Source organism: Streptomyces sp. NPDC002057 (assembly GCF_040296665.1).
Lineage (GTDB): Bacteria > Actinomycetota > Actinomycetes > Streptomycetales > Streptomycetaceae > Streptomyces.
This window is the reverse complement of sequence record NZ_JBEOXR010000012.1, coordinates 1-115016: the sequence shown is the minus strand read 5'-3', so window position 1 is coordinate 115016 and position 115016 is coordinate 1. Positions and strand designations below refer to the sequence as shown.

Sequence of the window (115016 nt, the reverse complement as noted above, 5' to 3'; positions counted from 1 at the left end):
CTTCGGGGCCTACGCCGACGCCTGGTTCAAAGAGCGCGACTACGCGGCGACCACCCGCGAACGCAACGGCAGCGCGTTGCGCCTCCACGTCCTGCCGACCTTCGCGGACGTGGTCCTGAGTGAGATCACCACACCCCAGATCCGTCGCTGGCGTGCTGGCCTCCTGGAGTCCGGTGTGGGTGAGCCGACGGTCGCCAAGGCGTACCAGATCCTCCGCGCCATCCTGAACACCGCGGTCGACGACGAGCTGATCCAGCGCAACCCCTGCCGGATCAAGGGCGCCGGGGCAGCCAAGACGGCAGAGCGGCCGTTCCTCGACGTCAGCGAGGTCTTTCAGCTCGCCGACGCTGTGCCGGCGCGCTTTCGGGTGCTCATCCTGCTGGCGGCCTTCACCGGGCTCCGCTTCGGGGAGCTTGCCGCGCTTCAGCGCCATGACGTCGACCTCGACCGGCGGACCGTCGCCGTACGGCGTTCTCTTGCCGAGACCCGTACCGACGGCATCCTGGTCAAGACGCCCAAGAGCGCGGCCGGCGTGCGCACCGTTGCCTTCCCGGCCTCGCTGGCGGAGAGCCTGGCCACTCATCTTGCCGTCTACGCCAAGCCGGGTCGCACCGGGCTGGTCTTCACCGGAGCCCGCGGCGGGCAGCTGCGCCGGAACAACTTCCGCCGACTGTGGCTGCGGGCCCTGAAGGACACCGGCCTCCGCGACGTCCACTTCCACGATCTGCGCCACACCGGGAACACCCTCGCCGCGACCGGCGGCGCCACGACGCGTGAGCTGATGCAGCGGATGGGGCATTCGTCGGTGCGGGCCGCGCTGATCTATCAGCACCTGGTGAACGGGCGTGACCACGCCATCGCCGCCCACGTCGACGAGCAGATCAGGAAGGTCCGGCCGGCCGAGTCCGGCGACGACCCATCTGGCACGTAACTGGCACGACGCCTCTCCCCCGCCCCCGCGGCCGGGAAACGAACAAGGCCCAGGTTCCCGGTTCAGTACCGGTGACCTGGGCCTTTGTCGTGCTACCTGCTGGTGGGCGCGGACGGTTTCGAACCGCCGACATCTGCTTTGTAAGAGCAGCGCTCTACCCCTGAGCTACGCACCCGTGGAAGAGGCATCAGCCTACATGGCGCATGGGTGGGTGCCGCAAACGGATACCTCGGGTGGGGGGGTATCCCCACCCTCGGGACGGTGGGTCGCCGGATCGTGACGTCGGGTGGTGGGGTCGTAACGTCGGGGTACTGTCCGCGTTTCAGGTGGGGGTTCGAGGTCCATGGGTGCCGTACGTCGTCCGATTCCGGTGTTGCTCGCCTCCGGTGTCGCTGTGTTCGTCCTCTCCGGGTGCGGGAGCACCGATGTCGAGGGGGCGCCGGTGGAGCGGAAGGCGTTCGCCTTCGGCGGGGGCGCGCTCACCGTCGACTCGGACAACTCCGCGCTGGTGATCACCCCCGCCGACATCGACGAGGTGCGCGTCGAGCGTCAGGTCGACGGGTGGGTGTTCATGGGGTCCGGTCCCGAGCCCAGCTGGAAGCTGGTCGACGGGCGGCTCACCCTGCGGGTGGACTGCGGCGGCGTCGCGTCCGACTGCGCCGCCGTCCACCGCGTCCAGGTGCCCCGCGGTGTCGCCGTCTCCGTCGAGGACGACAACGGGGGCGTGACGGCCACGGGCTTCGACACGCCCCTCAAGGTCCGCTCCGACAACGGGGACGTGCGGGTGCGCGAGGCCCGTGGTCCGCTCGACCTCGGCAGTGACAACGGCGACCTCGTCGTCGAGGCCGGCGCCACCGCGCCCGAGGTGGTCGCCCGGGCCGACAACGGCGACGTACGGATCGCCCTGGGCGCCGTACCCCGCCGCGTCGACGTCTTCACCGACAACGGTGACGTCACCGTCTCCCTCCCCACCGCCGAGTACGCGGTGACCGGGGCCAGCGAGAACGGCGACGTGCGGATCGACGTCCCCCGCCGCGACGGGAGCGGGCACAGCGTGAGCGCCCGCAGCGACAACGGCGACGTCTCCGTTCTCACGTCGGGCAGGATCCCGGCGAACTGACCGGGCCGTGTGTTCGTCCCTACCGGGTGGGAGAATGAACCGACCGGGCACGGCGGACACAGCACGGGAGAGGTACGTGGCGGCGAGCGACGCGAGGGGGGCGAGCGACGTCCGGCGTCGTGACGCGCCGAACCGGGACACGAACCGATCCGGCGGAACGTCACGCCGGGCGCCGTCCGGGCTGCGGCTCGCCCTCGCCCTGCCCCTGCTCGTCGGGGCGCTGCTGCCGCACTCCTTCGCCGGCGGCGGCACCCGCCGCTGGTTCGGCGGGCGCGGCGAGAGCCAGCGGGCCGAGGCCCAGGCCGCCAAGGACGCCGCCGCGGCGGCCTTCTACGAACTCGACACCGCCCAGCGCGGGCTGCGCATCTCCATCGAGACGATCACCGCCGTCGACAGCTCCCCCGAGACGCGCCGCGCCGTCGAGGGCTTCGAGGCCCTCGGGCGCCGGATCGACGAGGTCAGTCACGGCTACATCGGCGCCGTCGACGCCCACGACCTCGACCGTGACGAGCTCGACGCGGCGACCGCGAGCCGCGCCCGCGCCGAACTGACCCGCGCCAAGGACGAGCTGGACCGGGTCAAGGGCGAGCTCGACCGGTTCGAGGAGGGGCTCGGTCCGCTGCTCGACCGCGCCGAGACCCAGCTCGCCCGCCTCGCCCCCGCCGTCGAGCGCGCCCGGCAGGCGCTGCGCGGCGCGAGCGGCGCCCTCGACGCCGTACGGGAGAGCGGGCTGCGCGCCGACGATCTCGCCGCCCGGCTCGCCGCCCTCGGGCCCGACCTGACCCGCCTCAACGAGGGGGCCGGGCGCCACGGCGTCCCCGAGACCCTCCAGCGCGCCGACCGGGTGCTGCGGGACGCCGAGGCCGTACGGGCCGAGGCCGAGCGGCTGCCCGAGCGGGCCACCGAGATCGACCGGCGCCTGGTCTCCCTCCGTACCCGCACCGAGGCGCTGACCACCCGTGCCGGAGGCGTCGAACCGGTCCTCTCGGAGCTGCGTCGGCGCTTCACCGCGCCCTGCTGGCAGGACCTCCAGCACGTGCCGGAGCAGGCCGCCGAGACGCTCCGGCAGGCCGAGGAGCGGCTCGCCGAGGCCGGGAAGGCGCGGGCCGAGCAGCGCTGGCCCGACGCGACGTCGATGCTCTCCACGGTCCGCGCGCTGCTCGACTCCACCGACGAGGCCGTCTCGGCGGCCGGGGACCGGCTGCACCGGCTGGACGCGGTCGCCCGGGATCCGAAGGCGGAGATCGACCGCACCCGGTTCGCCGTGCGGGACGCCCAGCGGCTCGCGATGGACGGGCGGAACACCCCCGACCCGCGCCACGCCCGGCCCCTGGACGAGGCCGTCGCGCGGCTCGACCGCGCGGTCGCCGGCCTGGAGGGCCGCCACCCGGACTACTGGCACTTCCTGACCGAGCTGGAGGGCGTACGGGGCTCCGCCGCGCACGTCGTGGGGCAGATCCGGGAGGAGCGGGGCGCCGGGCACTGAGCCCCGGACCGCACGACTCCGGGCCGTACGGCCCGGGGACCCTGCCCGTGGCTCCGCGCAGGCTCTAGCCTGTCCTCATGCCTCGTTACGAATTCCGCTGCCGTACCTGCGGCGACACCTTCGAGCTCAGCCGTCCCATGGCCGAGTCCTCCGATCCGGCCTCCTGCCCCGCCGGGCACGACGACACCGTGAAGCTCCTCTCGGCCGTGGCCGTCGGCGGCTCGTCCGCCGCCGCCCCCGCGCCGGGCGGCGGCGGGGGCGGTGGCTGCTGCGGCGGGGGCGGCTGCGGCTAGGACCTGTCGTCCCCTTCCCGTCCGCCCCGCGACGCCTGGCACGCCCTGGCCCCCAGGGGCGTCAGACGACGGCGGCCGCCGCGCGGAAGCGGCGCAGGATCTCCTCCCCCGCCGCGACCCCTCGCTCCGCGAGGACGTCGAGGTGGGGGGCGGTCCAGTCGCTCTCGGCCAGCTCGCCGTGGCCGGGGCGCCAGGCCTTGTCCGCGGCGAGCAGCAGGTCGGCGTCGAGCAGGGAGTCGCCGGCGGCCAGGGTGAGCGAGGCGCCGGTGCGGCGGGCGACCTCGCGGACGGCCGCGCTCTTGGTGAGCGGCTTCGGTACGGCGTACACCTTGCGGCCCTGGAGCGAGACCGTCCAGCCGCGCTCCCCCGCCCAGGCGCCGAACCGCGCCAGCCACTCCTCGGGGAGCCGTTCCCGCTCGACGACGAGGTAGGCGAACAGGTCCTCGGCGACGCGGTGCTTGCGCACCCAGGAGAGGTCCGTGGTGGCGGTGAGGAAGGCGCGGACCTCGGAGAGCGGTGCGCACTCCTCGGCGAGCCGGCGGACCACGGAGGCGTGCCAGTCGGGGTCGGAGACGCCGTCGACGAGGATGTGCCCGCCGTTGGCGCAGATCGCGTACTTCGGTGCGGTGCCGGGGAGTTGGATGCGCTGGTACTGCTTGCGCGTCCGGGTCGTGGTGGGGACGAAGACGGTCTCGTCGGCCAGCCGCGCGAGGAGTCCGGCCGCGTCCTCGGTCATGTAGGAGAGCGGTCTGGACTCGTGGACCTCGACGCAGAGCAGCCGGGGCGCCTGGGCGTCGGGCATGCCGAGGGCGAGGGCGGCGGACGAGTAGATGAGGGTGCGGTCGAGGTCGCTCGCGACCAGCGTCGTGCTCGGAGTCGTACTCACTGGGACACCACCGTCCTGCCGTCGGCGCCTGTCGCACCTCTCGTGTACTGAGGGTGTATCAGACCCACGCAGCTGTACGGGAGTTCGTCGACCACCTCGATCGGGACGCCGCGCTGCTCGGCGAGCAGCCGGACGTGGGCGAGGTCGGCGTCGGCGCCCCGCTTGGCGAGGATCTTCCAGGGGACGCGGCGGAGCAGGACGCGGGTGGTCTCGCCGACGCCCGGCTTGACCAGGTTGACGTCGTGGATGCCGTACTCCTCGCTGATCCGCTCCACGGCGGCCCAGCCCTCCCAGGTGGGGGTGCGGTCGGCGGCCAGGAGTTCCTTGACGTCGGTGTCGACGTCCTCGTGCACCTCGTCGAAGCGGGCGGCGACGGCGTCGAGGAAGTCCCTGGACACGTCCGCCCCGGCCAGTTCGCGGTAGAACTTGCCGCCGTGGAAGTCGTCCGGACCGACGAGGTCGGCGCGCAGGACCGTACGGGAGATCAGGCCGGAGACCGTGGAGTTGAGGCAGGCGGAGGGGATCAGGAAGTCCTCGCGGGTGCCGTAGGTGCGGACGCAGGAACCGGGGTCGGCGAGGACCGCGATCTCCGGGTCGAAGCCCGTGATGCCCTCGGCCGCCTCGAACTCCTTGACCGCTTCGGCGAGTTCGCGGGTGATGGCACCCTTGCCGGTCCATCCGTCGACGAACACGACGTCGGCCGGGTCGTGGTGGGCGGCGAGCCAGCGCAGGGCGTTGGCGTCGATGCCCCGGCCGCGCACGATGGAGACGGCGTAGTGCGGCAGGTCGAGGTCGTGGCGGGCCTGCGCCCAGCGGCGCATGAGCACGCCGACGGGGGTGCCGGCCCGGGCGAGCGAGACGAGCACGGGGCGACGGCCGGGGCGCTCGGCGAGGACGGTCTCGGTGACGGTGCCGACCGCGCGGGCGATCCGGGCGGCCGAGGCCTCCAGGGCGGTGTGGAAGAGCTCCTGGTAGCGGTCGCTGGGCTGGTACTCGACGGGGAGCGACTCGGCGTAGTGCGCGCCGCCGCTCTGGATGGCTTCCTCGCGTTCCTCGGTGGGCGCCTCGAGCTCGACGTCCGAGAGGTCCTGGAGCAGCCAGCCGACCTCTTCGGGTGCGTACGAGGAGAAGTCGGGGCCGCGGAGGGGCTCGGGCAGCATGGAGCTCCTTTCGGGAGCTTCGGTGACCTGGGGCGGGTACGGGGAGGCCGTCGGCGGCGTGTACGAGGGGATGACGGCGAGCAGGACGCGCGGGACGTGCGCGGCGAGCTGGGCGAGCAGGCCGTCCGGGGCGTGCAGGGCCGGGGTGTCGGCGGTGGAGTCGACGACGAGGACGACGGCGTCGAAGCCGGCGCCGGCCACGTTGTAGGCGTAGCGCTCGCCGGGGCCGTCGGCCGGGTCGTCGTGGGCGGGGAAGACGAGCCGGGTGCGTATCGCGTAGCCCGGGTCGTCGACGGCGAGGACGGGCGAACGGGTGGTGGTGGAGTACCGGATCTCGTGTCCGGCGTCCTCCAGGGCGGTGCCGAGACGCAGCGGCGCGTACATCAGCTCCTCGAAGCCGAGGACGAGGGGGCGCCGGGCGCCGTCGAGTGCCTGCCCGACGCGGTCGGCCAGGGCGGGCAGGGCCGCCTCCAGGCGTTCCCGGTGTTCGGGGGTGAAGCCGTGGCGCCCGCCGTCGGGCACCCCGTCCGGCCAGTCGAGCGCGACCCGTACGGGGGCGGAGCCCGGCGCGGGGGCGGGGGCGGGCTCGTACGCCGCCTCGTGCGCCGCCACCAGCGCCCGGCCCTTCTCCAGGACCCCTTCGGGGAGGCGTACGGTGCCGGCGGCGCCGGATATCAGGTCGACGCGGGCGCCTATCTCCGCCGCGAAGGCGTCCAGGCGGCCGAGGTCGGCGGCCGAGCGCATGTCGACGAGGGCGACGACGACGTACCGGTCGCGCGGGTAGCGCTCGTGGAGGGCCCGCACCGTGTTGAGCACGGTGTTGCCGGTGGAGAACTCGTCGTCGACGAGGACCAGCGGCCCGTCGCCCGCGAGCAGCTTCGGGTCCTCGGGCAGCAGCAGGTGCGAGGTGGCGTGCGAGTGCGACTCCTCGAAGCCGCCCGCGCGGGCGACCCCGTCCACCGGTCGCCTGGTGGAGTGGAGGTACGGGGCGAGGCCGAGGCCGTCGGCGACGGCGTGGCCCAGGGCGGTGGCGGTCTCGGCGTACCCGAGGACGACGGAGCGCGCGGCCTCCTCGTCGCCGAGGAGGGCGCGGACGCGCCGGCCGAGGTCGAGGCCGGAGCCGTAGACCACGGAGGGCCGCTGCGGCACGTGCTTGCCGAGCACGCTGGAGACCAGCAGATGCGCGCGCTTGGGGTTGCGACGCAGTGCGAGGCCCAACAGGGCCGGTAGCGACTCGTCGCCGATCAGTTCGACGCCCAGTCGCTCCGCGACCCACGTTCCGGTCCACACCACGTCGTCGACGTCCCTTCGTCAGCCGGCCAGTCCGGCGGTGAGCAGATCCACGAAGCCGACGTCCTCCTTGGCGACGCCGAAGACCTCGGCGCGCAGGAGGGTGCGCTCGGCCCACGCGCGATGCGGCTTCACTTCGTTCATTTTGTTCGTATACGCGGAGCGCAGCACCCCGCCGCCGCCCTGTTCGGGCCGCAGGATGTCCTGGGCGTCGCTCCACTCCTCGTGGCTGACCACGGAGAGTGCGTGCACCGGCACCACATGGGTGGGGTGGATGCAGGTCTTGCCGAGCAGTCCGTTCGCCCGGTCGAGTTCGATCTCGCGCAGGAGGCCGTCGAGGTCGTGCTCGATGAGGGCCGTGCGCAGGTCCTCGGCGCTGCCTTCGAGGAAGGGGCTGCGGCGCAGCTGCGGCTTGAACATGCGCTCGCCGAGCCGGAAGTACTCCCAGACGGGTCCGGTGACGGTGAAGCCGGTGCCGTCGGAGCGGCCGAGGACGTTGACGACGTCGGCGATGACGTGGGCGACGATCTTGACGTCGTACGCGGTCATGTCGGGCGAGCGGCGCAGGCCGTAGGCGGAGCAGAAGTCGGTGACGCCGAGGCGCAGGGCGAGGACGCGGTCGCGGTACTTGTCGGTGATCGCGGCGATCCCGGCGAGGGTCTCGGCCCTGGTCTCCAGGTGGAGGAGTTCGGGGGACTCCAGGACGGGCATGGCGAAGAGTCGCCGGCCGCTGGTCCGCTCGGCCTGGGCGAGGGCTTCGAGGAAGGCGTGGCCGCGGTTCTCGGTGAACTTGGGGAGTACGAATCCGGACAGCAGGCGGACCGTCTCTCCGAGCCGGTCGACCAGCTCGGTGATCTGGCGCGGTTCGCGGACCCGGATGAAGAGCAGGGGTACGTCCGTGGCGGTGTCGGCGTCCGTCACGGTCCCGGCGGCGAGGTCGGCGAACTGGCGCACGAGATTGTTCTCGCCCGCCGCGACGTCGGCGTCGCTGATGGAGTCCTCCAGGCAGAGCACCATGGAGACCACTCCACGGGCGGCCTGCTTGCGCACGTCGTCGGCGAGCCGCGGCCGGGTGGCCGGGCTGTAGAGCGTGGCACCCAGGGCCACGGCGAGCGTGCGGGCGGGCGAGTCCGCCGTGAACACGGCCGGTTCCCGGTGGAAGAGACCGGCCCGCGCCGTGGACGGGATGTGCCCGAAATGACGCATATAAGTCCCCCGTCTACCTCTCTGACCTCTGACGACATGTGGCCGGTAATAGTACGTAGGTGCGGGTGTCCACAGTTCCCCCGACGCGTGAAATTCAGGTAACTCGTCAGCATCCGTCGTCTCGGCCCGGTATCGGTGGTGCCCCCGCGTTGTCCGCGGGTCGACCGGGAGGGCAGGATTGCGGTCATGACGCACGCGATGCTGAAGGGCTCCAACGTCCCTCTCGACACCGCGGCCGTACGGGCCGTGCTCCGCTGGACCCCGGGCCCCGGGGTCCCCGACGTGGATGCCTCGGCCCTGCTGCTCGGGGTCTCCGGCCGGGTGCGGTCCGACGAGGACTTCGTCTTCTACAACCAGCCGCGCCACCCCTCGGGCCTGGTGCGGCGGCTGCCGAAGAAACGGGACTCCGGGGGTCTCACGGACACCGTGGAGGCCGATCTCGGCGGTCTGGACGTCTCCGTCGACCGCGTGGTGATCGCGGCCTCCTCCGACGGCGGCACCTTCCGGTCCGTCTCCGACCTGCGGATCCTGCTCTACGACGCCACGAGCGGGGCGGACCACGAGCCGCTGGCCCTGTTCTCCGTCACGGCGGAGACGGGCGAGGAGACGGCGGTGATCTGCGGCGAGCTGTACCGGCGCGGGGACACCTGGAAGTTCCGCGCCGTGGGCCAGGGCTACCCGACCGGTCTGATCGGCCTCGCGACCGATTTCGGCATCTCCGTCGACGAGGACGCGCAGGACATCCAGGACGCGGCGGCCGCGCAGGACCCGCAGGGGGGCCAGGAGGGCTTCCGGGACGCCCCGGGCTCCCAGGGCGCCGGGGACTCCCCCGGCGCGGCCCAGGAGGGCACGGGGGCCGCCTCCGGCTCCCCAGACCTCGACCTGACGGTCGCCCACCCACCCGTACCCCCGCAGCCGACGATGCCGCCGCCCATGCCCGACCGGGCGCCCGCCTACGGCTACCCGCAGCCGCAGCAGCCGGTGAACGCCCCGGCTCCCGCGTACGGCTACCCGCAGCCGATGCCGGCCCCCGAGCAGAACCCGGCACCGGACTTCCGGATGCCCCCCATGGGCCCTCAGTTCGTCAGGTCCTGAGTCCGGCCAGGGGTCCGGCGCCGATTCCGGTCCCGGGTACGGTCCGGGGCCCGGCGCCGAGGCCGGGCCCGAGTACGGTCCGGGGCCCGGCGCCGAGGCCGGGCCCGAGTACGGCTCCGGGCAGGGGGGCAACGGCTAGGCCTTGGTCTTGTAGCCGCGCCCCCACTGCAGGCCCCAGCCGTACAGCCGGTCCAGTTCGGCCTGGAAGCCGTAGACGAAGCGCACCTCGCGGCGGACCGTGAGGTCGCCCTTCGCGTTCTCCACGGAGAAGACCGCGCACGAGCGGGCCTGCGGGGCGCGCTCGTCGAGATCGATCTCGATCCGGGGGCCGTTGCTCGGGTAGAGCGTGATCTTCGCGTGCGTACGGTCGAAGGCCGGCGTCTGGTCGTAGATGTACACGAAGAACAGCAGGCGCTTGATCTCGTCCTTGTGGTCCAGATTGACGAAGATCGTCTCCCCGGAGGACCCGCCGAAGCGGTCGTCGCCGCTGAGCTTCACGTACGGGGCGTCGTTCAGGTCGCCGAAGAAGCCGCCGAGCGGCTGCACCACGCCCTTGCTGCCGTCCGCCAGCTCGTACAGGCAGCCCAGGTCCAGGTCGACGTTGACCATGCCCTGGGTGTGCGCCTGGACCACCTCCGGCTTGAAGAGCTGGGAGGGGTTGCGGAGCAGCCGCCCGCTCTGGCGCGAGCGCCCTTCGAGGTCCGAGGTCCGCATCCGCCAGGAGAGGTTCACCCGGAGGTTGCCGGTGGCCGCTCCCTGCTTGGTGAGCGAGACGGTCGGGCGCCGTTTCGTCAGATCGATCGTGTTCGACGCGGCGCTGCCCGAGTCGAACTCCGCCGCCCTCCCCGGAAACAGGTTGTCCCAGAAGGCCATGGCGCCTTCACCCCCCACTCATCGCCAACCGCTGATCACCGACACCGCACATGCCTGCGGGGCGGCCGGGTGCACCGGCCGCCCCGCAGTGAAGCGTTCCTCGTTACCGGGGGTGTCACACCCCGGAGGACACCTCGGTCTTGGCCCCCGCGGAACCCGAGCCGCCCTCGGCCTCCGCGAGCCGCTTGTTGCGGCGGACGGAGGACCAGAAGGACCAGCCGATCAGGGCCACACCGATGGAACCGGTGATGATCTCGGGGATCTCGTACTGGATGCTGACCATGAGGATCAGGGACAGCGCGCCGATCGCGTAGTGCGCGCCGTGCTCCAGGTAGACGTAGTCGTCGAGGGTGCCCTCGCGGACCAGGTAGACCGTCAGCGAACGGACGTACATGGCGCCGACGCCGAGGCCGAGCGCCATCAGGACGATGTCGTTGGTGATGGCGAAGGCGCCGATGACACCGTCGAAGGAGAAGGAGGCGTCGAGGACCTCCAGGTAGAGGAACATGAAGAAGGCGGCCTTGCCGGCCAGCTGGACGGCGGAGACCTTCTTGCCGCTGCGCCGTGCGGCTTCCTCGGCCTCGTGCTCGCGCTCCTCCTCCTCTTCCAGCTTGTTCTCGAAGTAGCCGGAGAGGCCGCCGACGATGAGGTACGTGATGAGGCCGGCGATACCGGAGATGAGGACGGTCTGCGCCTTGTCGACGTGCGTTCCGCCGTGCTGGTGGGCGTGGGTCGCGAAGGTCATGGCGCTGATCATCAGGACGATGAGGGCGATGCAGACCGACAGCATGTCGACCTTGCCGAGCTTGGCGAGCGGACGCTCCAGCCAGCCGAGCCACTTGATGTCACGGTCCTCGAAAATGAAGTCGAGGAAGATCATCAGAAGGAACATTCCGCCGAACGCGGCGATCGACGGATGCGCGTCCGTCACCAGTTCCTGGTAGCGGTCGGCATCGTTGAGCGCGAGATCGACCGCCTCGATCGGGCCGATCTTGGCGCTGACGGCCACGATCACGACAGGGAAGACCAGCCGCATTCCGAAGACCGCGATCAGGATGCCGATGGTGAGGAAGATCTTCTGCCAGAAGGCATTCATCTTCTTCAGGATCCCGGCGTTGACCACCGCGTTGTCGAAGGAGAGCGAGATCTCGAGGACGCAGAGGATGGCGACGATCCCGAACGCCTCCCACCCCCCGTAGAGGACGGCTGCGACCAGACCGAGCGCAGTGATCGCGAACGACCAGCCGAAGGTTTTCAGAACCACTGTATACCCCATCGTGAAATTACATGGCTTTACGAAACGTTGACCCCGAAGTCTAGAGCGATGCCCCGCAGCCCGGACGCGTACCCCTGACCGACCGCACGGAACTTCCATTCGCCGTTGTAGCGGTAGAGCTCGCCGAAGATCATCGCGGTCTCCGTGGAGGCGTCCTCGGAGAGGTCGTAGCGGGCGAGTTCCTGACCGTCCATCTGGTTCACGACGCGGATGAAGGCGTTGTTGACCTGACCGAAGCTCTGTCCGCGGTTGTCGGCGTCGTGGATCGAGACCGGGAAGACGATCTTGTCGCAGTGGGCGGGCACCTGGGAGAGGTCCACGATGAGGGACTCGTCGTCCCCGTCACCCTCGCCGGTGAGGTTGTCACCGGTGTGCTCGACGGAGCCCTCGGGACTGCGCAGCTGGTTGTAGAAGACGAAGTACTCGTCCCCGAGGACCCGTCCGGCCTGGCACAGCAGCGCGCTGGCGTCGAGGTCGAAGGGGGCTCCGGTGGTGGAGCGCGCGTCCCAGCCGAGCCCGACGAGGACCTTGGTGAGGTTGGGTGCGGCCTTGGAGAGGGAGACATTGCCTCCCTTGGCGAGCGTGACGCCCATGATTCGGTTCCTCCCCGGTGGTGATGAGGCACGTCCGGCGCCGCACGGGTGTGCGGCGCCGGACGGTTAGAACGGTTCGGCTCAGACGTTGACGCCGAAGTCCTGCGCGATGCCGCGCAGGCCCGAGGCGTAGCCCTGGCCGACGGCGCGGAACTTCCACTCGGCGCCGTGGCGGTACAGCTCGCCGAAGACCATGGCGGTCTCGGTCGAGGCGTCCTCGGACAGGTCGTAGCGGGCGATCTCGGCGCCGCCGGTCTGGTTCACGACGCGGATGAACGCGTTGCGCACCTGGCCGAAGGACTGCTGACGGTTCTCGGCGTCGTAGATCGAGACCGGGAAGACGATCTTGGTCACGTCGGCCGGCACGGTGGCCAGGCTGACCTTGACCTGCTCGTCGTCGCCCTCGCCCTCGCCGGTGGTGTTGTCACCGGTGTGTTCGACGGAGCCGTCGCCGCTCTTCAGGTTGTTGAAGAAGACGAAGTCGCTCTCGTTACGGACCTTGCCCTCCTCGGTCACCAGGATGGCGCTGGCGTCGAGGTCGAAGTCCGTACCGGTGGTGGTACGGACGTCCCAGCCAAGACCGACGGTCACGGCGGTGAGGCCAGGGGCCTCCTTGGTCAGCGAGACGTTGCCGCCCTTGCTGAGGCTGACTCCCACGAGTCCCTCCATAGGTTTTCAGGGGCAGCGCCCCCGGTCGTGCGTTGGCATCGGATCAACGACTGGATCCTAGTGACGGGTTCCCGGTCGAAACAGTCGATTCGCCCGATGAATCCGAGGGTGTCGACTCCCGGGAGGGACCGGGGCGGCTCCCGGAGCGTCCCCGGCGGGGCTCAGAGGGCGTCCAGGGCCTTGAGGTACTCGCCCAGGTCACGGGCGTCCGGCAGGGCGTTGACGACGGTCCAGCGGACGACACCGTCCTTGTCGATGATGAAGGTGCCGCGCACGGCGCAGCCCTTCTCCTCGTCGAGGACCCCGTACGCGCGGGAGGCCTCGCCGTGCGGCCAGAAGTCGGAGAGCAGCGGGAACTCCAGGGACTCCTGCTCGGCGAAGACGCGCAGGGTGTGGATGGAGTCGTTGGAGACGGCGAGGAGCTGGGTGTCGTCGTTGACGAAGGCCGGGAGGTTGTCGCGCAGCTCGCCGAGCTCGCCGGCGCAGACGCCGGTGAAGGCGAAGGGGTAGAAGAGCAGCACCACGTTCTTCTCGTCGCGGAAGCCGGAGAGCCGAACGGTGCGCCCGTGGTTGTCCCTGAGCTCGAAATCCGGGGCCTTGGTGCCGACCTCGATCGCCATCGCGTACGCATCCCTCTTCGCGGGGCCCTGACCTTGGGCCGAAACGGTGATCCCACCCTACGGCCTGCGCCGAGAAGCCCCCGCCGGCGAACCGGCGGGGGCTTCTCGCAGCGTGGTGATCAGCGCTTGGGGGCGGTCAGGCGGGTGCCCGTCCAATCCTTGGCGACGCTGATGCTCTTGGTCTGGGAGAGACCAGCTGTCTGCGCGGCATCGTTGATGTCGGACGGCTCGATGTAACCGTCGCGGCCGGTCTTCGGCGTCAGCAGCCAGATGGTGCCGCCGTCCTCCAGAAGACCGATGGCGTCCACCAGGGCGTCGGTGAGATCGCCGTCCTCGTCGCGGAACCAGAGGACCACGGCGTCTGCGACGTCGTCGTACTCCTCGTCCACGAGCTCGGCCCCGATGATGGACTCGATGCCTTCACGGAGATCCTGGTCGACGTCGTCGTCGTAGCCGATCTCCTGGACCACCTGTCCGGGCTCGAACCCCAGCCTGCCGGCCGGGTTGGTCCGCTCCTCCGCGTGGTCCGCGGTCGCGCTCACGGCTTGCCTCCTGCTCATTCGGTAAATGCTTTGGGCCGCGCGTATGCGCGCGGCGCTGGCCGTAGTCCACACGTGCCGGGGTGGATCGCGCAAGTACCCGGCCGTGGAGACCGCCGAAACGGTGACGTTTGGGGCCGTCTCGCCGCAACTTTCGGCACCGTAGGCTCCCTCTCCGTGATCAGGCACACATGATTCGTCCCGGATTACGAACTTCTGCGGTTTCAGTCTGCCGAACGCCCGGACGAAACGCATGCGCGGGTTGAGCGTAAGGTTGCGATTTGACCCACCCAGACACGTGGAGGACACCGCTGGGGGTTACCCGTCGGTAAATGTGACGTCTGGCGCAGGCGGGGTACACGATGGACATCCCGACCACTTCGTGGCCCCGTGGGCACCACCGAACAGCGAAGGAAGAGCGTGGCTCCCGGATCCGATCGCAACCCGATCATCATTGGCGGCCTTCCCAGCCAGGTCCCGGATTTCGACCCGGAAGAGACCCAGGAATGGCTCGACTCCCTCGACGCGGCCGTCGACGAGCGGGGCCGTGAGCGGGCCCGCTACCTCATGCTCCGGCTCATCGAGCGGGCCCGTGAGAAGCGCGTGGCCGTGCCCGAGATGCGCAGCACGGACTACGTCAACACGATCGCCACCAAGGACGAGCCCTTCTTCCCCGGCAACGAGGAGATCGAGCGCAGGGTCCTCAACGCCACCCGGTGGAACGCGGCCGTCATGGTCTCGCGCGCCCAGCGTCCGGGCATCGGCGTCGGCGGTCACATCGCGACCTTCGCCTCCTCGGCCTCGCTGTACGACGTCGGCTTCAACCACTTCTTCCGCGGCAAGGACGAGGGCGACGGCGGCGACCAGATCTTCTTCCAGGGGCACGCCTCCCCCGGCATCTACGCCCGCGCGTACCTCCTCGACCGGCTGAACGACGCCCAGCTCGACGGCTTCCGCCAGGAGAAGTCGAAGTTCCCGAACGGCCTCTCGTCGTACCCGCACCCCCGGCTGATGCCGGACTTCTGGGAGTTCCCGACCGTCTCGATGGGCCTCGGCCCGCTCGGCGCGATCTACCAGGCCCGGATGAACCGGTACATGGAGGCGCGCGGCATCGCCGACACCTCGAAGTCACACGTCTGGGCGTTCCTCGGCGACGGCGAGATGGACGAGGTCGAGTCGGTCGGCCAGCTCTCCATCGCCGCCCGCGAGGGCCTGGACAACCTGACCTTCGTGGTCAACTGCAACCTCCAGCGGCTCGACGGCCCGGTGCGCGGCAACGGCAAGATCATCCAGGAGCTGGAGTCGATCTTCCGGGGCAACGGCTGGAACGTCATCAAGCTGATCTGGGACCGCTCCTGGGACCCGCTGCTCGCGCAGGACCGCGACGGCATCCTGGTCAACAAGTTCAACACCACCCCGGACGGCCAGTTCCAGACGTACGCCACGGAGACCGGCGGCTACATCCGCGACCACTTCTTCGGCGACGACCACCGGCTGCGGGCGATGGTCGAGGGCATGTCGGACCAGCAGGTCCTGCACCTGGGCCGCGGCGGCCACGACCACAAGAAGATCTACGCGGCCTACGCGGCGGCGAAGGCCCACACGGGCCAGCCGACCGTGATCCTCGCGCAGACCGTCAAGGGCTGGACGCTCGGCCCGAACTTCGAGGGCCGCAACGCGACCCACCAGATGAAGAAGCTGACGGTCGACGACCTCAAGCGCTTCCGCGACCGGCTGCACATCCCGGTGACCGACCGGCAGTTGGAGGACGGCCTGCCGCCGTACTACCACCCGGGCCGGAACTCCGAGGAGATCCAGTACATGCACGACCGCCGCAACGCGCTGGGCGGGTACGTCCCGACCCGCGTGGTGCGGGCGAAGCCGCTGGCCCTCCCCGACGACAAGACCTACGCGGCCGCCAAGAAGGGCTCCGGGCAGCAGTCGATCGCCACCACGATGGCCTTCGTCCGCATCCTGAAGGACCTGATGCGGGACAAGGAGATCGGCAAGCGCTTCGTGCTGATCGCCCCCGACGAGTACCGCACCTTCGGCATGGACGCGTTCTTCCCGAGCGCCAAGATCTACAACCCGCTGGGCCAGCAGTACGAGGCGGTGGACCGCGAACTCCTCCTCGCCTACAAGGAGTCGCCGACCGGTCAGATGCTGCACGACGGCATCTCCGAGGCCGGCTGCACGGCCTCGCTGATCGCCGCCGGCTCGGCCTACGCCACGCACGGCGAGCCGCTGATCCCGGTGTACGTCTTCTACTCGATGTTCGGTTTCCAGCGGACCGGCGACCAGTTCTGGCAGATGGCCGACCAGCTGGCGCGCGGCTTCGTGCTCGGCGCCACCGCCGGCCGCACCACGCTGACCGGCGAGGGCCTCCAGCACGCGGACGGCCACTCGCACCTGCTCGCCTCGACCAACCCGGCCTGCATCGCCTACGACCCGGCGTTCGGCTTCGAGATCGCGCACATCGTCAAGGACGGTCTGCGCCGCATGTACGGCTCCGAGGCCGAGGACGTCTTCTACTACCTGACCGTCTACAACGAGCCGATCCAGCACCCGGCCGAGCCCGAGGACGTGGACGTGGAGGGCATCCTCCAGGGCATCCACCGCTTCAAGGCGGCCGAGGCCGGCACCATCCCGGCCCAGATCATGGCCTCGGGTGTCGCCGTGCCGTGGGCGGTCGAGGCGCAGCGGATCCTCGCCGAGGAGTGGAACGTCCGGGCCGACGTCTGGTCCGCGACCTCCTGGACCGAGCTGCGCCGCGAGGCCGTGGCCGTCGAGGAGCACAACCTGCTCCACCCGGACGAGGAGCAGCGCGTCCCGTACGTCACGCGCAAGCTCCAGGGCTCCGAGGGTCCGTTCGTGGCGGTCTCGGACTGGATGCGCGCGGTGCCGGACCAGATCTCCCGCTGGGTGCCGGGCACCTACGGCTCGCTCGGCGCGGACGGCTTCGGCTTCGCGGACACGCGGGGCGCGGCCCGGCGCTACTTCCACATCGACGCCCCGTCGATCGTGCTCGCGGTGCTGACCGAACTCGCCCGCGAGGGCAAGGTCGAGCGGTCGGTCCTGAAGCAGGCCGTGGACCGCTACCAGCTGCTCGACGTGTCGGCCGCCGACCCGGGCGCCGCGGGCGGCGACGCCTGATCCGGTAGCGCTCGGGGGCTCCGTCGGCACGGAGCGCCTGGTGAGGGCGGTGGGACCTTGGTCTCGCCGCCCTTCCGCGTTCTCTACGATTCCCGGCATGAGGGATCGCTGGGAAGAACGCACGCGGGTACCGCTGCTCGCGCTGGCCGTGGCGTTCGGCGTCGCGTACGCCGTGCCGATCGTGGCTCCCGGCGCCGCGCCGTGGGTGCACCGGCTGTGCACCCAGGTCGAGTGGGTGGTCTGGGCGGCCTTCGCCCTGGACTACCTGGTCCGGCTCGCGATCGCCCCGGCCCGCTGGGCCTTCGTCCGCTCCCACCCCCTCGATCTGCTCGCGGTCCTGCTGCCGATGGTGCAGCCGCTGCGGCTGCTGCGGGTCGTCTCCACGCTCCTCCTGGTGGGCCGGCGGGCCCGGATGGCCCCGCAGATCACGCTCACCACATATGTGGCGGGTGCGGTCGTCGGGTTGATGATGTTCGGCTCGCTGGCCGTGCTGCACGTCGAGCGCGACGCGCCGAACGGCAACATCAGGACGCTCGGGGACGCGGTCTGGTGGTCCTTCACCACGATGACCACGGTCGGCTACGGCGACCACGCCCCGACCACCGGCCTCGGCCGGGTCCTCGCGGTGGGCCTGATGCTCTCGGGCATCGCGCTGCTCGGTGTCGTCACCGCGAACATCGCGGCCTGGTTCATCTCCCGTTTCGACCGGGACGACGCGGTGGAGCGCCGGCAGACGGAGCTCCTGGAGGCGCTGACCCGGGAGGTCCGCGACCTGCGCGCGGAGGTCGCCCGCCTCGCGGCCCCGTCCCCGGCCCCCACCTCGGCACCAGCACCGGCACCGGCACCGGCACCGGCCACGATCCCGGTCCCCGGGCCGATGCCCGGGCCGGCCCCGGAGGGAGCGGCGGGCTCCCCCGCCCCTACCGCTCCCAGAGCTTGAACGCTCTGACCTCGTAGGGCGACTGCGGCACCCACGTCCCCTTGCCCGGGTAGGTCTCGAACTCGCCCGTCTCCGCGCACTCCGCCGACTGGTACGTGGTGACCGGCCGTCCCGTGCGGTTGGCGAGGGACTGCGCCGAGGTGCCGGCCGGCAGGGCGACACAGCTGTCGATGTCGGTCGTGGCCAGTTCATGGGTCTGAGCCCTGCCCTTGAAGTCGGGCTTGGACCAGAGGCAGAGCCGTCCGGGTCCGCAGGCCCCGAGAGCCGTCCCGGGCGGCGCGGCGGCCGCCGGGGCCACCGGGGCCGCCAGGAGCGCCGTCAGGACGGCCGCGACGGCGAGCACCGCCCTCACGTACGCCCCCTTCGCGTCCGTGCCGTTCGCGTCCGTGCCCTTCGCGTCCGTGCCCTTCGCGCGCACGCCCTTCGTATACAGGTCCTTCGTATACATGCTGATGAGCCCCCGTTTCGTCACTCTCCGTAACCACGAGCATGGCGGAGGTCGGCGTGCAACGGAAGAGGGGCCGCCCCCGTTCACGCGAACGGGTGACGGCCCCCTACGGGAACCCTGACGAGGTCAGATGTGACCGCCGCCCATGCCCGCCTCCGCGTTCTCGCCGCGCTTGGTGAGCGTGGCGACGAGGGCCGCGACGACGGCGACCGCACCGGCGACCGTGAAGGCCAGACCCATGCCGTCGAGGAACGTGTCGTGGATGACTCCGGTGATCCGCTGGAGGAGGTCGGGGGTCATCCCCGGCGCCTGGGCCAGCTCCGTCGGGGCCATGCCGAACTCGGCGGCCTGCTCGAGCTGCGGGTTGACCGGGGCCTGGATGCCGGCGTCCTGCCAGTTGCCCGCGAAGGAGTCGGCGACCTTGGAGGACATGACGGCGCCGAGCACCGCCGTACCGAGCGCGCCGCCGACCTGCATCGCGGCCTGCTGCAGACCGCCGGCCACGCCGGAGAGCTCCAGCGGCGCGTTGCCGACGATGACCTCGGTGGCGCCGACCATGACCGGGGCGAGACCCAGGCCGAGCAGCGCGAACCAGAGCGACATCACGAAGGTGCCGGTGCCGGCGGAGAGCGTGATCATGCCGAACATCGCGACGGCCGTGCAGACCATGCCGCCGACGAGCGGCACGCGCGGCCCGAACCTGGTGATCAGCGCGCCGGCCAGCGGCGAGGAGACGATCATCATCGCGGTCAGCGGCAGCAGGTGCAGACCGCTGTCGACCGGGCTGAGCCCCTTCACGCCCTGGAGGTAGAAGGTCACGAAGAACAGGCCGCCCATGAAGGCGAAGGCCATCAGGACCATGAGCACGACACCGGCCGAGAGCGGCACGGAGCGGAACATGGCGAGCGGGACGAGCGGCTCCTTGACCTTGGTCTCCCAGAAGGCGAAGACGGCGAAGAGGAGCAGCGCCCCGATCAGGCAGCCCCAGGTCTTGCCGCTGGACCAGCCCCAGGACTCGCCGGCCTTGATGAGACTCCAGACGAGGGAGGCCATGGCGCCGGAGAGCAGCAGGATGCCGAGGACGTCGAAGGAGCGCGGTGCGTTCTCGGCCCGGTGGTCCTTGAGGATGACCAGGCCGAGGACGAGGGCGACGACGCCGACGGGCACGTTGATGAAGAAGACGGACTGCCAGCTGACGTGCTCGACGAGCAGGCCGCCGACGATCGGGCCGCCCGCCGTGGAGGCACCGATGACCATGCCCCAGATGCCGATGGCCATGTTCAGCTTCTCGGCGGGGAAGGTGGCGCGCAGCAGGCCGAGGGCGGCCGGCATCAGCAGGGCGCCGAAGAGGCCCTGGAGGACGCGGAAGCCGATCACGGCCCCGATGGAGTCGGAGAGGCCGATCGCGCCGGAGGCCACGGCGAAGCCGGCGATGCCGATGAGGAAGGTCTGCCGGTGGCCGAAGCGGTCGCCGAGCTTGCCCGCGGTGATCAGGGCGACGGCGAGCGCGAGCAGGTAGCCGTTGGTGATCCACTGGACCTGGGCGAGGGAGGCGCCGAGGTCGTTCTTGATGGCGGGGTTGGCGATGGCGACGATGGTGCCGTCGAGGGCGACCATCATCACGCCCACGGCCACGCCGAAGAGGGTCAGCCAGGGGTGGCCGCGCAGTCCCTTCGCCGGGCCCGGTACGGGTTCCCGGACGCCCCCCTCGCCCTGCGGGGCCTTTTCCACGGTGGTCTGACTATTCATGCGAACGAGGCTAGTGACAGTCACTGACAATTGACAAAGCGATTCACGCGTCGGTAACTGTCACGTAGCTCACAGGTACGCTGAGCTGGACGAAATGCCTGGAAAGAGGACGTAGACGTGACCGTGCCCGGCCTGCGCGAGCGGAAGAAGCAACGCACGCGCGACGAGCTGACCCGGGTGGCCCTGGAGCTCTTCACCACCCAGGGGTACGAGCGGACCACCGTCGACGAGATCGTCGACGCCGTGGAGGTCTCCCAGCGCACCTTCTTCCGGTACTTCTCCTCCAAGGAGGAGGTGGCCTTCGCCGTCCAGCAGATGGTGGAGGAGCGCTTCGTCGAGGCCCTCGGGCTGCGGCCGCCGGGCGAGGGCCCCTTCGACGCGATGCGCAACGCCGTGCTCAGCGGCTGGGACACCATCGGCGACGCCATCGTCGAGGTCGTGCCGGTCGAGCTGTACCTGCGCACCTTCCAGATGATCGAGTCGACGCCCGCGCTGCTCGCCGTCCATCTGCGCCGCTCCACCGAGATGGAGGAGACGATCGCGCGGATCATCGCCGACCGCGAGGGCCTCGACGTGGACGGCGACCCGCGCCCCCGGATCGCGGTGGCGGCGTTCAGCGGTGTGATGCGAGTCACGGGCCAACTCTGGGGCCGGGGTACGGACCAGAGCCTGGAGGCCATCCGCGCCCTCACCGAGGAGTACCTCGACCACCTCGGCCCGGCCCTCGCCCCGCACTGGCGGGGCGAGGACCGCGAGGACGGCCCGGAGCCCGGGTCCCCGTAGGACCGGGCGGCACGAGGTCCGGGCCCCGTCGGCCGCCGAAAGCGGGCCCGCGGCCGTTCACCCTCGCCCCGTAGGGTGGCCGCCCTATGACCTCAGTCGAAGCCGCCTCCCCCACCCTGATCGTCGTGCGCACCCTCCTCGCGCTCGCCGTCGTGTTCGTGCTCCTCGCGACCACCGGGTGGACCACGATCCGGCACCACCCCTCGCCCGGCCCGTCCCGCGAGGCAGCGCTCGCCGCCTGGGCCCGCGACCGGATCGACCACCGCCCGCCGCCGGAGCCCGGCGCCCCCGCCCGTACCGTCGCCGCGTTCTTCGCCGGACTCGGCCAGGCGCGCGCGGCCCGGCTCGCCGAGCGGCACCCGCTCGTCGTCGGCAATCTCGACGGCGCCCCGGTCTCCCTGCGCTACCGCGCCAACCGGATCGCCCTCGGCCGGGTGCTCACCGCCGAACGGGACAGCGTCGACGACAGCAGGCTCTCCGCCGAGGGACGGCACGAGGCGCGGCGCCGGGTCGACCGCTTCACCTCGCTGATGCGGCCCGGCCGGCAGATCCTCGCGTTCGACCCGGGCGGTACGGGGCGGACCGCCGAGGTCTTCGGGGACCTGGACCGGGCCCGGCGCGTCTCGGTGATCGTCCCGGGCGTGGACACCAACCTCCTCACCTTCCAGAAGACCCACGGCCGGTACAGGGCCCCCGTCGGCATGGCGGAGGCGCTCTACGCCGCCGAACGCCGGACCTCGCCCGGCACCGAGGTCGCGGTGATCGCCTGGGCCGACTACACCGCGCCCGTCGGGGTCGGGATCGACGCGATGACCGGCCGGCTCGCCGAGCAGGGCGCCGAACGGCTCGTGGGGCTGGCCGAGGCGCTGCCGGGCCACGCGCGCGTGGCGCTGTTCTGCCACAGCTACGGCTCCGTGCTCTGCGGGGTCGCCGCTCCCCGGCTGCCCGCCCGGGTGACCGACCTCGCCGTGGCCGGGAGCCCCGGGATGCGGGTCGAGCGGGCGGCCGAACTCGGCGGCCACGCGCGCGTGTGGGCGATGCGGGACGCCGACGACTGGATCGCGGACGTGCCGCACCTGGAGGTGGCCGGCGTCGGGCACGGCGCGGACCCGGTGACCCCGGAGTTCGGCGCGCGGCTGCTCTCGGCGCGGGGGGCGATCGGTCACAGCGGCTATTTCGAGCCGGGGACCGAGAGCCTCGGCAACTTCGCCGCGATAGGCGTCGGCGCCTACGGGAGCCTCGTCTGCGCACGTGCCGACAGCGCTTGCCACGACGGAATATCCGGCGCGGAAGGTCGCTGACGCGCGTAGATCACGTCATTTCGGGACCTGTCACGGGGGCGACGCACGGACACGCGCCATTTACGATGAGGCGTATGGGTGATGAGCTGGCCGGAAATCATGCCACCTGGGAGTTCGAGAGCGACGCCCTCCTCATCCGTTTCGATCGGGGGAACCGCACGCCGAAGCTGCTCAGTGTGCTGCGCGAACGACGGGTACCGCACGAGGCGTTGGCGTCCGTGACGCTCACGCCCGGCAAGCGGGGCACCGTCGTGCTGCACGCCGTGCCGAGGCCGGGTGCCGACCCCCTGATGGAAGCGGCGGCGGGACAGCTCCCGGAGAACAGCGATCCGTACCGCCTGGTGCTCCCGGCGGAGAAGGAGACGCTCGCCGAGTACTACCGGGACGAGCTGCGGACCCTTCTCACGGACGGAGCGGACAGAGCCGACGGGGCAGGCGGAGCCGACGGGACAGGTGGGGCAGGGGGAGCGCCGGGGGTCAGCGGGACGACCGGGGCCGCCGGGACCTTGTACACCGAGGACGCCTCGGGTGCCCCGGGTCCTTCGAGCGTCCTGGACGTGCCGCCCGCCGACCGTTTCCTGGTCGCGCCGCCGTCGGGTCCGCAGTCCTTCAAGGCGTACGACGGGAAGGCGAGCTTCGACGGGCAGTCGGAGGTCGCGTTCCGCTGGTCCTGGACGGGGGCGTCCTCCGAGAAGTGGAAGGCGGGTGACCAGTTCTTCCACGTACGGGACCTCTGCGGGGTCGAGTGGCGCTCGCCGGACGTGCTCGACGGGCATCTGCGCCTGGTGCCCCGGGGCGGCGATCCCCGGGCGTCCCAGCCCGACCGGGACCCCGCCTCCGTCGTCTTCGGTCTGGGGTACGGGCCGGTGCACCTGTCCCTCCCCTTCGCGGCGGCGGTCCTGGCGGCGATCAGGAGCGCGGACCGCGTGCCCGTCCGCGTCGCGGCGCCGGGGGCGGTGGCCGAAAGGATTCGGCACCTGGGTGAACTGCACCGGGCGGGACTGGTGACGGACGAGGAGTTCTCGGCGAAGAAAGCGGAACTCCTGGCCGAGCTGTAGCGGTGTCCCGCCGCGCCCGGCCCCCTCGGCGAAGGACCCTCCGGAGGGGTGTCATACCCCGGTATCAGGCCGGAGCCCGGTCCCCGGTATGACGTCGGAGGGCCGGGCGGCTGCCTACCCTGAGCGGGTCATGGCTACCGAACCGCGGCACGAGCCGCCACCCCACCGACAGCCGGGCCCGCCCGGCCGGCCGAGCCGGCTCCAGCGGCTCGGCAGGCCCGGTCGGCTCAGCACCCGGACGCGCGAGATGTTCCAGGGGCTCGGCACCGCGCTCACCACCCCCACCACCCACGGGGCGCCCCTCTTCGCCGAGGCCTCCTCGCGGTGGGTGCGGCTGCTGCCGTACGCCGTCGCCGTCGCCTTCGTCGCCTCGCTGCTCCCCACCACCGTCCACCTCCTCTCCGGGGACTACGGCGTCAACGGGGCCCTCGCCGGGGCCATCGGCACCGCGCAGACCGCGCCGCTGCTGCTCGCCGTCAGCCGCCCCCTCCAGGCGTGGTGGATCGTCTTCGCCGCCGACGTGCTCGGCGCGCTCGTCCTGCTCGCCTCGGACGGCCCGCGCGCGCAGCTGTGGCCCTGGACCCCGCCGATCGTCGTCGGCTACTGCGCGCTGATGATCGCGCTCGGCCTGCGCGAGTCCCGCCGGGCCCTGTTCGGAGTCTGGCTGGCGACGGGCGCGGCCGGGTACGTCCTGGAGGCGTTCCGGCCGGCCGGGTACACCAGCGTCCACACCCTGCTGCTCGTCCTGAGCGGGGTGCTGCTCCTCCTCACCTCGGCGGTACGCGCGCGGGGGGACGCCCAGCGCAAGCTCGTGGAGCAGGAGACCATCAGCGAGGCCGAGCGGGCCCGCCGCACGCTCCTGGAGGAGCGGGCGAGGATCGCGCGCGAGCTGCACGACGTGGTGGCCCACCACATGTCCGTGATCACCGTGCAGGCCGACTCGGCCCCGTACCGCATCCCGGACCTCCCGGACGCGGCCCGCGAGGAGTTCACCTCGATCGCGTCGAGCGCGCGCGAGTCGCTGGCCGAGATGCGCCGGCTGCTGTCCGTGCTGCGCAGCGACGGCGCCGAGGGCGAGCGGGCCCCGCAGCCGGGCCTGGACCGGGTCCAGCAGCTGGTCGAGGCGACCGTGCGGGCCGGGGTGCCGGCCGAGTTGCGGCTCGCCGCCGACCTCGGGGACGTACCGCAGGCGGTGGACCTCTCGGCGTACCGGATCGTGCAGGAGGCCCTCGCCAACGTCGTCCGGCACGCGCCGGGGGCGTCGACCCGGGTGTCGGTCCGGGCGGACGACGGCTGGCTGACGGTGCTCGTGGTCAACGGGCCCTCGCTGGAGGGGCGTTCCGCGGTGGAGCGGGGGGCGTCCGGTACCGGGCACGGGCTCGTCGGCATGCGGGAGCGCGTACGGTTGACGGGCGGCTCCCTCGACACCGGGCCGCTGCCGGACGGCGGCTTCCGGGTCGCGGCCAGGCTTCCCCTGCGTACGAAGGACCCCGAGTGACCATCCGCGTGATCATCGTCGACGACCAGGCCATGGTGCGGGCGGGTTTCGCCGCGCTGCTCGCCGCGCAGCCCGACATCGACGTCGTGGGCGAGGCGCCGGACGGCAGGCAGGGCGTCGACGTGGCGCGCTCGACGCACCCGGACGTGGTGCTGATGGACGTGCGGATGCCGGAGCTGGACGGGCTCGCCGCCGCCCGGGAGATCCTGCACCCGCCGGTCGGGGTCACCCACCGGCCGAAGGTGCTGATGCTGACCACCTTCGACGTGGACGACTACGTGTACGAGGCGCTGCGCGCCGGTGCCTCCGGCTTCCTCCTGAAGGACGCGCCGCCCGCCGATCTGATCGGTGCGGTACGGGTGGTGGCGGCGGGCGAGGCGCTGCTCGCCCCGTCCGTGACCCGCCGTCTCATCGCCGACTTCGCCGCCTCCCGGCCCGCGCCGCGCCGGGACACCACGGCGCTCCGGCTGAACGGTCTGACCCCGCGCGAGACCGAGGTCCTCGAACTGATCGCCCGGGGCCTGTCGAACCAGGAGATCGCCGACCATCTGGTCCTCGCCGAGCAGACGGTGAAGACCCACATCGGCCGGGTCCTCGCCAAGCTGGACCTGCGCGACCGGGCGCAGGCGGTGGTCTTCGCGTACGAGTCGGGACTGGTGACCCCGGGTACGACCTGACGGGTCGGCCACACCCCCGGGGGCACCGGCGCTCCGCCCGGGGGACGCGGGCGCGCCCGGGTTCCGGTCCCGCCCGCACCCGCCCCACCTGCGGGAACCGTCCGCACCCCGGCCTGCCCCCGGGGGAAAACCCCACCCCTCCGGTGGTGTTGGCCGCTCGTCCACCCCCTACCCCGGTATGGGTCGGGAGTTGGCCCCCCGGTGTGACGTGCCGTCACCCGTCGTCTTCCTACCTTCCTCTCGCCAGCGAACGAGCGAGTACCGGAGAGGGAGGGCGACCCCATGCGCCGCATTTCGAGGACCCTGATCACCGCGGCCCTGGTGACCGCCGTGGTCGGCGGGACGGCCGGCTGGGCGTCCGGGAACAGCCAGGAGGCCGTGACCGGCGCGCCGGCGGGGACGGCGGCCTGGCGGGCGGCGGGGCTGCCGGACCCGGAGCGGATGGACCCGGCCGGGGTGGCGCGGTTCTTCGCCGGGCTGAGCCCCGTACGGCAGCGGGAGCTGGCCCGGACGCACCCGACGGTGGTCGGGAACCTCGACGGGGCGCCCCTGGAGCTGCGGTACGAGGCCAACGCCCGCTCCACGCGGGGGGCGTTCGGCGGGGCGCGGGTCCTCGCCCACGACGCGCGCGGCCGGGGGCAGGTGGCCCTGGTGTTCGGGGACCTGGCGCGGGCCGAGCACGTGGCGGTGATCGTGCCCGGCTCCGACGTCGACGCGGACCACGTCCGGCCGCTGGCGGACATGGCGACCGAGCTGCGCCGGGCGACCGGGGGGCGTACGGCGGTCGTCGCCTGGGCCGGGTACACGACCCCCGTCGGCGTCGGCCTCGACGCGGCCACCGGCCGTCTCGCCGAGGCCGGGGCCGACCGGCTCACCCGGTTCACGGACGGCCTCTCGGCGGTCGGGGCGGCCGAGCCGTCCGTGTTCTGCCACAGCTACGGCTCCGTGGTCTGCGGCCTCGCCGCCCACGGCCTGAAGGCCAAGGACCTGGTCGTCCTCGGCTCCCCCGGGATGCGCGCCGAGCACGTGAACGAGCTCGGCACCTCCGCCCGCGTCTGGGCGGCGAAGGATCCCACCGACTGGATCGACCGGATCCCCAACGTCGAGTTCGCGGGCCTCGGGCACGGCGCCGACCCGACCGACCCGGCCTTCGGGGCCCGTCGGGTCCCGGCCGAGGACGCCGCCGGCCACGGCGGCTACTTCGCGCCCGGCACCGCCTCCCTCCGCGCGTTCGCCGCGATCGCCGAGGGGGACGTCCGATGAGCACGCTGACGACGATGGCCCGGAGGATCGATTCCGGCACCCCGGCCCACCGCGACCGGGCGATCGACGGGCTGCGCGCCCTGGCCCTGCTCGCCGTGCCGACGGGGCACTGGCTGCTCGGGGGGTTCACGCTCTCCTCCGACGGGGCGATCCACAACGCGAGCCCGCTGGGCACGTTCGCGGGTCTCGCCCCGGTCAGCTGGGTCCTCCAGATGCTGGGGATCTTCTTCCTGGTCGGCGGCTACGCCTCGGTCCTGTCGTACCGGGGCCGCAAGGGCTCCGCGGGCGAGTGGCTCAAGAGCCGCCTCGCCCGGCTCGGCCGCCCGGTCCTCGGGGTGACCGCCGTGTGGGCGGCGCTGCTGCCGGTGCTGCACTTCGGGGTCGGGGTGCCGGTGGACACCCTGCGGACGGCGTCCACGCTGGTGATCCAGCCGCTCTGGTTCGTCGGGGTGTACACGGTGGTCACCGCCCTCACCCCGCTGTGCGTGCGGGCGGCGCGGCGGCTCGGGGTCTGGGCGGCGGCTCCGCTGCTCGGCTCGGTCGCCGTCGTCGACCTCCTGCGGTACGGGCCGTACGCCGACGCCGTGCCGTCCTGGCTGAGCCTCCTGAACATCCTGCCCGGCTGGCTGTTCGCGTACCAGCTCGGCGTCTCCTGGGGCGAGGGCCGGGTCACCCGGAGGCACGCCTGGGCGCTGCTGCTGGGCGGGGCCGCGCTCTTCGCCGCCCTGCTGCTGGCCTTCGGGTACCCGGCGTCGATGGTCGGCGTCCCCGGCGAGGCACGCACCAACTCCCACCCGCCGTCCCTGCTCGTCCTCGCCCTCGCCGCCGCGCAGGGCGGAGCGGCGATCCTGCTCCGGGACCGGCTCGGGAGGCTCCTGAGGCGGCCCGCGGTCTGGGCACCGGTCGTGGTCGTGAACCTGTCGGCGATGACGATCCTCTGCTGGCACCAGACGGCGATGCTCACGGCCGCGATCCCCGCCTCGTACCTCGGGGAGGTCCCGGGCCTCGTCGGCGCGCCGGACTCGGTCGGCTGGATCCTGGCCCGGCTGGCCTGGATGCCGGTCTTCGCCGGGCTGCTCGTCCTGATCGGCCGGTACGCCCGGGGCTTCGAGTCGCCGTGGACGCGGAGCGGCCCGGCCCGCCGCACCCTCGCGGGAGTGCTCGCCGCGGGGTTCGCGGTCTTCGCCCTGGGGCTGGCGTGACGCCCCGGGGGCGAACGGTCCCCCGGGGCCCGGGGTGCGGCGTACGGCGTCCCGCCTCAGACCTCCCGCGCCGCGGACGTCGAGCTCATGTCCGGGTAGCGGTCGCCCGCCACCCGGCCGGCGATCGGCTCCAGCGCGGCGAGTTCGTCCGCGGTGAGGACGATGCGGGTGGCGGCCGCGTTCTCCTGGAGGCGGGCGCGCTTGCGGGTGCCGGGGATCGGGACGACCGTCAGGCCGTGGACGGAGGCCCGCTGCTGGACCCAGGCGAGGGCGATCTGCGCCGGGGTCGCCCCGTGGGCGGCGGCGATCTTGCGGACCGGGTCGAGGAGGGCCGCGTTCCGTTCGGCGTTCTCGCCGGTGAAGCGGGGCTGGTGGCGGCGGAAGTCGCCGCCCGACAGGTCCTTGGCGGCGTCCGCGAACGACCCGGTCAGGAAGCCCCGGCCGAGCGGCGAGTACGGCACGAAGGTGACGCCGAGCTCGGCGGCGACGCCGACGGCGCTGCGCTCGACGTCCCGGGAGAAGAGCGACCACTCCGACTGGAGGGCGGCGATCGGGTGGACGGCGTGGGCCTCGCGGAGTTCGGGCCCGGTGACCTCGCTGAGGCCCAGGTGGCGGACCTTGCCCTCCCGGACGAGCTCGGCCATCGCGCCGACGGACTCGGCGAACGGGACCTCCGGGTCGCGCCGGTGCATGTAGTAGAGGTCGATGGTCTCGATGCCGAGGCGGCGCAGGCTGTTCTCGACCGCGTGCCTGATGTATGCGGGGTCGTTGCGGACGGCCCGGTAGGCGGGGTCGTCGGCGCGCCGCTCGATGGCGAACTTGGTGGCGAGGGTGACCTCGTCGCGGTGGGCGGCGAGAAAGGGGGCGAGGAACTCCTCGTTGGCGCCGTTGCCGTAGATGTCGGCGGTGTCGACGAGGGTGACGCCGGCCTCCAGGGCCGCTTCGAGGGTGTCGCGGGCGGCGGCCTCGTCGGTGTCCCCGTAGAACTCGCTGATGCCCATGGAGCCGAAGCCCTGGACGCCGATCTCCGGTCCGTCCTGGCCGCCGAGACGTACCGTGTCGATCCTGTTCGCGCTGGTCATGAAGGTGCTCCTCCGCATGCGGTCCCGTAGTGGCTGATCTTGATGTCGAGCACGGCGAGCGTGTCCTGGAGTTCGGTGATCCGGGAGAGGACGTCCCGCCGGGTCGCCTCCAGGAGCTCGCGCCGTTCGTCGCGGGTGTGATCGCCCTCGCGCACCAGCTCGGCGTACCGGACCATGTCGGCGACCGGCATGCCGGTGAGCCGCAGCTTGCCGACGAACGCGAGCCAGTTCAGGTCCCGGTCGGTGAAGCGCCGCTGGCCGGTGTGGGAGCGGTCGACGTGCGGCATGAGGCCGATCCGTTCGTACCAGCGCAGGGTGTGCGCCGAAAGGCCGGTCAGGGCGGCCACCTCGCTGATGGTGTGGTGCGCCCGGGTACCGCTCGTGCTCGCGATCACGCTCATACCCCCACGCTAAAACGTTGGAGTGCACTCGAAGCAAGTAGGGCAAGTAGGCTCGGCCCCATGGAGAGCAGCGTGCCGAGCCTGGCGTCGATCGAGAACTGGCCCGTCCCCACCGCGGCCGCCGCCGTGGTCCGCGCGGACGGCACCCTGGCCGGGGTCCACGGCCCCACCGGGCGGCGTTTCCCCCTCGCCTCGGTCACCAAGCCGCTCGCCGCGTACGCCGTCCTCGTCGCGTACGAGGAGGGGGCGATCGAGCTCGACGAGCCGGCCGGGCCGGAGGGGGCGACCGTGCGCCACCTCCTCGCCCACACCTCGGGGCTCGCCTTCGACGAGAACCGGGTCATGGCCGCGCCCGGCACCCGCCGGATCTACTCCAACACCGGTTTCGAGGCGCTCGGCGACCATGTCGCCAAGGCGACCGACATCCCCTTCGCCGACTACCTCCACCAGGCGGTCCTGGAGCCGCTCGGCATGACGTCGACGACGCTGGAGGGCTCGCCCGCCAAGGACGGCGTGTCGAGCGTGGACGACCTGGTGCGCTTCGCCGCCGAGGTGCAGGCGCCCCGGCTGCTCGACCCGCGGACCGTCCTGGACGCGATGACCGTGGCCTACCCCGGTCTGACCGGCATCCTGCCCGGATACGGGCACCAGCGGCCGAACGACTGGGGCCTCGGCTTCGAGATCCGTGACGGCAAGGCCCCGCACTGGACCGGCGCGGCCTCCTCGCCGCGCACCTTCGGTCACTTCGGGCAGTCCGGCACGTTCCTGTGGATCGACCCGGACGCGCGGGCCGCGTGCGTGGCGCTCACCGACCGCCCCTTCGGGGCGTGGGCGGTCGAGGCCTGGCCGCCGTTCACCGACGCGGTCCTCGCGGACCTGCGGGCGCGCTGAGGCCCACCGGGGAAGCCCGGTCAGTCGTCGCAGCGGGCGGTGGGGAGCGTCCCGTCGGTGCCGCTGACGGAGACGTCGACCAGGCCGGCCGGGTCGGAGGCGTAGGCGGTCGTGCACACCAGCTGGCGGACGGCGGCCTCCGAGAGGCTCGTGACGGGGAACGGGGCCCGGAGCCGGAGCAGGCGGCGCGCCACCGGGGTCGCCCCGTCGGTCGGCACGATACGCGGCGCCCCGGCCCGCGGCAGCGCGGTGGTGATGCCGACGGCCGCCTCGTCGGCCCGGGGGCCGGCCAGGAGCATGGCGAGGACCTTGTCGGTGCCGGCCCCCGAACGGCGCAGGTCGTCGGCGGACACCTCGTAGTCCGGACCGAAGCCGTCGAAGGGGACCCCGTCGGCCCCCGAGCCGTCCGACGAGGTGGGCACCCCCTCGGGGCTCCGGGGGTCGCGGGCCACCGGCATCGACCGGCCGTCGGGGCCGAGGAAGTAGAGGACGATCCGGTCCTCCGGGATCGGCTGGACGATGACGGTCGCCGCCCCGCCCGCCTCGACGACGTCGGTCTCCTGGATGCCGCAGCCCGCCAGCGCCAGCAGGGCGAGCAGCGCGACGGCCGCCCGGCGGTTCACAGCGGCATCCGTACGGTGAAGACGGCCCCGCCCTCGGGGTGGTTGGCGGCCGTGACGGTGCCGCCGTGCAGCCGTACGTTCTCCAGGGTGATGGCGAGGCCGAGGCCGCTGCCCGCCGAGCGGGTACGGGCCCGGTCCGCCTTGTAGAAACGGTCGAAGACGTGCGGCAGGACGTCCGGGTGGATGCCCGGCCCCCGGTCGGCGACCTCCGTCACCAGCCGGTCCCCCTCCGCGTACAGCCGGACCGTCACCGGCGCCCCGCCGTGCCGGAGGGCGTTGCCGACGAGGTTGGCGACGACGACGTCGAAGCGGCGCGGGTCGAGGCGGGCCCTGATCCCCTCGGCGAGGTGCGGGACGACCTGCGCCGGGTCGGTCCAGTGCCGGTGCTGGAGGGTCTTGCGGACGCAGTCGGCGGCGTCGACCTCGTCGGTGTGGAGTTCGGCGGCGCGCGCGTCGAAGCGGGAGATCTCCATCAGGTCCTCGACGAGCACGGCGAGCTTCCCGGTCTCGGAACTGACCAGCCGGACGGCGCGGGCGGTGTCGCTGTCCAGGCTCCCGGCGTCCTCGTCGAGGACCTCGGTGACCGCGAGCATCCCGGCGAGCGGGGTACGGAGTTCGTGCGAGACGTCGGAGGCGAAGCGGCGGGCGCGGGCCTCGGCGTTGCGGAGCTCCGTGACGGAACGTTCCAGCTCGGCGGCGGACTCGTTGAACGTCCGGGCGAGATCGGCGAGTTCGTCGCTGCCCTTGGCGTGGATACGGGTGTCGAGCCGGCCGCGCCCCATGCTGTGGGCCGCGCGGCGCAGCTCCCGCACGGGCCGGAGCACGCCCCGCGCGGCGATCAGCGCGGGGATCAGGGCGATGGCGAGGGCGGGGAGGGCGCCGTCGCGGGCGGCCGCGACCATGGCCTCCACGTTCGCCTCCTCCGCGCCGAGGTCCATCACCGCGTAGAGCACCAGACCGGTGTGCTGGGGCGGCCCCTGGGCCGAGTGGGTCAGGAAGACGGCGGGGACCGCGATCGTGAGGTACGGGGTGCCGCCCTTGACGACCCGCTGGAAGCTGCCGTGCGGCACCGCCTCGGTGACGGCGCGGGCGCGCAGCTCCGGGGTGATGACGGAGGAGGTGGGCCGGTCGGTGGAGGAGACGCGGAGGGAGCCGTACTCGGCGTAGACGCGCCAGGGGCGCGGCTTGCCCTGGCGGGCGATCATCAGGAGCGAGGACCGCAGGGTGTCGGCGTCGACGGGCAGCGGGGTGTTGAGCGCCTCGACCTGCTCGCGGAAGGCGGAGACGGCGGTGTCCTGGGTCTGCTCCAGGATCGCGTTGCGGGCGGCCCGGTAGGTGAGGGCGGCGGTGGTGCCGCAGCCGACGGCGGCGACGAGCAGGAACGCGAGGACGAGGCGGGTGCGCAGGCCGAAGGGGTGGAGGCGCAGCCGGGGGCCGCGGGCCCTGCGGCCCCTCGCGCGCCCGGAGGCGCCCCGGTGACCGGTGTCCCTCGTGTCCCCGGTGTCCCTCGCCGCTCCCGTGTCCCCGGTGTCCGGCTCCGGGCTGACGCAGGCCTTCACAGCGGTCCGAAGCGGTAGCCGAAGCCCCGCAGCGTCTGGATGTAGCGCGGCTCGCCGGTGTCCTCGATCTTCGTCCGCAGCCGCCGGACACAGGCGTCGACCAGCCGGGCGTCCCCGTGGTAGCTGTGCTCCCAGACGTGTTCGAGGAGCTGCTGCCGGCTGAAGACCTGCTCGGGCGCGGCGGAGAGGTGGAGCAGCAGCTTCAGTTCGGAGGGGGCGAGGGCGACGCGCTCCCCCGCCTTGGCGACGGTGAGACCGGCCCGGTCGATCGCCAGCTCCCCGTGGAACTCGACGGCGCTCCGGCCGCCGCTCCCGGGCTCCTCGATACGGCGGAGCACGGCCCGGATCCGGGCCTCGATGACCTCCGTACGGGCGGGCTTGACGATGTAGTCGTCGGCGCCGGCCTCCAGGCCGATGACGACGTCGAAGTCGTCGCCGCGGGCGGTCAGCATGATGATGGGCAGCTGGCTGCTCTCGCGGACCCGGCGGCAGACCTGGACGCCGTTCATGCCGGGCAGCATCAGGTCGAGGAGCAGCAGGTCGGGCCGGAACTCCCCGAGCGCGTCGAGCCCCGCCTCGCCGGTGGGCGCGGTGCGCACCTCGTGACCGCGGCGCCGCAGCCCGAGTTCGACGCCCTCGCGGACGGAGGGGTCGTCTTCTATCAGGAGCACGCGGGGCATGTGTGGAGTATCCCAAGGTGGAGAGGGCGGAACCGGACCGGGGAGGACGTGAACGGCGCCCGGCGGAACACGGGCCCGGCGGCGGTCACGTCCGGCGGGTGAGGCGGCCCGAGGCGGAGGCGAGGAGGGTCTGGAGTTCGGTGAGCCGGAGGGGGCGCGACAGGATCGCGAAGACCGCGAGGATCGTCAGCGCGCCGGCCAGCCCCGCCGGTACCGCCCCGGCCGGGCCCGTGAGGTCGGTGACGAGGAGCGCGTACCCGGCGGCGGGCACGGCGGCGACGAGCAGCCGCAGGAGGGCGGGGACGGAGCCGCCGCCCGGGCCCCGGCCCAGCCTCCGCCGCAGGGCGTACGCCGTCAGCGCCCAGCCCACCCACAGCGCCAGCGAGTACCCGGCCGCCATGCCCGCGACGGCCCAGCGGGTCGGCAGGGAGTGGTACGCGGTGAAGGAGAGCGCCGCGTTGAGGCCCGCGGTCGCCAGGTTGAGCAGGAACGGGGTGCGGGTGTCCCGCAGGGCGTAGAAGGCGCGGCCGCACACGTACTGCCCGGAGAGGGCGACGAGACCGGGCGCGAAGGCGACGAGGATCCAGGACATCGTGCGGATGTCGTCGTCGCTGGTCGCCCCGTACCGGAAGACGACCGTCATCAGCGGTACGGCGAGCGCGAGGAGCGCGCAGGCCGCCGGGACGACCGCCGCCGAGCTGGTCCGCAGGGCGTACGAGACGTCCCGCCGGACCGCCGTGAGGTCGCCGTCGGCGGCGGCGCCGCTCATCCGGGGCAGCAGCGCGGTGACGAGGGAGACGGTGATGATGCCGTGCGGGACGGACCAGAGCAGATAGGCGTTGTTGTAGGCGGCGAGGCCGCCGCCGCTGACCGTGTCGCCCGCCGAGGTGGCGAGGAGGGTGGTCACCCAGTACGCGCCCTGGTTGGTGAGGACGAGCAGCACCAGCCAGCCGGCCGAGCGCAGCGGCTCGGCGAGGCCGCTGCCGCGCCAGTCGAACCGGGGCCGCCAGCGGAAGCGGGCGGCGCGCAGCGAGGGCACGAGGGCGAGGGCCTGGAGGGCGATGCCGGCGGTGGTGCCCCAGCCGAGGAGCGCGGTCTCGCCGGGGGTGAGCGTGCCGCCGTCACCGACCACGAGGAAGAGGGCGAAGACGGAGACGACGACCACGTTGTTGAGGACGGGGGTCCACATCATGGCGCCGAAGCGGCCCCGGGCGTTGAGGACCTGTCCGAGGAGCGTGAAGAGTCCGAGGAAGAGGATCTGCGGCAGGCACGCGCGCGCGAAGGCGATGGTCATCTCGCGCCGTTCGCCCGTGTAGTCGGTGTACGTGTCGACGATCTGGGGCGCGGCGAGGACGGCGACGGCGGTGAGCGCGGCGAGGGCGAGCGCGCAGAGGGTGAGGAGCCGGTCGGTGTAGGCGACGCCGCCGTCGGCGTGTTCCCTGGCGGCCTTGACGAGTTCGGGGACGAAGACGGCGTTGAGGGCGCCGCCGAGGAGCAGCGTGTAGATGATGGTGGGGACGGTGTTGCCGACCGCGTAGCCGTCGGCGACGTAGCCCGCGCCGAGCGCGGCGGCGACGACGGAGGCGCGGACGAAGCCGGTGGCGCGGGAGACGAGCGACCCGGCGGCCATGAGCGCGCCGCTGCGCAGCGCGGACGGCGCCTTCGCCCGGCGTCCGCCGGGGCGTTCCGCGGTGTCGGTGGTGCCGGCGGCGACCGTGGCCGTCATCGGCGGGCCAGGTACGCCTGGAACGCGCGGTACAGCGCGTGGTTGGTCGTCCCCTGCATCGGTGTCTCCCACTCCCCCAGCGTCTCGACGACCTGTCCGCCCGTGCCGAGCTTCCAGCGCAGGAGCCCGTGGGCGCGGTCGCCCGGATCGAGGGTGGAGGGTACCCCGCGCAGGTCGTAGACGGCGGCGCCGAGGGCGTGGGCGTCGAGCAGCATCCGCCACTGGAGGGCGTTGGAGGGGCGGACCTCGCGGCGGTGGTCGGCGGAGGCGCCGGTCTGGTACCAGACGCGTCCGCCCACCGTGACCATGGTGTGGGCGGCGAGGATCTCGCCCTCGTGGCGGGCGAGGTAGAGCTTCATGCGGCCGGGGTGCTCGGCGTTGAGGACGGCGTACTGGCGCTCGTAGTACGCGAGGGAGCGGCCGAGCCGGAACCCGTCGCGTTCCTCGGTGACGCGCAGGAGGCGGTAGAACTCGGGCAGGTCGGCGGCGGATCCGACGGTGATCTCGACACCGGATTTGCGGGCCTTGCGGACGTTGCGCCGCCATTCCTGGTTGAGGCCGGTCCACAGGTCGTCGGGGGTGCGCCCGGTGAGCGGCACCTGGAAGACGTGCCGGGGCTGTGCGTCGGCCCCGTCCTCCGACTCGCCGCCGCAGCGCCGCCAGCCGCGCGCCCGGAGCCGTTCGGCGACGGCGGTCCCGAGCGGGTCGACCTCGTCGGCGAGGATGTCGGAGAGACGGCGGCCCGGCCCCGAACCGGCCTTGACGGTCGCGGCGTTCCACCGCCGGTAGGCGGGACCGGGCCCCATCCGGACGGCGAAGGCGCCGGAGGCGCGCAGATGTCCGAGGAGGGGGCCGAGCCAGCCGTCGAGGTCGGGATCGGCCCAGTCGGCGACGGGTCCCTCGGGGAGGTAGGCGAAGTACTTCCGGGTGCCGGGGAAGGGCCGGAGCAGGACGAGCGCGACACCGGTCAGGCCGCCGGACTCCGGCCCCCACCCGACCAGTTGGTGGCACCAGCCGTCCTTGACCTGCGCCCAGGCGGGGACCTGGAGGAAGCTGGGCCCGTCCGCGCCGGTGCGGGAGGCGAGGAAGGCGCGGTAGACCTCCGGGGACACGGGACCGAGCCGCAGGGTGCGGCGCTCGGCGGGTGCGGCCGTCACGAGCAGGGCTGACACAACGAGAGCCTCCTGGTTCCGCCCCTCGGTGGTGGGGCGCACAGCAGGCTCACAGCCGAATTCGACGGTGCCGCGCGGCGTATGTGACGGGACGATGACCGTTCTGCCGCAGCCCCCGTCACATGGCCCTCACCGGGCCGCCGGGCGTCGGCGCCGTCCTAGAGTCCGGAACATCCCACCCGACTCCTCACCCCTGCGGAGGTCTTCCGTGCTGCGCATACGCACCCCTCGTCCCGTTCTCGCGGCGGTGGCGCTGAGCGTCTCCCTCACGGCCTGTTCGGCGCAGGCGGCGAGCGGCCCCGCGAAGGACGCGCCGTCGTCGAAGGCTCCGCCGGCGAAGGTCACGGTCGTGGACCCGGCGGCCGGCCGGCCCGTGACGGTGACCGCGTCCGGCGGGACGATATCCGCGGTGAAGGTCGCGGACGCGGACGGCGGTTCGCTCACCGGCCGCACGGGCGCGGGCGGCGCGCGCTGGGTCTCGGACCGCAAGGCGGCGCCCGGCTCGTCGTACACGGTGGAGGTGACGTCCCGCACCGCCGACGGCAGGGAGACGACGACCGAGTCCACCTTCACCACGCCCGAGGCCGACAAGGTCAACAAGGTCACCCTGGCCCCCGGCAAGAACACCACGGTCGGCATCGCCCACCCCCTCTCGATCGTCTTCGACCTGCCGGTGACGCGGAAGGCGGACGTGGAGAGGCAGCTCAAGGTCACCACGTCGAACGCGACCGAGGGTTCCTGGGGCTGGGTCAGGGACCACTCGGGCCGGGACCGGGCCGACTGGCGTCCCAAGGAGTACTGGAAGCCCGGCACGAAGGTCACCCTGGAGGCCGACCTCGACGGCACGGACTCGGGCGGCGGCTGGTTCGTACGGGACTACCGCACCGGCTTCACCGTCGGCGCCGCGCAGATCGTCAGGGTCGACCTGGACGCCCACCGGCTGACGGTGCGGCGGGACGGCCGCACGGTCCGCACGATCCCGGTCTCCGGCGGCACCCCGGGCGGCGACAAGCGGTCCTGGCGGGGCACCGCCGTGCTGATGGCGAAGGAGGGCACCATCAACATGAACTCGGAGACGGTCGGGCTCGGGGACGCGTACGACAAGGACGTGGACTACTCGATGCGGCTGACCTGGTCGGGGATGTACGCGCACGCCGCCCCGTGGAACGCCAAGTACTTCGGCAACGCCAACATGAGCTCCGGCTGCATCGGCATGAGCGACGAGAACGCCGCCTCCTTCTACGCCTCCGTGAACGTCGGCGACCCCTTCGAGATCACCGGCAGGGACACCAAGGGCACGGTCGCCGAGGGCAACGGCTACGGCGCGTGGAACCTGAGCTGGGAGCGGTGGAAGGCGAAGAGCGCCCTCGCCTGAAGGGCCGGTCCCGGCCCGTCCGGCCTCGCCGGCCCGTCGCGCCCGGGGTCCCTCAGCCCGCGCCCGGCCCCTTGCGCCGGTCCCCCATCTCCCAGATCAGGACCTCCGCGTCGGCCGTGGCCACCGCAGCGGGGCCCCCGCCGCTGCCGGTGAACCGGGCCGCGTCGCCGGGGCCCAGCTCCTCGGCCCCGCTCTCGTCCCCGAGGCGGACCGCGCCGCGTACGACATGGAGGTAGGCGAAGTCGGCGGCCGGTACGGGGACGCGCCCGCCCGCCGCCGGACGGTGCACCCGCAGCCGCGCGTCCGCAGCCGGGAGGTCGTACGGGACGCCGTCCCCGATCCCGCGCACCACCTCGTACGAGGGCTCCCCGCCCGGCGACAGCGGCGCCAGCCACATCTGCACGAAGGTCAGGGGCCCGGCGGCGTCGTTGCGCTCGACGTGGCGGACGCCCCCGGCCGAGCTGAGCCGCTGGACGTCGCCCGCCCGGACGACGGTGGTGTGACCGGCCGTGTCGTGGTGGGTGAGCTCGCCCTCGACGACCCAGGTCACGATCTCGGTGTGGCTGTGCGGATGCTCCTCGAAGCCCGCGCCGGGCGCCAGCCGCTCCTCGTTGCAGGCGAGCAGGGCGCCGAAGCGGAGGTTGTCGGGGTCGTAGTGCGCCCCGAAGGACAGGGCGTGCCGGGTCTCGATCCCGGCCGCCGGGTCACCCCCGGGGTACCGCTCCCCCGCGCGCTGGATGCGTATCACCCTCCCTACGGTAGTGCGGCCTCCCGGGACGGACCGGCGGCCCCCGCCGCCCCGGCGTCCCGGCCGCGGCCCGTGCCCCCGCCGCCCCCGGCCCGCGCCGCGGCCCGCGCCCCCGCCGGAGGCGAACCCGCCCCGACCCCGCACGCCGCCGTCCCGATAAGGCAGTCTTGTCCACGTGCCAGAACCCACGAACGCCCCTCACCCGCACGCCGCGACCCTGAAGCGCCTCGAACAGTCCTCCGGGCGGCTCGCCGCCAACGCCATTGCCCGCATGGACGAGACGCTGCCGTGGTACCGGGCGATGCCGCCCGAGAACCGGTCGTGGATCGGTCTGGTCGCCCAGGCCGGGATCGCCGCGTTCACCGAGTGGTTCCGGCACCCGGAGACCCCGCAGGCCATCTCCACCGACGTCTTCGGCACGGCGCCCCGCGAGCTGACCCGCGCGATCACCCTGCGCCAGACCGTCGAGATGGTGCGCACCACCATCGAGGTCATGGAGACGGCCATCGAGGAGGTCGCCGCCCCCGGCGACGAGTCGATCCTCCGCGAGGCGCTCCTCGTCTACGCCCGGGAGATCGCCTTCGCGACCGCCCAGGTGTACGCGCAGGCCGCCGAGGCCCGGGGCGCCTGGGACGCCCGCCTGGAGTCGCTCGTGGTGAACGCGGTGCTCTCCGGCGAGGCCGACGAGGGCGCCGTCTCGCGCGCGGCCGCCCTCGGCTGGAACTCCCCGGACCACGTGTGCGTGATCCTCGGTACGGCCCCCGACGGCGACAGCGAGCTGACGGTGGAGGCGATCCGCCGGGCGGCGCGCCACGCCAAGCTCCAGGTGCTCACCGGTGTCCTCGGCGACCGCCTGGTGGTGATCGCCGGCGGCAACGACAACCCGCTGGCCGTGGCGAAGGCCCTGATCGGCCCGTACGCCGCCGGCCCCGTCGTCGCGGGCCCCGTCGTCCCCGACCTGCTCGCCGCGACCCGCTCCGCGCAGGCGGCGGCCGCGGGCCTGAAGGCGTGCTCGGCCTGGCAGGACGCGCCCCGCCCCGTCCTCGCGGACGATCTCCTGCCGGAGCGCGCCATCGCCTCCGACCCGTCGGCGCGCGAGCAGTTGGTGGAGGAGATCTACAGACCGCTGGAAGAAGCGGGCTCGGCGCTGCTGGAAACTCTCAGTGTCTATCTGGAGCAGGCCAGCAGCCTGGAAGGCGCGGCCCGGATGCTCTTTGTCCACCCGAACACCGTGCGCTACCGGCTTCGACGTGTGACCGACGTCACCGGCTGGTCACCCTCCGATGTCCGCTCCGCGTTCACGCTGCGGATCGCACTCATCCTGGGACGCTTGGCCGACGGAGATCAGCAGTCCTAGACTTTTGTCGAACACCAACAATTCCCCCGACGGTTCTTCGTCCCTGTCCCCACGGGCGCTCGAAGCCGTCCCCAAGAGAGAGTGTGAGGGTGCTCGTACTCGTCGCTCCCGGCCAAGGCGCCCAGACGCCCGGCTTCCTGACCCCCTGGCTCGAACTCCCCGGCGCCGCCGACCGCATCGCGGCCTGGTCCGACGCCATCGGGCTCGACCTCGCCCACTACGGCACGAAGGCCGACGCGGACGAGATCCGTGACACCGCCGTTGCGCAGCCGCTGCTCGTCGCCGCCGGACTGCTCTCCGCCGCCGCGCTCGGCACGGAGACGTCTGCCACCGCGGCGGGCACCCCCGGCGTCGTCGCCGGTCACAGCGTCGGCGAGTTCACCGCCGCCGCGTTCGCGGGCGTGCTCGACGACACCGCCGCGCTCCGTCTCGTACGGACCCGCGGGCTCGCGATGGCCGAGGCCGCCGCGATCACCCCGACCGGCATGTCGGCGCTGCTCGGCGGCGACCCCGAGACGACCGTCGCGCACCTGGAGAAGCTCGGCCTGACCCCGGCCAACGTGAACGGGGCCGGCCAGATCGTGGCCGCCGGCACCCTGGAGCAGCTGGCCGCCCTGGAGGCGGACAAGCCCGAGGGCGTCCGCCGGGTCGTCGCGCTCAAGGTCGCCGGCGCCTTCCACACGCACCACATGGCCCCGGCCGTGGCGACGCTGGAGCAGGCGGCGAAGGAGCTGTCCCCCGCCGCCCCGGCCACCCGCTACGTCTCCAACAAGGACGGGCAGGTCGTCACCGACGGCGCCGAGGTCGTGGCCCGTCTCGTCGGCCAGGTCGCGAACCCGGTCCGCTGGGACCTGTGCATGGAGACCTTCCAGGCGCTCGGCGCGACCGCGCTGATCGAGGTGTGCCCCGGCGGCACCCTGACCGGCCTCGCCAAGCGCGCCCTGCCGGGCGTGGCCACGGTCGCCCTGAAGACTCCCGACGACCTGGACGCGGCCCGTACGCTCATCGCTGAGCACGCGGCCGTCTGACAAGGAGTGTCGAGAAGCATGTCGAAGATCAAGCCCAGCAAGGGCGCCCCGTACGCACGGATCCTCGGTGTCGGCGGTTACCGCCCCACCCGGGTCGTGCCGAACGAGGTGATCCTCGAGACGATCGACTCGTCCGACGAGTGGATCCGCTCGCGCTCCGGTATCGCGACCCGGCACTGGGCCTCGCCGGAGGAGACCGTCGCCGCCATGTCGGTGGAGGCCTCGGGCAAGGCCATCGCCGACGCCGGGATCAACCCCGAGCAGATCGGTGCCGTGATCGTCTCCACGGTCTCGCACTTCAAGCAGACCCCGGCCGTGGCCACCGAGATCGCCGACCGGATCGGCGCCGGGAAGCCGGCCGCGTTCGACATCTCCGCCGGCTGCGCGGGCTTCGGCTACGGCCTGACCCTCGCCAAGGGCATGATCGTCGAGGGGTCCGCGGAGTACGTCCTCGTCATCGGCGTGGAGCGGCTCAGCGACCTGACGGATCTGGAGGACCGCGCGACGGCCTTCCTGTTCGGCGACGGCGCCGGCGCCGTGGTCGTCGGCCCCTCGGACGAGCCGCACATCGGCCCCACCGTCTGGGGTTCCGAGGGCGACAAGTCCGAGACCATCAAGCAGACCGTGCCGTGGAACGAGTTCTCCGTCGGTGACGTCTCGAAGCTGCCGCTCGACAGGAACGGCGAGATCAAGTTCCCCGCCATCACGCAGGAGGGCCAGGCGGTCTTCCGCTGGGCCGTCTTCGAGATGGCGAAGGTCGCGCAGCAGGCCCTGGACGCCGCCGGCATCTCGGCGGACGACCTGGACGTCTTCATCCCGCACCAGGCCAACATGCGGATCATCGACTCGATGGTGAAGACGCTCAAGCTGCCGGAGCACGTCACGGTCGCCCGGGACGTCGAGACCACCGGCAACACGTCGGCGGCCTCGATTCCGCTCGCCATGGAGCGACTCCTGGCGACCGGCAAGGCGAAGAGCGGCGACACGGCGCTCATCATCGGCTTCGGGGCGGGTCTCGTCTTCGCCGCGACGGTCGTTACCCTCCCCTAGGCACTCCGGTTCTTCCGGAAGCCCTCACCCAAGCAATCACAAGAAGGAGCGCCACCATGGCCGCCACCCAGGACCAGATCGTCGAAGGCCTCGCCGAGATCGTCAACGAGATCGCCGGCATCCCGGTCGAGGACGTCGAGCTGGGCAAGTCGTTCACGGACGACCTGGACGTCGACTCGCTCTCCATGGTCGAGGTCGTCGTCGCCGCCGAAGAGCGCTTCGACGTCAAGATCCCCGACGAGGACGTCAAGAACCTCAAGACGGTCGGCGACGCTGCCGACTACATCCTGAAGCACCAGGCCTGATTCGGCCCTCGCTGACTCGGTCCGCCACCCGGCGGTGGCGCCGTATTCCGACCATCACACACATGGAGAACGAATTCCTGTGAGCTCGACCAATCGCACCGTGGTCGTCACCGGTATCGGCGCAACCACACCGCTGGGTGGCAACTCCGCGTCGACCTGGGAAGGTCTTCTCGCGGGGCGCTCCGGCGTCAGGCCCCTGGAGGGCGAGCGCTTCGCCGAACTGCCCGTCCAGATCGCCGCGACGGCCGCCGTCGACCCCGGCGACGTCCTGCCCCGTCCGCTCGCCCGCAAGCTGGACCGCTCGGCGCAGTTCGCGCTGATCGCGGCCCGTGAGGCGTGGGCCGACGCGGGGTACACCGCCCCGGCGGGCGAGGACGACAAGATCGTCCCCGAGCGGCTCGGTTCCGTCATCGCCTCCGGCATCGGCGGTGTCACCACGCTGCTCGACCAGTACGACGTGCTGAAGGAGAAGGGCGTTCGCCGCGTCTCCCCGCACACCGTGCCCATGCTCATGCCGAACAGCCCCTCCGCCAACGTGGGTCTGGAGGTGAACGCCCGGGCGGGCGTCCACACCCCGGTCTCCGCGTGCGCGTCGGGCGCCGAGGCGATCGGCTACGCCGTCGAGATGATCCGTACCGGCCGTGCCGACGTGGTCGTCGCCGGCGGTACCGAGGCCGCGATCCACCCGCTGCCGATCGCCGCCTTCGCCAACATGATGGCGATGTCCAAGAGCAACGACGAGCCGACGAAGGCCTCGCGTCCCTACGACACCGGCCGCGACGGCTTCGTGCTCGGCGAGGGCGCGGGCGTCGTGATCCTGGAGTCCGAGGAGCACGCGAAGGCGCGCGGCGCGCGCGTCTACTGCGAGGTCCTCGGCCAGGGCCTGTCGGCCGACAGCCACCACATCGCGCAGCCCGAGCCGACCGGCCGGGGCATCGCCGCCGCGATGCAGAACCTGCTGGACTCGACGGACCTCAAGCCGTCCGAGGTCGTCCACCTCAACGCGCACGCCACGTCGACGCCGCAGGGCGACGTCGCCGAGATCAAGGCGCTGCGCAAGGTCCTGGGCGACGACCTGGACCACGTCGCGATCTCCGCGACGAAGTCGATGACCGGCCACCTCCTGGGCGGCGCGGGCGGCATCGAGACGGTCGCGACGGTCCTGGCGCTCCACCACCGCCTGGCCCCGCCGACGATCAACATCGACGAGCTGGACCCGGACGTCGACGCGGACATCGTCCGCGACGAGCCCCGCGAGCTCCCGCAGGGCACGATCGCCGCGATCAACAACAGCTTCGGCTTCGGCGGGCACAACGTGGTGCTGGCGTTCCGCACGGTGTGACGCCACGCGTGACATGACGGAGGCCCACCCCCGGCTCGGGGGTGGGCCTCCGTCGTGTCCGGCCGGACGGGTCGAGGCGGGCTCCCGCGCCCTCCGGGCGTCCGTGACGGAGCGCGCGGCGGCCCGGGCGGCCCGGGTGTGCCCGGGCGGCGTCCGCGGCGCCCGGTGAGGGGCCGTCAGACGACCTGGTGCAGCCAGCGGACGGGGGCGCCCTCACCCGCGTACCGGAAGGGCTCCAGTTCGTCGTCCCAGGGCTTGCCGAGGAGTCTGGCGATCTCGGCCTCCAGCTGGGTCTCGCCCTGCGCGGAGCGCGCGAGGGCGGCCCTCAGCCGGTCCTCGGGGACGAGGATGTCGCCGTGCATGCCGGTGACGGCGTGGAAGATGCCCAGGTCGGGGGTGGCGCTGTAGCGCTCGCCCTCGGCGGTGGGGCAGGGCTCCGCGGTCACCTCGAAGCGGAGCATCTGCCAGCCGCGCAGGGCGGAGGCGAGTTCGGAGGCGGTGCCGGTACGGCCCTGCCAGGAGAACTCGGCTCTCCAGGTGCCGGGGGACGCCGGCTGGCGGATCCAGTCGAGCTGGACCCTCGCACCGAGGACGCCCGCCACCGCCCATTCGACGTGCGGGCACAGCGCGCGCGGTGCGGAGTGTACGTACAGGACTCCACGTGTCGTCACCGGGACCTCCAGTGTGGGACGAGGTTCGCCTTTCCCAGTGGCTCAGTAAACAGCATCAGGAACAGAACATGGCAAACCCTCAAAAAGGGGACAGCATGTGACGTGATGTAATTTACCGGAGCCGGTCGGCAAAGGCGCCTCTGGTTCGACGGGGGAAAAGCTACCGTGCCGCACCGTCATCGGTGTGACGTACGGTCGGTCCGGGGGCGGGTGAACACGAAGCATTCACCCGCCAGGACGCCGAAGGAGGGGCCGGGGATGCGCGGTCGACGCCGATTCCGTACCGCTGTCGCCACCGCGACGGCGGCTCTGCTGTGCGCGGGGGCGCTCTCCGGCTGCACGGCCGGGGAGCCGGAGACGAAGGCCTCCCCGACGGGACCCACCCCGGGGCCGGCCGCGAAGCCGACCCCGGAGGCGACGCCTTCGCCGGACTCCCTGTGGGACGTCTCGCCCTCCTCCGTCGCCGCCGTCGGCGACTCCGTCACCCGCGCCTTCGACGCCTGCGCGGTCCTGGCGGACTGCCCCGAGGTGTCCTGGGCGACCGGCACCGACACCGCCGTGAACAGCCTGGCGCTGCGGCTCCTGGGCCCGGAGAAGGTCGCCACCCGCAGCTGGAACCTGGCCCGGACCGGGGCGCGGATGGTGGAGCTTCCGGAGCAGATGGCCGGTGCGGCGGCCGAGCGGCCCGAGCTGGTGACGGTGATGATGGGCGCGAACGACGCCTGCCGGCCCACCCCGGCGCTGATGACGCCGGTGGAGGACTTCCGCACGTCCTTCGAGACGGCGCTCGCCCGGCTGCGGAAGGGCGCCCCCGAGGCGCAGGTCTACGTGGCGAGCGTGCCGGACCTGATGCACCTGTGGTCGACCGGGCGGGTCAGCCCGGCGGGCCTGCGGGCGTGGCGGCTGGGGATCTGCGGCGCGATGCTGGCGGACGCCGAGGACCTGAGCGCGGCCGCGGACCGGCGGCGCGCCGAGGTGCGGGGCCGGGTGGTGGCGTACAACCGGGTGCTCTCGGAGGTGTGCGCGAAGGACGAGCGCTGCCGGTACGACGACGGGGCGGTCTTCGGTTTCCGCTTCGACGGCGGGCAGTTGAGCCCCTGGGACTGGTTCCATCCGAGCCGGGACGGACAGGCGCGGCTCGCGGAGCTTGCGTACCGGCGGATCACGAAGGAGTGAAAGGACCCCGGGGCGGTTGTCAGGTGCCGCCCCGGGGCCGGTCATGAGGGTCCCCGCACTCAGATGTCGAGGGTGGCCGTCAGTCGGGCGTCCGCGAGGGAGTGGGCGGCCAGGACCTCGTAGCCGCCGGGGACGAGGGTCCAGTCGTCCTTCTCCTCGTCCCAGATCTCGAAGGCGCGGCGGGGCAGCGGGATCACGGCCTGGACGGTCTCGCCGGGGGCCGCCTCGACGCTCGCGAAGCCGGCCAGCCAGCGGGCCGGCCGCTCCCCGTCGGCGGACGCCGGGGCCAGGTAGATCTGCACGACCTCGCGGCCCGGCCGGTCGCCGGTGTTGGTGAGCCGGACGACGGCGGTGTCGGGACCGGCCGTCAGGGACTCGTACGCCCAGGTCGTGTAGCCGAGTCCGTGGCCGAAGGCGTACGCGGGGACGGCGCCGGCCCGGTCCCAGGCGCGGTAGCCGATGAAGACGCCCTCGGCGTAGTCGAGTACGCCGTCGGTGGGCGTGACCTCGGTGACGGGGACGTCGGCGAGGGCGGCGGGCCAGGTGGTGGGGAGCCGCCCGCCCGGCTCCTCGGCGCCGGTGAGGACGTCGGCGAGGGCGGCGCCGCCCTCCTGGCCGGGGAACCAGCCGAGCAGGATCGCGGCCACCTCCTCGCGCCAGGGCAGTTCGACCGGGGAGCCGGCGTTGACGACGACGACGGTGTTCGGGTTGACGGCGGCCACGGCCCGGACGAGGTCGTCCTGGCGGCCCGGGAGGGCGAGGTCCTTGCGGTCGAAGCCCTCGGACTCGACGCGTTCGGTGGTGGCGACGACCACGACGGCGGTGTCGGCGGCGCGGGCGGCCTCGACGGCTTCGGCGATCAGTTCGTCGGGGTCACGGCGGGGACCGAGGTGGACGAAGGAGAACATGACGGCCGGCAGCGGGGCCGCGAACTCCTTGTCCAGGGTGTGGAGCAGGGAGACCTCGACGGTCTCGCCGGCGGTGAGCGCGACCTTGGCGCGCTCGACCGGGGAGCCGAAGAAGGCCTCGAAGGGGTCCGTCTCGGGGCCCATGGCCTGGACGCCGTCGAAGACGGTCTCGCCGCCGACGGTGAGGGTGTAGGCGCCGAGACCGCGGGTGCCGAAGGCGTGTTCGCCGGACTCGCGGGGGGTGAAGGTGCCGACGACCTCGATGGAGGCGAGGGCCTCGTGGGTGACGCCGTCCGGGAGGTCGTCGCCGATCCACTGGACCTGCCCGTTGGGCAGGGAGCCTTCGCCGAGGAGCCGTCCCCCGGCGTCGCGGCAGCGGGCGCGGAGGGTGAACCCCGGCGAGACGGAGCCCGCGGGGACGAGTTCCTCGCTGGGGTCGGCGCCGATGCGGAAGGTGGGCGCGCCCCCTCCGGGCGCGGCGGCGAGGGCGGCGGTGAGTCCGTCGAGCGGGGAGACGACGTGCTCGGGGAAGACCTGGGCGGAGCCGCCGCCGAGGACGCGGGCATCGCGGGCGGCGGCGCCGGAGACCGCGACGGTGCCGTTCGCGGCGAGCGGCAGCGCGCCGTTCTCGTTCCGGACGAGGACGAAGCCGCGGTGGGCGATCTCGCGGGCGAGGGCGTCGCCGTCGATCGTGGCCGGGGGCTCGGTGACGACGGGCGGGGCGCCTTCGAGGGCGCCGACACGGGCGGCGAGCCGCAGGACGTTGCGGACGGCGGCGTCGACGGTGGACTCCTCGACCTCGCCGGCGCGGACGGCGGCGGCGAGCGCCTCGCCGTAGACGGTCACCGGTCCGGGCATGGCGATGTCCATGCCGCCCTCGATGTCCCCGGTGGTGGAGCGGGCGGCCATCCAGTCCGAGACGTTGACGCCGTCGAAGCCCCACTCGCCGCGCAGGACCTCGTTGACGAGGTGGTGGTGCTCGGTCATGGTCACGCCGTTGACCTGGTTGTAGGCGGTCATGATGCCCCAGGGGCGGGCGTTCCTGACGATGGCCTCGAAGGGGGCGAGGTAGAGCTCGCGGAGCGGGCGCGGGGCGATCGCGTTGTCGACGGTGAAGCGGTCGGTCTCGGCGTCGTTGGCGACGAAGTGCTTGACGGTGGTGCCGACGCCGCCGTCCTGGACGCCCTGGACGTAGCCGGTCGCGACGGCTCCGGTGAGGAGGGGGTCCTCGCTGTAGGCCTCGAAGTGGCGTCCGCCGAGCGGGGTGCGGTGCAGGTTGACGGTGGGCGCGAGCAGGACGTGGACGCCCTTGCGGCGGGCCTCCTGGGCGAGGAGACGGCCGGCGCGGCGGGCGAGGGCGGGGTCCCAGGCTGCGGCGAGCGCGGTCGGGGACGGCAGGGCGACGGACGGGTCGTCGGCGGTCCAGCGGACACCGCGGACGCCGATGGGGCCGTCGGACATGACCAGGGACTTCAGACCGATCTCCGGCAGCTCGGGCAGGGACCACATGTCCTGGCCGGCGAGCAGCCGGGTCTTGGCGTCCAGGCCGAGCTTGCCGATGGCCGCCTCGACGACCGCTTCCCGTGCCGTGTCCGCACTGGTCTCCGTCATGGCCGTACCTCCTCGTTGACGTACTGATGACCCCGATGGGGCCATCGTGCACCTCCCTACCTGTAGATCGGTAGGTGACGTTACGTTTTTGTTATTTTAGGGGAGGGGGTACGGTCCTGTCGGAAGCGACGACCGGGAAGGGGCCACGGCGATGGTGCGGGCCAGAAGCGAGGAGCGGCGGGCGGACATCCTCCGCGCCGCGCTCGAAGTGATCGCCGAGCGCGGCTACCGGGGCGCCACCCTCGGCTCCGTCGCCGAGCGGGTCGGTCTCACCCAGCAGGGCCTCCTCCACTACTTCCCGACGAAGGAGGCGCTGCTCGTCGCCGTCCTGGAGGAGCGCGACCGCTGGGACACGAGCGGCGGCCGGGACCGCGAGGGCTGGCGGCTCGACCTGCTCGACTCCCTCGTCGAGTACAACGCGATGCGGCCCGGCATCGTGCAGACCTTCTCCGCGCTGCTCGGCGAGAGCGTGACGGACGAGCACCCGGCACGCGCCTTCTTCACCGAGCGGTACGAACAGGTGAGGGCGAGCATGGCGCAGGTCCTGCGCCTGGAGTTCGGCGACCGGCTGCCGGGCGGGCTCACCCCCGAGCGGGCGGCGCCCCTCCTGACGGCGGTGATGGACGGCCTCCAGTACCAGTGGCTCCTGGACCCCTCGGCGGTGGACATGCCGGCCGCCTTCCGCGACTTCCTGGGCCTGCTGGCCGGGGGTGACGGCGGCGACGGCGGCGGGACGGGCTAGACCGGCCGTGGCCACGAGCGCCCTCCTGGGGCCGCCGCGGGGGACGGCGGGGACGGTGCGCCGGTCCCGGGGACTCCCCGGCGGCGGGCGGGCGGGATGATGGGGGCCATGATCGTCGCAGCCACCCAGTTCGCCCCGGTCGCCGGGGACATCGCCGCGAACGTGCGGACCGCCGCCTCCCTGATCCGGGCCGCCGGGGCCGGGGGAGCCCGTGTGGTCGTCTTCGCGGAACTCTGCCTCAGCGGGTACGAGCCGACCCTGATCCGGGACACCCCCGGGCTCGTCCTCACCGAGGACGACCCCCGGCTCGATCCCGTACGGGAGGCCTGCCGCGCGGTGTCGGCGGCCGCCGTCGTCAACGGGCCGGTGCGGACGGCGGACGGCCGGCCCGCGATCACCTCGCTGGTCGTCGGCCCGGACGGCGGACTCCTCGCCCGCTACGACAAGCAGCACCTGTACGGGATCGAGCGGGAGGTCTTCGCGCCGGGCACCGCCGACGGGCGGTTCGAGCTCGACGGGGTCCGGTTCGCGACGGCCACCTGCTACGACAACCGCTTCCCCGGAGTGGCGGAGCGCGCGGCCGCCGACGACTGCGCGGTCTATCTGGCGAGTTCGGTGCTCGCGGCCGACAACGACTCGTTCGAGAAGGTGTATCCGGCGCGGGCCGCGGAGTTCGGTCTGCACGTGGTACTCGGCAACGTCCTGGGGCCGAACGAGGACGGCGTGGGCGCGGGCCTGGCCGGGGCCTGGGGCCCGGACGGCGAGCGGATCGCGGACGCGGGCGGCACGGAGCCGGGGTTCGTGCTCGCCGAGGTCGGCTGAGCGCGGGCACGGAAGAGCCGGGCGGCCGTGGGACAACGGCCGCCCGGCCTCGGGGCGCGCGTCACGGAACCCCCGGTCCGCGACGGCGCCCCGCCCCCGTGACGGGGCGCTCAGGCCCTTACGGGGCGCTCAGGCCCAGCGTGTACGCGCCGGAGCCGCTGTACGCGTGGACGAGGTAGCGGTAGTACCCGGCGGTGCCGTTGTAGCTGGTGTCCTCGTTCGCGGTCGCCGTGCCGCCGACGGCCACGTCCACCCAGCCCGCGCCGTTCCACTTCTGCAGGTAGAGGTCGTAGTCCTTGCCGGCCGGACCGCGCAGGCAGCCCACGTGGGTGCCGGAGGTCGCCGAGTAGTAGTACGAACCGTCCGGCTGGACCGCGGTCTGACCGGAGGTCAGGCTGCCCTGGTAGCTGTGCTCGGTGGCGGCGCAGCCGGTGGGCGGGGTCGTGGTGCCGACCGACAGCTGGTAGGTGACGGTGTGGGTGGCGGAGCCCGTGCCGGTGACGGTGATCGGGTAGGTGCCGTTGGCCGTGCCCGCGGCGACCTGCACGGTCATCGTGGACGAGGAGCCGGAGGTCACGGAGCTCGGGCTGAAGGAGACGGTGACGCCGCTCGGGGCGCCGCTCGCGGAGAGCTGGACGGTCTGCGCGCTGCCGCCGGTGGTGCTGGTGTTCACCGTGGAGGTGACGGAGGCACCCGGCTGGACCGAGCCCGAGGACGGGTTCAGGGCGAGGGAGAAGTCCGGGGTGGTGGTGCCGCCGCAGTCGGTCTCACCGGACTGGGCGGGGACGCCGATCGCGTTCCAGGCCGCCTTCACCGCGTTGCACTCGACGGCGCCGTAGGTGTTCTTGGCGGTGGTCAGGGTCGCCCGGCGGGCGGCGAGGTGGTTCCAGGAGGAGGTCTTCAGGAGCAGGGCGCCCATGAAGATCTTGCCGGCCTTCTGGATGCCGATGCCGGTCACGGAGGAGGGGCCGCCGGAGCAGATGGGGCTGCTGGGCTTGCCGCCGCCCGGGTTGGAGCCCTCGGCGAGGAGGTAGAACCAGTGGTTCTGCGGTCCGGCCGCCGCGTGCACCTCGGTGCCCGAGCTCAACTGGGGGTAACAGTTGGGGTCGTTGTTGATGAGCGACGGGTTGTACATGTTGCGGATCGGCTGGTTGTTGCCGGTGAAGTTCAGCTCCTCGCCGACCGTGTAGTCCGGGGTGTCGTTCGGGTTGTTGGCGTAGTGCTCGGTGAGGGCGCCGAAGATGTCGCCGGTGGACTCGTTGAGGCCGCCGTTCTCGTTGGAGGAACCCGCGCTGCCGGGGGTCCGGTCGAATATCTCGTGGCCGTACTCGTGCGCCACGACGTCGATGCCGGTGAGCTGGTTGGTGCCGTTCTGGTTGCGGCCGTACGTGGTCTTCGTACCGTCGTAGTACGCGTTGACCTGGCTCAGTCCGGCGCGGGCCGGGACCATGCCGCCCTGCCCGTTCTGGCCGTTGTAGCCGAACCACTCCTTGAGCATGGAGTGTTCCTTCTGCGCCGCGTACATGATGTCGACGCAGGCGGTCACCAGGTCGTTGGCGCCGTTGTTGCCCCACGGGGAGGAGCCGGTGTACGCGCTGCCGTTCTGGCCGCCGCACTTGAAGCCGCCGCGGCTGGTGTCCGTCATGGAGCCGGCGGCGGTGTCGATGGTGACGTTGCCGTTGTGGTAGCCGCGGCCGTCGGCGTGCAGGATCTTGTCGGTGGCCTGCGCGACCGCGCCGGTACGGGCGTCGACGTAGGTGTCGAGGGAGCTCGGCGCGTTCTTCGCGGTGCGGCCGACGACCAGGGTGTGCCAGGTCAGCACGGCCTTGCCGCCCTTGAGGAGGACGGTCAGCTCGGGGGCGTCCGCGGACTCGACGGAGGCCAGCTGCGCCCGGGCGGTGGCGAGGGCGGCGGCGGCGGTCACCTTCGCGGTGGTGGAGACCTTGATGGTGGGCGCGGGCGCGCCGGTGACGTCCCTGACCTTGCCGGAGCTGTCGGAGAGGACGACCGCGTCGCCGCCCCCGGCGACGGGGAGGCCGCGGTAGGTGCGCTCGTAGGCGGTGTAGTAGAGGCCGTTCGACCAGGGGGTGACGGCGGTCCGGACGAGCTCCTCGTCGGCGCCGTGCCGCAGTTCGTCGAGACCGCTCGCCGCGGCGCCGTCGGCGGCGGCGAGCGCGAGGGACCTGCCGTGGCCCGGGGGTACGGGCTGCGCCTGCGGGGCCGCGGTGGCGGTGCCGGCGAGGGCGGTCGCGAGGCTCGCCGAGAGCGCCAGGGCGGCCACGGCCGCCGTGAGTCTGCTGGGGTGCAACGTCTGCTCCGATCAGGGTGGGATCGTGGTGGGGGAGACGGATCGTGGCGCCGAGTATGGGCGTGGACATGGCCAGTTCGGGACATCTCACGCGGCATAAGACGCGGGTTATGGTGCGGCCGCGCGGTGCTGCGTACGCTGCTGCAATGCAGCTGGAGTTGAGGCATCTTGAGGCCGTCTGCCGGATAGCGGAAGCGGGCAGTCTGGGGCGTGCCGCCGGGCGGCTCGGGGTCTCCCAGCCGGCCCTCTCCGCGCAGCTCCGCCGCATCGAACGGGTCGCGGGCGGGGAACTCTTCCTCCGCGGCCGGCACGGCGTCGAGCCCACCCCGCTGGGCGAGTTCGTCCTCTCCAAGGCGCGGCTCGTGCTGGGTGAGATGGACGCCCTCGCCGCCGGGGCGCGGGCCGCCGCCCCGCACACCCCGCTGCGTCTCGGCTGCATCCTGCTCGTCCTCGTCGACGGGCTGCTCGGCCAGTTGGAGCGGGTCATGGCGGGCCAGGACATCTCGGTGACCGTGGAGCACTCGGCGACGACCCTGACCCGGCAGCTCGGCGCGGGACGGTACGACGCCGTGCTCTACGGGGAGGTCAACGAGCACGAGGTGACCCTGCCTGAGGGCACGGCGGCGCGGACTCTGGTGCCCAAGGAGCCGTTCTGCGTGCGGCTTTCGGCCGCGCACCGGCTCGCCGGGAAGGAGCGGATCGCGCTCGCCGAGCTGGCCGGCGAGTCCTGGATGAGCCTGGTGGAGGACGACGACGGCGGCCCCGAGGCACTGGTCGCGGCCTGCGCGAAGGCCGGTTTCACGCCCTCGCTACGGCACCGGGTCGCCGACCGGAAGATGCACTACGGCCTGATCGCGGCGGGCCGGGCGATCTCGCTGAGCCAGCCGACGGCCCCGTACGCGGAGGGCACGGTCCTGCGTCCCCTGGAGGGCGATCCCGTCCTGGGACGGATCCGGCTCGCCTGGAACAAGGCGGCGGTCTCCGCCCCGCAGACGGAGCTGCTGTACCGGGCGGCGGTCGACGCGTATCTGGCGAACGTCGACAACAACGCCTTCTACCGGACGTGGTGGGACGCGCGGCCGGAGCTGCACCCGGCCCTCGGAGCCTGAGGCGCGCGGACCGGGGTCGCTCCGGCCGTCCGCTCCGCCGGGGAGGCCGGACCCGCTCGTCTAGAGCCGGTACGCCTGTCCGTAGACCTGCCACCTCAAGGGGGTGTCGAGGTCCAGGTTGCCGTCCTCCAGGAACGTCCGCAGGGCCGAGTCGACCCGGCTGGTGTCGCCGTCCCTGCCCTTCGCCTCGATGGCGGCGCGGTGCGCGTCGAGGAAGACGTCGAGGTACCGCTCCTCGGTGCCGCCCTCGGCCGGGGTGTCCGCCTCCGCCAGGGCGCGTTCCCTCAGTTCGTAGAAGCCGTTCGCCGTGGTGTCGGGCCCGTGGTAGACCATCGCGTCGTAGTACGCGAACTGCCCCAGGGTGCCGAGGCCGTCGAGCTTCGCCAGGCGCACCGCGGGGTCGAAGTAGACCCGGTCGCGCTCCGCCTCCTGGGCCTCGCGGAACGCCCCGTCCCTCGCCTCCGCCCGCCAGGCCGCGGCGAAGCCGGGGTCCAGGCCCTCGTGCGAGTCCGTGCCGTCCACCGTGCGCAGGGCGGGGAGATACCGGGCCAGCCCGTTGCCGGGACGCTCCTCGGTGTAGCGCTCGACGAGGGTGAGCAGATCGTGGGTTCCCGTACAGAATCCGACGATTCCCGCCGTATAGCCCTGCCCGTCCCCGATGTCCTTGATGGACCCGTACGTGGCACGCCAGTCGAGAGTGGAGTGGACGGCGCTCGCCACGATCCTGCCCGCGAGTTCCTTCTTCGCCGGCTCGGCCAGGCCGGGGGGCACGGTGTCGGCCTCCGCGCCGTCCGCGCCCTCCGCGCCCTCCGCCAGCGCCTTCACCGCCTGGCGCGACTGCGCGGACGACGCTCCGATCGGCGCGTCACCGTCCGGACTTCCGGAGACGAGGAGGTAGGCGACCGCCGTCGTGACGACGGGGACGGTCACGAAGAGCAGGAGTCCGGCGCGTTTCATGGCGGACAGACTAATCGGGTCGCGAGTTGGGCCAGTTTCGGACAGATCTGAAGCTTCACAGAAAATCCAGAACTGGCGGAAACAACTTCACGACAACCACATGCGCTACCCTCATGCCCCCCGGGCACAGTGGGACACAGGGGGCGTTCGAACCGGTGCGGGTTCGATCCTGTGCACAGGTACGTCGATCCGGGGGCCGTCAGCGCGCCCGAAACATGCCCTTGGGGAAGTGCTACGCAGTGGAAAACTGGCTCAATAACGACCAACCTGATGGACGGAACGCAGGTCACGCACGGCCGCTGCCCGTGCCCCCCGCCCCGGACGCCGACGCACCCGGCCACACGCACGACCCCGGCGAGGTCACGGTCCAGCTCGACGCCGTCCGCATGGGCGGCGGCGGCCCGTCGCTCCGGCCGGCCGTCACGGTCCCCGAGCCCCGCCGGGCACCCCAGGGCCCCGTCTTCGTCGACGAGTCCGGCCGTCGCGGCCGTCGCTTCCGCCACCTCGGCACCGTCGTCGGCGTCGCCTGCGCGGCCTACGCCGTCGTCATCGTGGCCACCCTGCTCACGGGCAACTCCGCCGCCCCCTGGGTGCCGCTCCCCGAACAGGGACAGGCCGTACCGGCCGAGCGGGGCGAGGCCTCCCCCTCGCCGACCCCACCGGCGGCCCCCTCCCCCACCACGAGCACCCCCTCCGCGCCGACGACCACGAGCGACGGGGACAGGCGCTCCGTGGCGCCCGTCCGAACGGCCGACTCCTCGGCGAACACCCCGGAGCCGACGACGCCCGCCCCCACGGCGAGCACCGCGACGCCCACCCCGCGGACGACCACCGAGAGCCCCGGGCCCGACTCCTCCGGCACGCCCACCACCACGCCGACCACGCCCGCCCCCACGGGCACGCCCACCACCGCGCCGGCCACCACCGCTCCCACCGGCACCACCGCGCCCGAGACGACCGCGCCGCCCGTCGCGTCCGGCTCCGTCGCGCTCGGCCACAGCCGTCCGGCGTCCGCCGGGCAGGACCACGTCCCCCCTTCCCCAGAGATCATCCTGTGACCCCACCCCGCACCCACCGGCGCCGCCGCGCTCCCCGCGGCGCCCCGGGCGGCCTTCGCCGCTCCCTGCCCCTTCGCTTCGTCCTGCCCTCGCTGCTTCTCGTCGCCGTGATCACGATGCTGATGCTGCGCGGCTACGTGCACAGCGAGATCCTCGCCGACCACCGTGTCCGCGGCGGGGTCGCGACCGGACAGGTGCCGCAGGAGGTCCTGGAGGGCGGACCGGTCCTCGACACCCGGGGCGAGCGGGCGACCAGCCTCGGCGTGCCCGACCACAGCCTCGTCCTCACCTTCGACGACGGTCCGGACCCCACCTGGACCCCGAAGGTGCTCGACGTGCTGAAGAAGCACCGCGCGCACGCGGTCTTCTTCGTCACCGGCACCATGACCTCGCGCCACCCCGAGCTCGTCCGCCGCATGGTGGCCGAAGGACACGAGATCGGCCTGCACACCTTCAACCACCCCGACCTCTCCTTCCAGTCCCAGCGCCGGATCGACTGGGAGCTGTCCCAGAACCAGCTGGCGATCGCCGGCGCGGCCGGCATCCGCTCGTCCCTGTTCCGGCCCCCGTACTCCTCCTTCGCCGACGCCATGGACGACGCGTCCTGGCCGGTGACCGAGTACGTCGGCACCCTCGGCTACCTCACCGTCGTCAACGACACCGACAGCGAGGACTGGCGCCGGCCGGGCGTCGACAGGATCATCCGCAACGCCACTCCCGAGGACGGCGAGGGCGCCATCGTCCTCATGCACGACTCCGGCGGCGACCGCGGCCAGACCGTCCGCGCGCTGGACACGTTCCTGCCCCGGATGCAGGAGGAGGGCTACCGCTTCCAGACCCTCACCGAGGCGCTCGACGCGCCCAGCGCGAACACCCCCGTCACCGGCCCGGATCTCTGGAAGGGCAGGGCGTGGGTCTTCATGGTCCAGGCCTCGGACCGGCTCACCGACGGGCTGGTCGTCGTCCTGGCGGTCATCGGTGTCCTGGTCTTCGCCCGCTTCGGCCTGATGCTCGCGCTGTCGGGCGCCCACGCGCACCGGGTGCGGCGCCGGAACTTCCGCTGGGGTCCCGTACCGGTCACCGAACCCGTGTCGGTGCTGGTGCCCGCGTACAACGAGGCCGCCTGCATCGAGAACACCGTGCGCTCCCTCATCGACAGCGAACACCCCATCGAGATCATCGTCGTCGACGACGGTTCCAACGACGGAACCGCCCGCATCGTCGAGGACATGGGGCTGCCGAACGTACGCGTGGTGCGCCAGCTCAACGCGGGCAAGCCGGCCGCGCTCAACCGGGGCGTCGCGAACGCGCGCCACGACCTGATCGTGATGATGGACGGTGACACCGTCTTCGAACCGGCCACCGTGGGCGAGCTCGTGCAGCCCTTCGCGGACCCGCGGGTCGGAGCGGTCGCCGGCAACGCCAAGGTCGGCAACAGGGACTCGATGATCGGGGCCTGGCAGCACATCGAGTACGTGATGGGCTTCAACCTGGACCGCCGGATGTACGACATGCTGCGCTGCATGCCGACCATCCCGGGCGCGGTCGGGGCCTTCCGGCGCTCCGCGCTCGAACGGGTCGGCGGCATGAGCGACGACACGCTCGCCGAGGACACCGACATCACGATGGCCCTGCACCGGGACGGCTGGCGGGTGGTGTACGCGGAGAACGCGCGCGCCTGGACCGAGGCCCCGGAGAGCGTCCAGCAGCTGTGGTCGCAGCGCTACCGCTGGTCCTACGGCACGATGCAGGCGATCTGGAAGCACCGCCGCGCCCTGGTGGAACGGGGGCCCTCGGGCCGGTTCGGCCGGGTGGGGCTGCCGCTGGTCTCGCTGTTCATGGTGGTGGCCCCGCTGCTGGCACCGCTGATCGACGTGTTCCTGCTGTACGGCCTGGTCTTCGGCCCCACCGAGAAGACCGTCGCCGCCTGGCTGGGCGTCCTGGCGGTCCAGGCGGTCTGCGCCGCCTACGCGTTCCGGCTGGACCGGGAGCGGATGACGCACCTCGTCTCGCTGCCCCTCCAGCAGATCCTCTACCGGCAGTTGATGTACGTGGTCCTGCTCCAGTCGTGGATCACCGCGCTCACCGGCGGCCGGCTGCGCTGGCAGAAGCTGCGGCGCACCGGAGTGGTCGAGGCAGCGCCGGGTGCGGTGCCGCAGCAGCAGCAGGGCACGGGAACGACGGCACGCGATCGGGGGCACGTCGGATGACGACGCACGAACGGACACCGGAGGGGCTGACGTCACCGGGCGCGCCGGGGTACCTCCCGGCGGGAGGCACCCCGGCTCCGGGGCCCTCCCCCGCTCCGGTCGCCCCGAAGCCGGGCCGTGACCGCTATCTGGACCTGCTGCGTTCGGTGGCCCTGGTCCGCGTGGTGGCGTACCACCTCTTCGGCTGGGGCTGGCTGTCGCTCGTCTTCCCCTCCATGGGCGTGATGTTCGCGCTGGCGGGCCTGTTGATGGCGCGCTCGCTCGACCGCCCGGCACGCCAGGTGATCATGGGCCGGGTGCGTCGACTGCTGCCCCCGCTGTGGGCGTTCGGCGCGGTGGCGCTGACGCTGATCCTCATGAACGGCTGGAATCCGGTGAAGGACCCGGACGAGGGCGGCACTTGGGGCCTGGTCCGGCTGCTCACGTACGTGGTGCCCGTCGGCGCTCCGCCGTACCCGGCCGCCGACGACTGGGCGACGCAGGCGGCGGGGCCGCTCTGGTACCTGCGCGCCTACCTGTGGTTCGTGGTGGCATCGCCGCTGCTGCTGTGGGCGTTCCGCCGCGTCCCGTGGGCGATGCTGACGGCCCCGCTCGGGCTGACGGCGGTCCTCACGACCGGCCTGGTCGACCTTCCCGGCGAGGCCGGCGAGGGAGTCACCGACTTCGTCGTGTACGCCTCCTGCTGGATGCTGGGCTTCGCCCACCACGACGGGCTGCTGAAGCGGATCCCCCGGTACGCCGCGGTGTCCTGGGCGTTCCTGTCGATGGCGTTCGGCCTCTGGTGGGCGTCGGGCCATCTGGGGTCCGAGGGCTGGGACCTCAACGAGATCCCGCTGGCACAGGCCACGTGGTCGTTCGGGTTCGTGGTGATCCTGCTCCAGTACGCCCCGTCCTGGCAGCGGTTGCCGGGGCGGCTGGCGAAGTGGGACGCGTTCGTCACCCTGTCCAACAACCGCGCGGTCACGATCTACCTGTGGCACAACCTCCTGATCGGCGTCGCGGAGGTGATCGTCGACAAGGGGTACGAGCTGCCGTTCCTGGACAGCGACCGGGGCAACGCGGCGCTCGACGCGACGTACACGATGTGGAGCTTCGTCGTGGTCTGGCCGCTGATCGCCCTGGCGGTCCTCGCGTTCGGCTGGATCGAGGACCTCGCCGCACGGCGGGCGCCCCGGCTGTGGCCGGACGGGACCCCGAACCGGGCCGCCCGGCGGGCGCGCCGGGCGTAGTCCGGTCGGCCGGGCAGGCGCCCGGCTCCTCAGCGGGTCGGGTCGTGCGCCTCGCGGCCGCCGTCGGAGGAGAGCAGCCGGGCGCCGTCACGGGAGCCGCCGTCCCGGTCGTCGCCATCCCGGTCGTCGCCGTCCCGGTCGTCGCCGGACGTCTCGCCCCGCAGGTCACGCGCCATCAGGGTGGCGCCCGCGACGGCTCCCGGCATCAGGAGGACCGCGACGAAGGGCACCAGGAAGGCGAGGGTCAGCGGAACGCCGAAGCCGAGGACGGCGAGGCGGCGCCCGCGCAGCAGCCGCAGCCGCTCCTTCAGCTCGACGCCCCGGCGCTGGAGCGCGACGGCCGCCAGCTCCTCGGTGAGGAAGAAGCCGGAGACGCAGAAGCCGACGACGGGCACGACGGTCTGGCCGACGACCGGGATGAAGCCGCAGGCGAAGAGCAGGATGCCGTAGAACGCGACCCGCAGCAGGACCCGCAGGCTGTCACGGGCCGAGATCCACAGCTCGCGCCAGAGCGGGAGCCCGGACTCGGGCACCTCGCCGCCCTCGCTGCGGTCGACCTCCTCGGAGAGCGACTCGTAGAAGGGCTGGCCGACGAGCAGGGTCACGGCGGTGAAGGTGATGACCGCGAGGAAGAGCCCGAAGGCGACGACCAGGGCGGTCAGGGTGCCGCGGAAGATGTCGATCCAGGGCGAGGTCCAGTCGTCGGCGAACGGGGTCGCCCAGGCGGCCAGGTCGTCGGCGCCGTAGCCGAGACCGACGAGCGCGCCCGCGTAGAGCACGAGGGTCACCAGCCCCGGCAGCAGTCCGAACCCGAACCACCGTCCGTGCCGGCCGACCCACTTCTGGCCCTGAACCAGGTACTTGAAACCCACCCCGAGATCGCGCATGGGGTCACTGTAACGGTGCCGCGCAGGTCAGCCGTGCGACGTCCGGCCGGGCGTACGAGGGGCCGGCCGGTACGCGAAGAGGACCGCACCCCCGGGAGGGGATGCGGTCCTCGTTCGGTGCCGCGGGTCGTGCGGGCCGGAATCAGACGGCGAGCTCGACCGTGATGTTGCCGCGGGTCGCCTTGGAGTACGGGCAGACCTGGTGGGCCTTCTCGATCAGGCTCTTGGCGGTCTCCGCGTCCACGTTCGGGATGGTCGCCGAGATCTTCACGATGATGCCGAAACCGTCGTCGTTCTTGCCGATGCCGACCTCGGCGGTGACCGTCGAGCCGGAGATGTCGGCGTTCTCGTTGCGGGCGACGACGCCGAGCGCGCCCTGGAAGCAGGCGCTGTAGCCCGCCGCGAAGAGCTGCTCGGGGTTGGTGCCCTGGCCGGAGCCGCCCATGGCCTTGGGCGGGTTGACGACGACGTCGAGCTGACCGTCGTCGGTGGCGACACGGCCGTCACGCCCGTTCTCGGCGGTGGCGACGGCGGTGTAGAGAACGTCGGAGTGCTGGATCGACATGCGAGGTACTTCCTTCATGGGTTCGCCGCGACTCGCGCCCACGATCGCGACGGCTGAGGGAAGACTAACGGGTCACCGAGACGATCATCTTTCCGGTGTTGTCGCCGCGGAGCAGTCCGAGGAAGGCGTCGACGCCGTTCTCGATGCCGTCGACGAAGGTCTCGCGGTGCTTCAGCTCGCCGGAGGCGAGCCAGCCGCCGACCTCCTGGACGAACTGCTGCTGCAGCCCGTAGTGGTCGCCGACGAGGACGCCCTGGAGGCGCAGCCGCTTGCCGATGATCATCGCCATGTTGCGCGGACCGGGGACCGGCTCGGTGTCGTTGTACTGGGCGATCATGCCGCAGATGGTGGCGCGGCCGTGCACGTTGAGCGAGGAGATCGCGGCTTCGAGGTGCTCGCCGCCGACGTTGTCGAAGTAGACGTCGATGCCGTCCGGGGCGGCCTCGCGGAGCTGGTCCTTGACCGGGCCGTTCTTGTAGTTGAAGGCGGCGTCGAAGCCGAGCTCCTCGACGAGGAACTTCACCTTCTCGTCGGAGCCGGCCGAGCCGATGACGCGCGAGGCGCCCTTGAGTCGCGCCATCTGGCCGACCTGGCTGCCGACGGCCCCGGCGGCGCCGGAGACGAAGACCGCGTCGCCCTCCTTGAAGGAGGCGACGTCGAAGAGGCCGGCGTAGGCCGTGAGGCCGGTCATGCCGAGCACGCCGAGGTAGGCGGAGAGGGGGGCGAGCGCCGGGTCGACCTTGGTGGCGTGCTGGGCCGGGACGTCGGCGTACTCGCGCCAGCCGAGGCCGTGCAGGACGTGGTCGCCCACGGCGAAGCCCTCGGCGTTGGAGGCGATGACCTCACCGACGGCGCCGCCGTCCATGGGGTGGTCGAGCTTGAACGGGGGGATGTAGGACTTCACGTCGTTCATGCGGCCGCGCATGTACGGGTCGACGGAGAAGTGCAGGTTGCGCACGAGGACGCGGCCCTCGGCCGGCTCGGTGACCGGGGTCTCGCGCAGGGCGAAGTCGGCAGGGGTCGGCCAGCCGTGCGGACGGGCGACGAGGTGCCACTCACGGCTGGACGCGGGAAGAACGGACATGAGCACGGCCTCCAGGGAAAGCTTCAGAAAGCGAAAGGTTCACTGACTCAAACAACCATGCGCCTCGATATTTCATGTTGTCAAGTATTTGGGTAGGATGAGCCCCATGGCCACCTCACGCACGGACCCCCTGACCCTCGAAGTCGTCGAGCTGATCGGCACGGTCGTGGCGCGCTACTACGAGGAGTACGAGCAGGCGGCCGCGCAGCACGCGCTGACCGGCGCCCAGGCCCGCGTCCTCGGCCTGCTCTCGCTCGACCCGCTGCCGATGCGCCGCATCGCCCAGAAGCTGAAGTGCGAGCCGTCCAACATCACGGGGATAGTCGACCGGCTGGAGGCCCGCGGCCTGGTCGAGCGCCGCCCCGACCCGGCCGACCGCCGCGTCAAGCTGGCCGTCCCCACGGACGAGGGCCGCGCCACGGCCCGCCGCCTCCGGGAGTCCCTGGACTTCGCCCGCGAGCCCCTCGGCGAACTGTCCGAGACGGAGCGCACCCTCCTGCGCGACCTCCTCAAGCGCATGCTGGGCGAGGACGTGACCGGCGGGCCCGGCCCGACCGGCCAGGCGTCCCCCGGGGTCTGACCCGGAAGGCAGGCCCCGGCCGCGCCAACGGCCACCGGCGGGACAGCCCCCTAGACGCACCACCAGAGGAAGCGGGTGCAGGTCGGGCTGGGCGTCGGGACGGGGGTCGCGCTCGGCGTCGGGGCCGTGGTCGACGGCGCGGGGCCGGTGGGCGTCGCCGTGGGGGTCCCGGTCGCTCCGCCGTCCGTGGCGGACGGGCTCGCGGTGGGTTCCGGGGGCCGCGTCTCCGGGTCGATGGGCGCCGGCGGGTCCTGAGGGGCGTCCCCGGCGCCTTCGCCCTCCCCGGCGCCCGTGCCCTGCCCCGTACCGGATCCGGAGCCCGTTCCGGCACCCGTACCCGCGCCCGAGCCCGAGCCCGTTCCGGGACCCGGGCCGCCGGCCTTGCCCGCGCCCGCCCCCCTGCCCGCCTCCGCGCTCACCTGGCGGGACCGGGTCGGTGCCGAAGCGACCGGCGACGGGTCCGTGCCGTCCGGGGCGGCCTCGGTCGTCTCCACCGGGTCGGGGTCGGCGTCCAGCGGGGTCGCGGTGACCTGCTGCTCCTCCACGACCGAGGCGGCGCCCAGCTTCTCCGGGTTCTCCAGGGCCAGGCGCGCCAGGCTCAGCGTCCCGGCGGCGAGCACCAGCCCGAGGGTCCCCACCAGGACCGCACGGCCCCGGCGGCTCCGCGCCCGCCTGCCCTTGCGCGCGGCGGAGCGGCCGCGGGCGGCGCGGCGCCCGCCGGCGGCCGGGCGCGGCCGCTCGACGACGTCGAGTTCGTAGACGTGCTCGGGCGCTCCGGGTGCGCGCTCGGGCGCGTCCTCGCCTCCGGCGGGCCGGACCGGCTCGCGGGTCCGGGCGGGCTCGTGGGCCTGGACGGGCTCGTAGGCCTGGACCGGCTCATAGCCCTGGACCGGCTCGTAGGCCTGGACGGGCTGGGCGGGTATGTGGGGGGTCTCGTACCGCAGTTCCTCCACGGGAGTCCCGCACCCGGCACAGGCGAGGGCCCCGTTGAGATGCCGCCGGCACGCGTGGCAGTAGTCCATGGGGCCCGCAGGCTATGCGGCCGGATACGGCCACAGGTAGGCGCGGAAGTGAGGATCCTGTGAGGAAACCGCAGGTCGGCGGCGGTGCGTCGTGATTCGCCCGCTTCGGGGTGTCCTGGCCGGCCCCTCGGAGCGGGCCCCGGGCGGCGCAGCCCAACGCGCGCCGCGCCCCGAACGGCCGGACGATTCCCACAGGACCGCGAAACGCGAAACACCTCGCCCGTGCCAGCACCGCACTCCGGAGGATCCGCCATGACCGTCAGCCTTGAGCAGCTGCGTCGTTGCCATGTCGCCGTCGACCTGGGTGCCGCCCGCACCCGGGTCTTCGTCAAGGGCGCCGGACTCGTCGTCGACGAGCCGAGCGTCGCCGCCGTCAACACCCGCACCGGAGCGCTGATCGCCGTCGGCGCGCTGGCCGAGAAGATGACCGGCCGCACCCCCGACTACATCCGGGTCGTCCGCCCGGTCTCGGGCGGCACGGTCGTCGACATCGAGATGGCGCAGCGGATGCTCCGTCATCTCCTCGGCGAGAAGCTGCGCCGTCAGCTGCGCCGCAAGCCCCGGCTGCGCGCCGCCGCCTGCACCCCGCACGACAGCGACCCGCTCGCCCAGCGCGCCGCCGTGGAGACCCTCGTCGGTCTCGGGGCCCGCCGGGTCGAGCTGGTGGACACGCTGATCGCGGCGGCCGTGGGGTGCGGACTGCCGGTCGAGCAGCCGACCGCGACCATGATCCTGGTGTGCGGGGCGGCAACGACGCAGGTCGCGGTCCTGTCGCTCGGTTCGATCGTCACGGCGGAGCGGATGCCGGTCGGCGGGGACGCCATCGACCACGCCGTCATCCAGCACCTGCGCCACCACCACGAGCTGATGCTGCCGAGCCAGTCGGTGCGCCCGCTGCAACTGGCCCTCAGCGGGAACGGCCTGACGCCCCACGGACCGGCCTGGACCGAGATCCACGGCCGTGACGTCGCGACGGGGCTGGCCCGTTCGGTGACCGTCGACACCGCCGCCGTGCGGGAGGCGATCCACACCCCGCTGACGGCGGTCCTCGACGGCATCGGGAAGGTGCTGCGGGACTGCCCGCCGGATCTGGTGGCCGACCTCGCGGACCGCGGGATCATGATGGTGGGCGGCAGCGCCCTGCTGCCGGGGCTCGACCAGATGCTGCGCGAGGCGACCGGCATGCCGGTGCACATCGCCGAACGGCCCGACGTGTGCGCGGTCCTGGGCCTCGGCGCGATGCTGGAGGGCAAGGTCCAGCCGATGGTCCTGGACCCGCTGTCGGAGCGGAACCCGCTCGACGACGACGACTGAGGCGCGACGGGGCTCCGGTCGGCCCCCACCGACCACCGGCCGACTCCCGGCCGACTCCCGGCCGACTCCCGACCGCCCCCGACCAACCTCCCGGCCGACCCCCGGCCGGGATCAAAACGACGAAACAGCCTGATTCGTACGACAATGAGACCATGACGATCATGGACGAGGACGCTCCCCGCCTGCCCGCGCTGCTCGAAGCGGTCCTCGGCGTCGGCACGGACCTCGAACTCCGCACCACCCTCCAGCACCTGGTGGAGTCCGCCACCGAGCTGACCGGGGCCCGCTACGGCGCGCTCGGGGTCGTCGACCCCGAGCGCCACCGCGTCACCGAGCTCTTCACCTCGGGCATGACGGACGAGCAGCGGCGGCGGGCCGGCCGTCTCGCCGACGGTCTCGGCGGGCCGGCCGGCGTCCCGGCCGAGGACCCGCGTCCGCTGCCGCCCGGCGATCCGGCGGCCGGCCCCCGCTCCCCCGCCGTGCCCGAGGGGCTCCCGGGGACGCGCACGTACCTGGGCGTCCCGATCCGGGTCCACACCGAGGTCTTCGGTCATCTGCACCTCACCGAGAAGCGCGCGGGCGGCTTCACCGAGGAGGACCTCTCCCTGCTGCGGGTCCTCGCCTCGCAGGCCGGGATCGCCATCGGCAACGCCCGCCTGTACGAGACGGCACGGCAGCGGGAGCGCTGGATCGAGGGCGCGGCAGCGGTGACCACGGCCCTGCTGACCGGCGCGTCCGCCGAGAACGCGCTGATGACCGTCGCCGAGCAGGCCCGCATCCTCTCCGGCGCCTCGGCCGGGGTGGTGCTCCAGCCCACCGCGGAGGGCGGCATGGAGATCGTGGCCGCCTCGACCACGGACGACCCGGGCGATCTGGTCGGCACGACGATCGCGCCCGGCTCCCCCGTCCTCGTCCAGCTCCTCGGCGGGGAGCCGGTGTTCGTGGAGGACTCGGCGACCGATCCCCGGATGACCACCCATGTCCGGTCCCGTTTCGGCCCGTCGATGATGCTGCCGCTGCAGAGCGGCGGGAAGCTCATCGGCACCCTCGCCCTCCCCCGGCGGCGCGGCGACGAGCCGTACTCGGCGGTCGACCGGCTCCTCGCCTCGCAGTTCGCCTCGCAGGCGGCGCTCGCGCTGGTCCTCGCGGACGCGCGGCACGACAGGGAGCGGCTCGCGGTGTACGAGGACCGGGACCGGATCGCGCGGGACCTGCACGACCTGGTCGTCCAGCGGCTCTTCGCCACCGAGATGATGCTGGAGTCCACCCGGCGGCGGGCGGCCGGGTCCTGCGACGAGGACGCGCTGCTCGGGCGGGCGGTGGACGAGCTGGACTCGACGATCCAGGAGGTCCGCACGACCATCTTCGCGCTCCAGCAGCCGCCCGCGGACGCGCCGACCTCCTTCCGGGGGAAGGTGCTGCGCGAGACCGGCGGGGCGGCGGTCCTGCTCGGCTTCCAGCCGTCCGTGCACTTCGCGGGCGCCGTCGACACCCTCGTCGACGAGGAGACGGCCGGCCGGCTCCTCGCCACCCTGCGCGGGGCGCTCGCGGCGGCGCACCGGCGGTCCGGGATCGGCGCGATCTCCGTCGAGGTGTCGGCGGGGGACGGCGGCGTCCGGCTGCGGGTCACGGACGACGGGACCCCGCCGACGACGGTGACCTGGCCGTAGGGGTCCCGGGCACGGACGGCGCTCCTCCCCGTACGGAGCAGCCCGGCGCGCCGCGCACCGCTCCCCGATCTTGACTGGAGGCGTGGACACCGAGACCAAGCCCCCGACAGCGGCGGCCTACCGCAATCTGGTGATGGCCACCATCGGCTTCACGCTCACCTTCTGGGCGTGGGACCTGATCGCGCCGATCGCGAGCTGGTACGGCGACCGGCTCGGGCTCAGCTCCTTCGAACAGTCCCTGCTGGTGGCGGTGCCCGTCCTCGTCGGCTCGCTCGGCCGCATCCCGGCCGGCGCGCTGACCGACCGGTACGGCGCGAAGCTGATGTTCCCGCTCGTCTCGGCGCTGACGATCATCCCCGTGCTGCTGCTCATCGTGGTCAAGGACAGTTACGGCCTGATGCTGGTCGTCGCCTTCTTCCTCGGTCTCGGCGGCACCACGTTCGCCATCGGCGTGCCGCTGGTCAACTCCTGGTTCCCGCCCGCCAAGCGCGGTCTGGCGCTCGGCGTGTTCGGCATGGGCATGGGCGGCGTGGCGCTCTCCGGCTACTTCACGCCCCGGATCGCCAAGCACGGCGAGAACCTGCCGTTCATCGTGGTGGCGGTCGCGCTGGCCGCGTACGCGGTGCTCGCCACCTTCCTCATCACGGACCGGCCCGACCGGCCCGTGCCGACCGAGCCCCTGGCGGCGCGGCTCGGCGCGGCGGGCCGGCTGCGGGTGACCTGGGAGCTGTCGGCGCTGTACGCGATCGGCTTCGGCGGCATCGTCGCGTTCGGCGTCTACCTGCCGACGTACCTGAAGACCTGGTACGAGCTCGACCCGACGGACGCGGGCACCAAGGCGGCCGGGTTCGCGCTGGTCACCGTGGTCTTCCGGCCGATCGGCGGCTGGCTCTCGGACCGGGTCCACCCGGCGCTCGTGACGGCCGTCGCGCTCGGCGTGGTCGCCCTCCTCGCGATCGTGCAGGCCTTCGACCCGCCCCTGAACCCCGGCGGCACGACCGCGCTGCTCATCATGGCGGCCGGGCTCGGCACGGCGAGCGGTTCCGTCTTCGCCCTGGTCTCCCAGGTCACCCCGCAGGCGAAGGTCGGCAGCGTGACCGGCATCGTCGGCGCGATGGGCGGGCTCGGCGGCTTCCTCCCGCCGCTGGTGATGGGCGCGATCTACAGCGCCAAGGGCTCGTACTCGATCGGCTTCATGCTCCTCTCGGACCTGGCGCTCGCGGGCTGTGTGTACGCGTACGGGCGGATGCGCGGGATCCGCCCGGACGGCGAGGAGCCGGCGCCGGGGGCGACGAAGGTCACGGCGGGCCGTCCCTGACGGACCGGCAGAATGCCTCCCGGCGACCCTCGCCCCCGACGACCCGAGGAGTACGACCGGTGAGTGCCTTCTTCCCGGCCCTGGCGGCCGGAGCCGATGCGGGGCGGCCCGCGCTGCGCTGCGGCGCGGACACCCTGACGTACGGCGAACTGGAGCGGGCCGCCGGGGCCCTGGCGGCCCGGATCGGCGGCACGCGGCGGGTCGCCGTCTGGGCCACGCCGAGCGCGCACACGGCCGTCGCGGTGGTGGGGGCCCTGCTCGCGGGCGTGCCCGCGGTCCCGCTCAATCCGCGGACGGGCGAGCGGGAGCTGGCGCACATCCTGGGCGACAGCGGGCCCGACGCGCTGCTCGCCGGGCCCGGGGACGCGCTGCCCGCCGGGCCGGCCGGGCGGCTCCCCCGGATCGACGTCGACCTCGCGGCGAGCGGCCCGGCGGTCGTCGAGCCGGGACCGGAGGCCGCGGAGTCCCCCGCCCTGATCGTCTACACCTCCGGCACCACGGGGCCCCCGAAGGGCGTCCTGCTCTCCCGCCGGGCGGTCGCCGCCTCGCTGGACGCGCTGGCCGGGGCCTGGTCCTGGACGGCGGACGACGTCCTCGTGCACGCGCTGCCGCTGTTCCACGTCCACGGACTGGTCCTGGGGATCCTGGGCCCGCTGCGGCGGGGCGGCGAGGTCCGGCACCTGGGGGCGTTCTCGGTGGAGGGCGTGGCACGGGAGCTGGGTGCCGGGGGCGGCACGATGCTGTTCGGGGTACCGACGATGTACCACCGGCTCGCGGACGCGCTCGACCGGGACACGGCCCTGGTCCGGGCGATGGCCGGGGCGCGGCTCCTGGTGTCCGGTTCGGCGGCGCTGCCGGTCCACGACCACGAGCGGATCGCGGCGGCGACGGGCCGGACGGTCGTCGAGCGGTACGGGATGACGGAGACGCTGATGAACACGAGCGTCCTGCCGGGCGCGGGGCCGCGCCCGGGGACGGTCGGGCTGCCGCTGCCGGGGGTGGAGCTGCGCCTGGTCGAGGACGACGGCGCGGTGCTCGGGGCGTACGACGGGGAGACGGTCGGCGAGGTGCAGGTGCGCGGTCCGAACCTGTTCTCCGGCTATCTGGGCCGGCCGGAGGCGACGGCGGCGGCCTTCGACGGCGACTGGTTCCGGACCGGCGACATGGCGGTGCGGGAGCCGGACGGCGCGGTGCGTCTGGTGGGCCGCAGGGCGACCGACCTGATCAAGAGCGGTGGCTACAAGATCGGGGCGGGCGAGATCGAGAACGCGCTCCTCGACCACCCCAGGGTGCGGGAGGCGGCCGTCACCGGTGAGCCGGACCCGGACCTCGGCGAGCGGATCGTGGCCTGGGTGGTGCCGGTGGACGCCGCGCGGCCCCCGACGGCGGCGGAGCTCGGCGACCACGTGGCGGGGCTGCTGGCACCGCACAAGCGGCCCCGGGTGGTGCGCCATCTCGACGCGCTCCCCCGCAACGACATGGGGAAGGTCCTGAAGAAGGCGCTGCCCGGGGCGGGGTGAGCCGTACGGAGCCGGGCCCCCTCCGATCCGACGGAGGGGGCCCGGTCCCGAGCGGTGCCGGCTGCTACCTCACGCCCACCGCGCGGATCAGTTCCTGCGTGACCGAGCCGCCCCGGTCGTCGCTCGCGCCGGCCCGCAGCGAGACGGAGGCCGCGCCGCGCGGGACGCGCAGTTCGCCGTTCCAGGCGGCGCCGTGGCGGTCCTTCCTGAGGGCGACCCCGGTCCAGGTCCTGCCCTCGTCGTAGGAGACCTCCAGGGTGCCGCCGGTGATGGTGCCGGTGCCGGTCGCGCCCTTCACGTACTCGGCGAAGATCCCGACGGGCAGCTTGTGTCCGGCGCGGACGTCACCGTTGAGGTCGGTGTCCACGTCGAAGCCGAGGTTGAGCATCGGCAGGTAGGTGGTCCGGTCCGACGGGGTCTCGGCGGAGCGGAAGGTCCACTCGCTGTGGCCCTTGCCGGCCAGTCGCCAGCGCGCCGGGTCGAGCGCGGTGTCGGTGACGACCTTGTAGGTGGCCTCCTCGGCCGGGGCGTCCCAGGCGTAGGCGCCGGAGCTCATCTTGCGGTCGACGCGGGTCCCGTTGACGTACACCTCGGTGTACTGGGTCATCGTGTCGTCGCTCCACACGTTGCCGAAGCCGGTGTGGTCGGTGCCGGAGTCGCCCCAGCCGGGGGTGTTGAAGCGCAGGTCGTTGCCGCTGCGCTCCTGGCCCCAGCCGAGGCCGGTGCCCAGCCACGGGTGCCAGACGGGGCCGAACCAGTCGAGGTCGACGCGGCTGCCGCCCCGGTAGACGGACTGGCCGCCGCGCTCCTCCAGGGATTCGCCGAGGTCGACGGACTCGTGCCAGCGCTGGCCGGTGCCGGTGGAGACGTACTCGGTGCGCTCGGTCGGGAAGGCGATCCACTCCTTGAAGCCGAAGCCGATCCGGAAGGTGTCGGTGATCGAGAAGCGGAACTCGCCGCCCAGCTCCGGGCGCTTGGTGGGCGCGTGGAAGGTGGAGGAGACGGTGGCCAGTTCGTCCCGGTCGGGGCGGAAGACCAGGTCCTTGCCGATGGCGCCGGGGTGCCCCTCGGAGAGGTCGTAGGTGAACGGGGTGAAGCGGGTGCCGGTCAGCTCCACGCGCTTGCCGCGGGCCGCGCCGGCGGCGAGCCGCCGGGCGTCGGCGGTGTTGACGGTGGCGACGGCGAGCGGCCGGTCCTCGTAGCCGGCGGTGCCGAACCACTTCATCAGCCGGCCGGGCCGGTCGTCGGTGACGAACAGGGCCTTGGCGCCCGCGTCCTGGGCGGTCTGGGCGAGCAGCGTCGGGTCGGCGCCCTCGGTCAGCCGGACCAGGACGGCCTTGCCCTTGGCGTCGCGGCCCGTGTACTCGGCGGGGGTTCCGGTGCCCGCGTCGACGAGGCCGAGGCGGTGGTCGCCCTCCAGGAGGGTGCCGCCGGCCTGCGGGGTGGCGTCGGAGAGGCGGGTGCCGTCGACGCCCGCTTCGAGCATCGGCTTGCCGAGGCGCCAGACGGTCCGGTACTCGAAGGTGCCGGTGGCGGGCTTGCGGGTGGGCGCCGCGAAGATCGAGTCGTACGTGGCCGGGACCTGGACGGCTCCGCCGTAGGAGGCGCCGTTCGCCTTCCGGTCGAACTCCATCAGGAGCTGGCGGGTCTCGGTCCGCTTCTCGACCTCGGCGCGGATCTCGCGCAGCCGCCGCCCGTCGAGGGTGATCTCGCGGTCGCGGTCGAGGGTGATCTCCGGCTCGGTGAGGAAGCCGAGGCCGAGGGAGTCCGCGCCCTTGGAGCCGCGCACGTCGAGGAAGCTGTCGACGGTGTACGTGCCGGGCTTGAGGCGCAGTTCGAGGGTGCCGGACTCGCCGACCGAGGCCGGGAAGGGGTCCACTCCCGGGGTGAGCTGCTGGACGCCCAGGTAGGCGGGGGTGGGGGCGCCGTCGCGGTCCTTGACGTGGACGGTGAGCGTGTAGCGCTCCTCCTCCTTCACCAGGCCGAGCGCGGTGTGCGCGACGGGCGCGCCGCCGGCGGTGGCGGTGATCCGGCCGGAGGACTGGCCGACGGGGGCCCTGGTGCCGTCGCCGGTCACCGTGGTGCTCGCGGAGCCGTGGGCGGGGACGGTGAGGGCGGTGTCGGCGAGGGCGGCGACGCCGGCCGGCATGCCCTCGACGGCGAGGTCCAACGCGACCGGCGCGTCGGAGGAGTTGGTGTAGGTGACGGTCCTGGTGACCGGCTCGCCCGTCTCGTACGGCCAGGCGACGTGGCCGAGGTCGGCGGAGCCGGTGGCGGTGATGTTCGCGGCGATGGCGGCGGCGACGTCGACCCGTCCGGAGCCGAGCGCGTAGGACGAGGCGTCGAGCGTCCTGGACGAGGACATCAGCGCGTCCTTGAGCCGCGGCCCGGTCCAGTCGGGGTGCTTCTCGGCGAGCAGCGCGGCGACACCGGCGATGTGCGGGGTCGCCATCGACGTACCGCTCATGGAGGTGTAGAGGCCGCTGCCGGAGACGAGCTGGGAGCGGGCGGCGAGGATGTTCACGCCGGGCGCCGACAGGTCGGGCTTGAGGCCCTGGTCGCCGTGGCGGGGGCCCTGGCTGGTGAAGTACGCGGCGCGGTCGCCGGAGTCGACGGCGCCGACGGTGAGCGCGGAGTCGGCGGCGCCGGGCGAGCCGATGGAGCCGGGGGCGCCGGAGTTGCCGGCGGCGATGACGAAGAGGGCGCCGGTCTCGGCGGTGAGGGCGTTGACGGCCTGGGCCATCGGGTCGGTGCCGTCGCTCGGTTCGCGGGAACCGAGGCTCATCGAGACGATCTTCGCGTCGATGTCCTTGGCGGCCCACTCCATGCCGGCGATGATCTCCGACTCCGAGCCGGAGCCCGCGTCGCTGAGGACCTTGCCGACGGCGAGGGTGGCGCCGGGGGCGACGCCCTTCTCCTTGCCCTCGGAGCCGGCGCCGCTGCCGCCGACGGTGGAGGCGACGTGGGTGCCGTGGCCGTTGCGGTCGGCGACCTCCTCGCCCGCGATGAAGGACTTGGACTCGGCGACGCGGCCCGCGAGGTCGGGGTGGGCGAGGTCGGCGCCGCTGTCGAGGACGGCGACCTTCACGCCCTTGCCGGTGAGCCCGGCCTCCCAGGCCTTCGGGGTGCCGATCTGGGCGTTGGACTCGGCCATGGCGGCCTTGACGCGGCCGTCGAGCCAGACCTTGGCGGGGGCGGCCGCGCGGGAGTTCGGGGCGGTGCGCGCGGTGAAGTCCCGCCAGAACGCGGCGGGGTCGGTGGCCGTGACGGCCGCGCCGCCGATGCTGGGCAGCGGGCGGACGGTCTCGGCGCCGCGCGGGGTCGCCGCCGCGGCGGTCCGCGCGCCCTTGCCGCCGTACGTGACGATCAGCGGCAGTTCGCCGGTGACGCCCTGCTCCACGAGGCCCGTGACGTCGAAGAGGCGCGGGTCGAGCGCGCCGGAGGCCAGGTGGGGGCGGGCCTCGTCGGGGATGACGGTGACCCGGCCGTCGGCGATCCGGCTCCGTATCGCGCCGGTGGCGCCCTCGGCCCGGTCGACGGTGACGGTCCGCTGTCCGCCCCCGAGGTCGGTGAGGGTGACGCGGTCGCCGGTGACGAGGGTGACGGTGGTGCTCGCCGCCGCGCCCTTGAAGGTGTCCGGGACGGCGGGGGCGGTGGTCCCGGCGGCGGCGGTCTGCCCGGCCGAGAGCATCACGAGGGAGACGCCCGCGGCGAGCAGCGCGATCCTCCCTCTGTCGAAGGGTGTGGTCCTCGACGGCATCGTTCGAACTCCTCGCGGACCCGGGGTCGGGGGTGTTTCCGGGTGCCGCGAGGAGTCTTGGCCCTGGGGGCGGGCGTTGACTCCCGTTACTCCTGGCGGTTATGTGCCGTGGCGGTCAACCGCCAGAACAGGACGTGCCGTTCGGGGAGAATTGCTCACGGAGTCGGGTCGAGCGCGTCGTACCGGCGGAAACCGCGCCCGTACGCGGCGAGGGCGCCGACCGCGAGGACGCAGGCGATTCCGCCGCCCGTGACGGCGACGGCGGGCGAGGTCAGGTCGGCCACCGAGCCGGCGAGGAAGTCCCCGAGCCGGGGCCCGCCGGCGACCACCACGATGAAGACCCCCTGGAGCCGGCCGCGCATCTCGTCCGGGGCGGCGACCTGCATCATCGTGTTCCGGAAGATCATCGAGACGGTGTCGGAGTACCCGGCGAGGGCGAGCAGGAGCAGCCCGAGCCAGAGGTTCCGGGTGAGCCCGAAGACGGCGATGGCGGTGCCCCAGCAGGCGACGGCGATCAGGATCGCCTGCCCGTGGTGGCGGATACGGCCCTGCCAGCCGGAGAGCACGCCCCCGAGGAGCGCCCCGAACGCGGGCGCGGCGACGAGGAGTCCGGTGGTCGTGGCGTCACCGCCGTACCAGAGGACGGCGACGGCGGGGAACAGGGCACGGGGGTGGGCGAGGATCATCGCGCAGAAGTCCGAGAGGAACGTCATGCGCAGGTTGGGACGGGTGGCGAGGAAACGCAGTCCGTCGAGGACGGAGGCGCGCTTCCTCCCGGTCCGGTCCGGGAGCATGGAGGGCAGCCGCCACATCGCGTAGAGGCTCGCGGAGAAGGCGACGGCGTCGACCAGGTACGCGGTCTGGTAGCCGGCGAGTCCGACGATCAGGCCGCCGAGGCTGGGCCCGACGAGGGTGCCGAAGGTCATGACCATCGAGTTCAGCGCGTTGGCGGCGCGCAGCTGCTCGGCCGGCAGGAGCCGGGGGATCATCGCGGTGCGGGCGGGCGAGTTGAGCGCGGTGCACGCCGACTGCAGGGCGACGATCCCGTACAGGAACCAGACCTGGTGGAAGCCGGCGAACGCGGCGGCGGCGAGCGCGATCGACAGGACGGCGGAGCCGCAGGCGCTGTGGAGCCCGAGCTTGCGGCGGTCGACGGTGTCGGCGATCGCGCCGCCGTACAGCCCGAAGACGACGAGCGGGACGAGGGAGAACAGGCCGACGAGCCCGACGGAGAAGGGCGATCCGGTGATGTCGTACACCTGGAGGGAGATCGCCAGGGACGTCATGCCCTGCCCGACCCAGGAGACGGTGCCGCCGAACCAGAGGCGGCGGTAGTGCGCGGAGGTCCGCAGCGGGGTGAGGTCGGCGAAGAGCCTGCGGCGTTCGGGGGCCGGGGGTCCGGTCTCCGGCCGGGACGCGGGCCGGGGCTGGGGCTGGGGCTCGGTGGCGGTCACGCGATGTCGTACCGGAGCTCGGGGCGGGCCCAGTGGATGTGCCCGGTGGGCGGCACGGCCCCGGTGCGGACGGCGCCGGTCCGCAGGTAGAACTCCTCGGCGGGCGGATGCGCGACGACCCGCACGGCCTTGAGCCCGGCGGCTCCGGCCTGCCCGGTCATGTGCTCCATGAGCAGCCGTCCGACGCCCTGCCCCTGCGCGCTGTCGGCGACGAACGCGAGGTCGAGCTCGGCGTCGTCGACGAGGAGCGCGTAGAAGCCGAGCACGCGGTCGCTCGCGTCGACGGCGACGAAGACGGGATGGTGCTCGATGTACGCTCCACCGACCTGGTACCCCTCGACCATGGCGGCGTACTCCCCCCGGTAGGCACGGGAGGTCCGGACGAGCCGGGTGAGCCGCTTGGAATCCTCGGCGGTGGCACGCCGGACGGTGAACTCGGACATGGAGCGAGTATAGGGGCGATTACGGTTTTCGATCCTTACGTTTTCGTGAACGGGAGCGGGGCGGGCGGGAGCGGGGGCAGGGCCCCGGCTGTGGCTGCGCCTGTCGCCCCCGCGCCCGAACCGGCCTACCCCGCGCGTTCGGCCTCCGCCACCGCCGCCTCGTGGGTCAGCGAGGCGCCGTGGGTGTGGGCCGCCGCGAAGGCGGGGGCGCCCAGCGCCGTCCGGGCCACCGCCTCCGTACGGTCGACGTCCGCGCGTTCCGCCGGGGGCAGCGGCGCACCCGTCGAGGCGCGCAGGACGGCCGCGGCACCGAGCAGCAGCGCGGCCCCCCGCGCCCGGCCGTCCAGGGCGTGGGCCGAGGCCAGGCCCTCCAGGGCCAGCGCCACCGCCCGGGGGTCGCCCGAGGTCGACGCGGTGCCGTACCCCTCCGCCTGGAGCTCCAGCGCCGCCGCCACGTCGCCGCGCGCGAGCGCCGAGAAACCCAGCTCGGCCAGGATCAGCGCGTTGGCGCAGTCGAGCCCGACCGCCCGGTGCCAGTCGAGGACCTCCCGCATGTGCCCCTCGGCCTCCTCGACCAGGCCCTCCCGCCGGGCGCCCAGACCGAGCCCGAGGACCGCGTTGATCTCACCCGCGCGGAACCCGACCTCGGCGGCCCGCTCCCGCGCCGCCGCGTGGTACGCCCGCGCCTCGGCGAGATCGCCCCTGAGCAGCGCCGTACGCCCGAGCCCGGCCAGCAGGTCGGGCACCTCGGTCGTCATGCCGAAGCCCTCCGCCGCCGCCAGACCCGCCCGCTTGAGCCGGTCGGCCCGCTCGTACTCCCCGTGGATCTCGGCGACGGTCGCCAGCGGGTACACCGACCACAGCCGGGAACAGGCGTCGCCCAGCTCGTCGAAGAGCGCGTCCGAGCGCGCCGCGTCCTCCTCCGCGCCCGGCACGTCACCGCCGAGGAGCCGCTGCACCGAGCGGTCCGAGAGCGCCGCCGCCTCGCCCCAGCTGTCCCCGCGCTCCCGGAAGCCGTCGAGCGCCTCCCCCGTCAGGTCGCCGCCCTCGCTCTGACTGCCGGTGCCGCAGAGCGCGTGCGCGAGGAACCAGCGCGCCCAGGGGCGGCCGGCCGGCTGCCGGGGCGCGGTCCCGTCGTACGCCGTGAGGGCGTCGGCGATCCGGCGCCGCCGGTCCGTGCCGTCGCCGCCCATGACGGCGAGTCCGGTGCGCCAGACTCCCACGCGGGCGCGCAGCGCGGCCACTTCGGGACGCCGGCCGGCTTCCACGGCGTCCTCGGTTCCCGTGGCGGCCCAGGCCCGCGCCGCTTCCGTGGACTCCCCCGGCTCCGTGACACCACCGCCCGCCGCCCGCAGCGCCGCCGTCGCCGAGCGGAGCGCCTCGCCGAGGCGGCCGCGCATGATCCAGTACCAGGCGAGCGCGTCGACGAGCCGGAGCGCCACCTCGGCGTTCCGCCCGGTGCCGGGGGCGGCGAGCGCCCGGTCGAGGGCGGCCCGCAGGTTCGGGGTCTCCGCGTCGAGGCGGACGAGGAAGCGGCGCTGGTCCGGTCCGCGCAGCGCGGGCCCGGCCTCCTCGGCGAGCCGCAGGTAGTGGGCGAGGTGGCGTTCCCGTACGGCCTCCGTCTCGCCCGCGTCCCGCAGCCGGTCGAGGCAGTAGGCGGCGACGGACTCCAGGAGCCGGTAGCGCGGCCCGTCCGGTCCGTCGACGACCACGACGAGGGACCGGTCCACGAGCCGCGCGAGCAGCCCGAGGACGTCACCGGCGGCGACGCCTCCGGCCGCACCGTCGCCCCCGTCCGCGCCGAACCCTCCGGCCGTACCGTCACCCCCGGCCGTACCGTCGTCCCCGTCCGCGCAGACCTCCTCCGCCGCGCTCAGGGAGCAGCCCTCCGCGTGGACGGCGAGGCGTCGGAGGACGGTCCGCTCCGGGGCGCCCAGCAGGTCCCAGCTCCAGTCGATGACCGCCCGCAGCGTCTGCTGCCGGGCGGGGGCGCCCCGCAGCCCCGCGTCGAGCAGCCGGAAGCGGTCGTCCAGCCGTTCCAGGAGCCCGTGCACGCCGAGCGCGCGGACGCGGGTGGCGGCCAGTTCCAGGGCGAGCGGGATGCCGTCGAGGCGGCGGCAGACGGCCCGAACCGCCTCCCGGGTGGCGGGATCGAGGGCGGCGCGGGACCCGAAGCCGGGCGCGGAGGCCGCCGCCCGCGCCGTGAACAGCTCGACCGCGCCGTCGCCGTCGAGCGGCTCCACCGCCCAGAGCGTCTCGCCGGCGAGTGCGAGCGGCTCCTGGCTGGTCGTCAGGACGACGAGGCCGGGCGCGGTGCGCAGCAGGAGTTCGGTGAGGGAGGCCGCCTCGTCGACGACGTGTTCGCAGTTGTCGAGGACGAGCAGGGTGCGCTTGCCGCGCAGGACCTCGGCGAGCCGCTCCCCCGTGGTGAGCGCCCGCTCGCCCTCGGGCCGCAGCCCCCAGGCGCCGTCGTCGCGGAGTTCGAGCGCGGCGGCGACGATCTCGGCGAGCTCCCCGCGCGCGCCGGCGAACTCGACGAGCCACACCCCGTCCGGGAACTCCTCGCGCAGCTGTCCGGCCGCCTCCACGGCGAGCCGGGTCTTCCCGACGCCGCCGGGTCCGGTGAGGGTGACGAGCCGGCGCTCGGCGAGCAGTCCCCGGACCTCGGCGACGGCCGCGTCCCGGCCGACGATCCCGGTGAGCGGCGCGACCAGGTTGCCCCGCGCGGGACCACCGGCCGCCGCCGGCCGGGGCGCGGGAACGACGGCGGAGAGAGCGGCCGAGGGAACGGCGGGCGAGGGCGAGAGCGCCGGCGTGGGCACGGGCGCCGCCATGGGCGCGGGCGCCGACAGCGAGGCGTCCTGGCGGAGCATCGCGGCGTGGAGCGCGGCCAGTTCGGGGCTGGGGTCGAGCCCCAGCTCGTCGGCGAGGAGGGCGCGCAGCTCCTCGTACCCGGCGAGCGCCTCGCTCTGCCGGCCCGCCCGGTACAGGGCGCGCAGCTGCACGGCCCGCAGCCGTTCGCGCAGCGGGTGGCGGGCGACCAGCTCCGCCAACTCCCCCGCAAGCAGATCCTGTTCGCCCAAGTCGAGGCGCGCCTCGGCCAGCGCCTCGCGCACGACGAGCCGTTCCTCCTCCAGGCGGTCGGCGGCGCCCCGCGCGAACGGTTCCTCGGCGAAGTCGGCGAAGGCCGGGCCCCGCCACAGGTCGAGCGCCTCGCCGAGCAGCCGCGCCCGGGCGTGCGGGTCGGCCGTGCCCCGGGCCCGCGCGGCGAGCCGCGCGAACCGGTGCGCGTCCAGGGCCCCTTCGGGTACCGCCAGGAGGTAGCCGGGTGCCTGGGTGACGACGAGTGCGCGCCCGCCGGGCTCGGCCTCCTCCAGGGCGCGGCGCAGCTGGGAGACCTTGGCCTGGAGGGCGCGCTGGGGGTTGCCGGGCGGTTCGTCGCCCCAGAGGCCGTCGACGAGGCGGTACGCGGAGACCGGTCGGCCCGCGTCGACGAGGAGCGCGGCGAGCAGGGCCCGCACCTTGAGCTCAGGGACCCGGACGGGCGTGCCGTCCTCGGTCCGTACGGCCGTCTCCCCCAGCACCCCGAATTGCATACGGCCACCGTAACCCGGCCCGCGGCGGGCCCGGATGGAGCCCGGACCCGGCCCGGGCCCCACTCGGACCGGCGCCCTGACCGGCCCCGAACCCCGGCCCGAACCCCACCCGAACAGGACCCGAGCCGGACCCGAACAGCCCGCCGCCAGAGTCGTCCCTGTCAGCAGGACAGCGGACAGCGACACACCGAAGACGAACCGAAGACGAACCGAGGAGCAGGACCATGAGCAGCACCCTCAACACCCCCGACACCACCACCGACACCGCCGCCACCACCACCGGCACCACCGGCACGCACCGCCGTCTCGCCGGGAGGACCGCCCTCGTCACCGGCGGCAGCCGGGGCATCGGCCGGGCGATCGCGCTCCGCCTCGGCGCGGACGGCGCCCGGGTCGGCGTCCACTACGCGAGCAACGAGACGGCAGCGAAGGAGACGGTGGCCGCGATCGAGGCGGCGGGCGGCTCCGCCTTCGCCCTCCGCACGGAGCTCGGCGTCCCGGGCGACGCCGACGCCCTCTGGGCGGCCTTCGACGCGGAGACCGAGGGCGACCACGGGCTCGACATCCTGGTGAACAACGCCGGGATCGCCGGCCCGGGCCTGATCCACGAGGTCGAGGAGGCCGACTACGACCGGGTGTTCGCGATCAACGCCAAGGCGCCGTTCTTCATCATCCAGAAGGGCCTCGGCAGGCTCCGCGACGGCGGCCGGATCGTCAACATCTCCTCCGGGGTCACCAAGACCGCCTTCCCGGGCATGACCTCGTACGCCGCCTCCAAGGGCGCGGTCGAGGTGCTGACCCTCACCCTCGCGCAGACCCTCGGCTCCCGGGGCATCACGGTCAACGCGGTCTCGCCGGGCACGATCGAGACCGACATCCACCCGTGGATGGCCGACCCGGCCGCCAAGGCGCACGCCGCCGGCTTCTCCGTCTTCGACCGGGTGGGGCAGCCGGACGACGTGGCCGATGTCGTCGCCTTCCTCGCCTCCGACGAGGCCCGCTGGATCACCGGCCAGAACATCGACGCGAGCGGCGGCTCCGGCCTCGGCCTCTGACCGCCCGCGGCACGGGGACACCGCCGCACCCCCGGCAACCGGAGCACCGCGCCACGCAGGCACCCCAGCACCCCAGCACCACAGCACCGCGACACCTCAGCACCGCAGCACCGCAGCCCGGCAGCCCCGCAGCCCCACAGCCCCGCACCACCTCAGCACCGCAGCCCCACAGCCCCGCACCACCTCAGCACGGGCAGCGACCCCGGGTACCACCCCGCGCTGCCCGTCCACCCCGGCTCCCCCACCCGAAGGACCCCACCACCATGACCCGTCATGTCCTCCTCGTCCTCGCCCACCCCCGTACCGACTCCCTCACCGCCCAGGTCGCCGCCCGTCAGCACGCCCGCCTCACGGCCGAAGGGCACACCGTCGACCTGCTCGACCTGTACGCCGAGGGGTTCGACCCCTCCCTCCGTCCGGCCGACGAGCCGGACTGGGAGGACCGCGAGAAGACCTACTCCCCCGAGGTCCACGCCCACATGGAGCGGATCCTGGCGGCCGACGACATCCTGGTCGTCTTCCCGGTCTGGTGGTTCTCGCCGCCGGCCGTCCTGAAGGGCTGGATCGACCGGGTGTGGAACTACGGCTTCGCGTACGGCCGGAGCCGCCCCCGCCTCGCGGGCAGGCGCCTGCTGTGGCTCGCCCTGATGGGCGGCACACCCGAGGAGATCGAGCGGCTCGGCATGGCGGAGGTGCTCGACCTCCTCCTGCGGACCGGGATCTCCACGTACTGCGGACTCCCGGACGCGGAGGTCCGCGCCCTCTACGGCACGGAACTGACAGGCACGGCGAAGGAGTTGCGCGCCGCACGGGTCGCGGAGCTGCTCGCGGCCTCGGACACCGAGGTGGACAAGGGGCTCCCGCGATGACCACGACCCTCACGGCGGGGCCCCCGGCCCCGCCCCGGGCCGGCGCCCGCCAGTGGCTCGGCCTCGCCGTCCTCCTGCTCCCGGTCACCCTGATGACCGCCGACCTGGGCGTGCTGTGGCTGGCCACCCCGTACCTCTCGGCGGATCTGCGGCCCAGCGGCGCCCAGTTGCTCTGGATCACCGACATCTACGGCTTCCTCACCGCCGCCACGCTGGTGATCATGGGCACGCTCGGCGACCGGCTCGGCCGCCGCCGGCTCCTGATGGCCGGTTCGGCCGGCTTCCTGCTCGCCTCGCTCCTCGCCGCGTACGCCCCGGACGCGGGCACGCTGATCGCGGCGCGCGCCCTCCTCGGCATAGCGGGCGCGGCGGTCCTGCCCTCCACGCTCGCCCTGATCAGCCAGATGTTCACGGACGCCCGGCAGCGGGCCACGGCCATCGCGATGTGGGTGACGGCCCTCTCGGTGGGGCTCGCGATCGGACCGGTGATCGGCGGGGTGCTGCTCGCCTCCTGGTGGTGGGGCTCGGTCTTCCTGATGGGCCTGCCGGTCATGCTGATCGCGCTGGTCACGGCGCCGCTGCTGCTGCCCGAGTACCGCGACCCGAACCCCGGACGCCTGGACCCGGCCAGCGTGCTGCTCTTCCTCCTCGCGGTCCTGCCGCTGGTGTACGGCGTGAAGTCGCTGGCCGCGCACGGCCCGACGGCCGAGGCGGCGCTCGCCTTCGCCCTGGGCGTGGCCTTCACGACCCTCTTCGTCCGCCGCCAGAACCGTCTGGAGTCCCCCCTCCTCGATCTGCGGCTCTTCGCGAACCGGGCCTTCACCGGCGCCCTGCTCACCCTGCTCCTGGGGATGACCGCGCTCAACGGCGTCGAGTACCTGGTCCCGCAGTACCTCCAGGCGGTCGCCGGACTCCCGCCGCTGGAGGCCGGGCTGTGGCTGCTGCCGGGAGCGGCGGGCCTGATCCTCGGTTCGCAGCTGACGCCCTTCGCGGCCCGCCGGGTCCGCCCGGCGTACGTGCTGGCCGGCGGGTTGTCCGTCTCGCTGGCCGGGTACGCGGTGATCGGGCTGGCCGAGGGGGTGACCCCGGCCGCCCTCGGGCTCGCGGTGATCATGTTCGGCGCGGCCCCGATCAGCGTCCTCGGTACGGCCCTCGCGGTCGGCTCGGCCCCGGCCGAGAAGGCGGGCGCGGCGGCGGCGACCGGTCAGACGGCGTACGACCTGGGGCTCGCCCTCGGCATCGCGGTCACCGGAAGCGTGGCGGTCGCCGTCTACCGGGGCGGTGTCCCGGCGGACGCCCCGGCGGCGGCCCAGGAGAGCGTGGGCGCGGCGCTGGCCCTGCCGGACGAGGGGGTACGGGAGCAGGCCCGGGAGGCGTTCACGACGGCCCTGCACTCGGCCTCGGCCCTGAGCGCGGTCTTCGCCCTGGTGACGGTGGCGGTGGTCCTGACCCTGCTGCGGAAGGTCCCCCGCACGTGAGGGCGGGTCGCGTCAGCGGCAGACGTTCAGGTCGTCCGGGTCGACGGCGTCGAGCCGGACGGCCAGTGCGTCGAGCCGTTCCCGCAGGTCACGGATGTCTTCGAGGGCGAGCCCGGTCGCGGCCGCGATCCGTCGCGGCACCGCGCGGGCCCGCTCCTTCAGCGCGGTCCCGTCGGCGGTGGGCCGCACGGTGACGGACCGCTCGTCCTCGGGGCTGCGGCGCCGCTCGACGTGTCCGGCCGCCTCCAGCCGCTTGAGCAGCGGGGAGAGGGTGCCGGAGTCGAGCCGCAGCCGCTCTCCGATCCCCTTCACGGGCAGTTCGCCGTGTTCCCAGAGGACGAGCATCACGAGGTACTGGGGATAGGTCAGCCCGAGCTCCTTGAGGGCCTCGCGGTAGACCCCGTTGAAGGCGCGGGTCGCCGCGTGCAGCGAGAAGCAGATCTGGTGGTCGAGCCGGAGGAAGTCCTCGTCCGGAACCGTGTCGAGCGTCTCCATGGCTCCAGGATACGCGAGGGCGCCTCATGCGCGATTGAGTTGTGCACAACTGAATCGTGCGCTATTAATTGAAGGGCACCACCGCGGCACCGCACCACCGCACCACCGCACCACCGCGCAGAAGCCCCGAGCCCCACCGCGGCACCCCCGCCCCTCCCGAGGACAGGAACGGAAACCATGGACGCGATCTACACCGCCGTCGCCACCGCCAACGGCCGCGAGGGCCGCGCCGTCAGCTCCGACGGCCACATCGACCTCCCCCTCGCCCACCCCCAGGCCCTCGGCGGCAACGGTCAGGGCACCAACCCCGAGCAGCTCTTCGCCGCCGGGTACGCGGCCTGCTTCGCCAGCGCCATGAACCTGGTCGCCCGCCAGGAGAAGATCGACATCTCCGACGCCTCGATCACCGCCGAGGTCTCCATCGGCAAGGACCCCGCGGACGGCGGCTTCGGCCTCGCCGTGATCATGCGCGCCGAGTTCCCGGACCACCTCCAGGGCGAGGCCGGCCGGACCCTCCTGGAGAAGACCCACGCCTTCTGCCCGTACTCCAAGGCGACCCGCGGCAACATCAAGGTCGACCTCGTCGTCGAGTAGTCACGGGACTCCTCCCGTGTGAAAGCCCCGGTGCGCCCGTGCGCACCGGGGCTTTCACACAGCGGCACGAGGGGTTCGTCCGCCGTACGGCGGGCAGCCATGGGACGGCTGCCGGGCAGTGACCCGCGGGCGCTGTCCTTGGGGCGCTCGCCGGAAGGCCCGGCCGCCGCACGCGCACCCCCACCGTGCCCGTACCCACCCCGGAGGAGAACTCCCCCCATGGTCGACATCGATCGCCGCCGGTTCCTTCAACTGACCGGCGGCGCGGCCGCGTTCACGATGCTCTCGGAGAGCATCGCGCGCGCCGCCGCCATCCCGGCGCAAGGCTCCACCGGCACGATCCAGGACATCGAGCACATCGTCGTCCTGATGCAGGAGAATCGTTCGTTCGATCACTACTTCGGAGCGATGAAGGGCGTACGGGGCTTCGGCGACCCGCGCCCGGTGACCCTGCCCAGCGGGAAGCCGGTCTGGAACCAGTCGGACGGCTCCAAGGAGACCCTGCCCTTCCGGCCGACCAGCGCCAAGCTGGGCATGGAGTTCCTCCAGGGCCTCAACCACGACTGGGCGGGCGGCCAGAAGGCCTTCAACAAAGGCCGGTACGACCAGTGGGTGCCGGCCAAGACCAAGGCCACGATGGCGTACCTCACCCGCGAGGACATCCCGTTCCACTACGCGCTCGCCGACGCCTTCACGATCTGCGACGCGTACCACTGCTCGTTCATCGGCTCGACCGACCCGAACCGCTACTACCTGTGGAGCGGTCACACCGGCAACGACGGCACCGGCGGCGGACCGGTCCTCAACAACGCCGAGGCGGGGTACGGCTGGAAGACCTACCCCGAGCGCCTGGAGGCGGCCGGGGTCTCCTGGAAGGTCTACCAGGACATCGGCGACGGACTGAACGCGGCCGGTTCCTGGGGCTGGATCAACGACGCCTACCGCGGCAACTACGGCGACAACTCGCTGCTGTACTTCAACACCTACCGCAACGCCCAGCCGGGCAACCCGCTGTACGACAAGGCCCGCACGGGCACGAACGCCAAGGCCGGCGACGCCTACCTCGCCGACCTGCGCGCCGACGTCCAGGCCGGGCGGCTGCCCGCGATCTCCTGGATAGCCGCCCCCGAGGCCTTCACCGAGCACTCCAACTGGCCCTCCAACTACGGCGCCTGGTACATCGCGCAGGTCCTCGACGCGCTGACCGCGAACCCGGACGTGTGGGCCCGTACCGCCCTGTTCATCACGTACGACGAGAACGACGGCTTCTTCGACCACGTCGTCCCGCCGTACGTCCCCGCCTCCGCCGCGCAGGGCCTCTCCACCGTCGCGACCGCGCTCGACCACTTCCCGGGGAAGACCGGATACGTCGCCGGCCCGTACGGCCTCGGCCCCCGCGTCCCGATGCTCGTCGTCTCGCCCTGGTCCAAGGGCGGCTACACCTGCTCCGAGACCTTCGACCACACCTCGGTCATCCGCTTCATGGAGCAGCGCTTCGGGGTGACCGAGCCCCAGATCTCGCCCTGGCGGCGGGCCGTCTGCGGCGACCTGACCTCGGCCTTCGACTTCACGCGTACGGACACCTCGGCGGCGACGCTGCCGCCGACCGCCGGCTACTACCCGCCGGACCGGAACCGGCACCCCGACTTCCTCGCCACCGCCCCGGCGGCCGGCACGATGCCCCGCCAGGAGCGGGGCGGCAAGCGGACCCGCCCGCTGAGGTACGCGCCCCACGTGGACGGCGCCGCCGACACCGCGGCGGGCACGTTCCGCCTCACCTTCGCCGGCGGCCCCTCGGCGGGCGCCCAGTTCTACGTGACCTCGGCGAACCGCACCGACGCCCCGTGGACGTACACGACGGGCGCCGGCGCCACGGTCTCCGACACCTGGAACACGACGTACTCGAAGGGCCTCACCGACCTCACGGTGCACGGCCCCAACGGCTTCGTCCGCCGCTTCCGCTCCCCCGGCAAGACCGCGACCCCCGAGGTCAGGGCCCGCCACAACGGCACCACGGGCAACCTGGACCTGACCTTCACCAACGCGACCGCGGCGGCCGTCACCCTGACGGTCACCAACGCCTACGCGGGCACCCCGCAGTCGGTGCAGGTCCCGAAGGGCGGGACGGTCACCCACACCGTCGCCCTGACGGCCTCGGCCCGCTGGTACGACGTGACGGTCACGACCCCGTCCGCCCCGGACTTCCTGCGCCGCCTCGCCGGCCACGTGGAGACGGGCGCCGCGGGCGTCTCGGACCCGGCGATCCTGACGTACTGAGGGCCGGGTCCGGGCCTCAGGAGCGGTCCATCATGAGCATCTGCTCCTCCGTGTGATGCTCGCCCTCGGCGGGCGGGAGGGCGTCGAGCCGGGCCAGCAGCCCGGGGTCGAGCCGGACCTCGGTGGCCGCCGTGTTCTCCTCGACACGGTCGGCCCTGCGGCTGCCGGGGATCGGCACGACGTCCTCCCCCCGGGTGAGCAGCCAGGCGAGGGCGACCTGCGCCGGGGTGGCGCCGGCCAGCGCGGCGACGGCCCCGATCTCGTCGGCGATGCGCAGGTTCCGCGGGAGGTTCTCCGCGGTGAAGCGCGGATTGTCCGCCCGCAGGTCCGAGGTGTCGAAACGCCCGGCCGCGCGGACGGTGCCGGTGAGGAAGCCGTGGCCGAGCGGCGAGTACGCCACGAAGCCGATGCCCAGTTCCCTGAGCACCGGCAGTACGGCCTCCTCGGGGTCCCGGGTCCACAGGGAGTACTCGGACTGGACGGCGGTGACGGGGTGGACGGCGTGCGCGCGTCGGATGGTGGCGGGCCCGGCCTCGGAGAGGCCGATGTGCCGGACCTTGCCCTCGGCGACCAGCTCCGCGAGGGCGCCGACCGTGTCCTCGATCGGGACGCGGGGGTCGACGCGGTGCTGGTAGCAGAGGTCGAGGTGGTCGGTGCCGAGCCGCCGCAGCGAACCCTCCACGGCGACGCGGACGTTCTCCGGGCCGCTGTCGAGCCGCCCCGGGCCGCCGCCCGCGTGCGAGACCAGACCGAACTTCGTGGCGAGCACCACCTGGTCGCGACGGCCGCGGATCGCCCGGCCGACGAGCAGTTCGTTGGTGTAGGGCCCGTAGATCTCGGCGGTGTCGAGGAGGGTCACCCCGAGGTCGAGGGCGCGGTGCAGCGCGCGGACCGATGCCGCGTCGTCCGTGCCGGAACCTGTGTAGCCGAAGGACATGCCCATGGTCCCCAGGCCGATCCTGGAGACCTTCAGGCCCCCTGCGCTCGTGTGCTTCACCGGGCCGCCTCCTTGGGGCGCGAGGGTGGGTGGGGGGGGGAACCGCCGGGGCACCGCCCCCTCCGGCCGGAGGGGGCCGGCACGGAGGGGACGGTGCTGCCCGGCGGCGGCAGGGGGAGGTCAGACCTCGTACTCGACGCCGACGCCGCCGAAGTGGAGCCGGCCCTGGACGAGGACCCGCTCGCCCCGCTCGTCGTAGCCGGTGAGGAGTCCGGACTCCATCAGCCGGACGACGATCTGCGTGCTCAGCTCCTGCCGGCCGATCGCGCCGAGGCGCTTGACGAGGGTCTTGTAGCCGAACTCCTCCTCGGCGAGGTCCTGGAAGACCTGGCGGGCGTCGTCGTCCATCGGGTACTGGGCCATGTCGGTCCCGTCCCCGTTGGCCAGGACCTCCCGCTGCTCCAGCCGGAAGCCGAGCGGCTCGACGCGGTAGTGCGGCTTGAGCACGGCCTTGCCGCCGGTCCACCGGAAGCGGCTGATGCTGTTGAGCTGCTTGGTGAGGTCGCTGATCCAGCGGACCCGGGCCGGGTTCAGCTCGTTCTCGCTGAACTCGTCGCTGAGTCCGGGGCGCTGGTGCCGGCCGATGGAGATCATCGTGGACGCCCGGTCGCGGAAGGACGTCACGGTGCCGCCGGAGTCCTCGGGGCCGTTGCCCACCAGGCTCTCGAACCACGCCCTGCGGATCAGCCGGTCGTCGTCGGACTCGGTGATGCGGCGCTTCCGCCAGAACTCCGAGTCGGGCTCGGTGAAGGAGGCGAAGGTGTAGAAGGAGGCGAGGAACTGGTGGTACTGCTCGTACGCCTCGCGGTAGGTGCGGTTGTACCAGGCGTGCACCGCGTCCTTCTCGTCCCCGTGATGGGTGATCCGGTCGATGGCCGCGGCCGCGGAGACGGCCGACTGCGAGGCCAGGTGCACGCCCTGCGAGAACAGCGGGTCGGTGAAGCAGGCGGCGTCACCGCAGAGGAAGAAGCGGTCGCCGGAGTACACCTCGGTGTCGTAGGACCAGTCCTGGACGATCCGCACCTCGTCGACCTGCTTCGCGCCGTCGAGGATCTTCATGGCCTTGGCGCACTTCGCGAGGGTGGCCGAGTAGAAGGCGTCGGCGCCCTGTTCGCGCACCTCGGCGGATTTCGAGCGGTCGACGACGAGCCCGACGCTGTAGACGTCGCCCTTCAGCGGGATCATCCAGACCCAGCCGTCCTCGAAGGTGATCGAGTACGTGGTGCCCTTCAGGTCCCCCTCGAAGGGGTCCTTGAGCTCGAAGTACGACCAGACCGCGAAGTTCCGGTAGAACTCGTCGTACTGGCGGACGCCGAGCTTGCGGGCGAGGGGGCCTCCGGAGCCGCCCGCGTCGATGACGAAGTCGCTCTCGACGACGACGCTCTCGCCGCCCCGGCGCACCGTCAGCACGACCCGGTCCGGGTCGGAGAGGTCCACGTCGGTGACGGGGGTCTCCTCGTGCACGGTCACGCCGCGGTCGCGGGCCTCGTCGAGGAGCAGCTTGTCGAACTGGCCGCGGTTGACCTGGACGGCGTGGTCGAAGACCCAGGGCTTGACCTTGGGCGCGGCGAACGAGAAGGTCCACGGGGCCTGGTCCTGGCCCCAGAGGAAGGTCGCCGAGGGCTTCTTGACGTAGTTCTGGGCGTCGATCTTCTCCTGGAGGCCGAGGCGGTTGAGGATCGACATCGTGCCGGGCAGCAGGGACTCACCGATGCGGTACCGGGGGAAGGCCGACCGCTCGTAGATGGTGACGTCGTGGCCGAGCTTGTGCAGGGTGAGGCCCGCGACACTGCCGGCCGGCCCTCCACCGATGATCGCCACCTTCGATCGTGCCATCACGTACTCCTTGGGACGGGGACGGGCTGACGGGACTCCGCGCCGGGGCGGCGCGGATCCGGTTGGGAACGGGCGCGGCCGGACGGGCCGGCGCGCCGGTGGTGCGGGCGGGGGCGGGTGTTCACTCCCCGTCGGCGCTCGGCCGGGACCGCAGCTTCTTCATGCGGTCCGACATCCCGATGGTGTCGACCACATTGATCTTCGAGGGCATCTTGAACGGTTCGACCCGGCCGGAGAGGAACTCCGTGACGTGCCTGCGGAGCTCCGCGCGGCTGAGCGGGTCCCGGGGTTTGACGTCCACGCAGACGGACTGGCCGGTGATCGCGTTCGGGCTGCCGTACACCACGCAGTCCTCCACGAGGGGACTGCCCAGGAGGACCGACTCGAGTTCGAGCGGGAGGAGCTTCTCGCCGCCGACGTTGATGATCTCCTTGGCCCGGCCCTTGATCCGGAGGTAGCCGTCGGCGGCCTCCTCGACGAGGTCGCCGGTCCGGAACCAGCCGTCCTCGGTCAGCGCGTCGTCGTCGTAGTTCAGATAGCCGAGGAACTGCGTCCGGCTCCTGAGCTGGAGCTCGCCGTCGACGACCCGGTGCTCCACCCCGTCTCCGGAGATCTTGAAGTACGTGCTGCTCGACGACTCGCTGGTCGTGGTGGCGATGCCGGTCTCGCTGGTGCCGAAGGTCTGGAGGAGCCGCACCCCGGGGAAGGTCCGGTGGACGCGCTGGAGCAGTTCGTCGGACATCGGCTCGGTGCCGTAGGTGATCAGCCGCAGGCTGCTGAGGTCGTGGGTGCGGTGGTAGCCGCCGACCATGATCAGGTTGAGGTAGGTCGGGCTCGTGGGAAGGACGAGGATCCGGTGGCGTTCGATCAGCGCGCAGATCTCGTCCGGGGTGCGGTGCCGGGGAAGGACCGCGGTGCCCCCGACGAGCAGGGTGCTGAGCAGCGAGTTGATGCCCCCGATGTGGTCGAACATCAGCACCATGAGGATGTTGAGGGCGTTCGACCGGCGACGGGGCCGCTTCTGCAGCTTCTCGTCGACGAGGACGTCCAGGTTGTGGAGGATGACCTTCGGCGCGCCGGTGCTGCCGCTGCTGAGCAGGACGAGTCCCGCCGCGTCCGGATCGCCGAGCCTGCCGTGCACGGTCCCGGGGCCCCCGGGGGTGTCCGCGCCTCCTCCGGCGTCCGGGCCTCCTCCGGCCTCCGCCGGTCCCACGAGCTCCTCGATCTCGACGCCGTCGCCGCTCGCCTTGACCAGGTGCCCCGGCCGGCAGTGCTCGACGAGGGTGCCGAGCGTGGTGTCGGTGAGCGTCACCACCGGCACGACGACGTTCCTGCCCAGGTGGAGCGCGAAGAGCACCGCCACGGAGTCCAGCGAGTAGTCGCCGTGGACGACCACGGTCTCCCGGGGCCTCACCCCGTGCAGCACCAGCCGCTCCCGGACCTCGCGGATCCGCTGGAGGAGTTCCGCGTACGTGACGGCGGCCCCGCGGTCGAAGAGCGCCGTCCGCGTGCCGAAGTCCTCGAACCTCCGCACCAGTTCGTCGCGCATTCAGTGCACACCCCCAAGATAGAGCGTCTCGCCCGTGATGAACTCCGACTGCCGGCCGATCAGGAACTCCACCGGCCCCACGATGTCGGCCGTCGTGCACTGCCGGGATATCGCCTGGCGCTCGATCAGCGCATCGATCTTCGCCCGGGGAACCGTTCTCGTGAGGACGGTGTGAACGGGCGGCAGCCCTATTCCGTTCACTCTGATGCCGAACGCCGACAACTCCTTGCTCATCACGCGTACGAGCTGTTCGACCGCGCTTTTACTGGCCGAATAGGCGAGTTGTCCTTCGAGGGCCCAGGGAACGGCGACCGTGGAGACGTTCAGGATCGCGGAACCCTGTTCCGTCGACTTCCGCAGCAGTCTGACGGCCTCGCGGCAGCAGTTGAGAGCCGCGAAGAAATTGATGTCGAATATCTTTCGGGACACCTCGTCGGGCGTCGTCATGAAATGGTTCATCGACGACGTCCCGGCGTTGTTGATCAGCGCGTCGAGCCTGCCGTGCTCCCGGCGCACCAGCCGGAACATCCGCTTCGTCTGGTCGGGGTCCGCCAGGTCCGCCTCGTGGTGCCGGTACCGGGGGTGGTCGATGGTCGAGGGTCGCCTGCTGCACCCGACGACCTCGTGGCCGGCCTCCAGGAAGTGCTCCGCGAGGGCCCTGCCGATGCCGGTCCGGGTGCCGGTGATCATGAGGATCATCAGAGGGACGACCTGCGCTAACCGCGCACGTCGGCGAGTCGGAGCTCCTCCTCGACGAAGCCGATCAGCCTGCGGACGCTGCTGAACGGGCTCACCTGGCGGGACACGGCCTTCTCGGACGTGAGCGACACCTCGGCGCCGAACTCGTCCTCGATGTTCTCCTCCACCAGCGAGAGGAAGGCCACCAGGTACATCGACTCGAAGACGCCGGAATCACCGTACAGACACAGGTCGAGCACATGATCGGTGGGAATCTTCTCCTCGCGCGTCAGATTGATCTCGTCGAGCGCCGCCACGACGACCTTCTGGATTCGATCCGTCACTTTCAGACCTCCGCCCAGCGTTGAAGAAAGAACAGATCCGGTCGGCATCCGGTGGGGACACCCCGGTCCGACGCCTGGATTTTTATGTCATAGGCCCCTGGCTCACGCAAGGCCGTTCAGGCCGGGGCGAACCACGGCTCCTGTGCAATCCCGCCCGCGCCGGGGAGTGTTCAACTGTCCGGCCCATTCAGTTGCACACCGCGTCGGTCTGCACACCCTTGCGGGCGGCGATCGATGTCCACAGACTTCACCAACGCCGGCCCCGAAAGGGCCGGGCCCGCAAAGCGAAGAGATGGAAGGGGTGGGCCATGCGTGACCACACGGACGAGAAATCCGGCGCGGCCGGGCAGGACGACGGGCACGTCCGGATCGGCGGGCTGCCGGCCTTCGACCCGGACGACCCCGCCGAGAACGCGGTCATCGACCGGCTCGTCGGCAACTGGCACCGGCGCGCGGCGGTCAAGCGCGAGGAACCCGACGTCTACGCCCTGTTCGACCCCGCGCGCCCCGACTTCCGGGACGACATGGTCCCCTTCCGGGCCCACCCGATCTGGGAGCGCCTCTCCGAGGAGGCCCGTTCACGGTTGCTGAGCTGGGGCTGGGTCGCCTACAACCGGAACACGGTGCTCATCGAACAGCGGATCGCCAACCCGGCGTTCGAGCTGGTCATCGGCGGCGCTTACCCCGGTCTCGGCGGCCAGCAGCTCGAACTCGCCGTCGCGCAGGCCATGGTGGACGAGCAGTACCACACGCTCATGCACATCAACGGCAGCGCGGTGACCCGGCGGATGCGCCGGAGCGACTTCTCCGACCGCGTGCTGCCGGACTCCCACATCACCCTGATCCACCAGGAGCACCTGGACCGCTGCGAGGAGCCGTGGCAGCGCAGCCTCACCACGCTGGGCTTCGCGACGGTCGCCGAGATCTCCATCAACGCGTACCTCGACCTGCTCGCCGACGACCAGCGGATCCAGGTCGTCAACTCCACCACGGTGAAGCTCCACAACCGCGACGAGTACTGCCACGCCTCCATCTCCGGGGAGATGATGAAGCAGGTGTACGAGGCCCTCCCGGCCGACCGGCGCCGTTTCCTCCTGGAGAAGGTCGTGGCCGGTCTGGAGGCGTTCGTCGCCCCCGACTTCGCCACCTGGGAGACGATCGCCGCCTTCGAGGGCGTCCCCGGCTGGGAGAAGGCCGCCGCCGAGGTCCGCGAGGAGCAGGGCGGTACCCACCTCGTGCAGGACCACTCGGGGATCCACACCCTCCTCACCGAGATGGACGTCCTCGACGAGGTCGAGTTCGGCTGGGGAACGACGGTGACCCGGTGACCGTCGGCACCCCGCCCCCCGGGACGACGGCCCGGGCCGGGCTGCGCCCCGGCGCGGTCGCCGTCCGCGACATCTACGGCTTCCTCGCCGACCTCGGCATGGACTGCGACGTCAACCCGTGCACGGCCTTCGTCGGGACCGTCGACCCCGGGCGGATCGCGGACGCCGCCGGCTGGCGGGAGTTCGTCACCCGGCTCGGGCTGCCCCGGGCGCTCTCGCACGTGGTCGAGGTGGCGGAGGAGGACGTGGTCGTCAGCCTCGACCCGCGGCCCGGACCGGTCGACGGCGGCCCGGACGCCCTGGCGGACCTGGTCACCGCCCACCACAACAGCCGTCCCCTGCGGCTCGACGAGGCGGTGCACCTCGCGTACTGGCCGCACGCGAACGGCGAGTACGTCGTCTTCGTGAAGTTCAGCCACCTGATCGTCGACCTGATCGACGTGGTGGACCTGCTCCAGCGCGTCAGGTCCCATCTGCGCGGCGAGACCCCGCAGGGCAGGATCGGCTCCCGCTACCGCCACCACGAGCGGACCGTGCGGCAGTACGCCGACCTGCCGGCCGCCGACCCCGCGGAGGTCACCCGGGCCCTCGGCGAGCTGCCCACCCCGGGCCGCAAGGGCATCCCGACGATCTCCGCGTCGGTGGAGGACTGGCTCCCGCTCCGGGAGGGCGTCACCTTCGACGAGCTGCTCAGCGCCGTCACCACCGCCCTGCTGCCCACCCTGGGCGGCGGGATGGTCCTCCAGTACCCCTACTCCCGCTGGGAGTTCGCGACCAAGGGCGGCTACTACGTCGAGATCAAACCGCTCGTCGTCCGCCCCGGACCCGCCGCCTCCCACACCCCGGAGCACTTCGCGGAGACCCGGCGGGCGCAGGAGGCCCTCGGCCGGTTCACGATGTCCGACCTCGACACCTTCGCCCGGGCGTTCACCCGCGGCCGGATGCCCCGTGTCGTCGTGTCCGACACCACGTTCATGCGCCCGGAACCGGACCTGTGGCGCTGGGTCCCGGTCCGCAGCGCGCGCGTCTTCGAGGACCTCAAGTTCCTCGCGGACCGGTCGTGGCCGGGCCCGCCGCTGTTGCGCATGCAGTACAAGCGCGGCTTCCTCGCCCCGGAGACCGCGGCCGACGTCCTCGACCGACTCAAGCAGCGAATTGGAGCACGTGGTGAAACTGCCGGACCTGCTGACTGACCTCTTCCGGCGCCATCGCGGACGGACCGCGCTGCGGACCGCCGGACGGAGCTGGACGTACGAGGAACTCGACCGGGTCACGGGCGCGCTCGCCGACCGGATCGACCGTGAGTGCCCGGCGGGCCGCCGCGTCCTGGTCGCCGGGGAGCACAGCGCGGAGGCCGTCGTCTGGGCCCTCGCCGTGATGCGCAGCCACGCCGTCCACACCCCGATGAACCCCGGGCTGCCCGCCGACCGGTTCGAGGAGTTCGCCCGGGTCGCCGACGCCGCGCTCCTCGTCTGCTTCGACCGCGAGGCACTGGTGCGGGCCGAGAAGGCCGGCGTCCCCGCCCTGCACGCCGGTGACGTGGGCTGGCCCACCGGCCCGGCGGACGCGGACGCCGCCCCCGGGCGGGCCGCCCGCTCCCGCGTCGCGTACTCCATCTTCACCTCCGGCTCGACGGGCGACCCCAAGCTCGTCGACGTCGGCCACGGCGGCCTGCTGAACCTGTGCCGCTCCCTGCGGCGGCTCCTCGACATCACACCGGACGACGAGGTCCTGCACTTCGCGTCCCTCTCCTTCGACGCCTCCATCAGCGAGATCCTCGGCACCCTGTACGCGGGGGCGACGCTCGTGGTCCCGGTCCGGGACCAGGCCTCGTGGCTGGGGTCCGTCTCGCGGTACCTCGCCGCCCACGGCTGCGACCTGGCCATGCTGTCGCCGTCCGTCTACGCGCGGCTCGACGAGGAGGCCCGCCGGCGCATCCGGAAGGTGGAGTTCTGCGGCGAGGCCCTGGGCGAGAACGAGTACCACCGGGCCGCCCGGTACAGCCGGGTGTTCAACGCGTACGGCCCGACGGAGGCCACCGTCTGCTTCTCCCTCGCCGAACTGACGGCGTACAGCCCCAGCATCGGGGCCCCGGTCGACGGCTTCCGCGCCCTGGTCCGCGACCCCGACACCGGCGCCCTCGGCACCGCGGGGACGGGCGAGCTCGTCATCGTGGGCGACGGCGTGGCACTCGGCTACGCGGGCGGGAGCCCGGCCGAGAACAAGGTGTTCGAGACGGTGGACGGCTCCCCCGCCTACGCCACCGGGGACGTCGTCGTCCTCTCCGACGACGGCCACCTCGCGTACGTCGGACGGACGGACCAGCAGGTCAAGCGCCTCGGGCACCGGGTCAACCTCGCCCATGTCGAGTCCACGCTCGCCCGCCGCCTGGACCGGGAGGTGACGCTGGTGCGGCAGGACGCCACGATCCTGCTGGTCACGGCCGCCGGCGGCGGGGCCACCGAGGAGTCGCTGATGGGCCGGATCCGGAGCCTGGTCCCCGTCTGGGAGGTGCCCGACCGGGTCGTGCTGGTCGACGCGCTCCCGCTGACCTCCGGCGGGAAGCCCGACCGCCGGGCCCTGCGGGAGCTGCTCGCCTCCCCCGCGGCCGCCCCGGCCGGGGACCCGGCGGAGCTGCGCCGGGTGCTCGACGTGGTGACCGCCGTCCTGGGCCAGGAGATCGGCCCGGAGACGTCGATCTTCGACGCGGGCGGCAGCTCCCTCGCGATGATCCAGATCCAGGTCAAGCTCTCCGAGACGTACGGCGAGGAGGCCGTCGAGGCCGCGTTCGCCGCGATGGACTACGACTTCGCCCCGGCCGCCTTCCTGCGCCACCTGGCCGGAGAGACCGCCGCCCCGGCGGAGTCCGCCGTCGGGACGCTGCTGCGCCGGGTGGAGTCCGAACGCGACGCCCTGCGCGCCGAACTGCCCGCGCTCCTGCACGACACCCGGCACGAGCCGGCGCCGTGGGCCGGGACCGGTGCCGGGATCGTGCTCCTCACCGGCGCGTCCGGCTTCATCGGAGGGCACGTCCTCGACCGGCTGCTCGCCGCCGGCCGGCCCGTCCTGCTCGTCAGCACCGGCGCCCCCGACCGGGTCGTCGCCCGGCACCGCGACCGGTTCGGGCGGGACCGGGCCGACTACGCCCGGGTGCGGGGGATCACCTACGAGGAGCTGGCCGGATGGGTGGACCGGCGGCGCGGCCCCGTCCTGGACGCCGTGGTGCACTGCGGCTACCAGGTCAACCACCTGCTGCCGCTCGACAGCCAGATGAACGGCAGCGTGGCCAACACGGCGCTGGTGGTCCGGGGCGCCGCGGCCCTCGGCGCGCGCTCCTTCGCCTTCCTCTCGGCCGCGTCGGCCGGGACCGAGTTCCTCCCCCTCTCGGCCGGGACGCTCACCGCCGTGGGCGACCCCTACTCGCGGTCGAAGCTGATCAGCGAGGAGTACGTGAACACCCTGACCGCGCTGGGGTGCGCGGTCACCCACCACCGGCCGGGGCTGGTCTACGGGCACCGGCCCGAGGACCTCGGCCACCTGGACGGCGACTGGTTCACCGCCCTGCTCGGGACGGCCCGCAGGACGGGCTCGATGCCCCGGCTCAGCGGCCACGTTCCGGTCTGCGACGTCGGCACCCTGGCCGAGTCCCTCGTCGGGACCACGGCCCCGGGCACCGACGCCCGGTCCTCGGTCGTCGTCCACCGCACGTACGCCCTGGACGAGCTCCTGCGCCACACCGGGCTCACGGAGTCCGACGTGACGGAGCCCGCCGAGTGGTTCGAGCGGGTACGGAGCGACGGAGAGGTCCCGGCGCCGCTGCTCGCCGCCATGCAGGCGGCGCTGAGCGGCCCCGGCTGGCCCACCCCCCACCACGAGGCCGACCACGACATCCTCGGCCGGCTGCTCGGCTCCGTGCGGGCCGCCCGCACCGGGGACGGCGCGCGGACCGCCGCGGAGACCGGGAACGGCGCCGTCCACGCGTCGTCGTCGCGCTAGCGGGAACGGAGCCCTTGCCGACATGCGCTACTCGTTGCGTCAGGACGTCGCGGTCGAGCCGGTCATCGCCGGCTGGTACGGCTGGTCGTACCTGCTGCCTCCCCAGACCCTCGCCCGCTTCGTCCACAACCGGTTCACCCGCATCGTCGAGAGCTACCTCGACGACCCCCAGGTGCACGCGGCGGCCGTCCGCCAGCGCCGGATGCACGGCGGCCCCTGGATCCACGCCCACGAGCACCGGGAGGCCATCGAGGCCTGGTACCGGGACACGGCTCCGCGGCGTGAGCGCCTCGGGGAGCTGTTCGAGGCGATCCGGCGGCTGGAGGAGGACATCCTGCCCGGCCGGCACGGCGAGTGCCTCGACCCCGTCTACCAGGAGCTGCCCCAGGCCCTGGCCGGGCGGGTGGAGGTGTTCTACGGCCGGGACAACCGCACCGCCGACTACCGCTTCATCGAACCCCTGATGTACGCGTCGGAGTACTACGACACGTCATGGCAGCAGGTGCGTTTCCGCCCGGTCACCGAGGACGCGCGCGAGTTCGCGCTGACGACGCCGATGCTGGAGTACGGCCCGGAGCAGCTCCTCGTCGACGTGCCGCTGGACTCCCCGCTGCTCGACGCGGTGTTCCGGGGCGGTCTGACCGGGGCCGAACTCGACGGGCTCGCGGCGTCGTTCGGCCTGGAGGGCGAGCGGGCCGCCTGGTTCGCCTCGTACTTCGAGCCCGCCCCGCGCTCCGCCGGGGAGCCGGCGGACCCCGCCGCCGAGGACGACGTCCTCGAATACGTGGGACACGCCTGCGTGTTCGCCCGCCACCGGGGGACGACGTTCCTGGTGGACCCGGTCCTGAGCTACTCCGGCTACCCCGGCGGGGCGGAGAACCGGTTCACCTTCGCCGACCTGCCCGAGCGCATCGACCACCTCCTCATCACCCACAACCACCAGGACCACATGCTGTTCGAGACCCTGATCCGGATCCGGCACCGGGTCGGCAGGGTCCTGGTCCCCAAGTCCACCAACGCCAGCCTGGTGGACCCCGGGCTGGGCGGCATCCTGCGCCGGCTGGGCTTCACCGACGTCGTCGAGGTCGACGACCTGGAGACCCTGTCCTGCGGCGCGGCCGAGGTCGTCGCCCTGCCCTTCCTCGGGGAACACGGCGACCTGCGGATCCGCAGCAAGACGGGCTGGCTGCTCCGGTTCGGGGAGCGGTCGATCCTCTTCGCCGCCGACTCCACCAACATCTCGCCCGCGATGTACGCCAAGGTGGCCGAGGTGGTCGGGCCGGTCGACACGGTCTTCATCGGCATGGAGAGCATCGGCGCGGCGGCCAGCTGGATCTACGGCCCCCTGTACGGCGAGCCGCTGGACCGGCGGACCGACCAGAGCCGGCGGCTCAACGGCTCCGACTTCCCGCAGGCGAGGCAGATCGTCGACGTGCTGGAGCCCGACACGGTCTACGTGTACGCGATGGGCCTCGAACCCTGGATGGGCATCGTGATGGCCATCGACTACGACGAGAGCCATCCCGCCATCGTGGACAGCGACCTCCTCGTGCGGCACGTCCGGGACAAGGGCGGGACCGCCGAGCGGCTGCACCTCCGGAGGACGCTGCCCCTCTGAGCCCGCCCGCGGGCCCCCGCGTCCGCGCCCCGCACCGGCGCCCGCCCCGGGGACGGCCGCCCCCGCCCCCGGCGTCCGGCCGTCCCCGTCCCCCGGCGTTCCCTGCTCCCCGGCCCGCCGGGCGCCGCCGGCGCCCTCGGCGAGCCCTTCGAGACAAGGTGCCCCACCATGCGCACGCTCCTGATCGACAACTACGACTCGTTCACCTACAACCTGTTCCAGTACATCGGCGAGGCGACCGGCCGGCCCCCCGTCGTCGTGCCCCACGACGCCGACTGGTCGCGGCTGCGGCTGGAGGACTTCGACGCGATCGTCGTGTCGCCGGGGCCCGGCAGGCCGGACCGGGAGAAGGACTTCGGGATCAGCCGGCGGGCCATCGCCGACAGCGGCCTGCCCGTCCTCGGCGTCTGCCTCGGCCACCAGGGCATCGCCCAGGTCTTCGGCGGGACCGTCGCCCTCGCCCCGGAGCCGATGCACGGCCGGGCCTCCGAGGTGCGCCACACCGGGGAGGACGTCTTCCGGGGCGTCCCCTCGCCGTTCACCGCCGTGCGCTACCACTCGCTGGCGGCCACCGACCTCCCCGCCGAACTGGAGCCCCTCGCCTGGAGCGACGACGGCGTCGTCATGGGGCTGCGGCACCGCGAGAAGCCCCTGTGGGGCGTCCAGTTCCATCCGGAGTCGATCGGCAGCGACTTCGGCCGGGAGATCATGGCCAACTTCCGCGACCTGGCGCTCGCCCACCACCGGACGCACCGGGCCCCGGCGGCCTCCCCGTACGAGATCCACGTGCGCCGCGTCGACGTGCTGCCGGACGCGGAGGAGGTGCGCCGTGCCTGTCTGTCGGACGACGGGGCGTCGTTCTGGCTGGACAGCAGCGCCGTCCTCGAAGGGGCCTCCCGCTTCTCCTTCCTCGGCGACGCCCGGGGCCCGCTCGCCGAGTACCTCACCTACCGGGTCACCGACGGTGTCGTCTCCGTGCGCGGCTCCGACGGCCGGACGACGGAGGTGCGGCAGCCCTTCTTCACGTACCTGGAGGAACAGCTCGACCGCCGGCGGGTCCCCGCCGTCCCCGGTCTGCCCTTCGACTTCCACCTGGGCTACGTCGGGTACCTCGGCTACGAGCTCAAGGCCGAGACGACCGGCGCACCCGCGCACCGCTCCCCCCATCCGGACGCGGCGCTGCTCTTCGCCGACCGGGTGATCGCGCTCGACCACCGGGACGGCTGCTGCTACCTGCTGGCCCTCGACCGGCGCGGTCGGGACGACGGGGCCCGGTCCTGGCTGCGGGAGACGGCCGCGACCCTCACCGGTCTGGCCGTGCGCGCCCCGGCCGACGGGACCCCCGTGATGCGCTTCGGCGCCCCCGAGGCGGCGGCCTGCTTCGGGGCCTCCGCCCGGGCGCGCCACGACAAGGAGGCGTACCTCCGGCGCATCGACGCGTGCCTGGAGGAGATCCGCAACGGCGAGTCGTACGAGATCTGCCTGACCAACATGGTCACGGCGCCGACGGAGGCGGCGGCCCTGCCGCTCTACTCCGCGCTGCGCGCGATCAGCCCGGTCCCCTACGGCGCCCTCCTCGAGTTCCCGGAGCTGTCGGTGCTCAGCGCCTCGCCGGAACGGTTCCTCACGATCGACGCGGACGGCGGCGTCGAGTCCAAGCCCATCAAGGGCACCCGCCCCCGGGGCGCCACGGCCGAGGAGGACGAGCGGCTCCGGGCCGACCTGGCCGGCCGGGAGAAGGACCGGGCCGAGAACCTGATGATCGTCGACCTGGTCCGCAACGACCTCAACAGCGTCTGCGCGATCGGCTCCGTCCACGTGCCCCGGCTCTTCGAGGTGGAGACCTTCGCCCCCGTGCACCAGCTGGTGTCCACGATCCGGGGGACGCTGCGGCCCGGCACGAGCACCGCCGCCTGCGTGCGCGCCGCCTTCCCCGGCGGTTCCATGACCGGTGCGCCCAAGAAGCGCACCATGGAGATCATCGACCGGCTGGAGGAGGGCCCCCGGGGCGTCTACTCGGGCGCGCTCGGCTGGTTCTCGCTGAGCGGCGCCGCCGACCTCAGCATCGTCATCCGCACCATCGTGCTGGCCGCGGGCCGGGCCGAGTTCGGGGTCGGCGGGGCGATCGTGTCCCTCTCCGACCAGGAGGAGGAGTTCACCGAGACCGTGGTGAAGGCCCGTGCGATGGTCTCCGCCCTCGACGGCGTCGCCGTGGCGGGCGCGCGGTGAGCGGCTTCGCGCGGAGCGTCGTCGTCGGCGGGAGCGGAGCGGTGGGCGAGATGTTCGCCGCCCTGCTGCGGGAGGCGGGCGGGCGGACCCTCGTCGTCGACGTCGTGCCGCCCCCGAACGAGCGGGGCCCCTTCCTGGCGGCCGACATCACGGCGCCGGGGCCCGAGCTGGCCGCCGCCCTCGGCCGCGCCGACCTCGTGCTGCTCGCCGTCCACGAGGCGGTGGCCCTGAAGGCCGTGGCGCCGGTGGCCCGGCTCCTGCGGCCGGACGCGCTGCTCGCCGACACGCTCTCCGTCCGTACGGGCATGGCGGCGGAACTCGCCGCCCACGCCCCCGGGGTCCAGCACGCCGGCCTGAACCCGATGTTCGCCCCCGCCGCGGGGATGGCCGGCCGGCCCGTGGCCGCGGTGGTCACGCGGGACGGGCCCGGCGTCGCGGCGCTGCTGCGGCTCGTCGAGCGGGGCGGCGGGAGGCCCGTACGGCTCTCGGCGGAGGAGCACGACCGGACGACGGCGGCCACCCAGGCCCTGACGCACGCCGTGGTCCTCTCCTTCGGGCTCGCCCTCACCCGGCTGGGCGTGGACGTCCGGACCCTGACGGCCACGGCACCACCGCCCCATCAGGCCCTGCTGGCCCTGCTGGCCCGCGTCCTGGGCGGCACCCCCGAGGTGTACGGGGAGATCCAGTGGTCCAACCCGCGTGCGGCGCCCGCACGCCGGGCGCTCGCCGACGCGCTGCGTTCCTTCGCCGCCCTCGTCGGCGACGGGCCGGAGCCCGGCGGCCCGGCCGAGGGGCTGGACGGCGCCTTCGAGGAGCTGCGGCGGTTCATGGGGCCGGAGCTGGCGGCGGAGCAGAACCGGTGCCGGGAGATGTTCCGCGTCCTCCACCACACCGACGACGAGAGGGAGAAGGACCGATGACCGAGCAGGACGAACTGCACCGGCTGCGCGGGGAGCTCGACACCCTCGACGGGACGCTCCTGGACACGCTGCGCCGCCGCATCGACTGCGGCGTCCGCATCGCGCGGTACAAGTCCCGGCACGGTGTGCCGATGATGCAGCCCGGCCGGGTCAGCCTGGTGAAGGAGAGGGCCGCCCGTTACGCGGCCGACCACGGCCTCGACGAGACGTTCCTGGTGAACCTCTACGACGCGATCATCACGGAGATGTGCCGGGTCGAGGACCTGGTCATGGGCCGGGAGGGCCCGATGTCCGAGGGCCGGCGCTGAGACCGTCCCGCCGGACCCCTGGCGAAACCCACGACAGCCCCGACGGCACCTTCCCGTGGGGGCGGAGGAGATGACGATGCACGCGACCATGACGCTCGCGTCCCTGACCGGGCGGACGGCGGCGCAACAGCCCTACTGGCCGGACCCGGACGCCCTCGACGAGGTGGAGCGGGAGCTGGCCGGACTCCCGGTCCTCACCACCGAGAACGAGACCGTCGACCTGATGAGCGGGATGGACCTGGTCGGCCGGGGCTCGGCGCTCCTCGTCCAGGGCGGCGACTGCGCCGAACGCTTCCACGAGGCCGTCCCCGACCTGGTCCGGCGGAAGGTGGACAACCTCCAGGGTCTCGCCGCGATCATGCGGGCGGGCAGCGGGCTGCCCGCGGTGACCATCGGGCGGATCGCCGGCCAGTACGGGAAGCCGCGCTCGTCGCCGTTCGAGACGGAGGAGTCGGGCTCGGGGCGGCAGATGCCCAGCTACTGCGGCGACGCCGTGAACGAGCCCGAGTTCGAAGCGGCGGTCCGGACGCCGGAGCCGCGCCGGCTGCTCACCGCGTACACGTGCTCGCGTCTCGTGCTCGACGAGATCCGGCACTCCTGGCCGGGGCGGCCCGTCCTCGAACGGGTCTACACCTCGCACGAGTTGCTGCTCCTGCCCTACGAACGGCCGCTGGTGCGCCGGGGCGCGCACGGGACGTACAGCGGTTCCGCCCACTTCGGGTGGATCGGCGAGCGGACCCGCGGGGAGGACGGCGCCCATGTCGCCCTCGCCCGGGCCGTGCACAACCCGGTCGGCGTCAAGCTGGGGCCGACGGTGTCGCCGCGGGAGGCGGTGGCGCTCAGCCGGTCGCTGAACCCGGAGGGCGTGCCGGGGCGGCTGACGTTCATCGTGCGGTTCGGCGCGAAGGACGTGGACCGGCTGCTGCCGCCGGTCGTCGAGGCGGTCGCCCGCCACGGCGCGCCGGTCGTCTGGCTCTGCGACCCCATGCACGGCAACGGGGTGAAGCTGGCCGGCCACAAGACCCGGCTCATCGAGCCGATGCGGGCCGAGGTCACGTCCTTCGCCCGGGTGCTGCGGGCCCATGGGCAGTGGCCCGGGGGCCTGCATCTGGAGCTGACGCCGGACCCGGTGACCGAGTGCGTGTCGGTACGGGACGAGCCGCCCCGGTTCACGGACTACCGGTCGACGTGCGATCCGCGTCTGAACCCCGAGCAGTCGGCGGAGATGGTCTCCCATTTCCTCTCCTCGCTCTGACGCGGCCGTCCGGCGCGGCCCCGTGTCGGACCGGTGGCCCGCCCTCCGGGGAGGACGGGCCACCGGACACGGGAGGCGACGGTCAGGAACGGGCCTCGACCGGGTGCTCGGCCGGGCGGTTCTCCACGGCTGCGGCGTCCCCCTTGCCGCCGGTGAGACCGGCGGCCCGGGCGACGCCCGCCAGGAGCAGGGCGAGGGCGACGAGCGCGGCGCTCACCAGCAGCGGCGAGCGGTAGCCGAACTGGGCGCTCAGGGCGAGACCGCCCAGAGCGGGTCCGACCGCGGCGCCGACGTTCAGCGCGGCGGTGGCGAAGCCGCCGCCCAGGGTGGGGGCGTCGGACGCGGTGTACAGGGCCTGGGCGATCAGGGTGGAGCCCACGCAGAAGGAGAGCGCGCCCTGGAGGAAGACGAGGACCAGCGCCAGGACCGGGTTCGCGGCGGTGAGGGCGAAGAGCAGCCAGCCCGCCAGCAGCGCCGCACCGCCGACCGCCAGCACCTGACCGGGCCGCGTGTCCGCCAGCCGGCCGCCGATGTTGACGCCGACGAAGGACCCGATGCCGAACAGCGCGAGCGCGGCGGGCACCCAGCCGGAACCGAGGTCCGTCACGTTGGTGATGACGGGAGTGAGGTACGTGAACGAGCAGAACGTCGCTCCGTTGACCAGCGCCCCGAGCATCAGGGTCACGATCAGCCGGGGGGTGCGCAGCGCGCCCAGTTCGTGGCGGACGCTGGGGGCAGCGGGGTCGACCGGCGCCGACGGCACGGACATCAGTACCGCGAAGACCGCGGGGGCGGAGATGATGGCGACGCCCCAGAAGGCGGAGCGCCAGCCCCAGGCCTCGCTCAGCACGGCGCCGAGGGGGACGCCCGCGATGCACGCGAGGGTGACTCCGCTCAGGAGCACCGAGGTCGCCCGGCCCTTGGCCTGGGGCCCGGCCATGCTCGCGGCGGTCGCGAGGCCGACGGCGAGGAAGCCGGCGTTGGCCAGGGCGGCGATCACCCGGGTCACGAAGAGGACTTCGAAGCTGTGGGTGAGCGCGCCCACGACGTGCGCGAGGAGGAAGGTGATCAGGAAGGCGAGCAGGGCGCGCCGGCGGGGCCACCGGAGGCTCAGCATCGCGACCAGCGGTGCGCCGACGACCATGCCGACGGCGAAGGCCGAGGTGAGCGAGCCGACGGCCTGGAGGGAGACGCCGAAGTCGGCGGCCATGTCCTCCACGAGCCCGGAGAGCATGAATTCCGACGTTCCCTGGGCGAAGACGGCCAGCCCGAGAACGTAGATGGCGAATGGCATGAGGAAGCTCCAACTACATCGCAGAAAGGGGAGACGCGACGCATGGACGGCAGAGGTCATGCGGTCGCGTGGGAGCCGTCCCGGAGATGACTGGGGACGTGTTCCCGCGACGCGGTTGATCCGTGGCGGACGCGCGACACACCGCTCGGCCGTGAAGCCGTGGAGGAGCGGGGTCGCCCGAGGGTTACGCGATCAGCCACCGGATCACCGGTGGCTCGCTTCTCTCTGCCTCGGGGCTCGACATGCCTCTCAACATAGCAACGCCCGGATCGCCGTGTCTAACGCCTTGTACGGCCCCGGCGCCCCGGCCCCGAGCCGCCCCGAACGGGGCGGTACCGCCGCCGCGGATCCGACGATCCGCAGGACAAGGAGCGTTCATGACCACCCATCAGACAGCCATGATCATGGTCGGTCTGGCATCGATCCTCGCGCTCGCGCACGTGCTCGGGCGCCTCGCGCGACGGTGCGGCCAGCCGGCCGTCGTGGGCGAGATCCTCGCCGGCATCCTGCTCGGTCCGACGCTGTTCCACGGCGCCCTCTCGGACACCGTCTTCCCCGCCGACGTCCGCCCGATGCTCAGCACCCTCGGCAACCTCGGCGTCGCGCTCTTCATGTTCCTCGTCGGGCTGGAGCTCGACCGGCGGCTGCTGCGCGGGACCGGGCGCGCCGCGGCGGGGGTGTCCCTGGGGTCGATCCTCTGCTCGTTCGGGCTCGGCGCGCTGCTGGCGCTGTGGCTGTGGAACGACCACGAGAGCGGCGACCGGCTCGCCTTCGTGCTCTTCATCGGCGCGGCCATGTCGATCACCGCCTTCCCGGTGCTGGCCCGCATCCTCACCGACCGGGGCATCCAGCGGACCAGGGTCGGGGCGCTGGCGATGGCGAGCGCGGCCGTCGGTGACGTGATCGCCTGGCTGCTGCTCGCGGCCGTCCTGACGTTCACCGGCAGCCGGAGTTCCTGGCAGGTGCTGCTGGTCGTGCCGTACGCCGTGGTCATGATCATGGTGGTGCGCCCGCTGCTCGGCCGGTTCCTGGCGGCTCGCGAGCCCCGGGGGGCGGACGGCGGCGAGCGGCACTCCGCGCCCCTGGGCGTGCTGGCGGTGCTGCTGCTCGTCTCGGGTGCGCTGAGCGAGTGGTTCGGACTGCACTTCATCTTCGGCGCGTTCCTCGCCGGGGCGATCGTCCCGCGCCAGGGCACGGAGCGGCTGCGCGCGGCGGTCGTCGACCGCTTCGAGTCGATCACCTGGATGCTGCTGCCCGCGTACTTCACGGTGGCCGGGCTGAAGGTGGACCTGAGCACCGTGGACGGGGACGCGTTCGGCCGGCTGGGCCTGATCCTGCTGGTGGCGGTCGCCGGGAAGTTCGGGGGCGCCTACCTCGGGGCGCGGGCCGCCGGCCAGTCCGGGCGGTCGGCGACGACGCTGGGCGTCCTGATGAACACCCGCGGCCTCACCGAGCTCATCATCCTGGGCGTGGGACTGCAGGTGGGGCTGCTCGACGCGGACCTGTACTCGCTCATGGTGGTCATGGCCCTCGTCACCACCGCGATGACCGCGCCCCTGCTGCGCTGGGCGTACCCGCGCCGGCGGGTCGACGCCGACCTGCGGGACCTGGCCGCGGAGTGGGAGGCGGCGGTCCGGCACGCCGAGCCCGCCCGGCGCGGGGAGCGCAAGCCCTCGGAGGCGAAGCGTTGATGTCCACGCTGCTGAGCGGTCTGGTGCCCGAAGCGGTGCTGACCGCCGAGGAGTTCGGCGACATCCCGGACGCCTGGATCTTCCCGGAGGAGGCGGCCGTGCTGAGCCGGGCGGTGGACCGCAGGCGCCGGGAGTTCGCCACCGTACGGCACTGCGCGCGGCTCGCCCTGACCGATCTGGGGCGCCCTGCGGGACCGATGGTCCCGGGTGAGAGGGGGGCGCCGACCTGGCCGGAGGGCGTGGTGGGTTCGATGACCCACTGCGACGGCTACCGCGCCGCCGCCGTGTCGCGGAGCATCGACGTCGCCGCCGTCGGCATCGACGCCGAACCGCACGCGCCGCTGCCGCCGGGCCTCCTCCGCCGGATCGCGTCGCCGTCCGAGCGGGACCGGCTGGCGGAGCTGCGCCTCGCCCGTCCCTCGCTCCACTGGGAGCGGGTGTTCTTCAGCGCGAAGGAGTCCGTGTACAAGGCCTGGTTCCCGCTGACGGGGACCTGGCTGGACTTCCGGGAGGCGGAGCTGACCCTCGACCCGTACCGGCGGACCTTCCGCGCCCGTCTGCTGCGGGCCGGGCGGGACGACGGGGGGCGTGCGCCGCAGACCCTCCGGGGGCGGTGGCGGGTGGGCCGCGGGCTCGTCGTCACCGCCGTCACCCACCGGGTCGCGGCGCCGGTCCCGGGAGGCCCGGGCGCCGCCGGGGGAGCCGTGGGCTCCCCCGCGCGCGGCGGGCGTTAGCCGGTCAGGGAGTCCTCGACGCAGCGCAGCTCCCTGGCCATCCCCTTCAGGTCGTCGGCGCAGGCGGACAGGATGTCGGCCACCGCCTCCCGTCCGTGCAGGGGGATGGTGGGGGCGAGGCGCTTCCACTCCTCCGTCGTCCGGAGCTGGGTGTGCAGTCGGTGCAGGACGAGCCGTCCGCTCTCGCTCAGCCGCAGGGAGGGGTCGTTGCGGAGTCCGTCGAAGAGGGTGATGCGGCGCGCGATGTCCCGGGCCGTTCCGCCTCCCGCGGGGTTCTCGCCGGACGCGGGCGACGCGCCGGCGGGCGCGTCCGGTCCGTCGGACTGCCGGCCGCCGGGCACCGCGGGGCGGCCCTGGGCCAGCCGGTGGCGGACGTCGCGGGCGGTCCCGACGGAGATCCCGGCCCGCCGGGCGATCTCGCGCAGCGAGGTGGCGGGGTTCTCCTCGATGACCTCGGCGGCCACCCGGCGTCCCTCCGCCGCCGTGGCCGGGCGGACCCGGCCGTCGCGGCCGACGCGCGCCTCGGGCCGCGCCTCCGGGTCGGCGACGCTCCGGCGCAGCGCGCCCACTCCGGTGGCGTTCCAGCCCGTGCGCTCGGCGATGCTGCGGTCGGACCAGTGCGGGTGGCTCCGGATGATCCGTAACGCGGCCTCCTTCCGCTCGGCGGCCGAGAGCGGCAGTCCGTGGCGGGTGTTGGACTCCACCGCGAGCAGGAAGGCCGCGTGTTCGTCCCCCTCGAACCAGCGCGCCCCGATGGTGCGCCGGTTGCGCAGCTCCGCGGCCCGCACCCGGTGCATGCCGTCGACGACCCGCAGGGTCGCCCGGTGCACGAGGATCGGCGGGAACTCCGCCTCGCTCTCCGCGAGGGCGCGCACGTGCGCCTGGTCGATCGTGAAGCGCGGCGAGTCCGCCGGCCGCAGGGTGCGTATGTCGATGTCGAAGGTGGACGCCTGCCGTTGATCCGATAGTGCGGACATCAATGCCTCCAGGAATGCACGTCATCCATGACGGGAACGGTGGGACGGCCCGCCGCCGCGAGCAGGGCGGAGCGCCGTGCGGCCGCACGGGCGGCGGGAGGGGGAGGGATGCCCGCGGCGGGGCGCGCGGGCCTCACGGGGGGGGGGGGTGGGGGAGGTGGGGGAAGTGGGGGGCGGTCCGGCGGGGAGGCCGGGCCGAGGGGCGCGTGCGGCGCCGGTGCGCGGGGTGGGGGTGCGGACCGTCGCGGGCGCGGTGGGGTCAACCGCCGTGCCGGAGAAGGCCGGTTCTCGTCATGACACCGCGGTCGGCAGGGGGGCCGGCCTTCGGTGGCCGACGCCCGGCCCGTTCACCCGCCGGTCCTGCGTGTCACGCGGCTGCACCATGCGATCGCGGTCCTTTCGAGGGAGGGGTGACGCCTCGCCCGGCGCCGAACGTAGCCGAAATGTGACGCTAAGCCAGCGGATGATGAGCGTCAACACGTCCGCTGGCGAGGACGGTCCTGTCCGTCTCCGCGCCTGTCCGGGATCAGTCTTGTCCGCTCAGGCAAACAGGGATACACATGCCGTGTGTCTTCCGGAGGGAGGGGCCGCATGGGCGGGGACCCGGCACGCCAGGACGGAGTACGTCCGCTGCTGCAGAAGTTCGACCAGCGGCTCGTCGAGCTGATCCGCGTCGTCTACCCCGACGAGCAGCAGCGGCCGGGGTACGCCCGGCTGGCCCGCGAGATCAGCGCCGCGACCGGCGGCTCCATCTCCGGGACGTACCTCTGGGAACTCGCCTCGGGCAAGAAGCGGAACATCACGCTCGAACAGCTCGACGTCCTGGCCCAGTTCTTCGGGGTGCCCCCCGAGTACTTCCTCAACGAGGAGGTGTCGCAGCGGGTGAAGGCCCAGCTGGAACTCGCCACCGCCCTGCGCGACGCCAAGGTGCGCAGTCTGGCGATGCGCGCCTCGGGCCTCTCGCCCGCGAGCCTCGACTCCCTCCTCACCATCGTGAACGAGACGAGGAAGACGCAGAACCTCCCCGAGGTCGACCGCCAGGCAGCGGAGCCGGACGCCGGAACGGACGGAGGGACGAGGGCCCCGTGACGGAGCACCCCTTCGAACCCGACGCCAAGGAGCGGTAGCCGTTGCGAACCCTCACCCTGCACCGACGTTGCCGGAAGATCGCCGAGCGGGTGCGGCTCCCCCAGCCGTTCTCCATACCGAGCTTCCGCGAACACGTCGCGGAACAGCGCGGACGCCCGCTGCACCTGCACCCGTTACCCCTGGACGCCTCGACGGCCGGCGCCTGCGGCCTCTGGCTCGCGACGGCCACGGACGACCACATCTTCTACGAGCAGCACACCTCCGCGCTCCACCAGGAGCACATCGTGCTGCACGAATTCGGCCACATGCTCTTCGAGCACGATCCGCGGTCCGAGGGGCCGGACGACGACGACACCCTGCGCCGCACGTTCCTGCCGGACCTCGACCCGCGCATGGTGGGCCGCATCCTCGGCCGCACCAACTACTCGACCCGCCAGGAACGCGAGGCGGAGCTGCTCGCCAGCATGCTGCGCACCGGGGCGGACCAGCCCCCGCGGCACCGACGACAGGGCCCGCTCGCCAGTCTGAGCGCGGCCATCGGGGTCGAGGACTCCGGGTGCTGAGCGCCCACCTCACCGCGATCGGCACATGGCTCACCTACCCGAGCTGTCTCTGTCTCTGCCTCGCCACGCTGCTGCGCGCGGCGCCGTCGCTGCGCTCCCCCGACCAGCGCGGGCTGTGGCTGGCCGTGGCCACCGCGGGTCTGGCGATGACGCTCGACCTTCCCGCCGTCACCCGGTCCGCCACCCATCTCCTCGGCACCAGCCACACCGTCGACCTGGTGCGGAACCTGACCGGGGTGGTGTCGGCGGGCGCCGTGCTGTTCTTCGTCTCGGCCCCGAGCAGGAACCGCCGGCTCCGTACCGGCCTCTGCGTCGTCGTCGCCGCGGTCCTGGTCGTCCTGACGGTCCTGGACCTCTCCGCACCGGCGCACGCCGGCCACTCGGTGATCGCCGCCGGGGGGCCGTCGCCGTCCTCCGCGTACTGGCTGACGCTCATCTCCACCCATGTGGTGGCCGACTCCGTGTGCGTGGTCGTCTGCTGCTGGTACGGCCTGCGCACGGACGACCGCCCGCTGGCCGCCGCCCTCTGGCTGTTCGCCTCCGGCACCGCGCTCGCCGCGCTCTTCTGGATCGGCCGGCTGCTCCCCCTCGTCCTCGACGCGCCCCCGGCGCTGCCGTACCTCCCGCTGCTGATCAACCTGCACGCCCTGCTGCGCGCGGCGGCGATCCTGGCCCCCACCGCCGTCACGCTCGCCAGGACCCTGACCGACGCCCGTACGGTGTGGCGGCTCTGGCCCCTCTGGCGGGAGCTGGTGGGCGTCGTCCCCCATGTCGTGCTGACCCGGCGGAGCAGCAGGCTGCTCGAACTCCTCTGGCCCCCGGTGCCGCGGGGACTGCTCGCCTACCGCAAGCTCATCGAGATCCGGGACGCGATGCTGGAGCTGGACCACTACGTGCCGCCCGGGCTCCCCGTCCTCGCCCGCGAACGGCTCCGCCCGCTGGGACTCCCCCCGGCGCAGACGGACGCGCTGGCGCTCGCCTGTGTGATGAAGGAGGCCCGCCGGGCGAAGCTCGCGGGGTGTCCGCGGTACGAGTCCCCCGCAGAATCGATTCTCTGGGGAGAGTGGCCCGCCCTCCTCACCCGCGAGGAGCAGGCGACGGCCCTCACGGCCGAGCGGACCCACCTGGTCGCCCTGGCCCGTGCCTACGCCGCGGCCCCCACGTGCCCCTTCGCCACCGCCGCCGTCACACCCGTCCGATGACCGGAGAACCGCGCCCGATCCGCCCCGAGGCGACCGGTTCGCCCCGCCACCGTCATCCCCGGCGGCTCGGTCGTACAACCTTTCGACATCCTCGTGGGTCTCGCGGGTGTGACGGAACCTCCGTCACACCGGCCTCTTCTTTCGCCGGACTCGTCCACGAGGACCACGCCATGACTCTCCCCCTCCGTCCGACCCGTCGCGCGCTCGCCGTCGCGGCCGGAACGGTGCTCGCCGTCACCGCCGGCATCGCCCTGACGCCACCGGCCGTCGCCGCCCCGACCGCCGTCTCCGCCCCGACCGCCACCGAGGCGACCGGGCAGTTCCTGCCGCTGCCGGGCGTCCTCGCGGGGACGGGGACGAGCGGGTACCTGACCCGCGAGGACCTGGGAACCGAGGGCGTCCACTTCCGCTGGGTCCGCTACTCCGACGGCGCGGCGACCCTGGTCCCCCACGAGTACACCGTCCACCACGTCAACGGCTCGGACAGCGTCGTCTCCGTGGACCGCGCGACCACGACGATCCGGGACATGGCGACGGACACGGTCGTCCGAACCTTCCCCAACTCCGCGCTGTACCAGAAGAACGTCCTGGGAGCGGTCGGCTCCACCCTCCTGTCCGTCTCCACGGACGGAAGGACGGGCTTCCAGAAGCTGCACCTGGACGGCCCCGACGCGACCACCCTCGCGATCGGCCTGCCCTCCGACGCGAGGGGGGTCGCGGTCGGGACGGCCCGGGGCGGCACCATCGCCGTCAGCTACGAGGTCGACCGCGTGCCGTGCAAGGCCGTACTCGACCTCGCGACGAGCACGCTCAGCGGCATCGAGACCTCGCCGCTCCCGCTCGACGCCTGGGCCGGCGACGAGTCGGAGACCACCCGCGCCTGGCAGTCGGGCAGCGACACGCCTCTCGTCATCCAGGACCGGAAGAGCGGCGCCCGGTCCTCCGTCGACCTCGGGAGCACGCACCGCCCTGTGATCCGCGCCCTCGGCGACTGGGTGCTCTTCGCCGACGCACGGAACTTCTACGAGCCGTCCCCGGTCCAGGCGCTCCGCGCGCGGACCGTGTCCGGCGAGGAGGTCCGCCTCCTCGACACCGTCACGAAGGCCGTCGACGAGCCCGACGGCTCGCTCCTCGTCCAGGGCGGCACCCTGGCCGACGGCCAGGGCCTCTTCCGGATCCGCGTCGGCGCCGACGGCAGGCCCGCGGCGACCAGGATCGCCTCCAACGGCAAGCCGGTGAAGCTCGTTGTCGGACCGTCGAAGATCCCGGCGGTGCTCGACCTCGACAAGAACCGCACCGGGGTGAACCTCGACTGGCCGATGTCCCGGCTCAACGCCGAGGTCACCGTCACCCTCCGCCACCAGCGCACCGGCAAGGCGCGCACCACGGTCCTCAAGCCGTCGAGCAACGACTACGCCGCCGAGAAGCTGCTCCGCTTCACCTGGGACGGCACCCTCGACAGCGGCGAGCGCGCGTTCAACGGAGCCTACGACTGGACGCTGACCGCCACCCCGCAGGACGGGCTCGGTCCGGCGGCCACCGCCTCCGGCTCGTTCACCGTCGCCCGCAAGGCGAACGCGAGCGACCTGACGGACAACGGGTCCCCCGACCTGATCGTCCGTAACAACGGCAACCTCGACCGCCTGGACCTCACCCACTCCTCGGCGCTGCCGGGCTTCGGTAGCGTCCGCACCGAGATCGGCTACGGCTGGGACATCTACGACCGCGTCGAGACCACCCGGAACATCGCCGGCTCGCCGCTGCCCGACCTCGTCGCCCGCGACAAGAAGGGCGACCTCTGGCTCTACCAGGGCAACAGCGCGGGCGGGTACGACGGCCGCGGCCGGATCGGCGGCGGCTGGCAGGTCTACGACCAGATCGCGGCCGGCTCCGACCTGAACCGCGACGGGCGCCCCGACCTCGTCGCCACCGACAAGACCGGCGCCCTCTGGCTCTACAAGGGCACCGGCGTCGCCAAGGCCCCCTTCGCTCCCCGCACGAGGATCGGGCACGGCTGGAACACCTACGACCGGATCGCCGCGACCGGGAACATCGGCGGCGACCCGTCGGGCGACCTCGTCGCCCGCGACCGCTCCGGTGTCCTCTGGCTGTACCTGGGCAACGGAGACGGCACCTTCGCGGCTCGGACGAAGATCGGCGCCGGCTGGAACACCTACGCCGACTTCACCTCGGTGGCGGACGCGAACGGCAACGGCGTCGACGACCTCGTCGCCATCAACAGCCTCGGCGACGCCAAGCTCTACCTCGGCACGGGCTACTGGACCGCGCCGTACACCCGTCCGCAGGAGCTCCGCGGCGGCGACTACGACGACAGACTGCTGGGCTGACCACCCCGGCGCCGGCGCGGCCCCCGGGCCGCCCGGCGCCGGCTGCTCCACCACGACCCGGACGCCCCGGCCGTACGACTCGACGAGCCGGAGACGGTATGTGCGGCGTGTCACACGTGGATCCGCGGGCTCGCCGTGGGACCATCGACGTGGTTCCGCCCCGACGCTCCGGCCACCGCCGCGGCTCACGAAGGTACGGACAGGGCGAGGCAGGCCGGTGACATCCGTTCCGCCACACCGATGCGGGGCGATCGCCACCCGCGGAACCACCCCTCCAGGGGCGTTTTCGCAGGTCAGAACGTTTTTCTACGGTGGGGCGGGTGGGACTCGAACCCACGGCCGACGGATTATGAGTCCGCTGCTCTAACCGGCTGAGCTACCGCCCCGTTCGGTGAGGCGCGTACATGTGTGCGCGCCGTCTGCCGCAGCATAGCCGCTCATACGATCTCCTGCTCCGGATGATCGGCTCTGCTCGACCATGAAGACCGCCCCGCGCCGCGCATGGTTCCCCGAGACGCGAAAAAGGACCCCGAAGGGTCCTCTTCCGTTCGCTCCCCCGGCTGGACTCGAACCAGCAACCCTCCGGTTAACAGCCGAATGCTCTGCCAATTGAGCTACAGGGGATCGCGCTCCCCCGACTGGACTCGAACCAGTAACCTGCCGGTTAACAGCCGGCTGCTCTGCCAATTGAGCTACAGGGGATTGCTGCGTTGCACCGAACGTACCCACTCCGGATGCTCCGGGCGGGCGGTTGCTCGCTGCGACACATACATTAGCGCAAGCAGGGGGGTGCTCCGCCAATCGGTATCGCCGTGGGCACCAGCGATGCATCAGTGAAGCTCTCCAGGGAAGGTGGTGGCCATGCGATACAAGCTGACGTTCGTCGTGGGACTCGCCCTCGGTTACGTGATCGGCACGCGTGCCGGACGCGAGCGCTACGAACAGTTGAAGAAGTCCGCGAAGGACTTCAGCCAGAACCCGGCCGTGCGCAACGCGGCCGAGTCCGCCGCCCAGACCGGGCGCCAGGTCGCGGGCAAGGCCGCGCACGTCGTGGGCGACAAGGTGGGCGACAGGCTGCCGTCCTCGGTGACCGACCGGTTCCAGACCCTGCGCGGGAACGGACGGTCCAACGGGAAGGTCGCGGAGGACGACTGGGGCACCAGCAACACCTGAACCGCCCCACGTGCGGCAGAATCATGTGTCATGGGGATAGTCGCCGGACTCGACAGCTCAGCGGAGTTCACACGCATCGTCGTCTGTGACACGGACACGGGTGCCGTACTGCGGCAGGGATACGCCCCTCACCCGGGCGAACCCAAGGCCGTCGACGTCGACCCGCAGACCTGGCTGCTCTCGCTCGGGGAGGCCGCCACCGGCGGCATCCTGGAGGGCGTACAGGCCATCGGCGTGTCCGCGCAGCAGCACGGACTCGTACCGCTCGACGCGCAGGGCGGTCTGGTGCGGCCCGCCCTCGTGCGCAACGACAAGCGGGCCCAGGTCGCGGCCGCCGAACTCGTGGAGTCGCTCGGCGGCCGCGAGGCCTGGGCCGAGGCCGTCGGCTCCGTGCCCGGCGCCGGGCAGCCGGTCGCCAAGCTGCGCTGGCTGGCCCGCACCGAGCCCGAGCACGCCCGGCGGATCGCGCTGCTCCTCCAGCCGCACGACTGGCTGGTCTGGCAGCTCCTCGGCCGGCCCGCCCGGCGCACCACCGACCGCGGCGCCGCCTCCGGCACCGGCTACTGGTCGGCCCGCACCGGCGCCTACCGCCCCGACCTGGTGGAGCTGGCCCTCGGCCACCAGGCCGTGCTGCCCGAGGTCCTCGGCCCGGCCGAGGCGGCCGGCACCACGCCCGAGGGGCTCCTGATCTCCGCCGGCACCGGCGAGACGATGGCCGCCGCGCTCGGCCTCGGTCTCGGCCCCGGCGACGCGGTGGTCTCGCTCGGCGCCTCCGGCTCCGTGATGGCCGTCCACCACGAGGCCCTCTCCGACCCCCGGGGCATGATCACCTCGTTCGCCGACGCCACCGGCATGCACCTGCCCGTCGTCCACACCACCAACGCGGTGCGGGCGCTGCGCGGCACCGCCGAGATGCTGGGCCTCGAATCGCTCGACGAGCTGTCCGCGCTCGCCCTGAAGTCGACGCCGGGCGCCTCCGGGCTCGTCCTGCTCCCGTACCTGGAGGGCGAGCGGACCCCGAGCCTGCCGCACAGCGCGGGCACGCTCAGCGGGCTGCGGCGCGAGTCGATGAAGCCCGAGCACCTGGCGCGGGCCGCGTTCGAGGGGATGCTCTGCGCGCTCACCGACGCCATGGACGTCCTGCGCGGGCGGGGCGTCGAGGTGCGGCGGGTCTTCCTGCTCGGAGCGGCGGCCGCGCTGCCGGCCGTGCAGGCGCTGGCGCCCGCGCTGTTCGGCGCGCAGGTCGTCGTCCCCCAGCCGGCCGACTACGCGGCGCTCGGCGCCGCGCGGCAGGCCGCCTGGGCGCTGGGGGTGGCGCGGGGCACGCTCTCGCCGTCCGCTCCCCCGGCCTGGCAGGGCGCGGCCGCGCAGATCCTGGAGCCGGGTGACGAGCTGCCCGCGGGCCAGGCCGTACGGCAGCAGTACGTGGCGACGCGGGACCAGATCCACCCCGGCGCGTTCGGTCCGCAGGCCGGTTCGCACGCCGGTTCGTAAAGTCTTCACCAGGGCTCGGCCCGCACCCCGAAACGGAGTCGTAACGCCTCGGGGGTGCGGGCGATAGTAGGAGCCGTGCTCATAAGACTTCTCCGAACCCACCTCGGCCCGTACCGAAAACCCATCGCCCTGCTCGTCCTGCTCCAGTTCCTGCAGACCTGCGCGAGCCTCTACCTGCCGACCCTGAACGCGGACATCATCGACAACGGTGTCGTCGACGGGGACACCGGATACATCCTGCGCTTCGGCGCCCTCATGGTCGGCGTCTCCGTCGTCCAGGTCGTCTGCAACATCGGGGCCGTGTTCTACGGCGCCCGGACCGCCTCCGCGCTCGGCCGGGACGTGCGCGGCGCGGTCTTCGACCGGGTGCAGTCGTTCTCCGCGCGGGAGCTGGGGCACTTCGGCGCGCCCTCGCTGATCACCCGTACGACCAATGACGTGCAGCAGATCCAGATGCTGGTCCTGATGGCGTTCACCCTGATGGTCTCCGCGCCCATCATGTGTGTCGGCGGCATCGTGATGGCCCTCGGCCAGGACGTGCCGCTCTCGGGCGTGCTGCTCGCCGTGGTGCCGATCCTCGGGGTCGCCGTCTCGCTGATCGTGCGCAGGATGCGGCCGCTCTTCCGGACCATGCAGGAGCGGCTCGACACGGTGAACCGGGTGCTGCGCGAGCAGATCACCGGCAACCGGGTGATCCGGGCGTTCGTGAAGGACGGGTACGAGGAGGAGCGGTTCCGCGGCGCGAACGCGGAGCTGACCGACGTGTCGATGGCGACCGGCCGGCTGATGGCGCTGATGTTCCCGACGGTGATGACCGTCGTGAACATCTCCAGCGTGGCCGTCGTCTGGTTCGGCGCTCACCGCATCGACAGCGGCGGGATGCAGATCGGCGCGCTGACCGCGTTCCTCGCGTATCTGATGCAGATCGTGATGGCGGTCATGATGGCCACCTTCATGTTCATGATGGTGCCTCGGGCCGAGGTCTGCGCGGAGCGGGTCGAGGAGGTCCTCTCGACCGAGTCCAGCGTGGTGCCGCCCGCGGAGCCGGTGCGGACCCTCGACCGGCGCGGGCATCTGGAGGTCCGGGGCGCGGACTTCCGGTACCCGGGCGCGGAGGAGTCGGTCCTCAAGGAGGTCGGGCTCGTCGCCCGGCCCGGTGAGAC

General features: G+C 73.0%; 94 protein-coding genes and 4 tRNA genes (1 of these 98 running past the window's edge). 55 read left to right on the top strand and 43 right to left on the bottom strand.

Annotated elements, in window-relative coordinates; all coding sequences use genetic code 11:
* Window positions 1-931, top strand: partial view of a tyrosine-type recombinase/integrase gene (locus ABT129_RS13230; protein WP_351900298.1) — the 3' portion only. Its footprint begins 209 nt before the window's first position; 931 of the gene's 1140 nt are visible here — the last part of the coding sequence; its start codon lies beyond the left edge, outside the window; its stop codon occupies window positions 929-931.
* Window positions 932-1031: 100 nt separating this feature from the next.
* Here ABT129_RS13230 and ABT129_RS13225 read toward each other — a convergent pair.
* Window positions 1032-1106, bottom strand: a tRNA-Val gene (locus tag ABT129_RS13225).
* 168 nt (window positions 1107-1274) lie between these two features.
* Between ABT129_RS13225 and ABT129_RS13220 the strand changes: the two genes are divergently transcribed.
* The 3 genes from ABT129_RS13220 to ABT129_RS13210 all read left to right on the top strand — a co-directional run bounded on the left by ABT129_RS13220 (window position 1275) and on the right by ABT129_RS13210 (window position 3830).
* A complete protein-coding gene (locus ABT129_RS13220; RefSeq protein WP_351900297.1) occupies window positions 1275-2051 on the top strand; it encodes a DUF4097 family beta strand repeat-containing protein in 777 nt (258 codons plus the stop codon).
* Between the two features lie 76 nt (window positions 2052-2127).
* Window positions 2128-3537, top strand: a complete 1410-nt coding sequence (locus ABT129_RS13215; protein WP_502981744.1) for a hypothetical protein — start codon at window positions 2128-2130, stop codon at window positions 3535-3537.
* 77 nt (window positions 3538-3614) lie between these two features.
* Window positions 3615-3830 carry an FmdB family zinc ribbon protein gene (locus tag ABT129_RS13210; protein ID WP_351900293.1) on the top strand — a complete coding sequence of 72 codons (216 nt, stop codon included), beginning with the start codon at window positions 3615-3617 and terminating at the stop codon, window positions 3828-3830.
* Window positions 3831-3891: 61 nt separating this feature from the next.
* On the opposite strand, the gene ABT129_RS13205 is transcribed toward ABT129_RS13210, so the two are convergent.
* The 3 genes from ABT129_RS13205 to ABT129_RS13195 are packed head-to-tail and all read right to left on the bottom strand — an operon-like array spanning window position 3892 to window position 8372.
* Complete coding sequence (locus ABT129_RS13205; RefSeq protein WP_351900291.1) at window positions 3892-4716, bottom strand: HAD family hydrolase; 825 nt, start codon at window positions 4714-4716, stop codon at window positions 3892-3894.
* On the bottom strand, window positions 4713-7169 hold the full coding sequence (locus ABT129_RS13200) for a phosphoribosyltransferase (RefSeq protein WP_351900289.1): 2457 nt from the start codon (window positions 7167-7169) through the stop codon (window positions 4713-4715). The genes ABT129_RS13205 and ABT129_RS13200 overlap by 4 nt, the downstream gene beginning before the upstream one ends.
* Before the next feature lie 18 nt (window positions 7170-7187).
* Window positions 7188-8372 (bottom strand): HpcH/HpaI aldolase/citrate lyase family protein, encoded by a 1185-nt coding sequence (locus ABT129_RS13195; RefSeq protein WP_351900287.1) that lies wholly within the window; start codon window positions 8370-8372, stop codon window positions 7188-7190.
* 186 nt (window positions 8373-8558) lie between these two features.
* On the opposite strand from ABT129_RS13195, the gene ABT129_RS13190 reads away from it, so the two are divergent.
* A complete protein-coding gene (locus ABT129_RS13190; RefSeq protein ID WP_351900285.1) occupies window positions 8559-9467 on the top strand; it encodes a TerD family protein in 909 nt (302 codons plus the stop codon).
* A gap of 135 nt (window positions 9468-9602) precedes the next feature.
* Here ABT129_RS13190 and ABT129_RS13185 read toward each other — a convergent pair whose 3' ends face one another.
* The 6 genes from ABT129_RS13185 to ABT129_RS13160 all read right to left on the bottom strand — a co-directional run bounded on the left by ABT129_RS13185 (window position 9603) and on the right by ABT129_RS13160 (window position 14040).
* The gene (locus ABT129_RS13185) at window positions 9603-10340 is read right to left on the bottom strand and encodes a TerD family protein (RefSeq protein ID WP_351900284.1); all 738 of its coding nucleotides are present in this window, start codon (window positions 10338-10340) and stop codon (window positions 9603-9605) included.
* Between the two features lie 115 nt (window positions 10341-10455).
* Entirely contained in the window at window positions 10456-11604 is a 1149-nt protein-coding gene (locus tag ABT129_RS13180; protein ID WP_351900282.1) for a DUF475 domain-containing protein, read from the bottom strand.
* A 29-nt stretch (window positions 11605-11633) separates the two neighbouring features.
* Window positions 11634-12209, bottom strand: a complete 576-nt coding sequence (locus ABT129_RS13175; RefSeq protein WP_351900280.1) for a TerD family protein — start codon at window positions 12207-12209, stop codon at window positions 11634-11636.
* Between the two features lie 81 nt (window positions 12210-12290).
* Window positions 12291-12866 carry a TerD family protein gene (locus ABT129_RS13170; protein ID WP_351900279.1) on the bottom strand — a complete coding sequence of 192 codons (576 nt, stop codon included), beginning with the start codon at window positions 12864-12866 and terminating at the stop codon, window positions 12291-12293.
* Between the two features lie 173 nt (window positions 12867-13039).
* Window positions 13040-13498, bottom strand: coding sequence for a peroxiredoxin (locus ABT129_RS13165; protein ID WP_351900277.1), 459 nt, complete (start codon window positions 13496-13498; stop codon window positions 13040-13042).
* A gap of 119 nt (window positions 13499-13617) precedes the next feature.
* Window positions 13618-14040, bottom strand: a complete 423-nt coding sequence (locus ABT129_RS13160) for a DUF3052 domain-containing protein (protein WP_189829444.1) — start codon at window positions 14038-14040, stop codon at window positions 13618-13620.
* A gap of 417 nt (window positions 14041-14457) precedes the next feature.
* Here ABT129_RS13160 and aceE point away from each other — a divergent pair, with 417 nt between their 5' ends.
* Together aceE and ABT129_RS13150 are read left to right on the top strand one after the other, a co-directional pair.
* Complete coding sequence (gene aceE, locus ABT129_RS13155) at window positions 14458-17190, top strand: pyruvate dehydrogenase (acetyl-transferring), homodimeric type (RefSeq protein ID WP_351900275.1); 2733 nt, start codon at window positions 14458-14460, stop codon at window positions 17188-17190.
* A gap of 97 nt (window positions 17191-17287) precedes the next feature.
* Entirely contained in the window at window positions 17288-18130 is an 843-nt protein-coding gene (locus ABT129_RS13150) for a potassium channel family protein (protein ID WP_351900273.1), read from the top strand.
* On the opposite strand, the gene ABT129_RS13145 is transcribed toward ABT129_RS13150, so the two are convergent.
* Together ABT129_RS13145 and ABT129_RS13140 are read right to left on the bottom strand one after the other, a co-directional pair.
* Window positions 18111-18578: a peptidase inhibitor family I36 protein gene (locus tag ABT129_RS13145; RefSeq protein ID WP_351900271.1), complete on the bottom strand. Its 468-nt coding sequence runs from the start codon at window positions 18576-18578 to the stop codon at window positions 18111-18113. The genes ABT129_RS13150 and ABT129_RS13145 overlap by 20 nt on opposite strands.
* A 126-nt stretch (window positions 18579-18704) precedes the next feature.
* Window positions 18705-20198 (bottom strand): MFS transporter, encoded by a 1494-nt coding sequence (locus ABT129_RS13140; RefSeq protein WP_502981749.1) that lies wholly within the window; start codon window positions 20196-20198, stop codon window positions 18705-18707.
* A gap of 246 nt (window positions 20199-20444) precedes the next feature.
* Between ABT129_RS13140 and ABT129_RS13135 the strand changes: the two genes are divergently transcribed.
* From ABT129_RS13135 to ABT129_RS13105, 7 genes are all read left to right on the top strand, one after another.
* A complete protein-coding gene (locus tag ABT129_RS13135; RefSeq protein WP_351900267.1) occupies window positions 20445-21110 on the top strand; it encodes a TetR/AcrR family transcriptional regulator in 666 nt (221 codons plus the stop codon).
* A gap of 86 nt (window positions 21111-21196) precedes the next feature.
* Window positions 21197-22411: an alpha/beta hydrolase gene (locus ABT129_RS13130; protein ID WP_351900265.1), complete on the top strand. Its 1215-nt coding sequence runs from the start codon at window positions 21197-21199 to the stop codon at window positions 22409-22411.
* Between the two features lie 74 nt (window positions 22412-22485).
* Window positions 22486-23469, top strand: coding sequence for a DUF4429 domain-containing protein (locus ABT129_RS13125; protein WP_351900263.1), 984 nt, complete (start codon window positions 22486-22488; stop codon window positions 23467-23469).
* 88 nt (window positions 23470-23557) lie between these two features.
* Entirely contained in the window at window positions 23558-24967 is a 1410-nt protein-coding gene (locus ABT129_RS13120; protein WP_502981742.1) for a sensor histidine kinase, read from the top strand.
* Window positions 24964-25644, top strand: coding sequence for a response regulator (locus ABT129_RS13115; protein WP_351900261.1), 681 nt, complete (start codon window positions 24964-24966; stop codon window positions 25642-25644). Before ABT129_RS13120 ends, ABT129_RS13115 begins: the two co-directional genes overlap by 4 nt.
* 282 nt (window positions 25645-25926) lie before the next feature.
* Complete coding sequence (locus ABT129_RS13110) at window positions 25927-26907, top strand: alpha/beta hydrolase (RefSeq protein ID WP_351900260.1); 981 nt, start codon at window positions 25927-25929, stop codon at window positions 26905-26907.
* Window positions 26904-28109, top strand: a complete 1206-nt coding sequence (locus tag ABT129_RS13105; protein ID WP_351900258.1) for an acyltransferase family protein — start codon at window positions 26904-26906, stop codon at window positions 28107-28109. The genes ABT129_RS13110 and ABT129_RS13105 overlap by 4 nt, the downstream gene beginning before the upstream one ends.
* Before the next feature lie 56 nt (window positions 28110-28165).
* On the opposite strand, the gene ABT129_RS13100 is transcribed toward ABT129_RS13105, so the two are convergent.
* Together ABT129_RS13100 and ABT129_RS13095 are read right to left on the bottom strand one after the other, a co-directional pair.
* A complete protein-coding gene (locus ABT129_RS13100) occupies window positions 28166-29191 on the bottom strand; it encodes an aldo/keto reductase (protein ID WP_351900256.1) in 1026 nt (341 codons plus the stop codon).
* On the bottom strand, window positions 29188-29592 hold the full coding sequence (locus ABT129_RS13095) for a MerR family transcriptional regulator (RefSeq protein ID WP_351900254.1): 405 nt from the start codon (window positions 29590-29592) through the stop codon (window positions 29188-29190). Before ABT129_RS13095 ends, ABT129_RS13100 begins: the two co-directional genes overlap by 4 nt.
* A gap of 60 nt (window positions 29593-29652) precedes the next feature.
* Here ABT129_RS13095 and ABT129_RS13090 point away from each other — a divergent pair, with 60 nt between their 5' ends.
* Entirely contained in the window at window positions 29653-30483 is an 831-nt protein-coding gene (locus ABT129_RS13090; RefSeq protein WP_351900253.1) for a serine hydrolase domain-containing protein, read from the top strand.
* Between the two features lie 20 nt (window positions 30484-30503).
* Here ABT129_RS13090 and ABT129_RS13085 read toward each other — a convergent pair whose 3' ends face one another.
* The 5 genes from ABT129_RS13085 to ABT129_RS13065 all read right to left on the bottom strand — a co-directional run bounded on the left by ABT129_RS13085 (window position 30504) and on the right by ABT129_RS13065 (window position 36243).
* On the bottom strand, window positions 30504-31106 hold the full coding sequence (locus tag ABT129_RS13085; RefSeq protein WP_351900251.1) for a hypothetical protein: 603 nt from the start codon (window positions 31104-31106) through the stop codon (window positions 30504-30506).
* Complete coding sequence (locus ABT129_RS13080) at window positions 31103-32665, bottom strand: ATP-binding protein (RefSeq protein ID WP_502981741.1); 1563 nt, start codon at window positions 32663-32665, stop codon at window positions 31103-31105. The genes ABT129_RS13085 and ABT129_RS13080 overlap by 4 nt, the downstream gene beginning before the upstream one ends.
* Window positions 32662-33345: a response regulator gene (locus ABT129_RS13075; RefSeq protein ID WP_351900249.1), complete on the bottom strand. Its 684-nt coding sequence runs from the start codon at window positions 33343-33345 to the stop codon at window positions 32662-32664. The genes ABT129_RS13080 and ABT129_RS13075 overlap by 4 nt, the downstream gene beginning before the upstream one ends.
* A gap of 85 nt (window positions 33346-33430) precedes the next feature.
* On the bottom strand, window positions 33431-35071 hold the full coding sequence (gene murJ / locus ABT129_RS13070; protein ID WP_351900247.1) for a murein biosynthesis integral membrane protein MurJ: 1641 nt from the start codon (window positions 35069-35071) through the stop codon (window positions 33431-33433).
* Window positions 35068-36243 carry a lipid II:glycine glycyltransferase FemX gene (locus ABT129_RS13065; RefSeq protein ID WP_351900245.1) on the bottom strand — a complete coding sequence of 392 codons (1176 nt, stop codon included), beginning with the start codon at window positions 36241-36243 and terminating at the stop codon, window positions 35068-35070. Before ABT129_RS13065 ends, murJ begins: the two co-directional genes overlap by 4 nt.
* 94 nt (window positions 36244-36337) lie before the next feature.
* On the opposite strand from ABT129_RS13065, the gene ABT129_RS13060 reads away from it, so the two are divergent.
* Window positions 36338-37618, top strand: a complete 1281-nt coding sequence (locus ABT129_RS13060; RefSeq protein ID WP_502981740.1) for a L,D-transpeptidase family protein — start codon at window positions 36338-36340, stop codon at window positions 37616-37618.
* 52 nt (window positions 37619-37670) lie between these two features.
* Here the strand turns inward: ABT129_RS13060 and ABT129_RS13055 are convergent, their stop codons facing one another.
* Window positions 37671-38366, bottom strand: a complete 696-nt coding sequence (locus ABT129_RS13055; RefSeq protein WP_351900241.1) for a pirin family protein — start codon at window positions 38364-38366, stop codon at window positions 37671-37673.
* 175 nt (window positions 38367-38541) lie between these two features.
* On the opposite strand from ABT129_RS13055, the gene ABT129_RS13050 reads away from it, so the two are divergent.
* The 5 genes from ABT129_RS13050 (at window position 38542) to fabF (ending at window position 43448) form a co-directional block, all read left to right on the top strand.
* The gene (locus tag ABT129_RS13050; protein WP_351900239.1) at window positions 38542-39723 is read left to right on the top strand and encodes a PucR family transcriptional regulator; all 1182 of its coding nucleotides are present in this window, start codon (window positions 38542-38544) and stop codon (window positions 39721-39723) included.
* Window positions 39724-39812: 89 nt separating this feature from the next.
* A complete protein-coding gene (locus tag ABT129_RS13045) occupies window positions 39813-40751 on the top strand; it encodes an ACP S-malonyltransferase (RefSeq protein ID WP_351900237.1) in 939 nt (312 codons plus the stop codon).
* 18 nt (window positions 40752-40769) lie between these two features.
* A complete protein-coding gene (locus tag ABT129_RS13040; protein ID WP_351900235.1) occupies window positions 40770-41801 on the top strand; it encodes a ketoacyl-ACP synthase III in 1032 nt (343 codons plus the stop codon).
* A 56-nt stretch (window positions 41802-41857) separates the two neighbouring features.
* Window positions 41858-42106, top strand: coding sequence for an acyl carrier protein (locus tag ABT129_RS13035; RefSeq protein ID WP_030220891.1), 249 nt, complete (start codon window positions 41858-41860; stop codon window positions 42104-42106).
* Window positions 42107-42185: 79 nt separating this feature from the next.
* The gene (gene fabF / locus ABT129_RS13030; RefSeq protein WP_351900233.1) at window positions 42186-43448 is read left to right on the top strand and encodes a beta-ketoacyl-ACP synthase II; all 1263 of its coding nucleotides are present in this window, start codon (window positions 42186-42188) and stop codon (window positions 43446-43448) included.
* Between the two features lie 176 nt (window positions 43449-43624).
* Here fabF and ABT129_RS13025 read toward each other — a convergent pair whose 3' ends face one another.
* Window positions 43625-44119, bottom strand: a complete 495-nt coding sequence (locus ABT129_RS13025) for a DUF3145 domain-containing protein (protein ID WP_030321864.1) — start codon at window positions 44117-44119, stop codon at window positions 43625-43627.
* Between the two features lie 258 nt (window positions 44120-44377).
* On the opposite strand from ABT129_RS13025, the gene ABT129_RS13020 reads away from it, so the two are divergent.
* Window positions 44378-45295, top strand: a complete 918-nt coding sequence (locus tag ABT129_RS13020; RefSeq protein WP_351900231.1) for an SGNH/GDSL hydrolase family protein — start codon at window positions 44378-44380, stop codon at window positions 45293-45295.
* A 59-nt stretch (window positions 45296-45354) separates the two neighbouring features.
* On the opposite strand, the gene ABT129_RS13015 is transcribed toward ABT129_RS13020, so the two are convergent.
* A complete protein-coding gene (locus ABT129_RS13015) occupies window positions 45355-47814 on the bottom strand; it encodes a beta-glucosidase (protein WP_351900229.1) in 2460 nt (819 codons plus the stop codon).
* A gap of 151 nt (window positions 47815-47965) precedes the next feature.
* Here ABT129_RS13015 and ABT129_RS13010 point away from each other — a divergent pair, with 151 nt between their 5' ends.
* Complete coding sequence (locus ABT129_RS13010) at window positions 47966-48556, top strand: TetR/AcrR family transcriptional regulator (RefSeq protein ID WP_351900227.1); 591 nt, start codon at window positions 47966-47968, stop codon at window positions 48554-48556.
* 108 nt (window positions 48557-48664) lie between these two features.
* On the top strand, window positions 48665-49378 hold the full coding sequence (locus ABT129_RS13005; protein WP_351900226.1) for a carbon-nitrogen hydrolase family protein: 714 nt from the start codon (window positions 48665-48667) through the stop codon (window positions 49376-49378).
* Between the two features lie 118 nt (window positions 49379-49496).
* Here ABT129_RS13005 and ABT129_RS13000 read toward each other — a convergent pair whose 3' ends face one another.
* Window positions 49497-51686 (bottom strand): M4 family metallopeptidase, encoded by a 2190-nt coding sequence (locus ABT129_RS13000; protein ID WP_351900225.1) that lies wholly within the window; start codon window positions 51684-51686, stop codon window positions 49497-49499.
* Between the two features lie 146 nt (window positions 51687-51832).
* On the opposite strand from ABT129_RS13000, the gene ABT129_RS12995 reads away from it, so the two are divergent.
* Window positions 51833-52795 carry a LysR family transcriptional regulator gene (locus ABT129_RS12995; RefSeq protein ID WP_351900223.1) on the top strand — a complete coding sequence of 321 codons (963 nt, stop codon included), beginning with the start codon at window positions 51833-51835 and terminating at the stop codon, window positions 52793-52795.
* A 60-nt stretch (window positions 52796-52855) separates the two neighbouring features.
* Here the strand turns inward: ABT129_RS12995 and ABT129_RS12990 are convergent, their stop codons facing one another.
* Window positions 52856-53752, bottom strand: a complete 897-nt coding sequence (locus ABT129_RS12990) for a chitosanase (RefSeq protein WP_351900221.1) — start codon at window positions 53750-53752, stop codon at window positions 52856-52858.
* A gap of 305 nt (window positions 53753-54057) precedes the next feature.
* On the opposite strand from ABT129_RS12990, the gene ABT129_RS12985 reads away from it, so the two are divergent.
* From ABT129_RS12985 to ABT129_RS12975, 3 genes are all read left to right on the top strand, one after another.
* Window positions 54058-54810 (top strand): hypothetical protein, encoded by a 753-nt coding sequence (locus tag ABT129_RS12985; protein ID WP_351900219.1) that lies wholly within the window; start codon window positions 54058-54060, stop codon window positions 54808-54810.
* 116 nt (window positions 54811-54926) lie between these two features.
* Window positions 54927-57020: a bifunctional polysaccharide deacetylase/glycosyltransferase family 2 protein gene (locus ABT129_RS12980; RefSeq protein WP_351900379.1), complete on the top strand. Its 2094-nt coding sequence runs from the start codon at window positions 54927-54929 to the stop codon at window positions 57018-57020.
* The gene (locus ABT129_RS12975; protein ID WP_351900217.1) at window positions 57017-58249 is read left to right on the top strand and encodes an acyltransferase family protein; all 1233 of its coding nucleotides are present in this window, start codon (window positions 57017-57019) and stop codon (window positions 58247-58249) included. Before ABT129_RS12980 ends, ABT129_RS12975 begins: the two co-directional genes overlap by 4 nt.
* A 29-nt stretch (window positions 58250-58278) precedes the next feature.
* Here ABT129_RS12975 and ABT129_RS12970 read toward each other — a convergent pair whose 3' ends face one another.
* From ABT129_RS12970 to ABT129_RS12960, 3 genes are all read right to left on the bottom strand, one after another.
* A complete protein-coding gene (locus ABT129_RS12970) occupies window positions 58279-59136 on the bottom strand; it encodes an EI24 domain-containing protein (protein ID WP_351900215.1) in 858 nt (285 codons plus the stop codon).
* A gap of 142 nt (window positions 59137-59278) precedes the next feature.
* The gene (locus tag ABT129_RS12965) at window positions 59279-59701 is read right to left on the bottom strand and encodes an organic hydroperoxide resistance protein (RefSeq protein WP_351900213.1); all 423 of its coding nucleotides are present in this window, start codon (window positions 59699-59701) and stop codon (window positions 59279-59281) included.
* Window positions 59702-59765: 64 nt separating this feature from the next.
* The gene (locus tag ABT129_RS12960; RefSeq protein WP_351900211.1) at window positions 59766-60785 is read right to left on the bottom strand and encodes an NADP-dependent oxidoreductase; all 1020 of its coding nucleotides are present in this window, start codon (window positions 60783-60785) and stop codon (window positions 59766-59768) included.
* Between the two features lie 106 nt (window positions 60786-60891).
* Here ABT129_RS12960 and ABT129_RS12955 point away from each other — a divergent pair, with 106 nt between their 5' ends.
* Window positions 60892-61365, top strand: a complete 474-nt coding sequence (locus ABT129_RS12955) for a MarR family winged helix-turn-helix transcriptional regulator (protein WP_351900209.1) — start codon at window positions 60892-60894, stop codon at window positions 61363-61365.
* 50 nt (window positions 61366-61415) lie between these two features.
* Here the strand turns inward: ABT129_RS12955 and ABT129_RS12950 are convergent, their stop codons facing one another.
* The gene (locus tag ABT129_RS12950; RefSeq protein ID WP_502981739.1) at window positions 61416-62387 is read right to left on the bottom strand and encodes an SCO2400 family protein; all 972 of its coding nucleotides are present in this window, start codon (window positions 62385-62387) and stop codon (window positions 61416-61418) included.
* 252 nt (window positions 62388-62639) lie between these two features.
* Between ABT129_RS12950 and ABT129_RS12945 the strand changes: the two genes are divergently transcribed.
* From ABT129_RS12945 to ABT129_RS12930, 4 genes are all read left to right on the top strand, one after another.
* The gene (locus tag ABT129_RS12945; RefSeq protein ID WP_351900205.1) at window positions 62640-63701 is read left to right on the top strand and encodes a rod shape-determining protein; all 1062 of its coding nucleotides are present in this window, start codon (window positions 62640-62642) and stop codon (window positions 63699-63701) included.
* Between the two features lie 152 nt (window positions 63702-63853).
* Window positions 63854-65371, top strand: a complete 1518-nt coding sequence (locus tag ABT129_RS12940) for a GAF domain-containing sensor histidine kinase (protein WP_351900203.1) — start codon at window positions 63854-63856, stop codon at window positions 65369-65371.
* 133 nt (window positions 65372-65504) lie between these two features.
* On the top strand, window positions 65505-66689 hold the full coding sequence (locus ABT129_RS12935; RefSeq protein ID WP_351900378.1) for an MFS transporter: 1185 nt from the start codon (window positions 65505-65507) through the stop codon (window positions 66687-66689).
* A gap of 59 nt (window positions 66690-66748) precedes the next feature.
* Complete coding sequence (locus ABT129_RS12930) at window positions 66749-68209, top strand: acyl-CoA synthetase (protein ID WP_351900201.1); 1461 nt, start codon at window positions 66749-66751, stop codon at window positions 68207-68209.
* A gap of 64 nt (window positions 68210-68273) precedes the next feature.
* Here the strand turns inward: ABT129_RS12930 and ABT129_RS12925 are convergent, their stop codons facing one another.
* The 4 genes from ABT129_RS12925 to ABT129_RS12910 all read right to left on the bottom strand — a co-directional run bounded on the left by ABT129_RS12925 (window position 68274) and on the right by ABT129_RS12910 (window position 77462).
* Window positions 68274-71969, bottom strand: a complete 3696-nt coding sequence (locus ABT129_RS12925; protein WP_351900199.1) for a S8 family serine peptidase — start codon at window positions 71967-71969, stop codon at window positions 68274-68276.
* 155 nt (window positions 71970-72124) lie between these two features.
* Window positions 72125-73423, bottom strand: a complete 1299-nt coding sequence (locus ABT129_RS12920) for an MFS transporter (RefSeq protein ID WP_502981738.1) — start codon at window positions 73421-73423, stop codon at window positions 72125-72127.
* Window positions 73420-73866: a GNAT family N-acetyltransferase gene (locus tag ABT129_RS12915; RefSeq protein WP_351900197.1), complete on the bottom strand. Its 447-nt coding sequence runs from the start codon at window positions 73864-73866 to the stop codon at window positions 73420-73422. Before ABT129_RS12915 ends, ABT129_RS12920 begins: the two co-directional genes overlap by 4 nt.
* A 125-nt stretch (window positions 73867-73991) precedes the next feature.
* Window positions 73992-77462 (bottom strand): AfsR/SARP family transcriptional regulator, encoded by a 3471-nt coding sequence (locus ABT129_RS12910; protein ID WP_351900195.1) that lies wholly within the window; start codon window positions 77460-77462, stop codon window positions 73992-73994.
* 224 nt (window positions 77463-77686) lie between these two features.
* Between ABT129_RS12910 and ABT129_RS12905 the strand changes: the two genes are divergently transcribed.
* The 3 genes from ABT129_RS12905 (at window position 77687) to ABT129_RS12895 (ending at window position 80864) form a co-directional block, all read left to right on the top strand.
* Complete coding sequence (locus ABT129_RS12905) at window positions 77687-78517, top strand: SDR family oxidoreductase (protein ID WP_351900193.1); 831 nt, start codon at window positions 77687-77689, stop codon at window positions 78515-78517.
* Between the two features lie 263 nt (window positions 78518-78780).
* Window positions 78781-79386 carry an NAD(P)H oxidoreductase gene (locus ABT129_RS12900; protein WP_351900191.1) on the top strand — a complete coding sequence of 202 codons (606 nt, stop codon included), beginning with the start codon at window positions 78781-78783 and terminating at the stop codon, window positions 79384-79386.
* Window positions 79383-80864: an MFS transporter gene (locus tag ABT129_RS12895; protein WP_351900189.1), complete on the top strand. Its 1482-nt coding sequence runs from the start codon at window positions 79383-79385 to the stop codon at window positions 80862-80864. The genes ABT129_RS12900 and ABT129_RS12895 overlap by 4 nt, the downstream gene beginning before the upstream one ends.
* 12 nt (window positions 80865-80876) lie before the next feature.
* Here ABT129_RS12895 and ABT129_RS12890 read toward each other — a convergent pair whose 3' ends face one another.
* On the bottom strand, window positions 80877-81359 hold the full coding sequence (locus tag ABT129_RS12890) for a MarR family winged helix-turn-helix transcriptional regulator (protein ID WP_351900187.1): 483 nt from the start codon (window positions 81357-81359) through the stop codon (window positions 80877-80879).
* Window positions 81360-81536: 177 nt separating this feature from the next.
* Between ABT129_RS12890 and ABT129_RS12885 the strand changes: the two genes are divergently transcribed.
* Window positions 81537-81953 (top strand): organic hydroperoxide resistance protein, encoded by a 417-nt coding sequence (locus tag ABT129_RS12885; RefSeq protein WP_351900185.1) that lies wholly within the window; start codon window positions 81537-81539, stop codon window positions 81951-81953.
* 219 nt (window positions 81954-82172) lie between these two features.
* Window positions 82173-84230, top strand: a complete 2058-nt coding sequence (locus ABT129_RS12880) for a phosphocholine-specific phospholipase C (protein ID WP_351900183.1) — start codon at window positions 82173-82175, stop codon at window positions 84228-84230.
* 16 nt (window positions 84231-84246) lie between these two features.
* Here ABT129_RS12880 and ABT129_RS12875 read toward each other — a convergent pair whose 3' ends face one another.
* The 5 genes from ABT129_RS12875 to ABT129_RS12855 form a co-directional block, all read right to left on the bottom strand.
* On the bottom strand, window positions 84247-85227 hold the full coding sequence (locus ABT129_RS12875) for an aldo/keto reductase (protein ID WP_351900181.1): 981 nt from the start codon (window positions 85225-85227) through the stop codon (window positions 84247-84249).
* 120 nt (window positions 85228-85347) lie between these two features.
* The gene (gene cmlS / locus ABT129_RS12870; RefSeq protein WP_351900179.1) at window positions 85348-87063 is read right to left on the bottom strand and encodes a chloramphenicol-biosynthetic FADH2-dependent halogenase CmlS; all 1716 of its coding nucleotides are present in this window, start codon (window positions 87061-87063) and stop codon (window positions 85348-85350) included.
* Window positions 87064-87184: 121 nt separating this feature from the next.
* Window positions 87185-88612 carry an ANL family adenylate-forming protein gene (locus tag ABT129_RS12865; RefSeq protein WP_351900177.1) on the bottom strand — a complete coding sequence of 476 codons (1428 nt, stop codon included), beginning with the start codon at window positions 88610-88612 and terminating at the stop codon, window positions 87185-87187.
* Window positions 88613-89302 (bottom strand): SDR family NAD(P)-dependent oxidoreductase, encoded by a 690-nt coding sequence (locus ABT129_RS12860; protein ID WP_351900175.1) that lies wholly within the window; start codon window positions 89300-89302, stop codon window positions 88613-88615.
* A gap of 26 nt (window positions 89303-89328) precedes the next feature.
* Window positions 89329-89634, bottom strand: a complete 306-nt coding sequence (locus ABT129_RS12855; protein ID WP_351900173.1) for a hypothetical protein — start codon at window positions 89632-89634, stop codon at window positions 89329-89331.
* Between the two features lie 308 nt (window positions 89635-89942).
* On the opposite strand from ABT129_RS12855, the gene ABT129_RS12850 reads away from it, so the two are divergent.
* From ABT129_RS12850 to ABT129_RS12815, 8 genes are all read left to right on the top strand, one after another.
* The gene (locus ABT129_RS12850; protein WP_351900171.1) at window positions 89943-90962 is read left to right on the top strand and encodes an AurF N-oxygenase family protein; all 1020 of its coding nucleotides are present in this window, start codon (window positions 89943-89945) and stop codon (window positions 90960-90962) included.
* On the top strand, window positions 90959-92155 hold the full coding sequence (locus ABT129_RS12845; protein ID WP_351900169.1) for a hypothetical protein: 1197 nt from the start codon (window positions 90959-90961) through the stop codon (window positions 92153-92155). The genes ABT129_RS12850 and ABT129_RS12845 overlap by 4 nt, the downstream gene beginning before the upstream one ends.
* On the top strand, window positions 92130-94958 hold the full coding sequence (locus ABT129_RS12840; RefSeq protein ID WP_351900167.1) for an AMP-binding protein: 2829 nt from the start codon (window positions 92130-92132) through the stop codon (window positions 94956-94958). The genes ABT129_RS12845 and ABT129_RS12840 overlap by 26 nt, the downstream gene beginning before the upstream one ends.
* 22 nt (window positions 94959-94980) lie before the next feature.
* Complete coding sequence (locus ABT129_RS12835; RefSeq protein ID WP_351900165.1) at window positions 94981-96576, top strand: MBL fold metallo-hydrolase; 1596 nt, start codon at window positions 94981-94983, stop codon at window positions 96574-96576.
* Window positions 96577-96744: 168 nt separating this feature from the next.
* A complete protein-coding gene (gene pabB, locus ABT129_RS12830) occupies window positions 96745-98805 on the top strand; it encodes an aminodeoxychorismate synthase component I (protein WP_351900163.1) in 2061 nt (686 codons plus the stop codon).
* The gene (locus ABT129_RS12825; RefSeq protein ID WP_351900161.1) at window positions 98802-99725 is read left to right on the top strand and encodes a prephenate dehydrogenase dimerization domain-containing protein; all 924 of its coding nucleotides are present in this window, start codon (window positions 98802-98804) and stop codon (window positions 99723-99725) included. The genes pabB and ABT129_RS12825 overlap by 4 nt, the downstream gene beginning before the upstream one ends.
* Window positions 99722-100033: a 4-amino-4-deoxychorismate mutase CmlD gene (gene cmlD, locus ABT129_RS12820; protein ID WP_351900159.1), complete on the top strand. Its 312-nt coding sequence runs from the start codon at window positions 99722-99724 to the stop codon at window positions 100031-100033. The genes ABT129_RS12825 and cmlD overlap by 4 nt, the downstream gene beginning before the upstream one ends.
* Window positions 100034-100109: 76 nt before the next feature.
* The gene (locus tag ABT129_RS12815; protein ID WP_351900157.1) at window positions 100110-101288 is read left to right on the top strand and encodes a 3-deoxy-7-phosphoheptulonate synthase; all 1179 of its coding nucleotides are present in this window, start codon (window positions 100110-100112) and stop codon (window positions 101286-101288) included.
* Between the two features lie 82 nt (window positions 101289-101370).
* On the opposite strand, the gene ABT129_RS12810 is transcribed toward ABT129_RS12815, so the two are convergent.
* Window positions 101371-102582 (bottom strand): Cmx/CmrA family chloramphenicol efflux MFS transporter, encoded by a 1212-nt coding sequence (locus ABT129_RS12810; RefSeq protein WP_351900155.1) that lies wholly within the window; start codon window positions 102580-102582, stop codon window positions 101371-101373.
* Window positions 102583-102959: 377 nt separating this feature from the next.
* Between ABT129_RS12810 and ABT129_RS12805 the strand changes: the two genes are divergently transcribed.
* The gene (locus tag ABT129_RS12805; RefSeq protein ID WP_351900153.1) at window positions 102960-104273 is read left to right on the top strand and encodes a cation:proton antiporter; all 1314 of its coding nucleotides are present in this window, start codon (window positions 102960-102962) and stop codon (window positions 104271-104273) included.
* 8 nt (window positions 104274-104281) lie between these two features.
* On the top strand, window positions 104282-105007 hold the full coding sequence (locus tag ABT129_RS12800) for a 4'-phosphopantetheinyl transferase family protein (RefSeq protein WP_502981747.1): 726 nt from the start codon (window positions 104282-104284) through the stop codon (window positions 105005-105007).
* Here ABT129_RS12800 and ABT129_RS12795 read toward each other — a convergent pair.
* Window positions 105004-105984 (bottom strand): ParB/RepB/Spo0J family partition protein, encoded by a 981-nt coding sequence (locus ABT129_RS12795; protein WP_351900150.1) that lies wholly within the window; start codon window positions 105982-105984, stop codon window positions 105004-105006. The two genes, ABT129_RS12800 and ABT129_RS12795, sit on opposite strands and share 4 nt — an antisense overlap.
* Window positions 105985-106575: 591 nt before the next feature.
* Between ABT129_RS12795 and ABT129_RS12790 the strand changes: the two genes are divergently transcribed.
* The 4 genes from ABT129_RS12790 to ABT129_RS12775 all read left to right on the top strand — a co-directional run bounded on the left by ABT129_RS12790 (window position 106576) and on the right by ABT129_RS12775 (window position 111186).
* Window positions 106576-107073, top strand: coding sequence for a hypothetical protein (locus ABT129_RS12790; protein WP_351900149.1), 498 nt, complete (start codon window positions 106576-106578; stop codon window positions 107071-107073).
* A gap of 41 nt (window positions 107074-107114) precedes the next feature.
* Complete coding sequence (locus ABT129_RS12785; protein ID WP_351900148.1) at window positions 107115-107636, top strand: hypothetical protein; 522 nt, start codon at window positions 107115-107117, stop codon at window positions 107634-107636.
* Window positions 107630-108838, top strand: a complete 1209-nt coding sequence (locus ABT129_RS12780; RefSeq protein ID WP_351900146.1) for an MAB_1171c family putative transporter — start codon at window positions 107630-107632, stop codon at window positions 108836-108838. The genes ABT129_RS12785 and ABT129_RS12780 overlap by 7 nt, the downstream gene beginning before the upstream one ends.
* 170 nt (window positions 108839-109008) lie before the next feature.
* Window positions 109009-111186 (top strand): FG-GAP repeat domain-containing protein, encoded by a 2178-nt coding sequence (locus ABT129_RS12775; RefSeq protein ID WP_351900145.1) that lies wholly within the window; start codon window positions 109009-109011, stop codon window positions 111184-111186.
* Between the two features lie 312 nt (window positions 111187-111498).
* On the opposite strand, the gene ABT129_RS12770 is transcribed toward ABT129_RS12775, so the two are convergent.
* From ABT129_RS12770 to ABT129_RS12760, 3 genes are all read right to left on the bottom strand, one after another.
* Window positions 111499-111572 (bottom strand) — tRNA-Ile (locus ABT129_RS12770).
* Window positions 111573-111737: 165 nt separating this feature from the next.
* A tRNA-Asn gene (locus tag ABT129_RS12765) sits at window positions 111738-111810 on the bottom strand.
* A 5-nt stretch (window positions 111811-111815) separates the two neighbouring features.
* A tRNA-Asn gene (locus ABT129_RS12760) sits at window positions 111816-111888 on the bottom strand.
* Between the two features lie 159 nt (window positions 111889-112047).
* Here ABT129_RS12760 and ABT129_RS12755 point away from each other — a divergent pair.
* The 3 genes from ABT129_RS12755 to ABT129_RS12745 form a co-directional block, all read left to right on the top strand.
* Window positions 112048-112359: a YtxH domain-containing protein gene (locus tag ABT129_RS12755; protein WP_351900143.1), complete on the top strand. Its 312-nt coding sequence runs from the start codon at window positions 112048-112050 to the stop codon at window positions 112357-112359.
* A 30-nt stretch (window positions 112360-112389) separates the two neighbouring features.
* A complete protein-coding gene (locus tag ABT129_RS12750) occupies window positions 112390-113853 on the top strand; it encodes an FGGY family carbohydrate kinase (protein ID WP_351900142.1) in 1464 nt (487 codons plus the stop codon).
* 75 nt (window positions 113854-113928) lie between these two features.
* On the top strand, window positions 113929-115016 hold a 1088-nt coding region (locus ABT129_RS12745), incomplete at its 3' end, for an ABC transporter permease (RefSeq protein ID WP_351900141.1).

What these genes read in the sequence shown, in the direction of transcription:
- ABT129_RS13190 (WP_351900285.1), top strand. Translation starts at nt 8,559, where the DNA reads ATGACGCACGCGATGCTGAAGGGCTCCAACGTCCCTCTCGACACCGCG.
- ABT129_RS13130 (WP_351900265.1), top strand. Translation starts at nt 21,197, where the DNA reads ATGACCTCAGTCGAAGCCGCCTCCCCCACCCTGATCGTCGTGCGCACC.
- ABT129_RS12835 (WP_351900165.1), top strand. Translation starts at nt 94,981, where the DNA reads ATGCGCTACTCGTTGCGTCAGGACGTCGCGGTCGAGCCGGTCATCGCC.
- ABT129_RS12950 (WP_502981739.1), bottom strand. Translation starts at nt 62,387, where the DNA reads ATGGACTACTGCCACGCGTGCCGGCGGCATCTCAACGGGGCCCTCGCC.
- ABT129_RS12940 (WP_351900203.1), top strand. Translation starts at nt 63,854, where the DNA reads ATGACGATCATGGACGAGGACGCTCCCCGCCTGCCCGCGCTGCTCGAA.
- ABT129_RS13185 (WP_351900284.1), bottom strand. Translation starts at nt 10,340, where the DNA reads ATGGCCTTCTGGGACAACCTGTTTCCGGGGAGGGCGGCGGAGTTCGAC.
- ABT129_RS12880 (WP_351900183.1), top strand. Translation starts at nt 82,173, where the DNA reads ATGGTCGACATCGATCGCCGCCGGTTCCTTCAACTGACCGGCGGCGCG.
- ABT129_RS13125 (WP_351900263.1), top strand. Translation starts at nt 22,486, where the DNA reads ATGGGTGATGAGCTGGCCGGAAATCATGCCACCTGGGAGTTCGAGAGC.
- ABT129_RS13035 (WP_030220891.1), top strand. Translation starts at nt 41,858, where the DNA reads ATGGCCGCCACCCAGGACCAGATCGTCGAAGGCCTCGCCGAGATCGTC.
- ABT129_RS12905 (WP_351900193.1), top strand. Translation starts at nt 77,687, where the DNA reads ATGAGCAGCACCCTCAACACCCCCGACACCACCACCGACACCGCCGCC.
- ABT129_RS12850 (WP_351900171.1), top strand. Translation starts at nt 89,943, where the DNA reads ATGCGTGACCACACGGACGAGAAATCCGGCGCGGCCGGGCAGGACGAC.
- ABT129_RS12995 (WP_351900223.1), top strand. Translation starts at nt 51,833, where the DNA reads ATGCAGCTGGAGTTGAGGCATCTTGAGGCCGTCTGCCGGATAGCGGAA.
- ABT129_RS13015 (WP_351900229.1), bottom strand. Translation starts at nt 47,814, where the DNA reads ATGACGGAGACCAGTGCGGACACGGCACGGGAAGCGGTCGTCGAGGCG.
- ABT129_RS12775 (WP_351900145.1), top strand. Translation starts at nt 109,009, where the DNA reads ATGACTCTCCCCCTCCGTCCGACCCGTCGCGCGCTCGCCGTCGCGGCC.
- ABT129_RS12815 (WP_351900157.1), top strand. Translation starts at nt 100,110, where the DNA reads ATGCACGCGACCATGACGCTCGCGTCCCTGACCGGGCGGACGGCGGCG.
- ABT129_RS12990 (WP_351900221.1), bottom strand. Translation starts at nt 53,752, where the DNA reads ATGAAACGCGCCGGACTCCTGCTCTTCGTGACCGTCCCCGTCGTCACG.
- ABT129_RS12980 (WP_351900379.1), top strand. Translation starts at nt 54,927, where the DNA reads ATGCTGATGCTGCGCGGCTACGTGCACAGCGAGATCCTCGCCGACCAC.
- ABT129_RS12975 (WP_351900217.1), top strand. Translation starts at nt 57,017, where the DNA reads ATGACGACGCACGAACGGACACCGGAGGGGCTGACGTCACCGGGCGCG.
- ABT129_RS13095 (WP_351900254.1), bottom strand. Translation starts at nt 29,592, where the DNA reads ATGAGCGTGATCGCGAGCACGAGCGGTACCCGGGCGCACCACACCATC.
- ABT129_RS13075 (WP_351900249.1), bottom strand. Translation starts at nt 33,345, where the DNA reads ATGCCCCGCGTGCTCCTGATAGAAGACGACCCCTCCGTCCGCGAGGGC.
- ABT129_RS12925 (WP_351900199.1), bottom strand. Translation starts at nt 71,969, where the DNA reads ATGCCGTCGAGGACCACACCCTTCGACAGAGGGAGGATCGCGCTGCTC.
- ABT129_RS13220 (WP_351900297.1), top strand. Translation starts at nt 1,275, where the DNA reads ATGGGTGCCGTACGTCGTCCGATTCCGGTGTTGCTCGCCTCCGGTGTC.
- ABT129_RS13100 (WP_351900256.1), bottom strand. Translation starts at nt 29,191, where the DNA reads ATGACCAGCGCGAACAGGATCGACACGGTACGTCTCGGCGGCCAGGAC.
- ABT129_RS12910 (WP_351900195.1), bottom strand. Translation starts at nt 77,462, where the DNA reads ATGCAATTCGGGGTGCTGGGGGAGACGGCCGTACGGACCGAGGACGGC.
- ABT129_RS12860 (WP_351900175.1), bottom strand. Translation starts at nt 89,302, where the DNA reads ATGATCACCGGCACCCGGACCGGCATCGGCAGGGCCCTCGCGGAGCAC.
- ABT129_RS13040 (WP_351900235.1), top strand. Translation starts at nt 40,770, where the DNA reads ATGTCGAAGATCAAGCCCAGCAAGGGCGCCCCGTACGCACGGATCCTC.
- ABT129_RS12960 (WP_351900211.1), bottom strand. Translation starts at nt 60,785, where the DNA reads ATGTCCGTTCTTCCCGCGTCCAGCCGTGAGTGGCACCTCGTCGCCCGT.
- ABT129_RS13005 (WP_351900226.1), top strand. Translation starts at nt 48,665, where the DNA reads ATGATCGTCGCAGCCACCCAGTTCGCCCCGGTCGCCGGGGACATCGCC.
- ABT129_RS12955 (WP_351900209.1), top strand. Translation starts at nt 60,892, where the DNA reads ATGGCCACCTCACGCACGGACCCCCTGACCCTCGAAGTCGTCGAGCTG.
- ABT129_RS12810 (WP_351900155.1), bottom strand. Translation starts at nt 102,582, where the DNA reads ATGCCATTCGCCATCTACGTTCTCGGGCTGGCCGTCTTCGCCCAGGGA.
- ABT129_RS13140 (WP_502981749.1), bottom strand. Translation starts at nt 20,198, where the DNA reads ATGATGGTCGCCCTCGACGGCACCATCGTCGCCATCGCCAACCCCGCC.
- ABT129_RS13195 (WP_351900287.1), bottom strand. Translation starts at nt 8,372, where the DNA reads ATGCGTCATTTCGGGCACATCCCGTCCACGGCGCGGGCCGGTCTCTTC.
- pabB (WP_351900163.1), top strand. Translation starts at nt 96,745, where the DNA reads ATGCGCACGCTCCTGATCGACAACTACGACTCGTTCACCTACAACCTG.
- ABT129_RS12805 (WP_351900153.1), top strand. Translation starts at nt 102,960, where the DNA reads ATGACCACCCATCAGACAGCCATGATCATGGTCGGTCTGGCATCGATC.
- ABT129_RS13020 (WP_351900231.1), top strand. Translation starts at nt 44,378, where the DNA reads ATGCGCGGTCGACGCCGATTCCGTACCGCTGTCGCCACCGCGACGGCG.
- ABT129_RS13210 (WP_351900293.1), top strand. Translation starts at nt 3,615, where the DNA reads ATGCCTCGTTACGAATTCCGCTGCCGTACCTGCGGCGACACCTTCGAG.
- ABT129_RS13105 (WP_351900258.1), top strand. Translation starts at nt 26,904, where the DNA reads ATGAGCACGCTGACGACGATGGCCCGGAGGATCGATTCCGGCACCCCG.
- ABT129_RS13060 (WP_502981740.1), top strand. Translation starts at nt 36,338, where the DNA reads ATGACCGTTCTGCCGCAGCCCCCGTCACATGGCCCTCACCGGGCCGCC.
- ABT129_RS12915 (WP_351900197.1), bottom strand. Translation starts at nt 73,866, where the DNA reads ATGTCCGAGTTCACCGTCCGGCGTGCCACCGCCGAGGATTCCAAGCGG.
- ABT129_RS13120 (WP_502981742.1), top strand. Translation starts at nt 23,558, where the DNA reads ATGACGTCGGAGGGCCGGGCGGCTGCCTACCCTGAGCGGGTCATGGCT.
- ABT129_RS12750 (WP_351900142.1), top strand. Translation starts at nt 112,390, where the DNA reads ATGGGGATAGTCGCCGGACTCGACAGCTCAGCGGAGTTCACACGCATC.
- ABT129_RS13090 (WP_351900253.1), top strand. Translation starts at nt 29,653, where the DNA reads ATGGAGAGCAGCGTGCCGAGCCTGGCGTCGATCGAGAACTGGCCCGTC.
- ABT129_RS12945 (WP_351900205.1), top strand. Translation starts at nt 62,640, where the DNA reads ATGACCGTCAGCCTTGAGCAGCTGCGTCGTTGCCATGTCGCCGTCGAC.
- cmlS (WP_351900179.1), bottom strand. Translation starts at nt 87,063, where the DNA reads ATGGCACGATCGAAGGTGGCGATCATCGGTGGAGGGCCGGCCGGCAGT.
- ABT129_RS12755 (WP_351900143.1), top strand. Translation starts at nt 112,048, where the DNA reads ATGCGATACAAGCTGACGTTCGTCGTGGGACTCGCCCTCGGTTACGTG.
- cmlD (WP_351900159.1), top strand. Translation starts at nt 99,722, where the DNA reads ATGACCGAGCAGGACGAACTGCACCGGCTGCGCGGGGAGCTCGACACC.
- ABT129_RS13150 (WP_351900273.1), top strand. Translation starts at nt 17,288, where the DNA reads ATGAGGGATCGCTGGGAAGAACGCACGCGGGTACCGCTGCTCGCGCTG.
- ABT129_RS12900 (WP_351900191.1), top strand. Translation starts at nt 78,781, where the DNA reads ATGACCCGTCATGTCCTCCTCGTCCTCGCCCACCCCCGTACCGACTCC.
- ABT129_RS12795 (WP_351900150.1), bottom strand. Translation starts at nt 105,984, where the DNA reads ATGTCCGCACTATCGGATCAACGGCAGGCGTCCACCTTCGACATCGAC.
- ABT129_RS12895 (WP_351900189.1), top strand. Translation starts at nt 79,383, where the DNA reads ATGACCACGACCCTCACGGCGGGGCCCCCGGCCCCGCCCCGGGCCGGC.
- ABT129_RS13145 (WP_351900271.1), bottom strand. Translation starts at nt 18,578, where the DNA reads ATGTATACGAAGGACCTGTATACGAAGGGCGTGCGCGCGAAGGGCACG.
- murJ (WP_351900247.1), bottom strand. Translation starts at nt 35,071, where the DNA reads ATGACGGCCACGGTCGCCGCCGGCACCACCGACACCGCGGAACGCCCC.
- ABT129_RS13110 (WP_351900260.1), top strand. Translation starts at nt 25,927, where the DNA reads ATGCGCCGCATTTCGAGGACCCTGATCACCGCGGCCCTGGTGACCGCC.
- ABT129_RS13010 (WP_351900227.1), top strand. Translation starts at nt 47,966, where the DNA reads ATGGTGCGGGCCAGAAGCGAGGAGCGGCGGGCGGACATCCTCCGCGCC.
- ABT129_RS12885 (WP_351900185.1), top strand. Translation starts at nt 81,537, where the DNA reads ATGGACGCGATCTACACCGCCGTCGCCACCGCCAACGGCCGCGAGGGC.
- ABT129_RS12790 (WP_351900149.1), top strand. Translation starts at nt 106,576, where the DNA reads ATGGGCGGGGACCCGGCACGCCAGGACGGAGTACGTCCGCTGCTGCAG.
- ABT129_RS13165 (WP_351900277.1), bottom strand. Translation starts at nt 13,498, where the DNA reads ATGGCGATCGAGGTCGGCACCAAGGCCCCGGATTTCGAGCTCAGGGAC.
- ABT129_RS12935 (WP_351900378.1), top strand. Translation starts at nt 65,505, where the DNA reads ATGGCCACCATCGGCTTCACGCTCACCTTCTGGGCGTGGGACCTGATC.
- ABT129_RS13175 (WP_351900280.1), bottom strand. Translation starts at nt 12,209, where the DNA reads ATGGGCGTCACGCTCGCCAAGGGAGGCAATGTCTCCCTCTCCAAGGCC.
- ABT129_RS12965 (WP_351900213.1), bottom strand. Translation starts at nt 59,701, where the DNA reads ATGTCGATCCAGCACTCCGACGTTCTCTACACCGCCGTCGCCACCGCC.
- ABT129_RS12865 (WP_351900177.1), bottom strand. Translation starts at nt 88,612, where the DNA reads ATGCGCGACGAACTGGTGCGGAGGTTCGAGGACTTCGGCACGCGGACG.
- ABT129_RS12970 (WP_351900215.1), bottom strand. Translation starts at nt 59,136, where the DNA reads ATGCGCGATCTCGGGGTGGGTTTCAAGTACCTGGTTCAGGGCCAGAAG.
- ABT129_RS12890 (WP_351900187.1), bottom strand. Translation starts at nt 81,359, where the DNA reads ATGGAGACGCTCGACACGGTTCCGGACGAGGACTTCCTCCGGCTCGAC.